The sequence below is a fragment of the Labrenzia sp. THAF82 genome, from assembly GCF_009363435.1.
GTDB classification, from domain to species: Bacteria; Pseudomonadota; Alphaproteobacteria; order Rhizobiales; family Stappiaceae; genus Roseibium; species Roseibium porphyridii.
This window is the reverse complement of record NZ_CP045354.1, coordinates 3,961,637-4,076,979: the sequence shown is the minus strand read 5'-3', so window position 1 is coordinate 4,076,979 and position 115,343 is coordinate 3,961,637. Positions and strand designations below refer to the sequence as shown.

Sequence of the window (115,343 nt, the reverse complement as noted above, 5' to 3'; positions counted from 1 at the left end):
ATTGCCCGGGGTATAACGCGGGGCACCGGCAAGCCGTGTCGCGAAATAGGCCGCCGTTGTCGTGTAGATGAAGGACTGGTTCCATTCCAGGTAAATGTTGTAGTTCGGATAGGCGAGAAATGCCGGACCCTTGCGGCCCTGTGGCAGCAAGAGTGAAGCCGGCAGGTTGCCGGAGATCTGGCCCCAGCGGGGCTGGACCCCAAGTGCCGCCCATTGCGCACCGGTCTTGGTTTTTCCAAGCCCGGTCTCGGCCCAGTTGAGGTTCTGCGGCACCGCCACTTCCTGAAGCCAGGGTTCGCCGCGTCGCCAGCCAAGATTTTGAATGAACGCACCTGCTGTCAGGATTGCGTCTTCGGCACTCTGCTTCAGGCGGACATGGCCGTCGCCGTTTCCGTCCTTGCCGAACTTGATGATGTCTTCAGGCAACATCTGGACCATGCCGATTTCGCCTGCCCAGGCACCCGTTGTGCGCTGTGGGTCAAGGTCGCCGTGCTGGACCATTTCGATGGCAGCGATGAGTTGCGGCCGAAAGAGCTCGGGCCGCCGGCAGTCATGGGCAAGTGTTGCGAGTGCATTGACTGTGTTGAAGTCGCCCTGGACTGCCCCGAAATCGGTCTCCAGCGCCCAGAACGCAGTGATGACGGGTGCCGGAACGCCATATTCTTGCTCGGTGCGCTGAAAAATGGCGGCGTATTTCTTCATATTGGCCGCGCCATTTTTCATGCGGTAGCCGGAGATAACTCTCTTGGAAAAATCCAGAAATGTCATCTTGAAGACGCCCTGCGCCCGATCTCGGGAAAGCACCTTTCGGTCGATCTGGGCACCTGCCAGCGTTTTGTCCGCGGCGTTGGCGGACAGGCCCTTGGCGACGGCTTCCTGCTTCACCCCTGCCAGAAACTGACGAAAGTCTCCGCCGCATTGCTGAGCAAGGCTTGGTGCAGTTGTCAGGCAAAGTCCGGTCAGGGCAGTAAGGGCGAGCTTTGAAGCGAATTTGGCACGGCGGTTCATGAACAGTCCTGTCGTATTCTGGCGCAATGGAGACGGCGGAGCCTAAAAAAACCAGCCTAGTTGACTGTGCTTCGCGGGCAAGGTCAACAGGTCAAGCGCGCTGAAACGTGTCGCGCACAGGATTTCGGGCGCAAGAAGGTTTACTGGCAATTGCCGAAATCAGACCCTGCCATAATCGCACCATCTGGCGAGCGTTTCAGATGACCGTTGACGGTCGCTGAAGACCGGCAATCGGAGCGCGGACCTGCCAACCCGGATTGCGGGTAACTGTCAGCATTCACGCCGGAAGTCTGCTGCTGACACATTTGGTAGGCCATATCGTAAAGTGCTTCCCATCCGCCTGGCATCGATCCGAGATTGTCCAACACGCCAAGCGCACCGCCTGCACGGGCGCCTCGGCGCGCACCGCGCGGGCCGCGCCATTCGCCTCCAACAACAGCTCCTGCCATGCCGCCGGAAACGGCGTCTCCCACAACGTCTCCGCTTCCCACATGTGCATTTGCATAGTCGGTGGCATAGACGACGCAGTCCGTTCCGTCTGCGAGCGCCGGTTGGCTGAAGCTCAGGCCGGACAGGGCGAACAGTGTGGCGGCAAATGCGAACGATCGGCGGCAAGCCATGATCTGTCTCCGTAGCTGCTTTCAGGCTTTTTAAGTCATCCACCGGAGCGTTTCCAGTGTGTCAAGGACAGCCCATCATGAGATGGACGATGAGCCCTGGAGAAAGATACGGAGTAGGGCTTAACAAGCTTCTACCTGGATAGATGACTCATTCGCTAGCAGGTTTCTGTTCTATAAACTTCTTGCCGACAAAGCCGGTCTGTCCATCGAAGTCGACACCGCACCACCACGTGCCGCATGTGTTGAAACTGATGTCGGTACCGGCAGGAATAACAGCAAGGATCGTTCCGTCCTTGTCTTCCGATTTCCTGAGATTGACCGATGCAGTGATGGTCCCCTTGTTGGGATAGTCGGTACTGCCAGCGCTTGCCGGAACATCCGTCGTTGCAGGTGTCACACTGGCGGTTTCAGGAGAGTCGCCAGACGCTGATTGTAAGGTTGTTTCCTTTTGCAACGGTGCTTCGGACTGAGATGCAGGTTCCGTGATTGACGGTGCAAGAGTAGCCGTGGTGCCGGCAGTAACCGCTTGAGCATTGCTTCCGGCGATTGCATCAACACCAGTTGCATTGTCGCCCAACGTGAGCGTCGGCTGCTCGGAACCTGAGGGCATTGTGTCGTTTGTCTGCGGGTAGAGTGGTGCAACTTGTGGTGTGCTCAGGGTGCCGCGTTCCGCGAAAGCAAGCCGGATGCGCTCCTTCGCATTTTCAAGTTGTGCAGTTGTCGCCCCGCTGTAATGGAGGGCAGGTGCACCAACCGGGGATGCCGCGTCTTCGGCGATGAGCCCTTCAATGGTCGGTTCGGCGGAGATCGCTTCGGTTGTCACCAGTCGGGAATCTTCCTCAACCGGTTTGTTGGCAGCTGCCATTCCGATCGCAAAGCCCGCGGAACCTATCGCGGCAATGAGTATGGCGCTGATCAGGAACATTTTGGATTTCGGGTCCTGTAGACCGGACCGGGCTTTCAATTTGATAGCGTCAGACAGGGGAGCTGCAGTCGGTTCCTGAGGCGGTGCATCAAAACTTTCTCGCGGCCGGCGAAACACGCCTGGAATTTCCAAATCCGCTTCCTCATGCCCATCGAGCAGTTTTGGTTTCCGTGCTTCCTTGATGTCCGCATCCTCAGACGTTGCATGCATGTGTAGGATCTTTGCTGCAATCTTGCTGGCATCCAGTGGTTCGGGATCTTGAAGAGCAATTGCAGCCGTATCGGTTGTATGGACGAGTTTAAGGTCTTTTTTTGGTTGTTTAGCTGTTACATTGTCCGGTCTGTAGCTGGTGCTGATATCGCAAGAATTGGCAGGCGCGATTACGGAATACATTTGGCCCTCCCGGGTTTGCGCTACGGGTACGCTCAGAGCGGTGACATTGGTCCCGGTCGGTATTTCTTGCTGAACACTCCTGTTCCTGCCGTCTTCAACAAGTTCAAAACGGCATCAGGCACTGACCACGACCTGAAGCATTAACCTTTGTTAATGCGTCGGTTCACAGGCCGGATTGGGGCAGCACTGGGGAATTTTACGGAAAATGTGACGGGCTTGTGGTGAATGCCGGGCATCACGGCCTTGTTTGCAAATGCCTAACGAGTCTCGTCCACAATATGTGCGAGTCGAACGTTCGGATGCGAAATGTGGGTCGCGCCGTCGTTTAGAAAAATGGGCAAGTGAATATTATGGCGCGCTGGTTATCTCAATTCTTCATCAAGGCAATGGGTGTCGCTGTGGCATCGGCCTTTGCGATGAGTGTTTCTGTCGCTCAGGAAGCCAAGGAACTGAGGGTCGGGCTCCTGGCAACTTTGTCAGGACCGGCTGCGATCTTCGGTGAACACATGCGGGACGGTTTCATGCTGGCGGTCGCGCAATCAAATGGTGCACTTGGAGGTCTGGCGACAAACGTGTTGGTCGTTGACGACAAGCTCGATCCCGAACACGCGGTAAAACAGGTCACCAAACTGATAGATGAAAATGGTGTCGACGTGCTCGTCGGCGTCAATTTCTCCAGAGTGATGCTTGCGGTGCACGATCATGTCGTTCGGTCGAAGACACTGTTCATTGGAACAAATTCCGGACCTGCTCCCATCGCAGGCGGCAAGTGCAACCGGTACTTTTTCTCAACCGCATCCCAGGATGATCAGGTCCACGAGACCATGGGGCGATATGCCAGCCTCAAGGGATATCAACAGGTTGTCACAATCGCCCCAGACTATGAAGCTGCGCGAGATGCTGTGTCTGCATTCAGGCGGCACTTCAAGGGTCAGATTGCGCGCGAGCTTTTCCCAAGACTTGGTCAGACCGATTTTGCCGAGGAATTCAACCAGATCGCCGAAATTGAACCCGATGCCATTTATGCCTTTATGCCGGGTGGTATGGGTGTTGAGCTGGTGAAACAGTTTCACACCTCTGGACTGAAGGGCATTGTCCCTTTCCTGTCATCGAACACGATCAATGCAATTACGCTTCCAATCACGTCAGAGATGGGTGAGGGGCTTTTCTCGGCATCTCACTGGGCACCCAATCTCGACAACCCCGCGAACAAAAGGTTCGTTCGGGAATTTTCCCGAAAGTACAAATACGCGCCGTCAGTCTATGCAGCACAAGGATATGATGCCGCCAAGCTCATTCATTTTGCGCTCGAACTGACAGGTGGGGTGAAGGAGCAGGAAGCTCTTATTTCGGCAATCAGTGCCGCTCCGTTCGAAAGCGTTCGCGGTGACTTCCGGTTCAATTCGAACCAGTTTCCAATTCAGGATTTCTATCTCGTCGAAGGCGTGCGCAGAACCAGCAGGCTTTATGAAATGGAAGCCATTGCGCGGGTTTTTGACGATGTCGGCGACGCGTATGCCGGTTCTTGCCGCATGTAGTTTGGCTCAATTCGGTACCGCATTGCACGAGTATTGAATTGGTCAGTCCAAAAAAAATCTGCGGCCTTCTTGTATTCTGAACTGGCCAGTCCATATCAGTGTCATGAGCAACGCTGCGAGCAAATCGACATCAGAGCAAAAACGGGCTTCAGGGCCTGGGCGTCCTCGTGCATTCGATGAGGCAGCAGCGCTGGAAGCGGCGATGAATGTCTTTTGGCAGAAGGGTTTCGAGGCAACCTCACTTGATGACCTGACCAGTGCCATGGGGCTGAGCCGATCGAGTTTTTATGCAACTTTCGGCAGCAAGCAGGACCTGTTTCTAAGGGCCGTTGGATACTATTCCCGCAATGGGATACGCGGCCTGGCGGAAACCGCACGGGCGGCTGAGGCGAGCGATGCAAATGTTGTCGATGCCATGATGCAGGCCTTGTCGGACCCCAAGGGCGGACCGCGCGGGTGCCTTTTGATCAACTGCATTACCGAGCTTGCCCCGCATGACGAGAAAGTCGCCGAACTTGGTCGGCGCCATCTTGAAAGCATCGAAGATCTGTTCGCCAAGGCACTAGATCCCGCAAATCCGGATGCCGCCCGAGACAAGGCCAGTGCCTACTCGTCACTGGCCATTGGCACGCTGGCGCTCAGAAAAGCTGGGATACCTGCCGAACGGATCACGCGAACGATTCAGCAAGCCAAAGAGGTGCTTTCACCTTAAGCCAACCTGATCGGAACACCGCAGACAAGTTTCACGACTATTATTGGACTGATCATTCCAATTTTATGCCAACCCGACCACAAGACTGCAAAGGATAGTAAGATGTCGGACAGCAAGCTTTTCCAAGCCTCACATGCAGGCGCGATTGAACTGAAGAACCGTGTGGTCATGGCACCGCTGACGCGGAACCGCGCCCGTGCCGAGGACGATGCCCCAACAGAATTGCAGGCCGAATATTATGGCCAGCGAGCAGGGGCAGGCCTGATCATTACTGAAGCCTCACAGATATCGCCGCAAGGCAAGGGGTATGCGTGGACACCGGGCATCTATTCCACGTCCCAGGTTGATGGATGGAAAAAGGTAACCAGCGCGGTTCATGCCAAGGGTGGCAAGATTGTGCTTCAACTCTGGCATGTCGGCCGGATCTCGCATCCTGTTTTGCAGCCGGATGGTGTCGATCCCGTTGCTCCAAGCGCGATTGCCGCTCAATCGAAAACCTTCGACGGCGAGCAATTTGTAGATACCCCGACACCACGAGCGCTTGAAGTCAGTGAAATTCCTGGAATTGTCGGAGACTACCGCAAGGCTGCGGCAAATGCCCTTGATGCAGGCTTTGACGGGGTCGAAGTGCATGCGGCCAACGGTTATCTGATCGACCAGTTCCTGCGAGACGGGTCAAACAAGCGAGAAGACGCTTATGGTGGATCTGTCGAAAACCGGTCACGTTTCTTGAAGGAAGTCATGGATGCTGTCGTAAGTGTCTGGGGCGGCGCAAGGGTCGGTATCCGTCTTAGTCCATTTTCCAACGCGAACGACATTGCCGACAGCGACCCGCAACAAACCTTCTCACACGTGATACGTTTGTTGAACGAATACGACCTTGCGTACCTTCACCTTGTTGAAGGCCAGACCGGCGGGCCGCGCGACATCCCCGAAGGGGGCGACCTGGCTGCGCTGTATGGGCTCTTCAACGGCGTCAGAATGGGCAACAATGGCTATGAACGGGCTTCGGCGATCGATGCCATTGAGAGCGGGAGACTTGATCTCGTGGCTTTTGGAAGGCCGTTCATCTCCAACCCCGATCTGGTGGATCGTCTGAGAGCTGACGCTCCGTTGAACCAGCTCGATCCCGAGACACTCTATGGTGGCAATGAAAAGGGCTACATCGACTATCCTTCATTGGATGAAGCGACAATTGCCGCCGAATAGACGGGACAAGATTCAGGCTGTCTGACATCCACCCCTTCTGAGGCGGTCTGAAGCTTAGCCGGTGCAGTGCATTTGCCTGCACCGGCTTTTTTTAGCCTGTTTGCTGCGTTGGCGCGCGCGCGTTGACCACAAGGAGCGCGCACCATGCGCCAAGAACAAGCTCTATTGCCAATGCCGCAAGAAGCGACACAGGTGGAATTCCGTCTATCGGCAGGCTGATCAGGCGTCCAACGCCATAGGATAGCAGCAGCACAGCCGACAAGGTGAGTGCTGGTCTCAGCAGTCTATCGTCTTTCAAGCCGGCCATTGCCAGGGCGAAACCGACGAGGATCAGCACGCCGGGAGCTCTGATTTCACTCATCATGGCCGCAGACGGATCAAGAACGACTTTGTTCAGCTCAAACAAAGACGCAGGCGCAAAAACGACGAGACTGCCGACGGTACCCAGTGTCAAAGCTGATAGGGATAGGGCGATTTTTGTTTGAATGCTGGCCATTCCAATTCTCCGGTTGTGGTTTGGTCTGGCGTAAAGGTGACGGGGCTGGTCTGGATTTTCCATGCTTGAAAGTGTTAAAAAGTCAGCAGATCGTCCAGAATCAGGCTCAGAAACACATCCTTGTCCAATATCGTTGCTGAAGAGAATAATCCCGCGCCTGTGAGCACCGACAAGCGTGATCCGTTGAGCGAAGTGCTTCACCTGCTCAATCTCAGTGGGACATTTTATTGCGTGCCGGAACTGACGGCGCCTTGGGGTATTGCGGTTCCGGAGCTTGCGAAGCGACTGGTTCTGATCGTCGTGACCGAAGGCAAGTGTATCTTGGACCTCAAGAACGGAGACGTGCTTGAGCTGGGGCACGGCCAATTGGCCCTGCTTCCGCATGGACGCGCGGTAGACCTGCGTGATAACGCAGGCAGCCCGTTGACACCTCTCTTTGACATTCCCGCCAAAAGGCACAGCCCAAATTTCGAAACCATGAGTTTCGGAGGCGGCGGCGCCATGACACGCATGACCTGCGGTGTGCTGAAAGTGGACCATGTAGCGGCCGAAAGACTGATTGAGCTTCTGCCTCAGGTGATATTTCTGGACGAATTTGACTTGCAGGCGGGCAGGTGGCTCGAAGGTACGCTTCAATACCTTGCAGAAGAGGCCCGGAACCCACAGCCCGGCGGTGAAACGGTGCTCACGCGCCTCACGGACATCTTGGTTGTTCAGGCCATTCGAAGTTGGTTGAAGCGGTCACCGGATCAACAAACCGGTTGGATTGCGGCGCTCCGTGATCTGAAGGTGGGCAAAGCCCTGCAGGTCTTTCACAAAGAGCCTGACGCCTCCTGGACGATAGAGCGTCTTGCCCAACATGCCGGCATGTCCAGATCGGCGTTTGCTGCTCGGTTCAAGGAATTGACCGGTGACGGGGTCATGAATTACGTGACCCGATGGAGAATGCAGCTGGCTTGCAGCGAATTGAAGAACAGCGGCAGTTCCCTGGCCGAGATTGCTTCTTCCGTTGGTTATGAATCCGAAGCAGCATTTGCACGCGCCTTTAAGCGTGTCGTCGGTCAGACGCCTGCTTCATTCCGCAAACTCTGAAGACTACTTTTCTGCAATCGACTGGTCGATTTCCTCCAGCGAAATCCCGCGTGTCTCAGGTGCATATGCCCAGGAAAACCAAAGCCCGAACGCACAGCAAAGAGCGAACAGCGTAAAGGTCATGGCTTCTCCCAGACCGGCCGCGAGCGCAGGAAACAGAAAGACGACAAGGAAGTTGCAAATCCAGTTTGAAAGCGAGGCGATCGCCATTCCCTTGCCTCTGAGGGCGAGCGGGAACAACTCGGACATATAAAGCCAGGGGAGTGGTCCGAGGCTGACAGCAAAGAAGAAAACGAAAGCGAAGAGCCCGACAAGAGTGAGCCATGCAAAGCCTGGGTTGTCGATCTGGAAGAGAACCGCAATCAGCGTAAGACTTAGGAAGGCACCAGCAAAGCCGAAGATGAACAAGGGGCGGCGACCGAGGCGATCGACCATGAGCATTGATAAGATGGTCACTGCCACGTTCAATGCGCCGATGCCAGCAGTGGCAATCAATTCGTTGGCCAGACCGCTGAGGCCTGCTTTTTCAAGGATTTGAGGTGCATACGACAGGATGACGTTAATTCCGCTGAATTGCTGCAGGAAGAAGGCGGCCACACAGAAGATCAGCAGAAATCGCAGGCGTGGATTTTTGAAGTTACTCCAGCTTTCCTGAGCCGGGTCGGACGGACGGCTGGCTTCAATCTCATTGACGATCTTGTCGACCCGTCCCGGCGTGATGTCAGGCTGAACGGTTTGCAGAACCTGCCGCGCATCTTTCTCCCGGCCTGCCAGAACAAGCCAGCGTGGGCTTTCCGGAGCGCGCAGGATGCCAGTCAGGCAAATGCAAGCTGGCACAAGACTGAACCCGAGCATCAGCCGCCAGGACCCTGAAAACGAGAAAGCCCAATCAACAACAAAGGCGGCAAGGATGCCGACGGTGATCATAAGCTGGAACGCGGAAACGACAGCGCCGCGAATACGCGCTGGCGCGATCTCTGCCAGATACATGGGGGCGACCAGAGAGGAAACACCGATAGCGGCTCCGATGATCACGCGGGCTGCCGTTAGCGACCAGACACCGAAAGCAGAGGCGGCTGCAAGCGATCCGGCGGCAAACAGGATTGAGCTGAAGATCAGCATGGGTCTGCGACCGAAGCGATCGACGAGAAGGAGCGCGGCGATTGCCCCGAAAATTGCTCCGAAGGGAACAGCGCCCGTCATGAAGCCTTCACTTTGAACCGTGAAGGCGTATTCCTTTTTCAAAAGTGGCAAAGCGCCTGAGATGACGCCTTGGTCCGTGCCAAACAGGAAACCGAACATGGCGGCCAGAACGGCCAGCAAAATGAGCACTGCATGCCTCCCAAATAACGCAGCTTTCCGGTTTGGCTCTATCTTTGTGATTTTTCTGAAGCTTGAAACCGATCCAAAACCATTGCGCTTGTAGCGGCCGGATGCAAGCCCTGAATGGGCAGCATCTTTCATGCAACCATATGTCGATTGTGCGAATTCATGACCTTTAAATCGCCAACCGTACCGGAGCGTACTCTTTTTCGAGGATCTGTCCTTTCCCGAATTTCAAAAACCTGTCACACCCTGATCAATGACAAATGGGCATTTATCTGGATCCGGATTGACGGGTTTCAGCCGTTGAGGCGATGAAAATGCCCGCCAGCAAGACGGATAAGTGAAATGCCTCCCTATCGTTCAAGAACCTCAACCCATGGCCGTAACATGGCCGGTGCACGCGGCCTTTGGCGTGCTACAGGGATGAAGGAAGACGATTTCGGCAAACCCATCATCGCGATTGCCAACTCGTTCACTCAGTTCGTGCCGGGTCATGTCCATTTGAAGGACCTCGGTCAGCTTGTGGCCCGTGAAGTGGAAAAGGCTGGCGGAGTTGCCAAGGAGTTCAATACGATTGCGGTCGATGATGGCATCGCGATGGGCCATGACGGCATGCTCTATTCGCTTCCCTCGCGCGAAGTGATCTCCGATGCCATTGAATACATGGTCAACGGCCACTGCGCGGACGCGATTGTTTGTATTTCCAATTGCGACAAGATCACCCCAGGTATGTTGAATGCCGTCATGCGGCTGAACATTCCTGCCGTTTTTGTTTCTGGTGGACCGATGGAAGCCGGCAAGGTTGTGCTCGAAAACGGGGTTGAGAAGGCAATCGATCTCATTGATGCAATGGTTGCGGCCGCAGACGAAAACATGTCTGACGCGGACGTGTTGTCCATGGAACAAAATGCATGCCCAACCTGCGGCTCGTGTTCGGGGATGTTCACGGCCAACTCCATGAATTGTTTGACGGAAGCGTTGGGACTATCTCTGCCTGGAAACGGTTCAACCCTCGCCACGCATGCTGACCGAGAGCGCCTTTTCGTCGAAGCCGGACATTTGATTGTGGATCTTGCCAAAAGATACTACGAGCAGGATGACGAGAGCGTGCTTCCACGCAAGATCGCCAATTTCCAGGCCTTTGAAAATGCCATGAGCCTCGACATTTCAATGGGGGGGTCCACCAACACAATTCTGCACCTCTTGGCCGCGTCATATGAAGGTGAAATCGGCTTCACCATGGACGATATCGATCGCTTGTCCAGAAAGGTGCCGGTGCTCTGCAAGGTCGCGCCTGCGGTTGAAAATATCCATATGGAAGATGTCCATCGGGCAGGGGGCATCATGGGGATCCTGGGCGAGCTCGATCGGGCAGGATTGCTGCACTCGGACATTCCGACCGTTCACACCTCCAGCATGAAAAAGGCATTGGCCAGGTGGGACATTTGCCAGACAAACTCTGAAAGTGTGCATGAGTTTTACAAAGCCGCTCCAGGTGGCGTGCCCACTCAGACGGCCTTTAGCCAGGACCGCCGTTGGGACGATCTTGATCTTGATCGCCAGTCGGGAGTAATTCGCGAACTGGATCATGCCTACAGCACAGATGGCGGACTTGCCGTGCTTTACGGCAATATTGCTGAAGACGGCTGCGTTGTGAAAACAGCTGGAGTGGACGATAGCATCCTGAAATTTGTTGGCCCGGCCCGTATTTTTGAAAGTCAGGACAGCGCCGTTTCTGCAATTCTCACCAACAAGGTCAAAGCGGGCGACGTCGTTTTAATCCGGTATGAAGGTCCGCGCGGTGGTCCTGGCATGCAGGAAATGCTCTATCCGACCAGCTATTTGAAGTCGAAAGGGCTTGGCAAGGAATGTGCACTGATCACGGATGGGCGTTTTTCCGGCGGTACATCCGGCCTCTCAATCGGTCACATGTCGCCGGAAGCCGCTGAAGGCGGCGCAGTTGGCCTCGTGGAAGAAGGCGACACGATTGTCATCGACATTCCGAACCGTGTCTTGCGAGTTGACCTCACAGACGAGGAACTTGCAGATCGCCGTGCTGCCATGAATGCCAAGGGCGAGGAAGCCTGGAAGCCACTTGAAAAACGCAAACGCAAGGTTACCAAAGCACTCAAGGCATACGCCAAAATGACAACGAGCGCTGCCAAAGGCGCTATCAGAGAAGTGGACTAAGCAGACAGTTGCACCGGAAACAGGCAGAAAACTTCCGCCTTTTTCAATTTCTGACCATTGTCTTCTGCTGGTGCGTGCCTCACATAACCGGCTAACTTTGTCGTTTCTTATCCCACCGGTTGTCTTCATGGATTCTTTGACACAATTTGCCCTTGGCGCGGTCGTCTCCACTGCTTGTCTGGGGAGCAAGGTAGGTCCGCGGAAGGCGGTGCTCATAGGAGGTGTGCTGGGCACCTTGCCGGATCTGGATGTATTTATCCCCTTTGACGACCCCATAGACAGCTTTGTGTATCATCGCGGCTGGACGCATTCTGTTTTTGTCCATGCGCTTGCAGCGCCAGTGATCGGAGAAATTCTGCTGCGATTGTTCAAGGGACTGCGGGAAAGCAGATGGCTCGTCTGGGCAACCGTGTTTCTGTGTCTGTCGACGCACGCCGTTATCGATGCGATGACCGTTTACGGAACCAGAATATTCTGGCCGTTGTACCCCGATCCTGTTGGGGTTGGCTCAGTGTTCATCATCGATCCGACATATTCGCTTCCACTGCTTGCAATCGTCATCTGGGCACTTTTCAAGAAATCCTGGACAACACGCTTTCGAAATGGAGTAGCTGCAGCCCTGATTTTTTCGACCGGATATCTGGGGCTTTCGATGGTCGTCCAGAAAGTTGTCGAGGGTAAAGCCGAGCAATTGTTTGCTGAAGTGGGCACTCCTCCTGACACGATTTATGCCATTGCCGCGCCGTTCAATATTCTTCTATGGAAGGTTATCGGCCTCAAGGATGACCAATACCAAAACCTCTATGTTTCTCTCTTTGATGGGGATGGAGATCCGGAAATCTATGCGCATCCTCGTCACCCGGAACTTGTTGCTTGTATTGAGGACACGCCTGCATTCAACAAACTGGAATGGTTTAGCAGAGGTTTTTACAAGGCTGATCTGGTCGATGGGAAAGTTGTTGTATCGGACCTGCGCATGGGATTGACGCCAGGCTATGCTTTTCGTTTTGCCATCGCGGAGCAAAAGGACGACAAGTTGCAACCGATCGAACCGGAACGTGTTGTGGACCAGGTTCGCGTGGAAGAAGACGACTGGGCATGGTTGGGAGCGCGGTTAAAAGGTGAACCACGCCAACGAACCGCGGAAGCCCGGCTTGTGAAACCCATAGAGGTAGCGGCGCAGAATTTTTGCGGCCAGGAGCCTACTACTGCTGGCTAGGTGAAAGTTGCAGTGATTTTCTGTGAAGTTGCACGCCCCTAGTCCGTGCGATGCAGTGTTCTCTCGTCAGCTCTCCGGCAACGGGGCCAGGAGCGTTTGACTGAGCAGACTGTCCGGATCGTGGACTTCGGGCACTTGTGTGCAATCAGGCGAGTGGTCGCTGTCAGCGCCTTGATGTTCCTTCAAGGAGGCGCAGATCGGAATTGCCGCTTGTCTCGTACCTTGCGAGGCAGCGGTCATCACATCGAGGAGCGTTCCCTCTGTTTCACCGAGAGCCAGGGACAAGTGCTTCGCGAACAGGGATATCGTTCTGTCAGCGCTATAGTTGGCCATCTGGCCCTGGCCGGATGATGTGACGAGCGCTTCTGGCCGGTTTTCAAGATCGACTGAATGCTCATCCAGAAGGTCCAGATTAACCGCATAGGAATTGTTGGTGTCGAGGATCAGCACAACTTCACCGGCGCGAATGGTATGTATCATGGCCGCGAAGGCCGGCGCAGACATCCAGATGCCTTCAGCTATTGCTTCGCCGGCTGTTTCGGGGGACTGATCGGCCCAGAGTTCCAAAACATGGCCGAAGGCTGTATCTGCGTCAGCCACCTCTGCGCTGCTTAAGGGAAGGTTCGCGTAGATGATCAGACGGTCATCCGGGCCGAGATTGTTGGAAAGTTCTGTTGCTTTTAGCTTCAGCGCGGATGCACTGGCTCCTTCGTTCACGAGCAAATGCGTCTGGCTGGGACTTGCATCAAGTCGTGGTGCGAGTGCGGACATAACCTTGTCCAAGCTGTTCTTGCACATTTCCGGCGACTGTGGGTTCCAAGGCGGGCAAATGCCAATGCCGAGAATGTGGTTTTGAACGTCCTGGTTCTCCGCATTCCCACTTTCTTGTGCGCTTGCGACGAGGCTAGGTCCACTGGCCAAAACAATGGCGTAGATAGACATCAGAGATGACCGCAGGAACTTTGAACCTATCCGGCGGAAGGCCTCGAACATGTTTTCTCCCTGGTGCCTATTCTCGCAGTTTCTGACGTCAGAGGCTTCTTCCGTTGAAGGCCAGCGAGCGGCTGAATTCAATGACAATGACCTTGAAAACCAAACGTGTCTGTTGCCGATTATAGATTATGTTCTAAGGGATTAAACACCGAAATGGCTCGTCTTCAAACAGGCAAAAGACGTCATGGCCAAACTCTTGTTTTGAGCTGCTAGTCTGTACGGTCTCTTTGTCAGTTCAGGAGTTGCTTCAATCGCTCTATCACCTGTTGCGTGTCATCGGTCAAAGTTCCCGTATCGGCGCGCCCTACCGCGTTCACCATCTGCATCATGTCTGGAATTGTATCCCGTCCGCCGAGCTTAACGGTTCGCATGATCAGTCTGCGGATCATGTCATCCTGATTGCTGCTCTGGCTGGCGATCCATTTAGCGAAAACATAGAGCTCTCTGGAATCCGACTCAGAAAGCTCAAAGACCTTCCGCAACTGTTCCTCTATACTCTCCTTTTCTGCCCTGGAAATGCCGCCATCAATTTCCGCGACCAGTATCAGCAACGCAGCACCCGTCACACGCGGATCATCAACGCTTTCCGTCGGATGCTGGTTCAGAAGTGCTTTGTATCCAAACCGATTGGCCGCCGCTTTGACGTTCTGAGGTGCTTCAAGGGCAGTGCCCGAGGACTGTGTGGTCTGGCCGGTTCGAAAGATCCAGTAGGCTATGATGGCAACAAGTGCGAGCGCTGCGAGCAGGATGTGCAAAGGAAACCTCTTCTAAATGCAGTGGCAGGCAGCACACGGCGATTGGTATGGAACCGCCGTGACAAGCATCACGATGCCGCTGCGACGTCCTGCGCTTTTGCAGACACCAGTCGGCTGACGACATTCTCAATAATCTTGTGCCCCGCGTCCTGGTCAAGAGACATAATGGACTCAGGATGAAACTGGACGGCGGCGATCGGTTCTTTTTGGTGCTCGACGGCCATGACCACTCCGTCCTCAGTTTCTGCAGTGACACGCAGGTCCGTCGGCAGTGTGTCACGGTTGGCGAAAAGAGAATGGTAACGTCCGACTGTAACCGGTGCCTCAAGACCATCAAACAACATGGAGTTGCCGGACAAGCTGATCGGCGAAGGTTTTCCGTGCATGGGTGTTTCCAACTGACCAAGCTCAGCGCCGAAATATTCTGAAAGTGCCTGCAGACCAAGGCAAACGCCAAATATTGGCAAGGCACGGGAACGAGCACGGCCGATGGTTGCGGCGCAGTCAAAGTCTTTGGGGTTTCCGGGGCCGGGCGATAGAACGACCAGATCCGGTGCCACGTCGTGGAACACATGGTCTGCAACCGGGGTGCGGTAGGTGACAACATCCGCACCTGTTTGGCGGAAATAGTTCGCCAATGTGTGGACGAAACTGTCCTCGTGGTCGACCAGCAGGATTTTCATGCCCTTGCCGGGTTTTGCTTCTTCACGTTTTTCTGCCGACTTGGAAGCAAGACCCGCTTCCCTGACCGCAGCACGCATGGCTTCCGCCTTCAGTTCCGTCTCGGCTTCTTCATCTTCCGGGACGCTATCATAGAGCAGGGTTGCACCGGCACGGATCTGAGCCATGCCATCCTTGATGCGCACCGTGCGCAGTGTCAGACCGGTGTTCATGTCGCCGTTGAAGAGAACCGCTCCAATGGCGCCGCCATACCAGGCACGCGAGGACTTTTCGTGGTCCTCAATAAACTGCATCGCCCACCGTTTTGGTGCTCCGGTGACGGTGACAGCCCAAGTATGAGACAGGAACGCATCAAGCGCATCCATGTCTTCGCGAAGAATGCCTTCGATGTGATCCACCGTGTGAATGAGGCGGGAATACATTTCGATCTGACGGCGACCGATCACCTTGACGGAGCCGGGGACGCACACACGGCTTTTGTCATTCCGGTCGACATCGGAACACATTGTAAGCTCCGCTTCGTCCTTTTCGGAATTCAGCAGTTTGCGGATCTGCGCCTCGTCTTCAATTGCGTTTTTTCCGCGTCTGATCGTGCCGGAGATCGGGCAAGTCTCCACACGGCGCCCACCGGTTACGCGAACGTACATTTCCGGTGATGCACCGACCAGATACTCGTTGTTGCCGAGATTGAAGAAGAAGGAATAAGGGGAGGGGTTGATTTGAGCCAGACGTCTCGAAACAGCAGACGGCGGGTTGGCGCAAGGTTCATAGAATGTCTGGCCGGGCACAGTTTCAAACAGGTCGCCACGCCTGAAATAGTCCTTGGCCTTTTCAACAAGTTTCGAATACTCGCCTGGCTCGTGATCGCCGCGGCCAGGATCAATATTGGCTGGTGTATATTGGCGTTTTTCGCCAGTTCGTTCCAACCCCTTGGTGCTTCGTCCGTTCACGACGAAATCGTATTCCAGAACATAGGCCCGCTTGCCGTGGTGATCGACGATCAGGATTTCATCGGGCAAAAACAGAACCACATCACGCTGATCATCAGGCCGTTGCAATTTTAGATCGATCGGCTCGAACTGAAAGGCAACGTCGTAGCCAAAAGCGCCATACAGGCCGAGCTGATCGTCATCGCAGGCAAAGAAATTTTTCAACTCCCGAACAATCGAGAATGTCGATGGCTGCCGGGATCTTTCTTCTTCGTTGAACAAGCGATCCGGCGCTTTCACCGTCAGCTCGATCTTGGTATCGCTGGCCTCGAAAGTTTCCACGTCCGGATGAGATTTCAAAAGATCGCGAATGGCGGGAAGGATAACCATGCCGCGCTCGTTGAGTGTCCGGATCTCAACTTTACGATCAGCTGCTTCCATCACCAATGGAGGGTTGACCAGTGCCATGTCCCAACGGGTGTACCTGCCCGGATACTCATAGGACGAGGCAAGGACAGCTCCCAACTCGGAATCCAACCTGTCGATCCAGTCCGAAGTCCCAGTCTCATAGTCGGAAGGACGCGAGGTGCGCAGGATTGTGATCCCGCCTTTGGTTTCATAGGTCTGATCTGCCAGCGCCGGCATTGGTCTGTTCCCGTATTGATGGCTGCCTAGAGTTACCAGCAGCCTCTTAAATGCACCAAGGCCGCCAGCGGTGTCCCGCGGCGGCCTTGGTGAAAATATGATCCGTTCAGAGCATGAGTGATCGTCGGCCGCCTATTTTGCGCCGCGCCACCACCAAGCTGCTTTCAGGTTCATCAACATGCAGACAGCCATAGCGGAAGGTGCAGAGGTTGGCAACGGCTTTGTTGCCTCGTCTGTCTGATGGAATCAAACTTCGCCATGGAAGCAATCGTTTGCATGTGACCATTGTCGTAATCTGACAAAGAGCTGGACCGGACTGGCAACCAACCGGTGCTCAAATTCTTCAAATTTGCTCAACAAACAAGCAGATCAACAACTGAGCGAACCGCAGCAAACACTCAATTCACGACTTTCCGGTATCGGATCTTGACGCCTTCTTGCAGATGCTGTTGTTGCGCTGCAATGTGTGGTGGGAGCAATGAGGGGCACAATGGACAAGTATGATCTTATCGTGATCGGCAGCGGACCCGCGGGACGCAGGGCAGCGATCCAGGCGGCAAAATTTGGCCGCAACGTAATGGTCGTCGAACGCGGTCGCAGGGTCGGCGGTGTTTCTGTGCATACGGGCACAATTCCATCCAAGACCCTGCGTGAAACAGTGCTCAATCTGACAGGCTGGAGAGAACGTGGTTTCTACGGTCGTTCATACCGTGTGAAAGAAGACCTGACAGCAGATGATCTCAGGGCCAGACTTCACATCACACTCGACCATGAAGTTGAAGTTCTGGAACATCAGTTTGCCCGCAACAAAGTTGATACTATTGGAGGTGAAGCGCGCTTCCTTGGTCCGCACACAATCGAAGTCACTGGAGAAGCTGGTGAAGTCCACACCTTTGAGGCAGAGAAATTCATCATTTCGGTGGGCACAAAACCTTTCAGACCGGACTACGTGCCGTTCGACGGCGAATATGTGCTCGATAGCGACGAAATTCTTGAACTGAATGAACTGCCGAGATCAATCGCGGTGATCGGTGCCGGTGTGATCGGCGTTGAATACGCATCAATCTTCTCGGCTCTTGATGTGCACGTCACCCTTGTGGAGCCCCGGGAAACAATGCTCGATTTCCTGGACAAGGAACTTGTCGCCGATTTCACGCATCAGCTGCGTGATCGTGGCATTGCACTGCGCTTTGGTGCGACTGTTCAGAAAATTGAAAAGCACGGGGCTGCGGACTGCGAGATCACCTTGGAAGGGGGGCGTTGCATCCGATCAAATGTCATATTGTTTGCGGCCGGCCGCATGGGGGCCACGCCCGCCTTGGCCCTGGACAAGTGTGGACTTGAAACCGACCACAGGGGGCGATTGAAAGTCGATCCGATGACGTTCCAGACATCGGTACCGCATATTTTTGCCGCCGGCGACGTCATCGGCTTTCCAAGCCTTGCGTCGACTTCCATGGAGCAGGGGCGCATTGCCGCTTGTCACGCGCTGGGCGAGACCGCCTACGATCCACCGGAATACTTCCCATATGGCATTTATGCTGTCCCGGAAATTTCGACTGTGGGCATGACTGAGGAAGAAATACGAGAGCGGGGCATTGCCTATGAGTGCGGAGTGGCCCGGTTCCGGGAAACGTCTCGTGGGCACATCATGGGACTGGACACCGGGATGTTGAAATTGATCTTCTCGCTCAAGACCCGGCGATTGCTCGGTTGTCATATCGTCGGCGAAGGCGCCACTGAACTGGTGCATATCGGTCAGGCTGTGCTGAACCTGCGCGGTACACTGGAGTATTTCGTTGAAAACACATTCAACTATCCCACCCTTGCTGAAGCCTACAAGATAGCTGCGCTGGATGCCTGGAACCGCATGCCGCCTCTTGAGGAATAAAAGCTGTCTTGAAAAGCAGGTGACGGCCGCAATTTCGTCAATAGCTTTGGAACGGCTGGACACATAAGCTGTACGTAATTGTACGACAACAACGATTCGAGCCGGTCAATCCCAATGGTCCGAACACTGCTTTTGAAAAACGCCGACATGCTCGTGACCATGGATGGCGAGCGCCGTGAAATTAAAGGCGGCGGCTTATTTGCTGAAAATGGTATCCTGAAAGCAGTCGGCCCGACCGAAAACCTTCCGGAAACAGCGGAAAAGGTTATTGATGCGACAGGTCAGATTGTTCTGCCCGGGTTTGTGAATACACATCACCACTTGAATCAGACGCTGACACGCAATCTACCGGCGGCTCAAAACAACAATCTGTTTCCCTGGCTTCAGGCACATTACCGGATTTGGGCAAAAACAAATCCGGAGGCGTCAAGAGCCAGTACGCTGGTCGGTCTGGCGGAGTTGGCATTGTCGGGGTGTACGACAGTATTCGACCACACCTATCTATTCCAAAGCGGCAACAAGGTCGATTACCAGATTGAAGCAGCGAAAGATCTTGGCGTGCGCTTCCATGCAAGCCGTGGGTCCATGTCGCTGGGTGAAAGCCAGGGCGGGCTCCCGCCGGATGAGTGTGTTGAAAATGAAGACGACATCCTTACCGACACGGTTCGGGTAATCGACAGGTACCATGATGCGTCGCATGGTGCGATGACACGCATTGTTGTGGCGCCATGTTCACCGTTTTCCGTATCTGAAAATCTTTTGCGCGAAAGTGCCAGCCTCGCCAGAGACAAAGGCGTGATGTTGCACACCCACCTTTGTGAAACACTGGATGAGGAGCGTTACACACTTGAACGCTTCGGCAAACGCCCCGTGGAATGGATGGAAGGGCTTGATTGGACAGGACCAGATGTCTGGTTCGCGCATGCCATTCATGTTGACGACGATGAAATCCGGCTATTCGCAGCAACGGGCTGTGGCGCTGCTCATTGCCCTTGTTCCAATATGCGCCTTGCTTCCGGAATAGCACCCATCAAGAAGTACATGGCCGCCGGGGTTCGGGTTGGGCTTGGTGTCGACGGATCCGCAAGCAACGATGGATCCAATATGCTGATGGAAGTTCGGCAGGCCATGCTTCTGGCACGACTGCAACTGGGCCTTATGCCGCCGGAAGGTCCACGCAAACACGCCCTGTTGCCGGTTGCTCATCCACTGCGTGCCAATGAGTGGATGACTGCGCGTGAAGCACTTGAACTTGCGACCATCGGTGGCGCTTCCGTTCTGGGGCGGGATGACATCGGTTCGCTGCAGGTTGGCAAATGCGCGGATTTCTTCACTCTGGACCTGAATTCCATACAGTTTGCTGGTGCTCTACATGACCCGGTTGCAGCGGTCGTCTTCTGTACTCCTCAGTCTGCCAGAACAACAGTGATCAATGGCAGAACAGTGGTGGAGGACGGCGCTGTGGTGACGATGGATATGGCGCCCGTCATCAATCAACACAATCGCCTGAGCCTGGAACTGGCATCTGATCTCTGATGAGGCAGCGTTCAGACGATGGCGGTCGCTCTACAGCGTTCTGTGGCGGTTCTATCTGAATGGGGGGCGAAAAGAGGCTTGGACTGACCAGAATACTGTCAGCAGAGCCAGCAATTCTCCGGCATGGAGGCTTGCGTAATTTCACCGCCTTGATCTATCCAGCTCAGGATTCCATCCTTGACATTGGCGACCTGCGTAAAGCCTGCCTGACCGCTTAAATACTCCGACAGCACTTGGCTGCGTCGACCGGTGCGGCAGATGAAAACGACTTCGTCCGAAGGTCCTGCAACCAGTTTTTGAAGTTCGGCTCCAAAAGCTGGGTTCACGTTGCCATTTGCATCGAAAAACGTCAGCAAATGACTCCCGGGAATAACGCCTGTTTGCTGCCATTCGTCAGGCCTGCGGATATCGATAACCGTGGTGCCAGCGGCCAGTTTGCCTTTCAGGTCTTCATTGTTGAGGTCGGAGAACTTCTTTGCTTTGACTTCAAGCAGCTCAATTTCAAATTTCAACGTCGCATTTGGCGGAATGACACCGCCGGCCCCCTGAGCGCCATAACCCATTTCAGGCGGAATGATCAGCTCCCGCTTGCCACCGACCTGCATACCTTCAACGCCCTTTTCCCATCCAGGGATCACGCGTCTTTCACCGAGGGTGAAGGAAAAGGGAGTGCCTCTATCAAGACTGGAATCGAACTTTGTTCCGTCCATGAGCCAGCCGGTGTAATGCACCACCACCGTCTCTCCGACATTGGCTTCTTCGCCGATTCCCTTTTCGATATCACGGATCTGAATTTCTTCCTGTGCCGTTGCCGGGAAGACCAGCAACATTGAGGTTAGAATACCAGCGAGCCATTTTACCATTTTGTTTCCATTCTTCCGGGAATTGAAGATCATGAAAGTCGGTGATTAGAACCTGAATTGCAATTCAACGGTTCTTGAATTCAAGTTTGGACGCGGATCCAACTGACAGGGTGTTTTTATGATCTGGTGGGTTCCGTCTCTGAATGGCAGGTCAGGGCACCTTCTTTTCGTTGGCTGTTCGTATCAGCTTTTCCAGCAATCCCGATAGCTGCTGCTGTTCCTGTTTGGATAGTCCGTCTACGGCTTGATGTTGCATGTCGACATAGTCGGGGATCTTGCCTTTGATCAAGTTGAGGCCTTTTTCCGTCAGGCAGACCGTAAGAGCTCGCCTATCTTCCGGGTGAGGGCACCTTTCAACAAGTCCACCTTTTTCCAACTTGTCTATTCGAGCCGTCATGCCACCAGAGCTCATCATAGTGGTGCGGTAGAGTTCTGTTGGTGTCAGTTTATAAGGCGGTCCGGAGCGCACCAGGGTTGCCAGAACGTCGAACTCGCCGGTTTTGAGGCCAATATCTGCATAGGCGGGCGCGAGATAGTTTTGGCTCATGAGCTGTGCAGATTCGCTGAGCCTGCCAAGCAGTACCATCGGAGACAAGCGGTCTGCGACTTCAGGCATTTCCTTTTGCCATTGTCTTTGGGCACGTTCGGCTCTGTCAACCAGCAGGTCTGCAGGATCGCCAAACAAGTGAGAATTCGATTTTGACGGTGTGTCTGAATGAGACGTCATCGGAAGAACCTTGTTTGGCGGACCATTTTGTTATCAGCGCGCGAATGAACAATGGCTGGAGGCTGCGCACTGTCCGGTTCGTAGGATTGAAATTCTCCAGCGTTTTCAGAGGGAAGTCAACAAAAGCTAAGAATCTTGAAGATAAGTATCTTGAAATAAAGATAAATGTTGCCACTTCTTGCTCAGGCAGCCGGCTTGCCGCCAGCGAAAGATCAAGAAGGGATATCCAAATGACAAAGGTGTTGAGTTCAGAGCCGATCTCGGCCGGACCAAAAGCCGAAACAAACGAACGGCCTCAAGGCCGCATTCAGATCAAAAGCCCTGAGCAACCACTTGTGCTGCTATTGATCGTCGGAAGCTTTCTTGCTGTTTCGACAATCATTGCCAAGGCGGCACCAGAGTTTGGATGGCATCCTTTGGCATTGCTGCAATGGTCGATTCTTGGCGGCGCCATCGGTCTTTTTGCATTGACCAGATTGTTTGCAGGATCCAGGTCTGGCCCAGAGCGTGCGCGAAGTGGCGCAGGGCTTGCACAGTTGGCGTTCTATCTCCTTGTGAGCGGAGTTTTGTTCATCATTCCGAACATGATCGCGGTGGTGGCAGCTCCCAAGGTAGGTGCGGGTTTCGTGTCCTTGAGTTTTGCCTTTCCACTGGTGCTGACATACGCATTCGCCGTGGTTCTGCGGATTGAGCATTTCAAGAAGCTTCGCGCAACGGGTGTTCTCTTTGGTTTGGCTGGTGGTGTTCTCCTGGCCGTATCTGGCAAGGATCTGAACGTCGAAGCCTCCTTTTGGTCTCTGTTTGCGCTGACCATCCCGGTCTTTCTGGCAACCGGCAATATTTACAGAACATTGAAGTGGCCAGCCGGTGCCAAACCAGTCGACCTCGCGCTCGGCATGATGGCAGTCGGTTTTGTTGCACTGGCGGTTTTCAACCTCTTTTTCGGCGTTCCTTTTGCGCCGGGGAGCTGGAACGAAAACGCAGGTGCGCTGCTTGCCGCGCAAGCCGCCATCTTTTCGCTTCAATACGGGCTCTATTTCCGGTTACAGCAGACCGCAGGGCCTGTTTATCTCAGCCAGATCGGGTCTGTTGCAGCCGTTGTGGGGCTTGGTCTTGGATTTTTCGTTTTTGGAGAAATTCCGAATGCCGCAAAACTGGCTGCCGTGGCCGCTGTCGGGGCAGGGATCGTGCTTGTCACACGTGGCCGAAACAGACACTGACAAGTCACAACTGCAATGTTGTGGTCGCAATTGTCAAAGCAGGATAGAAGCGCCATCTAGGTTGACAGGCGCTTCTATCCTCCGATACCAGCGGCCCTCTTTTCACCAACCAAAGAGCCTCGGTAAATGCTTTTCGATATCAACAATACGAACTACAAGTTCCGGGAAGAATTCAACGAATTTCCCGACATCGAAAAGCATACGTTCGAGTTCACGAAGTGTATTTGCGGCAGCAGCGAATCCATTGTGGTCTCGACGGTTTCCAGGCATCGAAACTTCTTGCCGATCGTGGCTTGCACCAGATGCGGTACATTGCGTGCAAACCCTTACTTCACGCGCGAGACAGCGGCTTACTACTATGGCCAAGTTTATGGTGACGTGAAGCGCAACGACAAGACGCCTGCGCAGCTTTTCAATGATCAGAACGACAGAACCATCGTGCCCTTTTTTAAGGACCTGATGCCCGAGTTCGATAGCGTTCTCGATTTTGGTGGCGGGGCCGGCGGGCGCACTGCCGGCTTCCTTGCCGAAGGCAAGGTGGTTTCGCTGCATGAGGTAGAAGGAAACTACAGCCAATTTGCCTACGACAACGGGATTCTTCCGTATGACAAGGCGATAAAATATGATCTCGTGGTCGTCTCACACGTTATTGAACACATGATCGATCCGTTTGCGGAAATGAAGACAATCATTCAGGACTGCTGTGAGCCCGACGGCCTCCTTTATGTTGCTACGCCCATAATCGACCGGCAGCGCGCGCGCCAATGGCTTCAGCACTTCCACATCGCGCACAAATACTATTTCACGCACGATTCCTTTATAGGCTTGATGGCAGGCCTTGGCTGTGAACTCATCAAACACAACAACAATGATGGCTTCCTGTTCAAAGTTGGTCGCAAGATTGACCAGAACCTCATCGAGAAACACTTCAACGACAGTTCCAGGAAGGTTCAGGAAGCCGTCGAAAAGGAATTGAGGCCGACAAAATCCAAGATCATGCAATTGCTACGGTTCTGGCGGCCTCAACCCCACAACCAGGCAGCGCCCCGGACACCCGAACTGTCTCCATGAACCGCTTTGCGGATTGGAGTGTCAAAAGTGTCGGAGAAGATGTAAGGCGCCATTGCCGGCGGCAGATCCTCATAGAGTTCGCTGATATTTGACATGCCGCCTCCCAGAACAAATACATCCGGGTCCAGTAAATTGGCGGACATAGCAAGGCTTCGCGCCAGGCGGCTGACATAGTCAGTATAGACAGTGCGTGCGGTTTCGTCTCCCTGACGCTTCAAATCCATGATTTGGTGACCTTTTAGGCCTTTGCCGGTTTTTTCCTTGTAGTCGAGTTGGAATCCGGTTCCGGAACACCAGCGGTCGATAACGCCCTTGTGCCCGATCCAGCTGTCCGGCCCCGGGAACTCGTCAGGTTTCAACCATGGAACCGTGATGCCACCCCATTCACCGCCAATGCCGTTTGCGCCGCGATGGGCGGTTCGATCTATGGCGATACCAGAGCCACATCCTGTTCCGATGATGATGGCGTGGACAACATGTGCTCCTGCACCTGCACCATCGGTCGCCTCTGAAACGGCAAGGCAATTGGCGTCGTTTTGAATGCGGACCTTTCGTTCAAGATGCCGTTCGAGGTCCTTGTCCAGCGGCATGCCATTCATCCATGTGGAATTGGCATTCTTTACAAGACCCGTCTTTGGAGAAAGCGACCCAGGTATGCCGAGACCAAGAGTGCCTGTCTGTCCCGTTTCTCCCTCGGCGGCATCAACCAGGAATTTTACAGCGTCAAGACACCCTTGGTAGTCATCGCGAGGTGTGTCGACCCGCTTGCGGAAAATTTCTTCGCCGTCATTGGAAAGGGCGATAATTTCAATTTTGGTGCCACCCCAGTCGATCCCAAGCCGCATGTCAGTCCGTCCGTTTCGATAGTTTGAAGTCAGCCGTTTGGCCAGTTTTCATTTTATTTGTCTGGTTGCCGCTGCTTTGTAATTCGAGCAGCGTATTTGCTGTTTCCAGTTTGCTTTAATGGACTGTGTCACCAAAAAACCGGAATGGATGTGTGCACTGGCATCATTCGAAGTCACATTCGTCAGTGCCAATCGTTTGTCTGTTGCAATAGTCTCATGACGTGGATCATGCTCTTCGCCTGGAAAGGATTGCATTATTGTCTCGTCGCATCGGTCTGATGGTTGGATTGCAGGACTCATGGACGGATCATGAATGCAAAATCGTGAAGTTGGACCTTAAATGACAGGGATCCAGTTGTGTTTTCAAGACTTTGGTTGAATAAAAGCGTGGTTTTGTGCCGGTTTTGTAGTGGATGACACGTGCAGGATTGAATGTCTGACGTTGGAAACAAGATAAGGCAACTTCTGATTGGCCGATCAAACAGCGAAAAAGTCCGGCCAAAGAACTCATCCGGCCGAGGTGGGCATCCCGTTGCTACGGGACCGCGATGGGCTGAACCGGCTAGTAACTTCTTTGAAGAAGATAAGCCCCCCCAGAAACCCAAACGGCGATCACGGCAAGTAAGTCGACCCTTTGTGACGCCATACTATATCTGGGGCACGTTGGCCCTATTGACCGCCGGGTTTGCGGTCGGCGCGCTGTTTTTGAGTTCCAGCGATCGTGAGGTCATTGAATTGAATGAACATGCGCTGGCGTTCGGTGACCCACTTCAACCCTTTGACCCGGACATGAGGTCTGTGTTGCTCAACAGATCTCCGGAACTGGCTGCGGAGTTGAAACGAAGTTTTCTCGGCAAGCCCGACGCACTCTGCGCGGAATTGAAGGCGCTGGGCCTTGAAAATCCAGGTTGGAAAAAAGCTCCGTTTCAGCGGGAGCGTTGGCAATGCGCGTCCGACCTCGTTCCTTTGACGACGCCTAGTGTGGATTTCGGGTCAACGACCCTATTTTTCCTTTTGCGAGGCCCATCTGAGGAGCAGATCGACTATTTGCGTCTCAAACTCGTGGTCGAAGATCCAAAACAGAAGCAGATTGGTCTGGACGCGGTCTGGTTGGTGATTGACGCTTTGTCCCGCCGCTACGGGTGGACCGTACCAAGCTCGTTCAGGCAAGCGATTGCTAATTTCGGTCAGATCGAGACGACCCATCGCGGTGTTCAGCTTTCCGTCGCGCCGGAAGACCCTAACCTCACAGGCGATCCCCTGGCAGATCAGCGCCTGAACATAATCATGAATTTCGGGGAGCCGGATCTGATCCGGCCCGCCGATCGCTTTGAACAGGCACCACCGCTGGAAAGCGGCTGGAGTGTCAGGGACCTGGGCGATCCGGAAGCGGAATAAATTCTTCCGCATCGCCGGGCACAGTGTCGAAACGCCCAAGCCGCCAATCTTCTTTTGCCTGTTCAATTCTCTCTTTGGAGGACGATACGAAGTTCCACCAGATGTAGCGGCGTCCGTCCATGGGCTCCCCGCCAAGAACGACAAATCGGGCAGGGGCATGTGAGTTGTTTTCAACGACAAGATGGTCACCTGCCCTGAAAACCAGGAGCTGCGCCGGATCGAAGCTTTGTCCCGCGATGGAAATCTGCCCGGCGATTGTATAGAGCCCACGTTCTTCCCACCCTGCATCGAGCGGTATTTTGGCACCCGGCTCCAGCGAAATGTCAGCGTAAAACATGTCCGATGCCGTCTTTACCGGTGCCTTGTGGCCGTAGAGTTCTCCTGCAATCAGTTTCACAGAAGCTCCCTTGTCAGCAAACTCCGGCTGTTCAGTACTGCCGAAGTGCTGAAAGTCGGGATCGCTTTCTTCTGAATCCTTTGGCAGGGCCACCCAACTTTGCAATCCAAACAAAGGCCGCTTTTGCTGCAGTCGTTCAGGGCGCTCACGTTCTGAATGAACGATACCTTTGCCGGCACTCATCCAGTTCAACGCGCCCGGCGAAATTGCGATTTCCGTACCCAGACTATCACGGTGATACATTTCACCTTCGAACAGATAAGTGACAGTTGCCAAACCGATATGCGGATGGGGGCGAACGTCAATGCCGCCCCCCACGAGAAGTTCCGCAGGCCCCATCTGATCGAAGAAGATGAAGGGGCCGACCATGCGGCGCTTGGCGGAGGGCAGTGCACGTCGAACAGAAAAGCCGCCCAGATCCGATGTCCGGGGAACGATGATGGTGTCAATCGGATCGCAGCTTGCGCTGTCGCCGGGAACGGGGTCAGGGCAGTTCAACCAGCTCATATTCCTCTCCTCAGATCTGGTGAATGTGTCTGAGGCTTAGATAGGGTTGCTATGGCAAAAGTGTCCATTGAACAGTCTGTTTCGCGGTTTCAATCTCCTGCACAATGTGTATAACCGCGAGCTCTCCCGAGCTCAGCAGGTGCACACATGAAACGTGTCATGATTGTCGGCGGTCCCGGTTCGGGCAAAAGCACTCTTGCCCGGCTATTGGGTGAAAAGACCGGACTTCCTGTCTTTCACATGGATCACATCCATTGGAAACCAGGATGGGTCGAGCGTCCGCGGGCGGAAAAAGATATTCTGTCTCATCAGGTTCATGCAGCTGACGCTTGGATCTTCGAAGGAGGTCATTCCAGTACGTATTCAGAACGGGTGGCGCGAGCAGATACATTCATTTGGCTGGATGTGCCCGTTGGGCTAAGGATGTTTAGGGTTCTGAAACGCTCTGCCGTCTATTTCGGTCGCAACAGACCAGACCTGCCCGAGGGCTGCCCAGAGCAGTTTAACGCTCAAACCGCGGAGTTCCTGCAATATATCTGGCGTACCCGAAAGACCGCTCGTGCCAAACTGGAAGCTGTCTATAATCAGCCGCCGCCGCACCTGAAAGTCATCAGATTGACCTCATTGGCCGAAATCAATGCGTATTTGAAGAAGATAGGAACAACTAGCTGAGCTGGCTGTCTGCCTACAACCTGACAGGCTTCTCGACACAAAAGTCTGTTCAATCCATATCACTGACGCTATTGAGAAAATCGTCTCAGTCTCTTTGGCAGCTTTCATGAAACTCGATCCGTTCTATCTCATCGTCGACAGTGCCAGTTGGATCTCGCGTTTGGTGCCACTGGGCGTGAAACTAGTTCAGCTCAGGATCAAGGACGCCGATGGTGATCTATTGAGATCACAAATCGCTCGGTCCAAAGCAATTTGTGCCGAATATGGATGTCAATTGATCGTCAACGATCATTGGAAACTCGCGATCGAAACAGGCTGTGACTTCGTGCATCTCGGACAGGAAGATCTGGCGGTTGCCGATATAAATGCCATTCGCAATGCGGGTTTGCGCCTTGGTGTGTCCACGCATGACGGCGCAGAGCTCGACACCGCTCTCGCTGTGCAGCCGGACTACATTGCACTAGGTCCGGTATTTTCAACAACCACAAAAGAGCTGAAATGGGCTCCTCAGGGTTTGGAAAAAATCTCCGGCTGGAAGCAGCAGATCGGTGGCTTGCCGTTGGTTGCCATTGGAGGCATTTCGCTTGAGCGCTTGCCCGGCATCTTTGAAAACGGTGCCGACAGTGCCGCGGTGATTTCCGATATTACCAATAGCCAGGATCCGGAAACCCGTGTAGGCGATTGGATTTCGGCAACAGCGAGCTGGCGGAACTAGACCCGCCTTTGAATACAGCGATGAACCTAACCGAAGATATTTTTATCGTGCGCGACTTGGTCGCGTAAAAAGCTTTGAACAGCCGCGATATGGCGCAATGGGCGCGAGCTTTCATGCGTAACCATCCAGTATGCTCGGCGAAGTTTCAGCTCCGGCAATACCGGTACCAGATTGGGATCCTCACGTGCGATAAAATCGTGCAATATACCAATGCCGGCTCCAGCCTTGACAGCTTCGGTTTGCCCGAGCGCCGAAGCAATTTCAAAACGAGATGTCCAATCGCCAGAAAACTCCGAGCCGTAGTTCAGCGAAGGTGTGTAGAGCAAGTCCTCGACATATCCGATCAAATCGTGGGCGATCAAATCGGCTGGCGCGTTGGGAAGTTCGTTGATTTCTGCGTAAGCTTTTGACGCATAAAGACCAAGTGCGTAGTCCACCAGCTTGCTGGCGACAAGGCGGCCTGTTTCCGGCCGGTCAATCGTAACGGCGATGTCAGCTTCTCGTCTTGAGAGCGAAAAGGAGCGCGGTACCGGAACCAGTTGAATGGTCAGGCCGGGGTGTTTTTCTGTGAGTTTGCCCAGTCGAGGAGCAAGAAAGGCAACACCGAACCCGTCCGGCGCTCCGATGCGGACGGTGCCGTTGATCTCTGGCGTGTTGTTTTCAATGTCAGCCTGCGCGGACAGGGCTTCGGCTTCCATTCGTTCGGCTTTTTCAAAGAAGCGGCTGCCTGCATCTGTTAGTGCGCAGCCCGACGTTGAACGATCGAACAGACGGACACTGAGACTTTCTTCAAGCGCAGACAGCCGGCGTGCAACCGTTGCATGGTTCAGACCAAGCCGGCGTGCTGCCGCCAGGATTTGACCCGTACGCGCAACGCTGAGGAAAATGCGGATGTCGTCCCAATTCATGTATCGTTTGGTCCTTGCCAGTTCTGTGGTCGGGCAGTGAAATCAGCCTATCAAAGCCTTGCAAAGTGCCGACTTACCACGCTGCACCAATGACTGCTTCTGTGCTTAGAGAAGAGCGCCAGCTTCGTGATGACAATCATTGTTCAGTAGGCCTATCCTCTCCGGCGTGAGCTCGAGAAATAGTGGTTGTTGGCGTAACTATAATTTTTGCACAACAGGTACGCTATACTGGATCTTGTTTGTTGCAAAAATAAAAGTCAAAAGAAACTAAGCGCCGGAAAATTGAAATTCGACCGGCACCAGTCAGGTCAATTTGGGAGATACGCAAATGGAAAAGATCGGTCATTTTATCGGCGGCAAGCGGGTCGAAGGAACGTCAGGCCGATATGCCGATGTCTTTAATCCAGCGACCGGCGAAGTGCAGGCTCAGGTAGCGCTCGCAAGCCAGGAGGAAATGGACGCAGCAATCGCCAATGCAGCTGCGGCTCAGCCAGCATGGGCGGCGACCAACCCGCAGCGCCGTGCGCGTGTCATGATGAAATTCGTCGATCTGCTCAATCGTGATATGGACAAGCTCGCCGAAGCATTGTCGCGTGAGCATGGCAAGACCTTGCCGGATGCCAAGGGCGATGTCATTCGCGGTCTCGAAGTCGCAGAATTCTGTATTGGTGCGCCACATCTTCTGAAGGGTGAATTTACCGAAGGTGCAGGGCCGGGCATCGACATGTACTCCATGCGTCAGCCGCTGGGTGTTGTTGCCGGTATCACGCCGTTCAACTTTCCCGCCATGATCCCGATGTGGAAATTTTGCCCGGCGCTCGCATGCGGCAACGCTTTCATTTTGAAGCCTTCTGAACGTGATCCTTCCGTGCCGATCATGCTGGCTGAACTGATGATTGAAGCCGGACTGCCAGAGGGCCTTTTGAATGTAGTCAACGGTGACAAGTCTGCTGTTGACGCAATCTTGGACGATGAAACCATTCAGGCCGTCGGCTTTGTGGGGTCCACACCTATCGCTCAATACGTCTATTCTCGGGCAACCGCGGCGGGCAAACGTGCCCAGTGCTTCGGTGGTGCGAAAAACCATATGATCATCATGCCGGACGCCGATCTCGATCAGGCGGCAGACGCCCTGGTCGGTGCTGGCTACGGCGCAGCGGGCGAGCGTTGCATGGCGGTTTCGGTTGCTGTTCCTGTTGGAGAAAGCACCGCCAACGCTTTGATCGAAAAACTGGCGCCGAAAGTCGAAGCGCTCAAGATTGGGCCGTACACCGCCGGCAACGACGTTGATTTCGGCCCGCTTGTCACCAAGGAAGCACTGACACGCGTCAAGGGTCTGGTGGACCAGGGCGTTAAGGAAGGTGCCAACCTTGTTGTTGATGGACGCGGCTTCTCCATGCAGGGCTATGAGGACGGTTTCTTCATGGGCGGCTGCCTGTTCGACAATGTCACCAAGGACATGGACATCTACAAGACTGAAATCTTCGGACCAGTTTTGTCGGTTGTCCGTGCAGAATCTTACGAAGAAGCGCTCGACCTGCCGCTCAGCCATGAGTACGGCAATGGTACGGCGATCTTCACTCGCGATGGTGATACCGCACGGGACTTCGCGTCCCGCATCAACATTGGCATGGTTGGTATCAACGTGCCGATTCCGGTGCCGCTTGCCTACCACACGTTTGGTGGCTGGAAAAAATCCGGGTTTGGCGATCTGAACCAGCATGGTCCGGACGGATTCAAGTTCTACACCCGCACGAAAACCGTCACTTCTCGCTGGCCTTCCGGTCTGAAAGATGGGGCGGAGTTTGTCATTCCCACCATGAAGTAAGCGTAGCTTCATGGGTTACAATCAGACCACCCCCGAGTTTCGGGGGTGGTTTTTCTTTACAGAAATCAAGCGTCAGGCCGCTTCAGAAAGAGCGTCGATCATACGGTCGAGACGAAAGTGGGCCATGGACACCAGTCCATCCATTTCCGCCATGATGGCGGCGAACCCGGGCTCTTTGACAACCTGTTCCGCCGCCGCTTTGGCGGCCTCCAGATCGCGCCACATGACGACATCTGCAAAGAGGTTTTGTTCATCATGAGCTTCGTAGGCGGACCAGGAAATGAAACCGTCGTACTTCTTGACGACATCCTGTGCCATGCGTCTGGCAGCACGTGCCTTTTCGGGATCTTTGATTTTGAAAACAACGAGTTCGAGGCAAGGTTCTGACATTTCAGATCTCCGTCGTCTGATAGGAATATTCAACACGCCTCTACATGACACAGGCCTCCTGACACCATTGCGTCAGGACGTTTCAGGACTGGAAAAAATCCAGTTTCGGAGTTGAAAAAAGAGCGTGTGGTATTCCGCCAAAAGTACCTTTACCTATGAAGTCAAAATCGGCTGACAAATGTTGTCTTGAGCGAGCATTGCGTTAGTCCAAACAACGGGCCGTCAATTACTGGCCTTTAAAAAGCGGCTTTGAATGGGGAGGCTGGAATTAGCGCAGGGACGGAACCGGGTATCGGACAATCGACAGCACAGGAAGACAAAGTGCTGCAAAGAGCCGGTCGTTTGCTTGTTTTGTCAGATGTACTTTGGATTGCGCAGGCAGGCCTGATCGCGAGCGCGCTTGCTTCCGCATTGTCTTCTCTCAACGTCTCCAACCCTCAGGACGTTCAGCTTCCAGTTGGCTTTCTCATGCTCATGGCTCTGTTGGTTGGCCTGGTTGCAATTGTTCGTGTTCTGCTTCAGGTCGCGGCACAAAAGAAGTCTCGTTCCGCTGCACGTCACATCAAGAGCCGGACACGGAGTGAGTTGCTAAATGTTGCGGTTTCGCGCTCGCCGGCATTGCCGTTCCCAAGTTCGGGAGCCTTTGCAGTTCACATCGGTGAACAGGTAGATTTGCTCGGACCCTATTACCAGAATTATTTGCCGCAAGAGACGCGGTTGAAACTCGTACCTCTGGCTATTGTCCTTGTCACGCTATGGTTCAGTTGGTTGGCCGCATTGATCCTGGTTGTCAGCGGTCCGATGATACCAATCTTCATGGCACTGATAGGCTCTCGCGCTAAGGCGGCAAGCGCTGAGCGGCAAGAAGAACTCACCCGGCTGAGCGGTACTTTGCTCGACCGCATCAAGGGTATGGAAACGCTCCGGCTTTTCGGTGCTGTCGATCGAACACGGGAAGACATTCGAAGGGCGGGGGACACATTCCGAGTCGGCACGATGCGCGTCCTGAAAATCGCTTTTCTATCGTCGACAGTTTTGGAGCTCTTTTCTGCGCTTGGGATTGCGTTTTGCGCGGTTTATGTGGGGTTCTCTTTGCTTGGCGAGTTTCAGGTAGGAACATGGGGCGCTCCGCTAAGCTATGCACAGGGCCTCTTTGTGTTGTTGTTGGCACCGGAGTTTTTTGCTCCGCTCAGGGCATTCGCCGTCGCTTACCATGACCGGGCCGCTGGCTTGGCAGCCCAGCAAAAGTTGACTGACCTTATCAATGAAACAAGCGCAACGGCTGATTGCTCTCAGGCACCGTCATCGAGTGAAAAGCGGCCTGACCAGAGTTTTCTTTCACCGCCAAGAATTCGCTTTGTCGGGGTTTCGGTGACCCATTCCGACTATCCCATATTCAAGGATCTGAACCTTGAGATCCTTTCTGGAGAGATGCTCTTTCTCAAAGGTGAAAGCGGAAGCGGGAAAACGACCTTGCTTGATTGCATTTTGGGCTTTCATCAGCCCGCCGAGGGAGAGGTCAGAATTGGGGACCAGCGCCTTTCGGATGTCTTGGTGCCTTTGCGTGAAAATGTGATGTGGCTGAGCCAGTCGCCCCGCCTGTTCCACGGATCGTTGAAGGCCAACTTGATCAAGGGTATCCGAAACGGGAGTGAGGTTACCGACCAAGAACTCCGTGCTGCTTTACGTCTGGCGGGAGCAGGTGAGTTGGTCGAGCGATTGCCGCATGGTTTGGCGACACAATTGGGTGAGGATGGGTTCGGCCTGTCTGTTGGTGAAATTCGACGTGTTGCGCTGGCAAGGGCAGCAATGCGAAAGGAATCAGTTTTGCTCTTGGCCGACGAACCGACAGCAGGGCTTGACCCGCAAACCGCCACCGATGTCATCAACGGCCTCACAGTTCTTTCCAATGGACGCACCAGCCTGATCGCAACCCATGACCCGCTTGTCCTTGGCTTGCAGGGCAGGCAGCTTGACGTTGCAGTGTTGCGTTGCCCAGCTGAGTTGGCCGCGACATGAAGACAGTATGGCAAATCATTCTAGAGCAATACCGATACAGCCGGCTTCATTTCAGCATTGGTATTCTGGTTGCTCTCCTGCCGGCCCTTGCTGGAGCTCTCCTGCTCGGGGTCTCGGGTTGGTTCATCACTGCGGCAGCTATTGCAGGAACAACCGGCGCATTCCTCAACATCTTTGTACCAAGCGCAATCATTCGCGCACTTGCGATCATAAGAACCGCCGGCAGATATGGCGAACGTGTTCTGACACACGATGCCACCTTTCGATTTTTGACCGGTTTGCGAGACCGTGTCTTTTCAGCAATCGCTCTTGGCAATGAACGCGGTCAACGTTCAGGCCTCGTGCTTAACAGGCTTACTCTGGATATCGCTGCGCTGGATACCGTCTATCTGCGTCTTGTCGTTCCATTGCTGGTTGCCACCATACTGGCACTGCTGTTGGCACTAATCTGGTGGACGCTTTCTTTTCAGCTCTTTCTGGTCGGTTCTGTCTTTTTGTTGAGCTGGGCAACTCTCGCCTGGGTTTCCTTTGCAAAGGCGGACGACAAAAATGCGCGCCGAGAGGATGCGGCGTCGGATGCGATTGGCCTGCGTGCCACGGACTTGATTGCAGGGCGGCGGGACCTCACAATTTATGGCGGTTTGAACGAAGCAGCGCGCCGAGTATCAAACGCGGACGACCGCCAGGCACAGGCGCATGAAGCGTTGGAGGTGCGTTCAACTTGGCTTACGGCAGTTTCAACCCTTATAGGACAGCTGTTCTTGGCGATCGTGTTGATGGCTGCAATTTTTGGCGCGGCATCTGCTGAATTCGGAATTGCAGCAGCCGTTGGATTGGTCCTCGTTGTCATGGCACTTCCGGAGATCTTTTCGATGATGCTCCCGGGACTAGCTGGTCTGCCGCGAATTGCTTTGGCGGCCAGGAGAACGGTCGATCGACTAAGGGCAGGAAATAGCAGTCAGCCAGTCGACCAGGTGCGGGGAAACGACACGGCTCTCAATGTCAGTGCAGATGCAATTGCCTTCGACAAGGTCTCTTTTCGGTACCCGGGCGCTACAGGTAACGTCATTGACGGCGTGTCCTTCGAAATTAGTCCGGGAGAAGTGGTCGCGCTCTCAGGGCGAAGCGGTTGCGGCAAAAGCACTGTCGCTGCCCTGGCATCACGATTGCTGACACCGGACCAAGGGCAGATAACCCTGGCTGGCCAAGCGCTGAACGGTCTTTCTGAAGAAACGTTACGCCGGTCTGTCACGGTCTTGTCCCAGCGTGCTTATCTTTTCAATGACACTGTTGCTGCAAATTTACGTATTGCAGCGCCGCTTGCCAGCGACGGGGAGCTCTGGGCTGCTCTTGAAATGGCCGCGCTTGGTGACCGTATTTCCCGAAATACCGAAGGCCTTCAGACAATTCTGGGCGAAGGAGGTGTGGGTCTTTCCGGTGGTGAGCAGCGAAGGCTCGCTTTGGCAAGGGCGTTTCTGACGCAACCCGGTTTGTTCATTCTGGACGAGATGACAGAAGGACTGGACGAAAGGACGTCCAAGGATGTTCTGGATCGGTTCCATACTCACCGTGGTACGGCAGCCGTTCTGATTGTTGCACACAAAAAATGCGAACTTGACCTGGCGGACCGCAGTATCGATTTGCGTGCACTTCAGGCTGCTTCAGGCGGCGCGATGCAATAATTCTTTCCAAATTTCAAAGGATTACCTCCAGCTTTTCTGCTATTTCAGGTTGTTGTTTACGATCTGTCGCATTGACCTTGCAAGATCGCCGAGGCACGATTGCTTCATGTGAAGACTCATTTGACAAGTCGGTTCTTTGACGGGATTGGCAGGCGCGATTTCATTCGTCTTCGACAGGGATGCCTTGCCGCACCGGCTTGTGACGTGAGTTTTCATCCTAAGCTTCGTGCTCGGGCCGCTAGGGCCCGATAAGGGGGAATACGATGGAACTAAGCGTCGTTGACCTGTCCCGGCTTCAGTTCGCCATGACAGCGCTCTACCACTTTTTGTTCGTTCCTTTGACGATTGGCCTTTCCATACTGCTCGCGACCATGGAAACGGTCTATGTCATGACCGGGCGCGAGATCTGGAAACGCATGGTCAAATTCTGGGGAACGCTCTTTGGAATCAACTTTGTCCTTGGCGTTGCAACGGGCCTGACCATGGAATTCCAGTTCGGAATGAACTGGGCCTATTTCAGTCAGTACGTTGGCGATGTATTCGGCGCACCACTTGCCATCGAAGGGCTGATGGCCTTCTTCATGGAGGCAACTTTCGTTGGCCTGTTCTTCTTTGGTTGGGACAGGCTCTCCAAGCGCCAACACCTTGCCGCCACCTGGGCTGTCGCCTTTGGGACGAACTTTTCGGCGCTTTGGATCTTGATCGCCAATGGCTGGATGCAGCATCCCGTTGGGGCAATCTTCAACCCAGATACCATGCGCATGGAGGTCAGCAGTTTCTTCGACGTGCTGTTCAATCCCGTTGCACAGGCGAAGTTCGTTCACACGGTTTCGGCAGGTTATGTAACCGCTGCCATGTTCATGATCGGCATTTCATGCTGGTATATGGTTCGAGGGCGGCATTTGCAGATCGCCAAACGCTCACTCGCCATTGCCTCAGCCTTCGGCTTTGCCTCCGCATTGTCAGTCGTCGTCCTGGGTGACGAAAGCGGCTATGAGGCCAACCTGAACCAGCAAATGAAACTCGCCACCATTGAGGCCATGTGGGAAACGGAGCCGGCTCCTGCAGCATTCAATGTGGTTGCCTGGCCAGACATGGAAAAGCGGGAGAATATTTTCGCTATCGAAGTGCCTTACGTGATGGGTCTGATTGCAACGCGGTCACTCGACACTGTCATTCCGGGTATCAACGATCTGGTGGATCGCTCCAAGGATCGGATCCGGCAGGGGGCAATTGCCTGGGATGCGCTTCAGAAGATACGTGAAAATCCGGCGGAGGCGAGCGAGGAACTGCGCGAAACTTTCAGCCAGAACGCAAACTCACTTGGTTATGCCTATTTGCTTCTGCCTTTCACGGACAATCCGATGGAGGCTACAACGGAGCAGGTTGACGCTGCTGCCTGGTCGACAGTGCCAAATGTGCTGCCGATGTTCTATGCATTCCGCATCATGGTCGCGTGTGGCTTTTTCTTCATCTTGCTGACGGCTGTGTTCTTTTACTATTCGTCTTCTGGGAAACTGGACACGCTGCGTGAAAAGCGCCGCTGGCTGCTGCATGTTGCAGTCTGGTCGATCCCGTTGCCCTGGATCGCGTGTGAAATGGGCTGGTTTGTTGCCGAATATGGCCGTCAACCGTGGATCATCGAAAGTATGCTGCCGACGTCGGCGGGTGTTTCCAGTCTTTCGGTAACCGAAGTTCTACTGACATTGGCAGGGTTCATCCTCCTCTACACCACACTTCTGGTGATCGAGATCAGCCTGATGATCAAATATATCAAGATCGGACCGGAAGACGGGGAGGAGGCTGTGGCTCCGCCGCCATCCTTACAACCGGTTCCATCTTCAGCCACCGTTCCTGCGGAGTAAGACACGATGATCCTTTATGAATTGATCGATTACTCGGTGCTGAAAATGATCTGGTGGCTGCTTCTCGGCATTCTGCTGATCGGCTTTGCCGTCACGGACGGTTTTGACATGGGTGTTGGAGCCTTGCTGCCCTTTATCGCTGAGAGCGACATCGAACGGCGTGTCGTAATCAATACGATTGGCCCGACCTGGGAAGGCAACCAGGTTTGGTTTATCCTGGGAGGCGGTGCGATCTTCGCTGCCTGGCCGCCGCTTTATGCGATCAGCTTCTCAGGTTTCTATCTCGCGATGTTCATTGTGCTTGCAGTCATGATCCTCAGGCCTGTCGCCTTCAAATACCGGTCGAAACGGCCGGACCCCTCATGGCGCACTGCCTGGGATTGGGCACTGTTTACCGGTTCATTCGTGCCCGCGCTGGTCTTCGGCGTTGCCGTTGGCAACGTGTTGCTGGGTGTTCCGTTCAGCCTCGATTCTGACCTGCGCATGACTTATGAAGGGTCGTTCTTTGGCCTGTTTTCAGCATTCTCGCTTCTTTGTGGATTGTTGTCTGTCGCGATGCTCGTGATGCACGGTTCGGTTTGGCTTGTGATGCGGGCCTCGGGAGACATTGCGGCACGCGCTCGGCGGTCCGGCACGCTTGCATCTGCTTTGGGTATCGTTCTGTTTGCGCTCGGTGGTTATCTCATCGCCAGCGGTTATGTCGAAGGCTTCCGGATCACCTCGGAGGTTGACCCGAACATGCAGGCCAACCCGCTGGCCAAACAAGCCGTCACGGAAAGCGGTGCATGGATGATCAACTACGCGGCGCATCCCATCCTCTGGCTTGCACCAGGGCTCGGGTTTGTCGGCATGCTGGGCACAATGTTGCTCCTGCAGACACGACTGGAAATGCCGATCTTTCTGTTTTCCAAGTCAGCGGTCGTCGGGATCATATCCACCGTCGGTGTATCCATGTTTCCGTTCATACTGCCATCTTCGGTTCAACCTGAAGCCAGCCTGACGGTCTGGGATGCGTCGTCGACACATCGAACACTGTTCAACATGTTGGTGGCGACCTTGATCTTCCTGCCGATGATCCTCGTTTACACGGCCTGGGTCTACAAGGTCCTGTGGGGCAAGGTGGATGAGGAAACCATCGAACGCGACAATCACACGGCCTACTGAGGAGATGACCTGATGTGGTATTTTGCCTGGATCCTCGGGATGCCGTTGGCGTGTTGCCTCGCAATCCTGAATGCCATGTGGCTGGAACTGCGAAGTGAAGACGAGCGTCGGCGACAGGAAGACCTGAGACGATAGACAAAAAAAGCCCCGGATCTCTCAATCCGGGGCTTTGAACAAGCAGATAGAAGCCCGTTCTGATTTATGCGGCTTTGACTTTGTCGGCGCGCAAGGATTCAAGAATGTTCTGCGGGGAAGACAGGCCGTAGGGGTCGCTCTCGCAATTGTCGGCGAAGCCTTCTTCTTCAAACCATTGTTCGACAACACCATCATTGACAATAGCGCCATACCTCCACGAACGCATTCCAAAGCCAAGATTGTCTTTGGCGACAAGCATGCCCATCTTGCGCGTGAACTCGCCTGATCCATCAGGAATAACCTTGACGCTATTCACGCCCTGCGCCTTGGCCCAGGCATTCATAACGAACGCGTCGTTCACCGATACACAGTAGATTTCGTCGACACCTTCGGCTTGGAAGTCGGCATAGAGTTTCTCAAAATCGGGGAGCTGAAACGTGGAGCAGGTTGGCGTGAATGCACCTGGAAGGGAAAACAGGACGACCCTTTTGCCCTTGAAATAGTCATCGCTGGTTTTGTCTTCCCAACGAAAGGGGTTAGGTCCATCGATTGAATCGTCGCGAACACGGGTGCGAAATGTAACGAAAGGAATTTTTTTGCCGAGCATTGAAGGGACTCCTGAATGAATTCAAAAACCGGAAGATGCCGGATTTCCGCTGGGAGGAAGCCACTTTGCTTTAGGAGGAGAAAGGAGCGCAGTGGCCGCGCGGTGATGACGGCACCTTGACAATTTGGATATCGTAATTGCTGCGACGCAGCAAGGAGTCAAAGTGAGTTCATGATAGTCAAAGTTGTGGAAATAGAGCGTCAAATTTCTTTTTAAGATTCTGAAATCTATTCAAAAAACCTCCTGCGCCTGAATGCGTTTTACAATCTTCAGACTATTCAAGCAGCTAAGATTAGTCGTTGAGTTTTTGCGACGCAAACTTTCTCCTTTCGGTGACCAAATAGAAATTCAGTCAGGCGACAGTCGAATGCGACGTTGGTTTCAGACTGGATTGCCGGGACCTGATCTCATGAAGCCCGGGTGTGTGTGCAAAAGAGATATAACGGTGTGTAGGATTTTCACGCCGCAGGAGCCTATTTTCGCCTGGGGGTTATCGTGGCTGCGAAAGTAAATGCTTCTATACATGACCAAATCAGGCGACTAATCTGCACCCGATTTGAGCGCCGGATCAAAAGAGTCAATCGAGTGCATTGTTGGACGGAAGTTATTGGAACGGACTTTTGATGCGAGGAATTTTCAATACCGTCCGATGGATTTGCATGGTGCTCACCGCAACTGTTTTTCTGGGACAGTTGCTGATTGTCTTGATGCGTTACCTCTTGGGTTTCGGTTTTTTGGAAATACAGGATGCGGTCAATTATGCATTTGCGTCTCTGGTTGCCTTGTCGGTTATCGTTGCATTTGACGGGGGAAATCACGTGCGTGTTGATGTCTTTCGCCAAAAATGGGACGACGCCGTCAATCGACGCATAGACTGGCTCGGAGATCTTCTTCTTGCGCTTCCGGTTTTCGGCATCATGCTTTGGGCGGCATTCCCGCTGGTGAAGAGCTCCTGGGTCATTCTGGAGGGCTCGCCGGAAACAGGAGGGCTCCCAGGATTGTTTCTGGTCAAGACCTGCTTGCTGATTTTGCCGGCGCTTGTGATCCTCCATTGCCTTCAGAGACTGATCGGCGCTGTCCGGCAGGCCTTCAAATGAGCATGGATGTTGTCTGGTTGCTCATAATGGCCATGGCCGTTTTCGGCTGCATTTTGTCCGGTGTCCCGGTTCTGCTGGCCATTGCCGGAGCACCCACCCTTGTCGCATTGCTTGCTGCCGCTTTCGGCCAATTCGATCTCGTTTTTTTTCAAGCTGCGCCGCAGCGTGTCTTCGGGGTCATGTCCAATCCGTTGCTGCTTGCTGTGCCACTCTTCGTGTTCATGGGCCTCTTGTTGGAGAAATCGCGGCAGGCCGAGAAAATGCTCAAGAGCCTGACGAATGCGTTGGGTGGCAATCAAGGGTCGCTTGCTCTCGCCGTCATTTTGGTGAGTGCGTTGATTGCAGCGTCTACGGGCATCATCGGTGCGACTATTGTTATGCTGGGCACAATCACACTCCCGGCGCTTCTTTCGTCGGGCATCAACAAGCACATGAGTGCCGGGTTGATCTGTGCAAGCGGCACATTGGGCCAGATCATCCCGCCTTCAATTGTCCTCATTCTATTGGGTGACCAGATTTCCAATGCCTATTTCGAGGCGCAGCAGGAGGCCGGAAATTTTGCTCCGGACCCCGTCACAGTTGGGGATCTGTTCGCTGGCGCGCTGCTGCCCGGGCTTTTGCTTGTCTTGCTTTACGCCGCTTATGTTCTCTTTCGCTTACGCGGCGCTCCTGCGGCAGACCGGTCGGATGCGGACGGAAACAAAGTCTCGGTCCTTGAGTTGATTGGAAGCATTGCTCCGACACTCGGATTGATCGTCGCAGTTCTTGGCAGCATTCTTGTTGGCGTTGCAACGCCCACCGAAGCCGCATCTGTTGGTGTGGCTGGTGCCGTATTGATCGCCGCCTCAGGCCGGGGAGGCCCCGCCGCACGTCTTGCAATTGCGTGTGCAATATTGGCCGTTCTGCTTTTGGTTTTGCGCAGAGCAGGCGTGTTCGGTCTTGAATTTGCCGGCGGCAAGATCGTGTGGTCGGGAACAACGATTGTTTCCGTTGCCTTGATGTTGTTGGCTTTCTGTCTGTTGTTGGCTGCTGCAAATTCGCTTCTGAAGAAAGATGTTTTGATACCTGCACTGCGTGAAACTGTGTCGATTACGGGCATGATCTTCGGCATCGTGATCGCTGCCAGCATTCTGTCGCTGGTCTTTCGCGGTTTTGACGGAGACGAGCACGTCGCCGAAGTTTTGCAGGCATTGCCCGGCGGCGCATATGGCATGCTTGTGTTGACGCTTCTGGTCATATTCCTCCTGGGATTCATCCTGGAATTTGTCGAAATCATCTTCATTGTCGTGCCAATAGTCGGGCCGATCATCCTGCAATCGGACATAAGCCCGGTCTGGTTTGCAGTTCTGATTGCGCTCAACCTGCAAACATCCTTCTTGACGCCACCCTTCGGTTTTGCGCTCTTTTACTTTCGATCTGTGGCCCCGGCGGAAATCCGAACGTCTGACATTTACGTTGCGGTTATTCCGTTTGTCGCAATTCAATTGCTGGCGCTTGCCGTAGTCGTTGCGTTTCCGGTGCTTGCCACCTGGCTGCCCGCTGTTTTGTTCTGAGGAGAAGTTGAAATGAAAAGACGCGATTTCCTGAAGGTCGGTGCAGTTGCTGCGCCCGCAACCATGCTGTCTGCCCCGGCGATTGCACAGGGCAAGGTCGAGTGGAAATTACCGACCTCCTTTCCTGCAAAGGCACCTGGTGTTGGCACCAATGTGACATCTTTTGCTGAACGCGTTGCGGCAATGTCAGATGGTCAGTTGACCCTGAAGGTCTTTTCCGGTGGTGAGCTGGTGCCACCGTTTGGTGTTGAAGATGCGGTGGAGCAGGGAACCGCTGAAATCGGCCATTCAACGCCTTATTATGCGGCATCGAAAAACTCGGCCTTGCACTTCTTCTCAGCGGTACCTTTCGGCATGACTGCAGTGGAAACCACGGCTTGGCTGCGATACGGCGGCGGTCAGGATCTTTGGGATAGCATTTATGCGGAACGTGGTCTGAAACCCTTCTATTCCGGCAGTTCCGGAGTACAGGCCGCAGGCTGGTTCAAGAACCCGGTGGAAAGCCTAGACGATCTCTCAGGCCTCAACATGCGCATCGCTGGTCTCGGCGGTGAAGCCATGCGCAAGCTTGGTGTCAATGCGGTGCTCTTGCCGCCTCCGGAAATTTTTCCGTCTTTCCAGTCGGGCGCGATTGATGCGGCAGAATGGGTCGGGCCCATGCTCGATCAGGCCTTTGGTCTGCAGAAGGTTGCCAAATACTGTTATGTCCCAGCCTTCCACGAGCCGTCTGCTGCCTTGGAAATCGTTGTCAACCAAGATGCCTATGATGGTCTGCCGGCGCATCTGCAGGCAGTGATTGCCAACGCTGCGGAGGCCGTTTCGGTCGAAACCACGGCGCAGTTTGATTATTTCAACGCCGTCGCCATGAAAAAACTCAAGGACGATGGCGTGACTTTTGCCGCATTCCCTGAGGATGTGATGGCAGCGCTCAAACCGGCAGTCTCAGAGGTCATGGCCGAAAATGCTGCTGCCAACCCGAAATTTGCCGAAGTACAAAAAAGCTATGACGCTTTCCTTGCTCTGGCAAAGGACTACGCGATTGAGGTCAAGGCGGCGACCTTTACTCAACGAGTCTGATAACTCATCCCGGAAGAAAACGATCCCGCGATACTGACGCGTGGGGTCGTTCGCGTTTGACCCAACAGCCAGTGTGCATATTGGGCGTTACAGTTCGACAGAAGGGTCAATCAAGCCTTCACGCAGGGCATAGGCAATCAGCTGCGCAACGGAATGAACATCAAGTTTCTTCATGAGATTGGTGCGGTGGCGGTCGACTGTTTTGGCACTGATGCCAAGTGTATCGGCAATTTCCTTGTTGGATCGGCCTGAGACAATCAAATTGAGAGTTTGCCGTTCGCGATCAGACAGTATCGGCACATCCGGAGCATCCTCAAGCAAAGTTTCAAAACGCGTTGCAATGTGGCGATGCCCGCGCAAGATGTTCGGCAGCTTACGGATTAGCTCATCATGGTCTTCGCTTTTAGAAAAAAGCCCATCAACGCCGCTGGCCACCAACTCACCAATCTTGCCGATGGCTGAAACGCCGGTCAGCACAACGACTTTTGTCTCCGGCGACCAGCGCCTTGCCTCCACAAGTACTTCCAACCCGCCAGCATGCGGCATCTGGACATCCAGAATTAGCAATGTTGGACGGTGCTGCCGAAGCGCTGCAATCGCCTGCAATCCGTCGCTGGCTTCAGCAACGACTTCTATGCCGTCTGGCTCGACGGTGCCTGGAGTTTCAAGGGCACTGCGCAATCCGGCTCGGACAATTGCATGGTCATCAGCAATTACGGCATGAAAGCGAGACTGCGACAATGTATGCTCGACCAAAAAGGTGAAGGGGACGGTGTGAGAGCAGTCATAGCATATTTCCTTGTCTGCTTGAGTGTTGTTTTCGCAACCGTTGCAGCGTCAGCTGCACCGCAAACACTGGAACTTATACACAACCGGCCCGTCGAAAATGTCGGTGAATTCATGGGCTTTGCGGAAGACAGGAAGCAGGCGCTTGCCGAGCTTGCAGCCCAATTCAAAGATGGCGGTTTGTCGGACAGCTTCGAAGGCGTTGCAGCGAAGGTCGTTCCTTATCAGGGGATCTGGGGACTACTTGCTCTGAAGGGCCCTGAACGGATCCCTGATCAGGCCCACTCTAGCTGGGTCCTGGCTTCAGATATCTATGGTCTGATTGCGCTAGACGTTCACCTCATCAGGCCGGGTGGAACTGTCGAACAGCTCCTCGAACACGACATTCGCCGCGCGTTCAATCCAGTCGACTACAGCATGTCTCGCCTTCGCAGCCTTTCGATTGTTCTTGGGCCGGGTGAAGAAGCAGTGCTCGCCACACGAATGGTTCACGGCGCTATTGAGGAAGTCGATTTCGTCCTGGAGCCGCCAGCCGTTCATCAGGAAAATGCATTCGCGAGTGGACTGAAACTTGCTGGCTTTTATGCCTTTCTCGGCTCTTGCCTGATATTCTTTTTCGTCTTCAGCATCGCAATGAAGAGTGTCGTGGAATTTTCCTATGCGTTGCTCCTGATGCTGGGTCTCGGGTTTGTCGCTTATCTGGACAATTTTCCCTACCGTTGGCTCTATCCCGATCTACCTGACATTCATCTGTCAGTGGGGCTTGTCCTGCTGCTCCTTGTGATCGCGCAGGGCTACTTTTGTGCAGGGCTGTCGCTGCAGCGGTATTCCAGCCGGCAACGCTTCCATATGCAATTGTCCTGGGCGGGTGCTGGAGCACTTGGTGCGATCATCCTTGTATTCGTCCTTCCAGCCGAATTCATGGCGCCATTTTCATATGTTCTCCTTGCAGGCATGCTGCTTGCGCAGGTCTATGCCGTTTTTCACTGGGACGCTTTCAATGGCGCACGCAAGCGGGTGGTTCGCTGGGTCACTTCAGTCACAATTGCGGGTTTCACCCTGGTGATTGTTCTGGCGATTTTTCGTATGGGCATCGCGGAGATCTCCATTCCTTGGTTCATAAAGGGTGTCTACGCCACATTGGCATTTGGCGTTATGGCAGGTCTTTCCACCGGGCTCGTCGAATTGCGGCGCGAACATGCAAGAGCGCTGGACAGGGAAATTGAAGCCGTCCGCAAGGAAGCGGATGCCGCACGGGAACTGCTGAAAGCCGAACAGAACTATTCGCGTATTCGCGAATTGGCTGAGAAGCGCCAGCTCCAGTTGGCGACCATGTCACACGATATCAAGCAACCCTTGAGCGCGCTTCGCATGACGGTTGAGGCAATGACGCGCGATGAAACAAGTGCCACACGCGAGCGTCTGCACGAAGCTTTCGACTATATTCAGAATCTTGCCTTGGAGCATCTTGAGGATGCTCGCCCGAAGGTCATGGAAGAGAGCACAGAAAGAGACCACGAGCGAGAGCAGTCAGATCCGGAACCATACGGGATTTCGCTGGTCCTCGAGACCGTTGGTCAAATGTTTCGGGACGAAGCCGCTTCAAAGGGCCTCGACCTCGTTATTGTTGAATCCAGTGCCATGATTTCAGTTCAGCCTTTGGCCTTGATGCGCATTGCTTCGAACCTGGTGTCGAACGCTATCAAATATACCGAAAGAGGCAGGGTGCTCGCCGGTATCAGGCGCCGTGTTGATCACGTGCTTTTGCAGGTTGTCGACACAGGACCCGGCATGAGTGAAGTAGAACTGGCACAGTTCAGACGAGCCTGGCAATCGGGAGAAGAGAGCGAAGGTCATGGCCTTGGTCTTGCCATTTGCATGGACTTGGCCGCGCAAAACGGTCTTGTGCTTGATGTGTCTTCCGAACCTGGGCAAGGGACGGTGTTTTCGCTGCGAATTCCGTCAGTAGACGTGAGCTGACAATGAAACTGGATCGCAACCGAAAAAGAGTTGCCTGCTTCTGAGACGCTCATGATCGCGGTGTGACTAAGCCCGATCGCTGCAAAATCCATATGCGAAGGCTGCGATTGGGGGATCTACCCCATACCGGGTAATTCCGGCCGATCTTAGCTTTCTGACAACGGAAACGCTGTCAGGAGCTGAAACAATGGCCCAATTGCAACCCACCCCGGAAGTGACGTTTGTCATGCTTGGCGAGGCGACGGCCCTAATGGCTGAAAGCGCCTTGCACAAGGACCGTACCATTGCCGAAGTCGGAGGCCTCATCTTGCCGCCGCTTATGCTTGGTCAGGTTCGCATCTGGCGGCGTGGCGGACTGCCCGTTGCACTGGCAACCTGGGCCTGGCTCGACGAGAAAACGGAACGGGCTGTTCTTCACGAAAATCACGTCCCAGACCCTGAGGAATGGAACAACGGTTCCAACCCGGTGGTGATCGATTTCATCGCGCCCTTTGGCGACGGTTTTGCGACCGCGCGAGATCTGAAACGGACCGTATTTCCCGAACGTGCGCTTCGTTCGGTCCGGCGTGATGCAAAAGGCCGCGTTCTGCGCATCGTCCAGCATCCCGGACTGGATCAAAACGGCCGTTCTGTAAAAGCCCGCGCCTTTGCGGCGTGATCCATTCATTTCTCTATTTTAAGGAACTTTCAAAATGGGCTCTTCTTCAAAAAGCATTCATCAGACATACAAATTGTACGGTCTTTACGGCAACAAGGACGGCGGCTCCGGCAATGACAAGCTTTATGGATACTCAGCTATCCGCAACAAGCTTTATGGCGGTTCCGGCAACGACTACATCGAAGGCTGGGCGCCACTGAATTATCTCTATGGCGGTTCCGGAACCGACAAGATCAAGGCCTACGGCGCAACAAATTACCTTTATGGCGGAAGCGGCACCGACAAGCTTTATGGCTATGGCGGCTACAATGGCATGTATGGCGGAACCGGTACGGATTATCTCTACGGTTATGGCGCCAAGAACGTCATGCGCGGCGAATCCGGCACGGACTATATGTACGGTCGCGGCATCTGGAACGATATGGACGGGGGCAGCTACAACGACCGTCTTTATGGATATGGCGCAACCAACATCATGAAAGGCGGCTCCGGCCACGACGGCCTCTATGGTTATGGCGCTTGCAACAAGATGTACGGCGGAACCGGCAATGACACCATGAAGGGTTACGGAGCCTCCAATGTGATGAAAGGGGAGGACGGCAACGACCATATGGAAGGTCGTGGCGCTTCCAATGTCATGTATGGCGGTGCTCATGATGACAAGATGTACGGTTACGGTGCTTCGAACGTCATGCACGGCGACAGCGGCGACGACCACATGGAAGGCCATGGTCTTTCAAATGTGATGCACGGCGGAACCGGCAACGACGACATGTTTGGCTATGGCGCTTCCAATGTCATGAACGGCAATGACGGTGAAGACCATATGGAAGGCCGCGGTGCATCGAATGAAATGCGCGGAGGCAATCACGACGATGACATGTACGGCTACGGCGCTTCAAACGTCATGCACGGCGACAGCGGCGATGACCACATGGAAGGCCACGGTCTTTCGAATGTGATGCACGGTGGAACCGGCAATGACGACATGTTTGGCTATGGCGCCTCCAATGTCATGAACGGAAATGACGGCGAAGATCATATGGAAGGCCGTGGTGCATCGAACATCATGCGCGGTGGCAATCACGACGATGAGATGTTTGGTTACGGCGCCTCCAATGTGATGCACGGCGACGCTGGCAATGATCACATGGAAGGTCGTGGCGCTTCCAATGTCATGCATGGCGGCGACGGTGCCGACGTGATGGAGGGCAAAGGCCTTTCCAATGTCATGCGCGGCGGTGACGGCAACGATGAAGTCTATGGTCGCGGTGCATCCAATGTGATGCATGGGGAAGATGGCGAAGACCATATGGAAGGCCGTGGCGCATCGAATGTCATGAGCGGTGGAGCGGATGATGACGCCATTTACGGATATGGCATTTCAAATGTCATTCATGGCGATGCCGGTGACGATCTGATCGAAGCGGTGGCGGGTGCGACCGTTGCCAATGGCGGCACAGGGAACGACACAATCAAGGCTGCAGGTGGCGTCAATGTTCTTCACGGTGATGATGGCAACGACACGATAACCGCGATTGGTGGTGTGAATGTTGTTCACGGCGGTGCCGGCGAAGATGATTTGTTCGCGCTGGGCGGCGTCAACACAATGTTCGGCGGTGCGGGTGATGACAAGCTGAAAGCGCTCGGTGCGGCTAACATTCAGTTTGGCGGTGAAGGTGAAGACCTGTTGGCTGCCGCTGGTGCCGGCAATCTGCAATTCGGTGATGGCGGCGATGACAAGATGTTCGGTCTTGGAACCAATGTCGGACAGTTCGGCGGCGATGGTGAAGACATTCTTGTCGGCGTGGCTGGCTTGAACCTGCAACATGGCGGTGCCGGCGATGATGCACTGTTCGCGGTTGGTGGTGCCAATATCCAGATTGGCGGTTCCGGCCATGACTTCCTGATGGCAGGCGGCGCGAACAACATCCAGTTTGGAGACCATTTGTGGAGTGCGATCCCGTCAGATCTTGGTTTTGACGATGGCAAGTTCGCTGAAGTTATCGAGAATTTCGATGAGCATTTCGAAACAGAAGGCGGCGGCACCAACGTTCTGATCGGCGGTGGTACCAACAATCTCCAATTCGGCGGATCCGGCAAGGATTTTGCCTTTGGCGCTGGAGCCATGACGACACAGGTTATGGGGCAAGGCAATGATGTCATGATCGGCGGCGGTGTCGGTGTGCTGCAATATGCTGATGCCGGTAATGATATCATCGTTGGCGGCGGTCAAGGCGTGGCACAGTTCGGTGGCGACGGCTCAGATGTCATGGTGTCGGCAGCCACCGTTATTGCTCCACAATTTAAGGGAGCTGTGTCCTTCCAGTATGGCGGGGCAGGGACCGACATAATGCTTGGCGTTTCCCTGGGCGACGAAGCTGCGGCCACACTCGAATTCAGCAACGACAAGGATGCGAACGGCAACCGCAAGGCCAGCGTGACCGGTGCCTTGCCGGACGAATTGGTCGTGACTGCACAGCTTGGTGGCGATGGAGCAGATTTGATGATCGCAGGCGGTCCCGGCACGATTGTCCATGGCGGCGACGACAACGATATCGCCTTTGCGACAGCCGATACCAACTCTCTGGTAATGGGAGGTGCCGGCGACGATTTGATCCTCACGGGCGAGAGCCTCGATGATCTGATTGACTCCCTGGAGCTGAACGAAGAAGTCAATGACGACGCTCCTGTCGAGATTGCAGCCATTAGTGCCGGCAACTTGTATTCCGGTGGTGCTGGTTCGGACGTTATTCTCGATGTGGTCGATTTCACAAAGATCATGATCCACGACATGCTTTCCGATGTACCGCTGGTTCAGGATTTCCGGTCCGCACTCACAAGTACGGTAAGCGCTATCAAGGACATCACAGAACCGGTTTCAGGCGTGCTCGACGTGGCTGCCGCCTTTAGCCCGGAATTTGGTGTTAACGGTTTCGGTTCTTATGAAGTGAAAGCCAATGTCACCTTGGGCGGTGCCGGCGATGACGTTCTTGGCGGCACGGGTTTCCTGTCAGGTGAAGCCGGAGACGACGTCTATGCGATTTGGGCTGATGGCGAAGCAAAGATTGCCGAACGCGCAACCGATGGTGTCCAGTCTTTCCTTGAGTCCTTCGGTGTCGACATCCCGCAAATCGATGAAATCAGCCAGGCACCTGATGGCAACGATGTCATCGAATTGCGCAGCTTCACAATCCTGGGACTTGAAGAGGATACGTTCAGCTTCACGAAAACGGCCGACAAACTCGCAATCCATGTTGAGGACAAGACGGTCGCTACAGTTTACGGCATGGATGATGACACGACCGCAGTTGAATGGCTGAAGGTTGTTCAGGGAGCTGACAGTTTCGCCTTTGACCTGAAGGCGATTTATGACCAGCCGGACTTGGACGATGGTGTTGCCGTGAGTGCTGACAGTGTCTCCATCGGCTCTGAGATGTTTGCATCTGCGGACATTATGAACCTCCTTGACGGAGCTGCCGACACTCTCGGTTCCTTCGGGGGCGCTGAAGGTGAGGCTGTAGCCTCTGACCTGACAACTGCACTTGCACACGGCTCGAATGCGGTTCAGGTCTCTGTTCCGGATACGGATTTTATCTGATCCATATTGGCAAAGAACAACACAGACAGGGACGGTCAATAGATCGTCCCTGTCTGTTTGTGCCTGGATAGTTTCACTAGCAACAGTTCAGGTTATGCTTCCTGTTGCCGCTCGCGCAACACGATATAAATGCCGCTGGCAATGATGATGACAGCGCCAACATATGTCGCAACATCAGGTATCTCCTCCCAGAGCAACCATCCGAGCAGCGTTGCCCAAAGAAGGGCTGTGTAATCAAACGGCGCAACGACCGCTGCCGGCGCGAACCGGAAGGCTTGTGTCATCAACGTGATGCCGGCTGTGCCGAACAATGCGATGCCCAGGAACAACCAGATATCCTCAAGACGCGGTGGTACCCACACAAATGGCAGAAGCAGTGCACTCAGGAGCGCACCTGCACCAACAAGATAAAGCATAAGCGTCCAGACGCTTTCGCGCGGATCAACCCAGCGAGCGCTCAGCATCAGCAAGGCATAGAAGAACGCGGTAGTAAGAGGCAGCAACGACGCTGCCTGAAACGTTCCGAAACCTGGCCTGATGACCACCAGGACGCCTAAAAACCCTGCAAGAACCGCTGTCCATCGGCGCCAGCCGACTTGCTCCTTGAGAAGCAATGCCGAAATTGCTGTCACAAATACTGGCATGGCAAATATGAGCGTCGTGGCTTCGGCAAGGCCAAGGTAGATGAAGCTGGTGAAAAAGAGCCCGGCAGCAAGGAGCCAGAGGACGCCTCGCAACAGATGAGCCATCGGCCGGTGAGACACAAGCGCGGAGCGACCGCCCAGCTGTAGGGCGATGAGTGCCGCAAAGGGAAGTGCAATGATGTTTCGGATGAAAATGATCTGGATTGGGGAATAATCCGCCGTCAAGGCCTTCGCGATTGCGTCGCTGACACAGAGACTTGCAACCCCGACACTCATCATCAAGATGCCGGTGCTGACTTGCGATTGGGAGTGTGTTGTGACCGTTGACATGGGCTGCCCTCAGACTGAGCAAGCACCTAATCACCGGCAATAAACCACGACAAGGCCACTTTGCGCATGAAGCGTCCGTTCAACAGAGGTCGCGAAGACAATCAGACCTGTTCTGTTCAGGCTAGAAACGCGTAAATAATTGGAAATTCAATGAAAAATCGAACTTCTTTGATCTATGCAACCTGCTTAAATTGTAGGCTTGCTTGAGCGTTTTTCAGGCTGGTGTTTCGGTCGACTGCCGACTTTTGGTACACCAATGAAGGGCAGAAATCCGCCAACCAATCCAGTTCTGTCGACAATCTTCATTGACAACACCAACTACACGCTGTGCGAGATATTTTTTCTGACACAGCATTGCCCAAACCTTCCGCAATCCCGCGGTTGTTTTGCCAGAATTCGCCATGAGCCTGCGGCCCGTTACGTGAAACGGGAAAGGGTAGATCATGGCCGACAATCCGGTGAACAAACTGAGTTCGAGCGAACAGCTGATTTTGGAACTCGTGAACAAGGAACGCCTGGCAGCAGGCCTCGAGCCACTTGCATCCGAAGCACAGCTTAATTCGGCAGCTCAAAAGCATTCCGACTGGATGGCATCCGGTCGCGTTCTTGATCATACGGGCGCAGGCGGATCCCAGCCATGGGACAGGATGAAAGCTGAAGGCTGGACCGAGTATCCAATGGGCGAAAACATCGCCTACAATCCCTTTAATCAATCCAAGCCGATATCCGGCGAGTATGTGCCTCAAAAGATCATTGAGGACATGCATGAAGGCTGGATGAATTCATCTGGCCATAGAGCCAACATTCTGAGCGCGAATTATTCAGTGCTCGGTGTTGGTGATGCCATTGGTGGCCACCCGAACTCGCCAGACCATTCTACCAGCTACGCCACACAAAACTTTGCTGGGACAGAGAAAAACTATGTGACGGGCGTTGTCTTTGATGATGCTGACAGCGACAAGTCCTATGATCTGGGTGAGGGGCTCGGTTCCGTTACGGTCACGATTGTCAACTCCTCTGGTGCAACTGTCGCCTCTCGAGCCACAGATCCCGGCGGTGGATACAGTATTGCATTGGCAGATGGTTCCTACACAGCCAAGTTTACTGGTTCCGGCATCGACGGTACCATTGAAAAGACTGTCTCGATCTCGGGCAAGAACGTCAAGCTGGACGTCAAGGACGGATCGGAAGGCGGCGGGAGCACCACACCGCCTCCGGTCGGAACCAACGGCAACGACACAATCTACTATACCAACGGCGATGACTTTTGGACGAATGGGGTTCCGAAGGACATTGGCGGCGCAGGCATCGACACGTTGATCGTCAACAAGGGCTCGGTTTTCAACACTTCAGGCCTGTCCTGGTATGGTTTTGAAAGGTTTGTAGGCGCGGAGAAGAATGATCGCGTCATCGGCAACGAGAGCGATGTCGATTATCGGCTTGTCGGTGGAGCTGGAAACGACATACTCCGCGGAAATTCCGGCAATGATTACATCAGAGGCGGCACAGGTCGTGATGATGTCGCAGGTGGTGCCGGAAACGACATCATCTTCTATGGCAGCGGCGACAAGTTCTGGGACAACGGCACGCCAAGAGACATCGGCGGCGCAGGCATCGACACGCTTGTCGTTGAGGCCGGATCGAAATTCAACACGGCAGCCCTCTCCAAATACGGCTTTGAGAGATTTCAGGGCGCAGACAAGGATGACCGCGTTGTTGGTGATGATGCCAAGGTTGCCTATTTCCTGAACGGCGGTGGTGGCAATGATATTCTCAAGGGCAATGCCGGAAACGATACCCTCAAAGGTGGTTCTGGCAACGATACACTGGAGCCAGGAGCGTCCGCAGGAGGCTTGCAGAAGCTTATCGGTGGCTCCGGCAATGACACCTATGTCGTCACATCCAAAGGCGGAAAAATAGAGATCGTCGAATTGGTGGGAAATGGCGCGGACAAGCTGGTCTTCAAAGATCTCAATCGCTCCGACATTGATGCCTCGCGCGACAGCGACAACAACATGGTCCTGTCATGGGATGATAGTCCAGGTGAAATCACGATCAATGACCAGGGCGCGCATCTCGACCAGTTCGTTTTTGCCGACGGAACTATCCTTCAGCCGGACGATTTTGCGATCGTCTGATCTGCTTCAGAACCCGCTCTAAGGGAGCGGGTTCTGCGATATCGAACGCTCAAGGCTGAGAAATCGATTGTCGGCTTTGCGCGAATTCAGCCTCTCACCGAGATCTGCTTGAGCGTTTGGTGAGGTCTTGCGGGGTCGCAATGAATCTGGGCGTGCTGTTGTGAAAACGGTCAGCACAACCTAACTTTCAATGGAAACCTGCAACACAGAGTGTCTTCATTGAAACGATCCCTCGGACCTCAAGAAACTCTATTTTCTGAACTCATACGCCGAAGCAATGGCGGAATACAGCTGGTTGCGATGGCGAAGTTTGACGTCCCGCCAACTGTTTCAAGACTTCGATCGGCGCTGAGACAGATCCACAACCGTCACCCTATGATGCGCGCTCGAATAGAAGGGCAAACTTCCCGGGACTGGGTTGTGGACGTTCCATTTGAAAAAACTGAGATAGCGGTTCACCCCGCAGGAGAAGCGTTTGACGTCGAAGCGTTCTATACCGAAATTGCCAAACAGGTCCTGGACATTTCAAACGTATCCTGGCGTGCCTATCTGGTGACCGGCCAAAACGATGAGGTTACCTGGATTGCATTGGTGACCAATCACGGCGGGATCGACGGACGCTCGGCGCTGGTCATTCTCAATGACCTTGACCACCTGCTGCAGGAACCGGAAACCTGGCAGACGTCAACGTTGCCGATGACTGCGCCAGTGGAAGAAGGGCTCGCCGCAAGAGGTTTTTCCGGGGATCGATCAATACTCTCGTCCTGGCCGAAAGAAACCAATTGGCCCGTCAACCAACCGGCCGACAGCAGCCAACGCGTACCATATGGCTTTTTACGTATCCTGAGGCCTGAGACCTTGAGTGCGCTTCATGCCTGTCTGAAACAAAACGGATTGCATCTTGCTTCGGCTTTTGGCGCCGCGGCAGTCAAGGCGGCGTCAGTTTTGCCAGGGGGGACGGGTTGGACCGGCATCGTTGCCCCGACAGATGTTCGCGACGATTGCCTCCCCGCCATTTCGCATGATGCAGTCGGGGAATATGTAGCCGGTATCACACTGCTCCTGGGACCGGAATATCGTGAAGCAGATACACTTGAGATTGCTCGCGCTCTGCAGACCCAGTTCACGGAGCATCGTCCACCGTCCCTGTTGATGGATGCAGACGTGCCTCTTGCTGTCACTCTGGCAACGGTCGACCAGATGTCGGCGGCAAACACTGCCTTTGTTGGCGGGATTTGCGTTACCGATGTAGGCGACCTTGAAAGGCTTTCCGGTCGAGCGGTGGGGTATTCCGAAGTTCTGTTAATGCCTTCGCAGAACCATGGCATCCATCCGGTGCTGGTTGCCATTGTCTCGACAGCGGCCGGGGTATGTTTGTCCTTCGGCTACTCGGAACCTTTACAGACGGGTGAAACCGCGCATGCCTTCGCTGACAGCTACGTCAACGTTCTGGAAGCGCTCGCTGCCGGAGACGCTTGATGGGCTATCTCTCGATGTCTTTGAGGACGTTGCTGCTGCAATTGGTAAGGCAAAGGAAATAGATCTGGCCGTTGAGGCAAGCACAATCGGAGGACAAGCATGCTGCCAAGAGGACTGACGCTCCTTGCCGCGTTTCTCTATTCAACTGGGCCAAGCGCTGCGTTCCATGACTATCTTGATCGAAACTCCAACACCGTCACGACGACACATCAGGCAGCTTACCGGATCGTCATCGGCGAAAGCGTCGTACCGCTTGGGGAATTGCATCATCGTCAGGAGAGCAATGGGCGGATGTTCAAGGTTTCCTTCACAGCCTTTTCAAAAGGCTCGGACATTATCCTCATCCATGCTGAAACGCTCGAGGAACCAACCGGCATTCTGGATTATGGTCATCTCGATCAGGTGATGATTGACGATGTCTCTGTTGCATTCAGAGAGCAGTGCGTTCCAGAAGAGGCCGAAGCGGCATTGGCCAACAATCCGGAAGCGAATTTTGTCAAAGACAATGGTTTTGAGCTCCGGCTACCTTTCTTGCTGACACAACACTTGCTGACGTCTGATGATGGAAACGCAGAGGTCGTCATCACATACGGCAGACGCGTCGCAAACTGCGACGAGATTTCCGATGTCATCAGGAAAGACATCAGGGCGCGTTTGGAAAACACAATCACGCTGGAGCGGATAACGAACTAGTTGGAGTTTCGACCTGTAGCCCCCGGGGAACGTCTGAGATTTCCTCTGTCTGAGATGGATGTGAGTTCCATTCCGGCAAGCGAGAGCATGCGTGCTTTGTCCCAGACAGGTCGTCGACTTTTTAAGTGGTTAGGCGCAGTCCACTATTGCACCCGGCAACGTCTCAATGGGCCGTTCTTGACCGGAAAATCCCACCGGAGTGTGAGTTCGTCCTGTTCCAGTTTCACGCCCAGAAAATACTGACGAACGCTGTCTTCTCCGCAACGCGCATGGGCTGCTGAAAAGAGCCCGTTTTCACGCCTTTCAACCGGTCCCCAGCTGAGCATGCACCACAATTGGCCCTGTCTGAGCCACTCAGGTCCGATCTCAAAGGGTTCTGAGAGCATAGTTCCGCCGGGCTTTAGTGGTACCCGCGCGCATTGTTTTTCAGTTCCCCAGGTCCCGAAAAAGCTTCCGTGTTCCCCAGCACCAGCGGGCAACACCAGCATTGTCAGTAAAGCGATCAGAAAGGCCGTGCGCATGGAAAATGGATAGCGACAAGAAACATTGGCGACCAATCACTTCGGTTTGATCGGACCTTTGAAACTGCAACGAAGTCAAACACAAGGCCTGACAAACGTTGGAAGCTCACAGCTCGCTAATGAGTTTGTGATTGGCAGGTCACTGCAACAGCGCTCTACCGTGTCTCATGCGTTGAAAGACCCATCGCGTGCGGAAGCACTGATGGCATGGGCAACCTTGGAAAGGCGTCAGAATGGCAGTGGCAATCAGCTTACGGTCCCGTTTGAAACTTGCAGCTTTCGTGACTGCGCTGCTTTGTCTTTTCTGTATCGACGACTTGCGCGCTCAAGACGACGGCAAGCTGCCAGACTATGTGATTGAGACCTATGGTGAACGCCCGTCGGTGCCGGATGGCCCGCTTTCGGAAGACCTTCAAACGGCAATCCGTTCAGCGTTCATCGACAGTGTCACGCAATCAGCTTGGGGCAGGGACCAGGTGGTCGCCTTGTCGGAAATTGCCGCGTCGAAGGACCCGCGCATTGCCTGGATCATTAGTGATCTGATGCGTTTCATCACGTCGCCTCAGCTGAATGTGGCTCTCTCAACAGCGGCTTCCGATCTTTTGGGCAAGGACCTGCGAAAGCAAAACGCCTGGGGCGTCCTGACGGATCATCTCATTGCATGGGACATTCCAGCGCCACCCGGCTATCTGCAGGTCAAACGCGAAATTTTCACGAGCATCATCCCGGGCTTGGACAAGATATTCATTGAAGGCGATATAGACTGGCGAATGGTGTCCTGGGGCGGTGTTCTGATTGACAATCGTCCGCACGACAAAACCGATGAGTTGTGCAATTGCATACCGGCGGCCGACAATCCGGAAGTGATCAGCGCTCAAGAAGCAAGCTGGCTGAAAGACGACGATATCGTTTTCGGAATTACAGTGAATGGCGAATCTCGTGCTTACCCGCGCCAGATCATGGAAGTGCGCGAAATGGTCAACGACACGCTTGGTGGTCGTGATCTGGGCATTCCCTATTGCACCTTGTGCGGAGCGGCCCAGGCATACTTCACGGATCGCATGCCGGAAGGCATTGACCGTCCGATCCTGCGCACTTCAGGTCTTCTGATCCGGTCCAACAAAGTGATGTACGACCTCAACACTTATTCCGTCTTTGACACATTTCTTGGCCACGCGGTGACAGGCCCGCTTTCTGAGAAGAACCTGAAACTGGAGCAGGCAACAGTGGTGACGACCGACTGGGGCCGGTGGAAGAAGGAGCATCCCGACACCACGGTGCTGAAAGAGCGTTACGCCCTCGGCCGTGATCCGGATTTCCGCAATACCCGCGACGCAAATGGTCCGATTTTCCCCATCGGTGACATCGATCCGCGCTTGCCCGTTCACGAGGACATCATCGGCGCGTTGACTGCTTCAGGCAAACCGGTTGCATTTCAGCGCAGCAAGGCGATGGCCGCGCTTCAAAGCGGAGAAGAAATCGCATTTGAAAACGTGCGTCTCAAACTGGACGCCGGAGGCATCCGCGCACAAGACGCCGATGGCTCCGATCTCGGCAGTCACCAGGCCTTCTGGTTCGCCTGGTCGCAATTTCACCCCGGTACAGCGCTTTGGCCGGAGTAACGGATCAAGTAAAAGGGACCCGGAGCCAAAATCTCCTGACCTGGTTTGTGGCTTGAAATCCGAACGACCTAGCCGCCCTGTCTCGGAATGCTAGCCGGGACGTGGTCAAGTATTGCAGCGCTGACAGACCTCAGATCGCACCTTTCCGCATTGGATGAGTCTTGATATATGCAACTCATTCGAAGCGAGAGCACATGCTTGGGATTGATCCAGCGGATGATATTCGTTTGCTGGCAACGGTCATGAAGGACGCGGATGACTGTGCTCTGACGAAGCGCTGGTTGTCGTTGTAGGTTTTGAAAAATGAATAAAATCAAAGGCTATGATGCGGACGCTGCAAAGACTGATCAGCACCGTTTCTCCGTCGCACCCATGATGGAATGGACGGATCGGCACTGCCGTGCATTTCACCGGCAGCTGACCGCGCGTGGCTTGCTCTATACTGAAATGGTGACGACCGGTGCCGTGATCCATGGGGACCGGCAGCATCTGATTGGCTTTTCCGAGATTGAACACCCGATTGCCTGCCAACTGGGCGGATCAGATCCGGATGAAATGGCAAAGGCTGCGAAAATTGTGGCCGACTTCGGGTATGACGAGGTCAATATCAATGTCGGTTGTCCATCCGACCGGGTACAGTCCGGCCGCTTCGGTGCTTGTTTGATGCAGGAGCCGGACCTGGTCGCCAAGTGCGTGTCGGCAATGAAAGACGCGGTCGATATACCGGTGACGGTCAAGTGCCGACTGGGTGTTGATGACCAGGACACTGAGAGAGCGCTTGATGACATGGCCGACAAAGTCTTTGCAGCCGGAGCGGATGCGCTCTGGGTGCATGCCCGAAAGGCATGGCTTCAAGGTCTCAGCCCCAAGGAAAACCGGGACATTCCACCGCTCGACTATGACCGTGTCGTTCGTTTGAAGAAGCGAATGCCTGAGCGGTTCATTGGCCTGAATGGCGGTCTTGAAACGCTCGATCAGGCCGAGCCCTTTCTGGAAGATCTTGATGGCCTGATGTACGGGCGCGCTGCCTATCACACGCCTCAACTCCTCGGCGAGGTCGACCGCAGGCTCTATGGCAGCCAGGAGGGTGATGTTTCACCCTGGGATGCTGTGCGGGCGCATATGACCTATCTTGAAGTCCAGCTTGGCAAGGGTGTCAAACTCGCTCACATGACCCGTCACATGTTGGGGCTTTTTCACGGACGACCAGGCGCACGGTCTTGGCGGCGCATTTTGACTGTCGAGGCGATCAAACCGGGGGCAGGGCTCGAAGTTGTCGAGAAGGCTCTGGCTGCCGTCAGTCCGACGGACTATGACGCCGAGGCTGCCGAATAGCGCTGCTTCAAGGGGTCATGATCAGGCGGTCGCCTTCGATCCGCCAGCTTCTCAGCCGGTCCAGTGCCGTCATTCCAAAAAGGCTTGCTTCTAGATTGCCTTGTCTTCCGACGAACGCACGAACATTGCGCAAGGTATGATCGCCGATGGTCAGGCTTTCGATCCGCACGGGCGCGACCAGAGTTCTTCCATTGGCCGTTGAAACCGGGACTGTGAAAGAAAGGTCCCGATCCTCAAAGCCGGCGCGGAGGGCGTCCTGATAGCTCAGAACAACTGCGCTGGCGCCGGTATCAAGCAGGAAACTGGTCCGTGTACCGTTGACACGGCCATCAAGGACAAAATGGCCCCCGGCATCGCGCACAATCAGGAGCGACCCATCAGGTTGGCTGACAGCAAGGCCCGGCGACAAGGCACCCAGCACCCGGTAGCCTGCCTGCACAAGATCGGTGCGAAACGTGTAGCCGATCACAAGAAGAGCGCAAAGTCCGCCCCAGAACAGTGTTCCCTGGATGATTTCCCGCACTTTCGGTTGGCCGAAAATGAAGCTGGCGATGAAAACAAACGCCAGTGCCGACAAGGCCACGACGCGCGGGCCTCTGTCATCGAAGTTGGCGTTTGCCGGATCTGTCGGATCACCGAATACGGCGTAGAAAACGGCGATGCCCATGACCACGATCAGGACGGCAACGATGAGGCCGCGCAGTTGCTTGGGGCCACCCATCAGCGAGCTCCGGAAATGCCGCCACCACGCGTTTCGTGTGCGACCCTGCGGCTATCCAGCCCGGACATGATCTGGGAGCGGGTTTCTTCGCTATAGCTCGACCAGCCGGCAATTTCGTCGAGCGAACGCCAGCACCCCGTGCAAAGGCCGCTGTTTCGGTCGATCTGGCAGATTTTTATACATGGCGAATTCATGTGGCGCATATGGCGCTGGAATATGGCTTTGCCAAGACGTCAGGCCTCAATCAATTGCAATGAACCATCAAGTTCCACCACCGGCATAATTGAACGGGGCGGCAATGATGCGCACGGGGAGCGCAATTGTATTGCCCACCAAATTGCCCAGATCATCGCCAACCGTCCCCGCGTTTCCACGGTTTACCGACCTGGTCAAGCTCGATTGTCCGAGGGTTTTGCGCAATTGCGGTTGAAACTGCGCCAACTGAGCGAATTTCGAGTGATGCGACCCGTCCTGGGCATCCAATTCCGTTAGATCCACGACGACGGCTCCAAGTTCGGTTAGCTCTTTGTCATCGGAATAAGCGCCAACTCGCTCTTTGCCACCGGCAATGGCCCGTGAAAGGCGCAAGGCCCGGTCGTCACGAGAAACAATGACGATATATGGTTTCGGCGGGCGGCCGAGTTTTTTCAGTTGTGCCTTGAAGAGGTCGATGTCGATATCGGGTGCTGCAAGTATGACCTCGTCAATCTTGCGCGTCATTTTGCGCCGGTCGCTAACAGACGCCTGCACCGCTGTTTCCATCAACAGCCAGTTACCCATGGAGTGCGCGAGAATGGTGATCTTCTCTGCGCGTGTGTTTGACAACTGAATAAGTGTTTGTTCCAGCGCTTGCCGCGCAATCGCAGCGCTGTTCAGGTCATAGACATAGTCCTGAACCTTACCTCGCGAAGCCCATGTGAACAGAACCGGTACGCCTGCAAACTCAGAATCATGAATGATCTGCGTGAACCGGTAGAGGGCTTCGGGAAAGCGGGTATTGTAGCCGTGAATGAAGACAAAAATTTCTCGTTCGTCACGTGGTTTTGAGGCCAGTCTGCGGTTGATCTCGTTCGTGAAGGAGGCCTTGTCAGCGATATAGCCTGCCTTGCGGGTGACAAAGTTCTTTTCTGGATCTCCGGGAAAACTGTTTGGCCATTCAATCTGTCCCGGCTCATGATCCGGAGGAACGGAAATGGAGGCTTCGGCATAGCCGATTGCCTGTCCGCGTTCACCGCCGAAATAGGTGTCCGGGGTCGCATCCTTGTCGCGGGTCGTGACGATCATGATGTCGGTGACCTCTGCACCCGGCGCGGGCGCGTCGTTCAGCGCCAAAGCGCCAAGGTCAGGCCGTCCGCCGCAGGCACCGAGACCGAGACACAAAAAAACAATCGCGAAAGCCTTGAGGCATGCTGCCTGGTGCTTGAAGAACGGATCTCGCGGAAAAGTGGCGGTCATCTGTTTGGCAGCCTTTACTCAGTAACTCAGGGCACCATAAGCATCCCAAGCAAAAAACCAAGTGCACAAATTTGCTGAATTGCGCCCAGAATATCGCCTGAAACACCACCAATCTTCTGGTCTGCGAGTTGACCAATGCCAAATGCCAGGGCCGCCGGTAGCAGACAGGCCAGCAGGAAGCCCGGTAACGAGAGCAGGAAGGCTGCGGGCAGCAGGAATGGAACGGTGAACAAGAACGCCTGCCGGACACAAGTTTTGTCGGGTTTTCCGAACCGGGCTGCCAGACCGTCTGGACGGGCGAGGGGGTGTTGTTGCCACTGCCAGACAATGAAAGCGCGACTGGCCGCTTCTCCGCCAAGCAGAAGCAAGGCAGCATCCGCAGGGTCGAAGCGCTGCCAAAGTTCGGCAAGCAGCGCGATCTTCAAGACGACGGACAGCACCAGAGCCAATGCCCCGAAAGCGCCGATGCGGCTGTCTTTCATGATTTCCAGCCGCTTTGGAGGGGTCGAACCCCCAAAAAAGCCGTCCGCAACATCGCTGAGACCATCTTCGTGAAGCGCACCCGTGGTCACAGCCAGCATGACGACAATCAGAGCCGCAATGGCAAGAACCGGAAGCGCCGTATAGCCCAGAAGCATACCAAGTCCGGCGGCAGGCAAGGCAACGGCCATGCCGGCAATGGGCGCAGCCCGGCTGATCCTTGCAAAGTCTGGCGCTGCTGCCGGATTGTCTTGAGCGTTGACCTTTGGAAGGGGTAAACGAGAAAAGAATCGAATGCAGGCCGCGGTGTCAGCCATCAGTGCCGGGAAACCCTTGGTGAGCCGATTGAAGTGATCCCGGGTTTTGTTGGTTCCGGTTTTTGCACCTGAATCAGCAGGTTGGTCGGTTTCAGGGCTCATCAGGCCGGTCCTGTGCTTGAGTTTTGCGTGTGCGCCGTTATAGATCAGCGCCTTAGCGAGACCAAGTGGCTGGCATGATCCGGCCTGAGAACCGGAACCTGAAATCCATGTCCCTTTCCGAGACCGCGCTTCCCTTTGATGACATCCGCAATCTGGTGAAATCCATGCCTGGACCGGATGATGAAGCGGTTCGCAAGGTCAAGGAGCGGGACGCACAACTGACCAAGCCTGCCGGCTCGCTCGGTCAACTTGAAGAGATTGCAGAGTGGCTGGCAGCTTGGTCCGGCAATGCGCCGCCCAAGGTGACGCGTCCTCTTGTTGCGATTTTCGCCACGGCTCATGGTGTTGCCGATGAAGGGGTGTCCGCATTTCCAAGCGCGGTCAACCGGCAAATGGTGGAGAACTTTGCCGCCGGTGGTGCCGCGATCAATCAGATCTGCCGCGCATATGATGTCGGATTGAAAGTGTTTGACCTTGCCGTCGACATGCCAACGCCAAGCATCACACAGGAAGATGCCCTCGATGAAGCCAACTGCGCCGCGACCATGGCCTACGGCATGGAAGCGCTTGCCGGTGGTATTGACCTGATTTGTCTTGGTGAAATGGGGATCGGCAACACGACGGTTGCAGCTGCGGTCATCAATGGACTCTTCGGCGGAAAGGCAGAGGATTGGATCGGGCGCGGCACCGGTGTTGATGATGAAGGCCTGAAGCGCAAACGTGACGCTGTTGAGAAAGCTGTTGCCCGCCTTGGCGGCGAGAAAGACCCGCTGGAAGTCTTGCGCAAAGTCGGTGGTCGGGAGATCGCGGCAATGGCCGGATTGATCATCGCTGCTCGCTTGCAAAGAGTGCCCGTCATCGTCGATGGATTTGTCACGACTGCGGCAGCAGCCGTTGTTTATGCAATGGACCCCGACGGGCTTGATCACTGCCTGTTCGCTCATCTTTCCGCAGAGCAGGCGCATGCCAAGACCCTTGAACACATGGGCAAGGAAGCCCTGTTTGATTTTGGAATGCGGCTTGGTGAAGGCTCGGGCGCAGCGCTTGCTGCCGGTATTGCAAAGGCTGCCGCAGAAATGCATTCCGGCATGGCAACATTCGCGGATGCTGGCGTTTCGGAAAAATCGGACGACGAAGAAAGCTGACGCGGTTCTGGGCAGTCTCAGGCCGACTTGGCGTCATTGTCCTTTTCGTTCCTCGGTGCCCACTGAACTTCCGGCGAATAGTTCATGATGCGGGTGCGCGGCAGTGTGACGGTAACCTCGGTGCCGTTTCCAGGGTTCGATTTCAGAGAAAACTTGCCGTCATGCATGCCGATAAGCGCTTGTACTATCGACAATCCAAGTCCGGTCCCCGGTTCAGCACTCTTGATGGCATGAGACCCCTGGCCAAATGCCTCTAGAACGGTCGGGATTTCATCTTCAGGAATTCCAGGTCCACTGTCCTTGATGGAAACGTATTGACCGCCCTCTGATGTCGGACCGACCATGATCCTGACTTCTCCGCCAACCGGAGTGAATTTAAGGGCATTGGAGAGTAGGTTGAGTACCACCTGGCGCAGCGCACGTTCGTCTGCCCATACGGTTGGCAGGTTTGGTTCGTGCGTATGATAAATCGAGATCGATTTCGCCTTGGCGCGCACTTTCATCATTGTGCCGCACTCTTCAACGACGTCGTCGAGCAACAAAGGTGCCTCGTGCAATTCATGCCGTCCGGCTTCGATGCGTGACAGATCCAGAATTTCATTGATCAGGTTGAGCAGGTGCTGACCGGACCCGTGAATATCCTCTGAATAGGACCGATAGGTCTTGTTGTGCATCACGCCCAGCACTTCATCCTTCATGATTTCCGAAAATCCTAGGATCGCATTGAGCGGTGTGCGCAACTCATGGCTCATCGTTGCCAGGAAGCGTGACTTGGCCATGTTGGCTGCCTCTGCGCGGCGCCGCGCTTCGTCTGACATCGCATTGGCTGTTTCAAGTTCCGCAATCAGGTGATCCTTGTCGGCGCGATACTCCAGCATCGTATTGGCGTTTTTCAAGAGCTGGTTGCCAAGGATGAGAAAGAACCCCTGAGCTCCGATGGCCATTGCAGCCAGCGTATAGTGGATTGGATCGACTTTTTGCAGAAAGCTGATCGTGACCACCAGCGTGATCGGCATGGTGCTCACCAAAAGACATTTCGGCAGCGTTGCGGCCTGCATGGTGTTCATGGCCACGACGATCAAGAGAGCTGCGAACTGAAAGATGACGAAGCCTTCGCCGGCATCGTTCTTGAGCGGTAGAATAAAGAAAAGAGCCCAGCTACAGCCATAAATGAGTTCGCCGATGGTGAAACGGCGACGCCAGATAGTGCGCACCTTCTGGTCCGACGGCGCTCTTTCGTAGGAATGGCTGGTAACGACCATTAAAAGATGAGTGCAAAGGACAACGGCAAACCATGCGCCAATCGAGACCGGTTCAACCCATAGAATCGAGATCGCGGCAACGATGAGCGCCAGTAGCGGAACCGCATAGGCGGCATTGATGCGCGTATCGGCAAAGAGATGCTGCCGTTCAAGGTCGAAAGTTGTGTGCAGACCGGTTGGTGTGCCCAGTTTGCTGCGGACATTGTTCATTGTGCGCGCCAGCTCGCGGCGACGTTTCGCTCGCTGCTGGTTGATGGTGACTTTTTCGTCGCCGGTTTCTGGCGCAAGGATGCCCATTTGCCGCCCGCACGGTTTTGATTTGGTTATTTGGATACTGCGTGTTTATTGAAGGTGACTCACCATTCCTTAAGATCGTCCTCAGGAGCGTGGTAAGAGAAGTGTTAACCGGCTGTGCCAAGGTGCAACTCATTGTCTGAAAAGAAGATTTCCGAAAGCCTGAAGTCCATTGAGGCCGACATTCGTGCATGCCGCATATGCATTGAAAATCCAGAGAAATCTGCGCTGCCACACACGCCGCGACCGGTCCTTCAAGTGTCTTCTTCTGCAAGGCTTTGTATTTGCGGTCAGGCTCCTGGAACCAGAGTTCACAAAAGCGGCAGACCATTCACGGATCCATCGGGGGATCGTCTCAGAAACTGGATGGGGATCGGGGAGGATGTGTTTTATGACGCAGACCGGCTTGCCATCATTCCAATGGGATTTTGTTTTCCCGGTCTTGATGCAAAAGGAGGCGACTTACCGCCGCGCAACGAATGCCGGAAAACCTGGCATGATCAGTTGTTTGCAGCGATGCCTCAGCTGGAGCTTGTTCTGGTAATTGGGCAATATGCGCAGGCTTACCATCTGGGTGCCCGCCGCGGAAAAACGCTTACTGATACCGTTTCCAGATGGCAGTCCTATTTTGAGGAACTACCGGAGCAGGACCAGCCAAAAGTGTTGCCCTTGCCACATCCGTCCTGGCGCAACAACGCGTGGCTCAAGAAAAATCCCTGGTTCGATAAGGATCTGGTGCCAGTTCTGCAAAGCGAAGTCGCACGCCTCACATCCCATTAAAGGGCTTGGTCGCAATTTCGAATTTTTTTCTCAAAAAGAGCGGATTTGACATTCATGTTGAAATTCCGTTACGAGGATTGGCTTGGAATTGAAATCATTTCCCAAGATCTGAGCAACGCGCCGCAGCTAGACGAAACGAAAAACAATGATTGACCGCATTGACCGCCGTATTCTTTCAATCCTGCAGGAAGACTGTACCGTGCCGGTTGCCGAAATCGGCCGCCGTGTCGGCTTGTCGACTACACCTTGCTGGCGGCGCATCCAGAAGATGGAAGAAGATGGTGTCATCACCGGCCGTGTCGCCTTGCTTGATCCGACGAAAGTCAACGCCAAGGTAACCGCGTTTGTCGCCATAACGACGAGCCAGCATTCTGAGGACTGGCTGAAGAAGTTTGCCGATGTGATCCAGGAATTTCCGGAAGTCGTGGAATTTTACCGTATGGCCGGGCAGGTGGACTACCTCCTGCGGGTGGCCGTTCCGGACATTGAAGCCTATGACGCTTTTTACAAGAAACTGATTGCCAAGATCGAGATATCGGACGTTTCGACAACGTTCGCGATGGAGCAGATCAAGAATACGACGGCATTGCCTTTGGCCTATGTTGCGGCTGAAAAGCCGCGCGCGGACAATTAGGCTGGTATTGCACCAGTCGCATGGTGCCCGGACGAGTGCCTTGCGAAAAAACGAGAACACTCTGCTTCGGTTACGTGCTGTCCGCTGAAAATCTCGGCATAATAAGGCATGCGTTCGAGACGCGGTAGAAACGGCTCGGACGGTCTGTCTTTCATCATCGAGATGTAGCCGATCTGGGTCTGATAAACGGTATTGGCCCGAATGTTCGCATAAAGAGTGTCAAAGCCGTACCGCTCAAACATGGCTTGAAGTGCTTCCACCCGGATCTGGTCAGCTTCCTCAAGTTGCCTGGCCAGGACGGCGTCAACGTGAGCCCAGTTCCGAACCGCAAACTCAAGTCTTGAATCGAAAAGATCCGGTATCAGCCAAAGATCGAAGACATTGAAGACGGCTTCATTGATTGTTTCTGCATAGGCTTCTGTTCGCTCGATCAGGTTGCCGGTGTTCTTTGATTGCCAAAGCGTGATCAATGCGCCCAGCAACTCATTTCGGTCCGAGAAGTGACCGTAAAAACTGGTGCGAGACAACTTCAGGCGGTCAGCAAGAGGCATGACCTTTACGCCATCGATCCCCTGTTCAAGCAACGCATGATAAGCAGCATCGATCCAGATCGCCCTGCTGCCGCGCCAGCCGGATGTTTTTTCAATCAAGTGTTCCATTGTTCTTTCTCGATAGCAGTGACAGATCGTCCTGCCAAATAAAATTGACACCTATGTTTTCAAAAACGACATAGATGTCGTTTTTACGTCTTTTCACATGCGGTCACCCGCAATTAGTCTCGCTTTTGCAAACGCTGATTGATGCGCTTGAGAGGAAGGCTGATGTCCAAAGATCCGCTGTTACAGCCTTATCGGCTCAAAAACCTGACGCTGAAAAATCGGATCATGATCACATCGCACGAGCCGGCGTATCCTGAAGACGGAATGCCAAAGGACCGGTATCGCGCTTACCACGAACTGCGTGCGAAAGCCGGTGTCGCGATGACCATGACAGCTGGCTCGGCGGCGGTCTCACGCAATTCGCCCCCGGTGTTCAACAATATCCTTGCCTACAAGGACGAAGTCGTTCCCTGGGTAAAGCGGCTGACCGACGCATGTCATGATCATGGCTGTGCGGTGATGATCCAGCTGACCCATCTTGGTCGGCGCACCCACTGGAACAAGGGCGACTGGTTGCCTGCGGTCTCCGCCGGTCATGAAAGGGAAGCAGCGCACCGGGCGTTCCCGAAACAGGTCGAGGATTGGGACATTCAAAGGATCATCCAGGACTATGCCGATGCTGCCGAGCGCATGCGGGCCGGTGGGATGGACGGGATTGAATTGCAGGCTTATGGCCATCTTATGGACCAGTTCTGGTCTCCTGCAACCAATACGCTCGACGGTCCATACGGTGGTTCTCTGGACAACAGGATGCGTTTCTCGCTGGAAGTGATAAACGCTGTCCGCGAACGCGTTGGAACAGACTTCATCGTCGGGATGCGATTTACGGCGGACGAAGATCTGGAAGGAGGCTTGTCTGCTGAAGAAGGCCTGCAAATAGCCAGGCGCTTGAAAGAGACAGGTCAGATCGATTTTCTCAATGTCATCCGCGGGCATATTGATACCGATCCAGGTCTGACGGATGTCATTCCAGTTCAGGGCATGCCGAATGCACCGCACCTCGACTTTGCTGGAATGATCCGCAAGGAGGTTGGTCTGCCGACATTCCATGCTGCCAAGATCCCGGACGTCGCCACCGCCCGCCATGCCATTTCGGAAGGTTTGCTGGACATGGTCGGGATGACCCGCGCGCATATGGCAGATCCGCTGCTAGTAAAGAAAATTGCCGAAAAGCGGGAAGAAGACATTCGTCCGTGTGTCGGAGCAACCTATTGTCTCGATCGGATCTACCAGGCAGGCGACGCCCTTTGCATTCACAATGCGGCGACAGGTCGAGAACTGACCATGCCGCACGAAATTGATGCTGCAACAGACAAAAAGAAAGTCGTCGTCGTTGGGGCAGGGCCTGCGGGAATGGAAGCAGCCAGGGTGGCTGCTGAACGCGGGCACGACGTGATTGTGTTCGAAGCAGCTCCGGATGCTGGCGGTCAGGTTCGTTTGACCGCGCAATCAGAGCGACGCCGGGAGATGATGTCGATCATCGACTGGCGCATGGAGCAATGCCTGAAGAGGAATGTCGTCTTCCGTTTCAATACTTTTGCGGAAGCAGACGATATCCGAGCTGAAAACCCGGACGTCGTTGTTGTTGCAACAGGCGGGCTGCCACACACGGACGTTTTGCACGAAGGCAACGACCTTGTCGTTTCTTCCTGGGACATTATCGCAGGAGACGTGAAGCCGGGGCGGCGCGTTCTTGTCTTTGATGACGCGGGTGATCACGCCGCGCTGCAGGCTGCCGAAATCGTAGCAAAGATCGGCGCTCATGTGGAAATTATGACCCCGGACCGGTCATTTGCGCCGGATGTCATGGCGATGAACCTTGTGCCCTATTTGAGAGCGCTGCAGGACAGGGATGTTCGTTTCACCGTGACATACCGTCTGAAGGCCGCGAAGAGGTCTGGCAATATGATAACCGCCGTGATCGGCACTGACTATTCAAAGCACACGGAAACGCGGGAGTTTGATCAGATTGTCGTCAACCATGGAACGATGCCCATGGATGAGCTCTATTTTGAACTCAAGCCCAAATCAAAGAACCTTGGCGCCATCAATCAGGAAGCCTTGATCTTTGGTCGCCCGCAGCCGCTTGAAGCCAATCCCGAGGGGGCATTTGCGCTTTTCAGGATCGGCGACGCCGTCTCGGCACGAAACACCCATGCAGCAATCTATGACGCGCTGCGACTGCTGAAAGACATATGACAGTCGCGCATGCTGCGATGTTTTCACCGTGTCTCAACTGAATAAGCGTGTGCCGTTTTTACGCTACGGGAAAAGCAAAAATAGCTTCTAATTTTCATCAGGAAAACGGATCGATGATGCCGATTGGAAAGGACCAATCACTATGTACAGCGATGCGGACATACTGTCTTTGTTGATGAGCCGCAGGCAGGGGTATTCCCTGCCGCAGGCGTTCTATACGGACGAAGATGTTTTTCAGGCGGATATGAAGAACATCTGGCACAAGGAATGGGTTTTTGCCGTACCAAGCGCGGAACTGCCCAAATCCGGAAACTATGTCACGCTGCAGATAGGGGACTACTCCGTTGTTGTCGTGCGCGGTTCGGACGGGACGATCAGAGCCTTTCACAACTCCTGCCGGCACCGGGGCAGCCGCATTTGTTCAGCCGCAAGGGGATCGGCTCCCAAGCTTGTTTGCCCGTATCATCAATGGACTTATGAACTCGACGGCAGTTTGCTCTGGGCGCGCGATATGGGCCCGGAGTTCAACCCAAAACACCATGGCCTCAAGACGGTTCATTGCATCGATGTCTCCGGCATGATTTTCATCTGCCTTGCCGATACAGCACCTGACACGACCGACCTGGAAAAGCAGGCATCGAGGTATCTCGGACCACATGATCTGACAAACCTGAAAGTTGCCCATCAGTCCTCCATCATCGAGAAGGGTAACTGGAAACTGGTGCTTGAGAACAATCGTGAATGCTATCACTGTTCGGGATCTCATCCGTCTCTTTGCCGGACATTTCCGGATGATCCAAACCTGTTTGGCGGCGATGATTCCAATACAACAAATGAAGCCAGGCAACATATTTCACGGTGCGAGAACGCCGGTTTGCCGTCCAGGTATGTCATCTCGGAAAATGAGCAGTGGCGTTTTGTTCGCATCCCGATCCTCGGAGACGCAGTCAGCTATACGATGGATGGAAAACCTGCAGTTTCCAGGCGGACCGGAACAATACCGTTCGATCATGCAGGTTCATGCCTCTTCTTTCACTACCCGAACACCTGGAACCATTTTCTGTCAGATCATGTCCTGATGTTCCGTGTCCTGCCGATTGGGCCAATGGAGGCGGAAGTCACAACATTCTGGCTGGTTCACAAGGATGCAAATGAGGGCGTCGACTACGATCTCAATCGCCTCACCGAAGTGTGGATCAACACAAACAACGAAGACCGTCAGATCATCGAAGAAAACCAGCGAGGCATCAGGTCGCCCGCTTATGAGCCTGGACCTTATTCGCCGGTTCAGGAAAGCGGCGTGATACAATTCGTTGAATGGTACGCCAGGTCGCTGGAAACCGGACTGCTTGGCCGTTTCCGGGTGGCGGCGGAGTGATGCCATGATCTCGATGCCTGTGCGCGACACGCCAGTCTGGACTGACGAAGAACTGCTTGAATGTGTAATGGTGGTGCCTGAAGCACCCGATGTGAAGACCTTCTCGTTTCGCCCTCCGTCAGGTGCTGGCTTCGTTTATCGGGCGGGTCAGTTCATCACGTTGGATCTACCTGTCCCGGGGGGACATCTTCAAAGAACCTATACACTGTCTTCATCGCCGGTATCGAATGCTTACATCACCGTGACCGTGAAGGCGCAGGAGGGGAGTGTCGGCACGCGGTGGATGCTTGATCACCTCAGGCCAGGTATGCGGCTGAAAGCTTTTGGTCCGGCGGGGCTTTTTCATCTGCCAGCAGTTCCGGACGGCAAATATCTCTTCATTTCAGCCGGTTCCGGTGTGACGCCTGTGATGTCCATGGCGCAGACGCTTTTTGAACGGGGTGAAGACCCTGACATTTGTTTTATCCAGTGCGCGCACCGACCGGTAGAACTGATCTTTCGGCAAAAACTGGAATATATGGCAAGCCGGGTCACGGGGTTGCAGCTGCATTTTGTCGTCAATCAAAGCGATCCATACGAGGTTTGGACCGGCTATCGTGGCCGGTTCAATCAATTGATGCTCGGGCTCATGTGCAGCGACTATCTGGACCGTGATGTCTTTTGCTGTGGCCCGGATGGCTTCATGGAGAGCGTCCGTGAAATCCTGAATGCGCTTGGATATGACATGGAGCGGTATCACCAGGAGAGCTTTCAGGCCCCCGCCGAGACAAGAGATGATCTCACCGAATTCGATGATGTGGTGCCGCAGGAGGATCTGCAGGCTCAAGTCGTCTTCGCCAACTCCAAGGTTTCAGCGTGGTGCTCACAGACAGACACAGTCCTTGCTGTTGCCAAAGAAGCCGGTCTCAACATTCCATCCGGCTGCACTTTTGGTGTTTGCGGAACATGTAAAGTCAGGAAGGTTACCGGCGAAGTTCATATGGTTCATTCCGGCGGTATCAGCGATGAGGACATTGAGGCAGGATTTATTCTGGCCTGTTGCTCCAACCCGATCGGCACCGTGGAAGTGGAAGTCTGATAAGCCGAATTGAGAAGCCCGGAAATCAAAGTTTGCGGCGGCTCCATTTGGAAGTGTTGGGCTAACGTGAAAGTAAGCCCAGGCGGCGGCGCACTTTCTCTGAATCCAACTCTTTGACAGCTTCCTTGCCGACCCGGCGCGTAATCCTGTCGTCCGAGGCCTGGAGTTCAAGGGCAAGAGCCAGGGCAGGGCCGTGCAGTTGAGCGGAGCGTTTACCGATCTGACGCAAGGCCCAGTGAACGGCTTTCCAGACAAAATTTCGTCCGTCGCTCGAAGCCTTCCGGATCAGCTCCAGGTCCTCAAGGAACTCCGCATCAGGTGCTTTCTTGGCATGAACCGCACGCCAGGCAATCAGGGCAAAGGCAGCCCTTTTGACGAACTCTCTCTCATCTAGTGCCAATTTCGGAACCAAGGCGTTCGAGTCTGCGCGCCGCGCCAGGATGTTAGTCAGTTGATCGCACAAGTCCCAAGAGCCGATGTCTTCCAACCAGGTCAGAGCCTGCTCGGACGTCATGGCCTTCGCTGGCGTCAACAGGATCGCAAGAAGGCGTGCTTCATGAAAACCCGTTGCCCAAAGCTCTCGTGCAAGCTCGGGCGATCTGCCGATTTCTCTTGCGAGGGGACGCAACACGGACATCGGCACACCGAATGCCTGGTCGATCTCTATACCAAACCGCGCCATTCCAGCGCGGTTTGTGTCCGAACCGGAAGATCGGAGTTCTGCCAGGACATCGTCAACGGTCCAGTGTTTGCCCTCTCGCCCCTTCATGTCAGCCGACGTTACTTCTTGTCTGCATTTTCAAGTCGCGCAATTAGGCTGGACGTGTCCCAACGATTGCCACCCATTGCCTGTATTTCGGCATAGAACTGGTCGACAAGGGCGGTAACCGGCAGACGTGCACCTGTTTCATTTGCGGTGCTCAGGCAGATGCCAAGGTCTTTGCGCATCCAGTCAACTGCGAATCCAAACTCGAATTCGCTAGCATTCATTGTTTGCCAGCGATTTTCCATTTGCCATGATTGTGCTGCGCCACCCCGGATCGCGGAGATGACCTTTTCGACGTCGAGATCGGCCTTTTTGGCGAAATGGATAGCTTCAGAGAGCCCCTGAACAAGACCCGCGATGCAGATCTGGTTGACCATCTTGGTCAATTGTCCTGCTCCGCTGTCGCCCATGAGACCAACGGACTTTGCAAAACAATCAATGACCGGCTTGGCTTTGTCGAACACGTCCTGATCACCGCCGCACATCACTGTCAGGACGCCATTTTCCGCGCCTGCCTGGCCGCCGGAAACCGGTGCATCGATAAAACCGCATCCTTTTTCGTTCGCGGCAGCATAGAGTTCGCGGGCAACATCGGCCGAGGCGGTTGTGTTGTCGACAAAAACGGCTCCGGATTTAAGGCTGTGAAAAGCACCATCCGGTCCGGTTGTTACTGACCTGAGATCATCATCATTACCAACGCAGGCGAAGATGAAATCGCATCCCTCGGCGGCTTCCTTGGGAGTGTGGGCAACGTGTCCGCCAAATTCCGCCGCCCATTTTTCGGCCTTTGCAGTTGTGCGGTTGTAGACCGTAACGTCATGGCCTCCCTTGGTTTTCAGGAAACCGGCCATCGGATAGCCCATGACACCGAGACCAATGAATGCAACCTTTGCCACGAAGACGCTCCTTCTGCATGAGAAGGCCCGGCAAATCTGCCGGGCCTTGCTAAAATTCAAGTCGTCATGGTTTTAGGCCATTTGCGTCCTGCTGTCAGCTAACAGGATGCATCAGAGCCAATAGGGCCTGCGCTGCCAAAACTTTGCAGGCATTCCATGCCTTGCTGCCGAAAGGTCAAGGTGTTGCTGTGTTCTCGGATCGGGTCGTGTGTAGGATGTGAAGCGACTGGCATCGAGAAACTTCTGTACTTGAAGACTTAACATCTGCTTACAACTCCTCATCGTTGTGACTGGTTGAAAAGTGATGCTTTTTGGTACAAATTACCAATCAGGAAGATTTTTAATATGTAAGGAAAAATTACATATGGACTGGCGCTCGCTTCCACCCCTCAATGCGTTGAAAGCCTTCACTGCGGTCGCGGAACGAAAAAGTCTCTCAGCTGCGGGTCGTGATCTGAATGTCACGCATGCGGCGATCAGTCAGCAAGTTCGCAGTCTTGAAACCTTCATGGGTCAGCAATTGGTTGTCCGGGAGGGCCGGGGCATTGCTTTGACACCGGAAGGAGAATTGCTTTTCAACGGTCTCAAACGCGGGTTTGAGGCAATTCAGGAAACGGTGGATGAGCTCCTTGAAGACGATGCCGCAAGGCCGCTGCACATAACGACAACACCTTCCTTTGCAGTCAGCTGGCTAATGCCGAGGATCAATGATTTTCGGTTGAAGCATCCTGAAATTGAATTGATGCTCAATCCAACGCCGGAAGTCGTCGAACTGACACCAGGCGGTGCAGATCTGGCGATACGGTATGGCGATGGAGACTGGCCGGGGATTGAAGCTGAGCTCTTTATGGAAACGCATTTCGCGGTCGTCGGAGCAAGTTGTCTGGTGAAGGATCGAAAGATCGAAAAACCCGAAGACATTTTGGATTTTCCCTGGCTTCAGGAATACGGCAGCAACGAACTGAAACTGTGGTTGGAAAAACAGGGCAAGGTGCCTTGTGGCAGGCTGAATGTCACCCACATGCCCGGCTATATGGTCCTGGAAGGTCTGCGGAGGGGAGACGGTATTTCCGCTGTTGCAACCGCATTTGTAGAGCCCGACCTTGAGACCGGAAATCTGGTCATATTGATTGAGGGCAGCATCTATGAGGGGACAGGATACTACATGGCAACGAGGCCAGGCGTAAAACGTCCCCCCTTGAAGGCGTTCATGAGTTGGCTCAGAACCATGCGGGCCGAGCAGGAACACCAGTCCAAAAGCATTTGCTAGAACATCGGCCTAGAGTGCTGCCAGAGCCTGATCGAGGTCGGAAATCAGATCATTTGCGTGTTCAATTCCAACGGACAGCCGCAGCAGGTTTTCCGGAATGCCGGAACCTTGGCCCTCAATCGTAAATCGATGTTCAACGAGGCTTTCCGTACCACCAAGCGAAGTTGCACGCTGGAAGAGGTCGAGTGCTCCTGCAACACTCAGAGCAGCTTCCCTGCCACCCTTGACCTGCAAGGATAAAAGCGACCCAAAACCCGATTGCATTTGCGATTTCGCGAGATCGTGCTGAGGATGGCTCTTGAGGCCGGGATAGAGGACCGCTTCGATCCGTGGATGGGTTGCCAGAAAGTCTGCAACTGCCATGGCGTTCTTGTTCATGCGCTCTACCCGCAGGGACAGCGTCCTGAGACCGCGCAGAAGCAGCCATGTCTCGAAAGAGCCGAGAACAGCACCGGCAAGCTTTCGTTCTTCGCTGATCAGTGTCCAGCTTTCTGAGGCAGCATCCTTTGTGGTCACGACACCGCCCAGCAGGTCAGAATGGCCATTCAGTGCCTTCGTCGCTGAATGCATCACAAGGTCTGCACCCAGGTCCAGTGGTTTCAGGATCAAGGGAGTTGCAGCGGTCGCATCAACCGCCAGAACGGAACCCGCCTGGCTGCACTGTTGCGCTATGGCTTTGATGTCCGCGACTTTCAAAAACGGATTGCTCGGAACCTCAAGCCAGACAAGGTCCGGTTTGGTAATGGAGAGTTCCTCGGTGAACGCCTGCAGGTCGGCAGCGTCTGCTTCAATCAAAGCCACCTTGTTGCGGGCGCATAGTTTGCGCAAGAACAGCGTGGTTCCCCAGTAAATGTTGGATTGTATCAGCAGCGTGCCGCCGGGTTTGACGATACGTGCCACCGCAGCCACTGCCGCCATGCCTGAAGCGAACAAACGGCTCTCGGACCCTCCTTCCAGCGCCGCGATCAAACCTTCTGTTTTCTGATAGAGCAAATTGTCGTCGCGGCTGTAGACGTGACCGGGGCTGACAGGTTCATAGTCTTCGTCCCTGACAAATGTGGTTGCCATCTGGATCGGCGGGACAACGGCACCGGTCGCTTGATCGAAGCCACCCCCGGCATGAGCCAACAGGCTATCAGGGTGCAGGCCTTCAGCTTTGGGCAAGGTCGCGGACATAACGAGGAATCCTCTTGGAAAAGGTGCGTTAGAACCGGTCGAAACGCCGGCAATCAGCGTTTCAGGTGGCGTGTGAGGCGGGCTTCGATCTTGTCCCAGATTCTCCGCAAGGTCTCGACGATCATCAGATAGATCACTGCGGCCCAAATGTAGGCCTGGAAGTCGTAGGAGCGGGAATAGGCGCGCCGGGTTTCGCCCATGATGTCATAAATCGTCACGATGGACGCAATAGCCGACCCCTTGATCATCAAAATGATTTCGTTGCCGTAAGGGCGCAAGGCGACCATCAAGGCCTGGGGCAGGATGATCTTGAAAAAGGTCACGGGTTTGGAAAGGCCAAGCGCAGCGGCGCCCTCCCATTGGCCTTTGGCCACGTTTTGGATCGAACCCCGCAGAATTTCGGCCTGATAGGCAGATGTGTTCAACGAGAAAGCAAAGATTACGCAGTTGAACGCGTCCCGGAAAAATCCCCAAAGTCCGATGGCTTCCAACTCAGGCCTGAAGGAACCAGCGCCATAGTAGATCAGGAATGTTTGAGCCAGAAGCGGTGTGCCGCGGAAGAAGTAGACGAATGCATAGGCGGGTGCGGAAAATATCTTCCAACTGGAAGAACGTGCAAAGGCGACCGGCACACTCAGCAGCATTCCAAGGAGAAGCGACAAACTGACGATTTGAAGGGTTACAAGAAACCCATCGATGTATTTGGGCCAGTATTTCTGGAAAAAGGGGCTGGCTATACTGGTTCCCAGATACCAGACCAGTGACACGCCTGCGACGATCCAGAGGGCCATCAGCGCGTTGCCAAAAATCCGCGTATTTGTCCAGGGGCGAGGCGGGGCTGGAGGGCGTTTAGCGCCGGTTTCGGGACTGGCTGCAATCATCTTGAAGCCTCTCCCCGTTTGGACCAGCGTTCGACACGGCTCAATCCTGCAGACGAGATCATCGCCAAAACGAGGTAAATCAGACAGGCGAGCCCGAAGAACAGGAATGGTTCTTTTGTGACCCTTGCCGCAATGCCGGATTCACGTATCAGGTCGGCAAGACCGATGACCGATACCAGTGATGTTTCTTTCAAAAGAATGAGCCACAGATTGCTGAGCGCGGGAAGAGCAAGGCGGATAAGCTGAGGCAAAATGATAAGCGTCATCGTGCGATATCGGGACAGGCCTAGAGCATAGCCACCTTCATACTGGCCTTGCGGTATGCCTCGAAATGCGGAGAGAAATGCCTCAGAAGCGTAGGAGGAAAAAACCAGCGCAAGAGCGACCATGCCGGCGACGAAAGAATTCACTTCGAAATAGACATCGAAGCCGAGCAGTTTAAGTCCTTGCTGAATACCAATCTGCACACCGAAATATACAAGAAACAGAGTCAGGAGTTCAGGCAGGCCGCGAAAAATTGTCGTGTAGATATTGGCTGCGAGCTTCAGACTGGGTTCTGAAGAGTTTTTTGCCAGAGCAATCAGAAACCCGAGAATGAGGCCAAAGGGCAGGGTACAGATTGCCAATGCGACCGTTATCATGACGCCGAGCGCGATAGTGTCGCCCCAGCCTTGTTCCCCAAACGATAGCAGCGTCAAAGCTTCATTCATGAGCCGGCGCTTCTTTCTGTCTTGTTGTTGTTGTTGGCCGCCCCTCCGGCCTTCTGTGGGCTATTACCCTACAGCAAAGCGCGGCACGCAAGCGCGCCGCGCTTATTTAGCGATCAATCCAGAATAAAATCAGCCGCCATACACGTCGAACGTGAAGTACTTGTCGTTGATTTCCTGGTACTTGCCGTTCGCAATAATGGCTTCGATGGCCTGGTTGAACATTTCCTTCAACTCGCCGTCATCCTTGCGGATCGCGATACCAGCGCCTTCGCCGTTGATCACAGGATCCGGCGTCAGTGTGCCGAGGATCTTGCAGCAGGCACCGTCGTCGGTCGCAAGCCAGTCTGAAAGCACGACAACATCGTCAATCACTGCGTCGATACGACCGCTGGCTACATCGAGCTTGTACTCGTCCGGCGTCGGGTAGAGCTTCAGATCAGCAGAACCGAGCTTTTCTTCAGCATAGTTGGAGTGCGTCGTGGAAGACTGAGCACCAAGTGCTACGCCTTTAAGGTCAGCATCACTCGTACCCGCGATTGCAGAATCTTTGGGTACCGCAATTGCCGGCGGAGTGTTGTAATACTTGTTGGTGAAGTCGACCTTCTGTTTGCGCTCTTCCGTGATCGACATGGACGCAATGACGGCATCGAATTTACCAGCCTGTAGAGCAGGGATCATTCCGTCCCAGTCCTGGGTGACGAATTCGCATTCGACTTTCATTTCCTCGCAAAGCGCCTTTGCAATATCGACATCGAAACCGACAAGTTGTCCGTCAGCGGTCAGCGAGTTGAACGGAGGGTAAGCACCTTCTGTGCCGATGCGCACCTTGGACCAGTCTTTCGCCTCAGCGCCACCGACAACAGCCAGAACTGCAACGGCGGCCGCAGCCATACGCAATACACGCATATTTAGTTCCCCTAATCATTTTTCGCGGCGCAGACAGGTTCTTCCTGCCTTTTTGCCCGATGGCCCTATTCCATACACTTCAGACTGAATTTCAAGCATGTGTGTGAAAAAAACACAGTGTTGGCATGCCTTTTTCGCGCTTGCTGCGTGTATTCCGATAGGGAAAGCAGCGTCAAGCTGTGGAAAATTGTTGCTCAATGGCTGGCATGGTGAGTGAAAGTTCGCATCTTATTGAAGCCTGAGGAACGGTTGTTGCGATAACCCTCCAATCTCAGAATACTTTTTATTGAATACGAAAAATCATAGTTCTTAAGTATAAAACCAAAATCGGCAAATGAATTTTTCAATACGTAAATTATTTCGGCGTTTAATCTAAAGTTCATTAGATTTTTTGAAGTTTTCGTCAATAGATCAAGAAATTTCATCGAATTCATGAACTTCTTGAATTTGTATATCCAGTCTCAGCATCGTACGAACTCCATCCGGCCACCTAACTATGACTTGCCGGTAGACTGAATGAACGACGAATTTGAAAGGAAAGCCAAATGGCAGAGATTGAATTGTTCATTGGAAACAAGAACTATTCCTCCTGGTCATTCAGGCCCTGGATTGCCCTGAAGCAGAAAGATATTCCTTTTCGCGAAATCCTGGTTCCGTTTGATTTTGACAACGGCAATCCTGAATTTGCTGCTTTTTCGCCGAGCATGAAAGTTCCGGTGCTGAAGGACGGTGATCTGACCGTCTGGGACAGCCTTGCCATCATGGAATACGCGGCCGAACTTTATCCAGAGAAGGAATTGTGGCCTGCCGATCAGGCTGAGCGCGCCATGGCGCGAGCAATTTGTTCGGAAATGCACTCAGGGTTTTCCGCACTGCGCGGAGCTTGCCCGATGAATATGCGCCGACCGGTTGAAGAGTTGAATGTCGACGACGCCGTTAAGGCGGATGTTGCGCGCATCGTCGATATCTGGGGCGAATGTCTCAACGCATCCAATGGGCCGTTTTTGTTCGGGGCGTTCTCGATAGCAGACGCCATGTATGCGCCAGTGGTCAGCCGATTTGCAACATATGGACTGTCTGAAGACCCAATCGTTGGACGCTATACGGAAGCAATGACACAGACGAAGGCCTGGAAGGAATGGGAAGCCGAAGCGCTGAAAGAGACCTGGTATGTCGCTGTCGACGAAATCTGAACAGGAATGATGTCGGCACTATCCATGCGCAATTGGCAAACCACTGGAGAACGCGCCGTGTTGATCAAAGAAGGTCTGCAGACTGTCGACGAACCGGCGAACCTTCAAGGGGATGAACCGGTTCGACGGATAAACGGCATGAATGGGGTGCGGCGGATACTGCCAATCCGGCAAAACCAGTTCGAGTTCGCCTGAACGCAGAAGCGGCTCGATAAGCCATCGGTTCGCAAGGGTTATTCCAAGACCGGCGAGGGCGGCTTGTCGCAACGTGCCAGTGTTGTTGACAATCATCGATGGAACAATGCGTACGGAAAGTCGCTCGCCGATCGTACTGATGAACGGGACACGGTCGCCGGTCGAGATGTTGCGATAAAGCAGATAATCATGTTCCGGCAGATCGGCGGGGTGTTGGGGGCGTCCGTGCCGGTCAAGGTAATCCGGTGAAGCAACCAGACATCTTTGTGCTGTTCCTAGCTTTCGGACAATCAATCTATCGTCGCTTATTTCTCCCATGCGAATGGCCAGATCCAAACGTTCCTGAATAACATCGACAAAGATGTCGGACAGCGACACGTCGAGTAGAATTGACGGGTGGTTCTGCTTGAACCGGATCAGAAAGTCCGACAGCACACTTTCAGAAAATCCCAACGGCAGGCCGATCGATAGCGGACCTGACATCTGTGCCTCTTCGCTTTGAACCGACCGGTCGGCTTCGGCAATGCGGTCGAGAATATCGCGGGCATAGGCGTAGTAGCGTTCTCCCGCCTCCGTCAGTCTCAATTGCCGCGTAGTCCGGTTCAGCAATCTGGTGCCAAGGTGGTCTTCCAGCCCACGGATCTGTTGGCTTACAGCCGGTTGTGAAATGCCAAGGTGTTTCGCAGCGGCTGAAAAACTCCCCAGCTTGACGGAATGGACGAACCCGGTCAGCGCGCTTATTTTTTCCATCGATCAGTGTTTCCAATAATTCGAGGCAGGCAAGGTCTCTAATATAATTCCTGCTTATGAGTTTTATAAGATTTCAGGGGCTTCAAAAACCATGCGAATGAAACACTTATGGAACAGCCCGGTTGGTTCCTATCATGCCGGGTGTCCATCCTATTCCAATCACTTAAGGTCGAGCCTGGAGGCGTTCATGCCAAATTCTCGTTTTTCTCTCTCCAGACGTTCACTTCTTGGGGCCACAGCCGGGGCCGGGGCTCTCGCGGCAGCCGGGGGAATGTCAGTTTTGTCTGCACCGGCCAGTGCAGCGGCTCCGAAGGCCGGAGCGCCGATGGCAGGTGCACTTCGATACAAGGTCGGAGATTTCGAAATCACTGCACTGCTTGACGGTTATCTCGATGTGACCCCGGACTTGGTCGTTGGCTACGATGCCAGCGAAGGCGAGAGACTCCGCGGCGACGCAATGATTGAGGGAGAAGCATTGCGCATCCCTGTAAACGCGTTTCTGGTCAACACCGGTGAGCGGCTGGTTCTTGTTGATGCCGGAACGTCAGATGCGCTCGGTCCAACCATGGGGCGCTTGCCCAACGCACTCGAAGCGGCTGGTGTCACACCTGATCAGATCGATGCGCTGCTTATCACTCACATGCATCCGGATCACTTGTTCGGAGCGATTGATGGAGACGGCAAACCCGTCTTTTCCAATGCCGAGCTGATCTTGCCTGAGGTCGACAATGCCTTCTGGTTTGACGATGCAGCCATGAATGGCGCACCTGAACAGTTCAAACCGTTTTTCTTGGGCGCTCGGCGTGCTGCAGAGGCCTACAAGGACAAGCAAACGCTTGTTTCGGGTGACAAGGAAATTCTTCCGGGCGTTCAATCAATGGCCTTGCCAGGCCACACACCCGGTCACTCGGGATACCTCTTCGACAGCAATGGTGAAACACTGGTGATTGCCGGCGACATCATTCACATGACTGTCTATCAGTTCGCAAAGCCGGATTGGGGCATCGGATTTGATATCGATTCAGGTCAAGCCGCGGAAACTCGTAAAAAATTCTTTGATCAGGCCGCGAGCGAAAAGCTCTTCTTCGCTGGTGCTCATATCCCGTTCCCGGGGATGGGGCGCGTCGCACGCGATGGCGATGGCTACCGGTTCGTCGCCGCAAACTGGCCCTACGCCTACTAAACTTTGACTTCTGGACCCGGCGCAAGGCGTCGGGTTCAACACGTTCTGTACTAGCGAATGCCAAATCCCGAAAAGGGTAGAAACCGCACAAGGTCACCCTTGCGAATTTCTGTGGTTTCTTCCGGTATTTCAATCAATCCGTCAGCTTCTCTCAAGCCGGAAATCAACCCGGAACCATCGCGCTGAAATTTTTGCGCGAGAGTATTGCCGTCAGAACCTTCTTCAAGCCAACCGCGATAGAATTCGCGTCTGTCCGGTTTCTTTCGCGGAACCTCGAAGGCAGCCGGTATTTGAATCCCTTGTGGCTCCAGGAACCTGCCACCAGCCAGCACATTGATGACGGGACGTGCATAAAGCAGAAAGCAGACCATGGCGGCCACCGGGTTTCCTGGCAGACCGAGAAACGCGCAAGACTCGATGTTTCCGAACATCATTGGACGGCCCGGTTTGATTGCCAGTTGCCACATGTGCCGCTGACCCAGTTTGTCGAGCAAACGCAGTATGTGGTCTTCTTCGCCAAGGCTCGCGCCGCCGGTTGTGAGCACAAGGTCGAATTGCTCCGCGGTTTCCTTTAGTCTGGTCTCGATCAGCGAGGCATCGTCTTTGAGAATTCCGAGGTCTGCAATTTCAACCGGAAGCCCGGCACACAGCCCACGCAACAGGAAATGGTTGGCGTCATAGACATCGCCAACGGAAATGAGATCGCCAGGCCGGCGAAGCTCGTCGCCCGTTGAAACAAGTGCAACCTTGAGATTGCGAAAAGCCTTGATCGCCGCCTGACCTGTGGAGGCGATAGCTGCCAGATCCTGTGGTCTTAGCCGGTGCCCTGCAGCCAGGAGAGCGGTTCCCTCCTTGACGTCCTCACCAGCTTTCCGGCAATTGGCGCCTTTCTTGAGGCCCTGGGGAACGATGACAAAGTCTTTGCCATCCTGCTGGTGTGTCTCGCAGTCCTCTTGCATGGCAACGGTGTCTGCGCCAGGGGGCATGACAGCGCCAGTGAAAATACGGCCAGCTGCCCACGGACCCAGTGTGGCATCGCTTGCATGACCGGCAGCAATACGTTGCTGTATCTGAAAAAATCCACCAGCTTCGTCGAAGTCTGAATGACGGAAAGCGTATCCATCGACTGCTGAATTGTCGGCGAGCGGAATGTTTCGAGGTGCTGTGATGTCTTCTGCGAGAATGCGTTCAAGTGCGTTTTCGAGGCGAACCGTTTCGACGTCTGCAATCGTCGACACCTGGTCCTTCAGGATCTGCAGGGCTTCGTGGTGACGCAGCCGCTGCTTGTCGTGCAAAAAACAGTCGTTAAGGACGGATTTGTCGCTCATGTAGCGGGCCTTTTCAAACCTGCATGGGCTTCAATGAAATCCGCCATAGCGCCAACATCGTTGAGATCGAATACAGGCAGTGTTTCGTCTGGTTGGGCGTGATCCGCAGCAACAGCCATGATGTTCGGATCTTCAGGCGCGAGGCGACCACGATCACGGGTCTCGGTTCGTCTTGCTTCTATTTTGGCGTGATTTTCTCGTTTGTATCCCTCGATCAGAATGAGGTCACAAGGAGCAAGCCGGGAAAGAATGGCGTCAAGTGGTGGCTCTTCTTCGTCGCGAAGCTCGTGCATCAGTGCCCATCGTCGTCCAGACACAAGAGCGACTTCGCTCGCGCCGGCCTCCCGGTGCCGGTAGCTGTCTGCCCCGGGCCGATCGATGTCGAAATTGTGGTGTGCATGCTTGACAGTGGACACTTTGAAACCGCGCGCGGTGAATTCGCCAACAAGGCTGGTAACAAGTTGTGTCTTGCCGGAGTTTTTCCAGCCCGTGATGCCGAAAACAGGGGTCTTTGTCATGTGAGCGCTTTGCGGACGGTGTTCAGGTCTTCAGGCCGATTGGCGTTGAAAAACGGATCCAGGCCAGTCGTCGCATCGGTGTCAAAGGAGACCTCGACACTGTCGTGCCTGTCGACAAACGCGAGCACCTTGCCGCTTTGGCCGGTACTCAGCCAGGTATGCAGGTCCGAACAAAGACTGACCGGCCAGAGGCCAAAAACGGGATGCAGCTTGTCTGAAGAAGTGGCGAGAGCAATCACGGGTTTTTCTGACGGAACCGAAGAGCAGAGATCTTTGACGAGAGTCGCCGGAAAAAACGGTGTGTCGCCGGCAACCGAAACAACGTGGCTGACGTCAGGTCTGTTTTCTTTGACATAAGTTAACCCGGCGAGAATGCCCGCTAAAGGTCCGGCGAAATCACCAACGGGGTCCGGTACGACGCTCAGTCCGAAGTGACTGAAACGGTTCGGATCTCCATTGGCATTCAACACGATGCTTTCCACCTGCGGTGACAGGCGGGCGAGGATCATCTCGAGCATCGTCTTGCCACCAACATTTAGAAGGCTTTTGTCACCACCTCCCATGCGGCGGGACTGCCCTCCGGCCAGAACGCAGCCGAGAACATTTTCAATCGGCACACTCTTGCTCACACCGTTCATTCCGCTGGAACACTCCCTTTTCGCTTTATCTTGTCCGGCTCATCGCTTGCCTGCGACGGATCCATGTCAAATTCAATTCTTTCGGCCCCCGCAAGGGCGACAAAGCGTTTCCCCTTCGCACGGCCAATCAGTGTCAGACCGGCCTGACGTGCAAGTTCAACACCCCATGCGGTAAACCCGGACCGCGATACAAGTATCGGAATGCCCATCATGACGGTCTTGATGACCATTTCGGATGTCAGCCGGCCGGTGGTGTAAAAAATCTTGTCATGGGCAGGCACGTCGTTCAGAACCATCCAGCCTGCTATTTTGTCGACTGCGTTGTGACGCCCGACGTCTTCCATATAGACCAGGGCGTTGTCTTGCTTGCACAAGACGCATCCATGGATTGCGCCAGCCTCAAGATAGAGGGACGGGGTCGTATTGATGGTCTTGGACAACGCATAGAGCCAGGATGTTTTTAACCGGGCCTCTTTAGGCAGTGAAACGGTTTCAAAACCTTCCATGACATCGCCAAATACGGTGCCTTGAGCACAGCCCGACGTTCGCACTTTTTTCTTCAGCTTTTCCTCAAAATCAGTCTCACGCTGGGTGCGCACGATAACAACCTCAAGATCGTCATCGTGTTCGATCTCGGTGATGACATCATCGTCGGCGAGCATATTCTGGTTTTTGAGATAACCCACGGCAAGAAGATCTGGATGATCGCCGATCGTCATCATCGTGACCACTTCCTGCCTGTTTAGGAAAAGCGTCAGTGGTTTTTCCGTGACGACCCGTGTCTCGACTGTTTCACCGTTTTGGTCAATACCTTGAACGGATGTGGAGAGATCTGGATCAAGAGGGTCTGGTTTGAGAACATATTGGCCTGTCACAGCCTGGCGACTCCGCATGTGTTTGTTTCGCAAACACTATGGGAGCATGACGACAAAGGGCAAGGCGTCAGGTGGACCAACCCGATAGATTTTTTGAGAAGACTTGATTGCCGGCAGACGAAAATTTTTTGAGACACCCGGCTCTGAAGGCTGCCGAACGGTTTGGGACACAAGGCGGCAAGCCCAGAGCAGGGGTGTCAATTGCTTGAGAAGTGGAACGTTTTCAGATCCGTTCCACTCAGATCATAAGCATGTCGTTGGTCAGGCGGCCTTCTTGCAGCTCTTTGGCAAAGTGTCCGAAAGCGGCATAGGCTTCTTCGCGTGTCACATCACCTGGATGATCCAGCAATGGCCGCAACACGTCATGTTGTGATGCTGCAACGCCATCGCTCAAGTCACGGAAGAACATTAGCGAATTCGGGAACATGCGGAAGTCCACCGGCTCATGAATGATGCCTTCAATGGATTCCAGCCGCGGATCGTTCATGACACAATAAACGGTGTCGAGCACCTGGCCGGTTTGTCCTTCCAGAATTTGAACGATGTGCTGATCGACGAGGAGAAGAGCACCGGTCACGCCTGCTTTTCGATTGATGCGCCGTATGCGCAGAAGAGTTTTGTCAATTTCGTCGGGCAGCGGCAGATGCATTTTGTTCCATCTGATCTGGCTGCGGTAACAAGCGCGATAGAGTTCCATGGCGTGTCCCATCTTTTTTGCCGATGAGATCAGCGTGCGCCTCAATTCCTCACATTTGCTTAAAATTTGGAACAAATCCGAAGAAGAGCTGAAAATCACGTGGATGTGTTGGCTAGTGTTCCCAGGCCTTGTGCTTCAAGGGTCTGTGCGCAGTCTTAGAAGTCTGCGCAAAACAACGCAGCTTCATCTTTGTGTGGAAAAGTGCACTAGCGTTCTTCTGCTAGCTTGAAATCCAGACCGGCCCTGACGGTTGGCCATTCGTGCGGAAGAATCGAATAAACGGCAGTATCTCTTAATGAGCCATCGGTGGTCCTCATATGGGACCGCAGGACGCCATCGAGTTTGGCGCCAAGGCGTTCGATGGCCGCGCGACTTTGCCTGTTCATGAAATGAGTCCTGAACTCAACGGCAATGCATTGCAGGTCCTCAAACGCATGTGTGAGCAACATTCGCTTACATTCTGTATTCACTCGCGTGCGTTGCACGGCTTTGCGGTACCATGTCGAGCCGATTTCAACCCGCTTGTATGTCGCGTCGATGTTCATATAGGTGGTCATGCCGACCGCCTTGCCATCGGGCGTCAGAACGGCAAAGGGAAGCATAGAGCCACTTGCTTGCAAATCGAGCCGACGGTCGATTTCAGCCGGAATATCACTTGGTTTCGGCACCGTCGTGTACCAGACTTTCCACAAATCGCCTTCACTGGACGCCTCAGCGAGGTCCGCTGCATGCTCTTGTGACAAGGGCACTAGCGTTGCGTATTGGCCGGACAGCGTGACGGGAAGGGGCCATGTCATTGGGCGACTCCTGAGTAACCTGGGAGAGACTAAAAGGGGCGTTCTTCCCCTGTCCATTTGAAGAATTTGCCTGTCTCTGCAATGGACAGACTGTCAGCGATCTTGAAGACACCGTCCGCGACGTCCTTCGGGCAATTGTCGGCAGATGCACCGCCCATATCCGTGCGAACCCAGCCCGGGTCGATCAGGGCAACCGGGATGCCTTCCGCTTCGAGCTCGGTTGCAAGGCCTTGCATGACCTTGTTTACGGCGGCCTTGGAAGCGCGATAGGCAAGCCTGTCCGACTTGCGATATCCCATCCAGGACATTTGGCTTGAGATTGTCAGTATCCTGCCGGCACCGGACTGTCTCAAATGCGGAAGAAAGGCATGCGAGACCGCAAGCGGGGCAATAGTGTTGACTGCAATCGTTTCAGAAAATCCAATCATGTCCATATCGAGCGGAGACTGTCGCTGCGGACCTATGACGCCGGCATTGTTTATCAGTAAATCGATCTTGTCGGAAAGCATGTCCGCCGACTTTTGAACGCTGTCATGGTCTGTCACGTCGAAAACCAAAGGAACGAATCCTTCGCCAAGAGATTTGGCCGTTTCGTCTGCAGCGGCAGGGGCGCGCGCAGATCCGAAGACGGTCCAGCCTTTGGCAAGTGCAGTGCGCGCCAATTCGTATCCGATCCCACGGTTGGTCGCGGTGATAAGGCAAGCCGGCATGGCAAAGTCCTGTGGTCTGATTGTACCTAGGGAATCCGGAAGGGACCTCCGCGCGAAGACTAACTTCGAGCCCGCGCACCGCAAGACAAATATTGTCCTCATGGTTTCGTCGGGACAATCAGTCGATCGTGCGGTATTTGAACCGAAAACGAGAGAGGTCGCTGCTTCAGTCGCGTTTTCACGTTTCAAAAAACTCGGTGGTTTCAAGACAGAAGGTTTGAAATTGCGGCGATGGGCAATACCTAGTGTTTGGACAGTTTTGGGGCGCGGAACACATATGTGCAGCATTTTGGCAGATTGCTTTTGATGCCAGGCAAATTAGGGTTCCCTTGGTTTTCGCCCCAAAGGGCAGAAGAAGTCGGATCAGTCGACAGGACAAGTGAATGAACGAGAGCATAAAATCAGCGGTCATGGAACGCCTCAGGCAGATAAAAGGGCCGGATCTTGAAGGGGATATCGTCTCTCTGGGACTTGTGTCGGATGTGTTTGTATCAGATGGACGTGTGGCCTTTTCCATAACAGTTCCAGCAGAGCGTGCGCAGGAACTGGAACCCCTTCGCCAAGCAGCTGAAAAGGTCGTCAAGGAAGTTGACGGTGTCCAAAATGCAATGGTCGCACTGACGGCAGAACGCGCGCCTGGTGCTGCCAAAAACGCGCCGCAGCCCGCCGCGCCAGCGCCCCGGCCGCAACCGGCCCGTGAGGAGCAGGCGCCCGCTAAGCCAGGCGTCCCCGGCATTCGGCACATTGTTGCGGTTGCTTCCGGCAAGGGCGGCGTCGGCAAATCGACAACAACTGCCAATCTTGCGCTTGCAATGGCTGCAAACGGCCTGAGAGTAGGGGTTCTTGATGCCGACATCTACGGACCATCCGTCCCCAGGCTTTTCAATGTTTCAGGGCGACCGGAAGCTGATTCTGGACGCTTGTTGAAGCCGTTGGTCGGATACGGCATCAAGGTCATGTCCATGGGCTTCATGGTCGAAGAGGAAACGCCAATGATCTGGCGTGGACCGATGGTGATTTCCGCGCTGACCCAAATGCTTCGGGAGGTCGCCTGGGGAGATCTTGACGTCTTGGTTGTCGACATGCCCCCTGGCACGGGCGATGCGCAGCTGACAATGGCCCAACAAGTCCCGCTTGCCGGTGCGGTAATCGTGTCGACGCCTCAGGATTTGGCGCTGATCGATGCGCGTAAGGGCCTGAACATGTTCAAGCGCGTCGATGTTCCGGTGCTGGGCATCGTGGAAAACATGAGTTACTTCCTTTGTCCCGATTGTGGCGGACGGCATGACATCTTTGGTCACGGTGGTGCGAGGGCAGAAGCTGAACGCTTGTCTGTGCCGTTCCTCGGTGAGATCCCGCTCACAATGAAGATCCGAGAAACGTCGGACGCCGGAACACCGATCGTGGTCTCCGATCCGGAAGGCGCTATGGCCGAAATCTACAAGGACATCGCAACCAAGGTTGTGGCCGGCATTCAAAGATCTGAAAATTCCCCGGAACGGGGAGCACCGAAGATTGTCTTCGACTGAGGGATGTCAGTCTTGAACCTTCAGTAAAGCCGGTGGCCCGCTGAGCGCCGCCGGTTTTTTTGTCATGGATTAAAGGCAGTGTTTGGTCTGGCGTTTGGCCGACGCGGTATACGATCGTGAAACAGCCATTCAGGTTGTGTTTCAGGCGACTCAAAATTCTGAAGCAATCTTTCAAAAAGACAAGAAAAGCCAATCGCTTGAGGCCTTTCTGGTTGTATCAATATCGCTTTTCACAACCGGATCACGCCAGTCACCTATGGTAACCCCATCCTAAGCTGTTTTCGGCAAAGGAAAAATAACAAGGGTTCCTTCCTGGGTATGAAATCCGGCCAAAGACGCGCGACAGAAAGGGCTGCACGGCCTTCTTTAGCGGTGCTGATTGCGGTCTCGACCGTCAATCCACTCGCAATGCAGATTTATCTGCCTTCTCTCGCAGGCATGATGATTGTTTTTTCCGCGACCGCTGGTGAAATCCAGCTGTCCATGTCTGCATTCTTTGTTGCCGTCGCCGTTTCGCAACTGATCTGGGGACCGCTGTCTGATCAATATGGCCGTCGTCCTGTGATCATTGTCGGCATGACACTGTTCGTCATCGGCAGCATCCTGTGCCTCTTTGCACCCACGATCGAAGCCCTGGTTTTCGCACGCATTTTGCAAGCCGCAGGCGGTTGCACCGGAATGGTTCTCGGCAGAGCCATCGTGAGGGATCTCTACGGTCCAAATCAAGCTGCAAGCATGATTGGATTTGTCACGATGGGCATGGCGGTCATGCCGACGATCGGTCCGGCAATTGGCGGACTGCTCGATGAGTTTTTCGGCTGGCAGGGTGGTTTTGTTCTTATGCTTATCCTCGGCATAGGGGCTTTGTGGGCAAGCATCTACAAGTTGCCCGAAACGCATACAGAAAGAACGAAAGTTGGACCTCGGCAGGTTGTGAAGTCCTATACGGACCTGTGCAGGGAGCCGTTGTTTTGGAGTTATGCGCTGACGGCAGCGTTTTCCGCGCTGACCTATTTCGCCTATCTCGGGGGAGCGCCCTATATCGCCGCCGGAATGCTGTCACTCAGTGCAGCCGAAATGGGCTTCTACTTCATGTTTGTAGCGCTTGGTTACATTGCCGGGAATTTCATTTCGGGGAAATTTGCTGAACGGGTCGGTCTGATGCCAATGATCATGGCGGGCACTTTGATCGGAATTCTTTCAGTTTCGATTATTGCGACCTTCACCTATTTCAATGGTCTGTCGGCGCAGATCCTGTTTTTGCCAATGTTCTTGCTAGGACTGGGCAACGGCGTTTGCCTGCCAAGTGCGCTATCAGGTGCTGTCAGTGTCCGACCGGAACTTGCCGGTTCGGCTTCCGGACTGACTGCATCGCTGCAAGTCGGTGCCGGTGCGATCACCGGTTCGTTTGTCACGTGGCTTTATACAGGCAGCGCCATCGCGGGATCGCCGTGGGGAATGATCATAGTTATGGCTATTGGCATGCTGCTTAGTCTTGGCGCAGCACTATCGGTGCGCCATCTTTCGGCGCGACACTCTTTCGTGCCCGCCGAATAGCGCGATTGTTTCACTCGAAAATTCTATGCTAGAAGGTCAGCCGCCGGTGACGCTCATATGCCGCGACACAGCCGGCTGATTGCGATCACGGTCAATGACAAAGTCATGCCCCTTCGGTTTTCTGCCGATCGCTTCGTCGATGGCATCGTTCAGAACTTCATTGCCTTCCGAGGCACGCAATGGCGCGCGCAAGTCAGCCATGTCATCCTGACCAAGGCACATATAAAGTTGCCCGGTGCAGGTAACCCTTACCCGGTTGCAGCTTTCACAGAAATTGTGGGTCAATGGCGTAATGAAGCCCAGTTTGCCGCCTGTTTCCTCAATGGTCACATACCGTGCAGGACCGCCGGTCTTGTAAGGAATGTCGGTAAGTGTGAAACGCTCGGCAAGACGGGACCTGACAGTCGACAGCGGGAGATATTGGTCAGTGCGGTCGCCGTCAATTTCCCCAAGCGGCATGGTCTCAATGAGCGTCAGATCATGACCTTCGCCATGACACCATTCCAGCATAGGCTGAATTTCGTGCTCGTTGACATCCTTGAGCGCAACCATGTTGATTTTTGTTTTCAATCCGGCCGCAGTGGCAGCCCGGACCCCGTCCAGCACCTTGGCGAGGTCGCCCCATCTGGTCACGGTCTTGAACTTCTGAGGGTCGAGCGTATCGATTGAGACATTGATCCGCCGGACGCCACAGTCATAGAGTTCGTTTGCGAAGCGCGACAGCTGTGAACCGTTTGTCGTGATCGTCAGCTCTTCCAAGGCCCCGCTATCAAGATGACGGCCGAGGTTTCTGATCAGGCTCATGATGTTTTTTCGCACCAGCGGTTCACCGCCGGTCAAACGCAGCTTTCGCACACCCTTTTCGATAAAGGCCGTGCACAGACGGTCCAGTTCTTCAAGGCTGAGAACTTCTCGCTTCGGCAGGAATGTCATGTCCTCGGCCATGCAATAGACACAGCGGAAATCACACCGATCGGTCACTGAGACACGCAGATAGGTAACGGCCCGGCCAAAAGGGTCGATCATGGGACTGGATATCGGCGCTGCACCGGTATCCGGCTGTGCCGGAACCACAATCTTACCATCTGTCACGGACGCTCTCCCTTGTGTTTTGTTCCCGATCATATGGCGCGGAAGCGGGTAAGATCAATTCAAACTCGATTTTTCGCTTCAGGTTATTCTTCGCAGGTAAACTTATCAGTGTATTTTTGTCAATTGGACCCTTTGCCGATCCCAAGCACCGACGATCTCACTCATCCCGATAGGCGTCCATGAACGATCTTATGTCAGCCAGAAGCGGAAGCAGTTGTTCCACCTTCTGCTTTGGGAAAGCTGCCTTTAGCGCTTCAATATCCGGATCGCTCGCCTTGATCGCTGCCTCGCGGAACGTTCGCCCGGCATCGGTCAACCAAACAGTTTTGCTGCGTCCGTCTTTTGGGTTGGGCCGCATTTCGACAAACCCGTGCTCAAGCAAGCCGGACAAGGTGTGCGTCATGGTCGTTTTGGGAACTTGAAAGGCCCTTGCCAGGGTCAGCGGCGTTTGTCCGTCGCGCACCCTGATCAAATGATTGATTACGCTGAAATGGGGCAGGGTGAGCCCCTTTGGTAACCGGGCTTCCATGGCAGCCCGGCTGAGCTGGGCAATGATGCCAATCTCATTGAAAAATGTGAAATAGACGTGCCGGGTGTCGTTATCCATTCAATATCCGTGTTTCGAGCGGCCAGCGCGGCGTTCGTGGAATTGTCGGGCCATAGCCCAATCGCCCTAGCATCTGAACGGTTTCTCCCGGATTGGCAAGTATGCGATGGGCGTCGGCATAGTGCGTCTTCATTTCCTCATATTCCTGAAGAGCTTGACTGACAGGATGAAGAGCCAGCCCCAGGGCGGTTGTTTCAAGGTTCAGCCTCAGCCATCGACGACCCGCCGCGATTTGGTCGGAACGCGCATTTCCCTCAGTGGTCATGGAAATATAAGCCGGCGTAGCTGCAAGCATCTCCCGATAGATTTTCACACCTTCCTGAAATCCGCTTGATGCTGGATCAAGCTGACCTTCACGGGTCAAAATGCCGGCAAGCATGAGACTTTCGAGAAACGGTCCGCCAAGATCAATGCCATCTGGATTCGCGTTGATTTCGGATTTGCCGAAGCGCATGAGATCAACGCTTTCCTTGAGTGCTCGATGTGTATTCATTTCGGTCAACCAGGCGTCCCAGGTGAGCTCCTTCAAAACTGCAACAGTCTCACTATCCAAAATTACCTGACCATAAGGGACGAGTTTTTGTGCTAGATTTTTCGGAACCGGAGTTGTTTCAAACGGTTCCTTGCAGGAGCGTCGGTTCATTATGTGTTCTGAAAGCGGGTCGGTGGCGCCTCCATCCTGCAATTGAACAAAAGCTATCGGTCCGTCCGGTCCTTCGGGGAAAAGTTTGATTTCCGCACGTTTCTTTTGAAGCGAGGCTGCAACAGCCATCAGCTCTATGAAGCAGCCAAGGCCGACGAATATCTGTCTTTGATAGGGATCCGTATGCGGCAAACTGCGGGTCTTGTCTCTATGCAGAAGAAAGCTTGTTCCTTCCGTGAGTTCGACCAGCCAGGGTTGTCTGTTGTGTGGATTTGGAGCCAGCAGCGCATAGGAGAGAGCAAACAGCCGCGGGTCTTCATAGTCGCCGGCATCCTCCCAAGGAGACAGAGCCCTCTCAGGGGTGCGTGTGGCAAGAAACGTTCCTGCAGACGCGGAAGCAGCAACAACGATGCCTCCACCGATGAGGGCTAGGGTTTTTCGGCGGGACAAGGACATGAGAGTTTCTCCTAAAAAGTACGATATCGCACTAAGTAGTACGAAATCGCACTAAAATCAATTCCTGAATGCCCTAGCAAGAAATTTTTCGGCACCGCTTGTAATGACACCAAAAGGTGTCATATAAATAACACCAAATGGTGTTACGAGGAGATTGGTATGAAAATTGGAAAACTTGCTTGTCTAACCGCAGGGTTGATCTCAGTTGCGAGCCTGACCCCTTCAGCTCGAGCCGATGACATCAAACTGGCGGTTCAACCGGAACTCAACTGGGAGACAACACCGGAGGGTGTCGCATTTGCGTCGCTGAAGGGCAATCGTTTTGACGAAAGCTACATGGCGATGGTTCGGCTCCCGGCGGGGCTCATCAGTCCGGTTCACACCAAAAGTGCAGGGATGTACGGCCTGATCGTTTCAGGTGAAATGGTTCATCTGTCTGAAAATGAGATCGGTGGTAGTGAAGTCGTCCTTAAGGCAGGTGACTATTATGAAATTCCAGCTCACCTGCCGCACCTCAGCAAATGCGTCTCTGAAGTGGAATGCGTCACCTTCCTTTATCAGGATGGACCATTCGACTTTGTGCCGGTCGGGGAGGGACGAAAATGAACTCCGGACCCCAAAGCGTTTTCCGGGCTCTGGCTGATCCGACACGGCGCCAAATCCTAATGCATCTGGCGCAAGAGAACCTTGCCATTTCAGACATTGCGGCGCGTTTCGATATCACCCGTACGGCAATCAACAAACACCTGACCATCCTGGAGGAAGGCGGCCTCATACAAACTGAAGTGATCGGACGGGAGAAGCGCAATCGGCTTTCACCCGAGCCCTTGAGCTCGGCGTTCGAATGGCTCGGGTTTTTTGAACAATTCTGGGACAGCAAGCTTGCAGATTTGCAGCGTGAGGTCGCCAGGGACATGCAAAAAAGAAGGGAAACGGAAAAATGAATTCGACAACCATCACAAAAACAATCTTTCTGGATGCGCCACGCGAGATCGTCTGGTCATTTTTGACCGAAAAAGACAAGCTGGCCCGCTGGTTTCACCCGGCTGAGGAAGACTTGAAGGAAGGCGCGGCCTACACCTTGCTCGACCAGCACGGCGACATGTCACGCATTTGTTGGGGGAAGGTACTGGAAATGCGCCCGCATGACAGTCTGGTCTACACATTCACCGTCAAACCTCTCAACGGTGCCATGACAACTGTGCGCTGGACCCTTGAAGACGCAGCAGGTGGCACACGTTTGACGCTTGCGCATGAAGGGATTGAACAGGCCGCAGGAGAGGCAGCCTTCATGATGTTAAGTGCATTGGATGCTGGTTGGGACAAGCACTTTGAGCGCTTGCGCCAGGAGGCCAAAGCTCCCGTCCCGGCGTGACCTGACCGTTTTTACCTCCAGCCGGTCCAGTTGAGCCGGCTGCTGCGTTGATCTGTTCAAAGCCTCTGGCGTATGACTCAGCAAGAACACGTCAGAGGCAACATGACAACACTCGTTTGGTTCCGCCAAGATCTGCGAACAGAAGACAATCCCGCACTCTTTGAAGCAGCGCAGAAGGGGTCGGTGCTTCCGGTTTTCATTCTGGAAACGCCGGAACAATCCGGTGAAACGCATCCTATGGGAGGTGCCAGTCGGTGGTGGCTGTATCACAGTCTTGCAAGTTTGAAGGCTTCATTGTCGGGACTTGTACTGATGCGTGGAGATGCACGGCATCTCATTCCGCATCTGGTGCGCGAACATCAGCTAAAAGCTGTCTATTGGAATCGCTGTTACGAGCCACATGCCATTGAGAGAGACACAGATATAAAGGCCAGCCTGAAGGATGCAGGCATTGAGACCAGGAGTTTCAAGGCATCCTTGTTGTTCGAGCCATGGGAACTCGAAACCAAATCAGGCGGTCCTTTCAAGGTGTACTCGCCTTTCTGGAAAGCGGCCCAACAAAAACAGATTGCATCGCCCCTGACTGCACCAGAAAACATTCAATTCGTGAATACCGATGCAGGCGAGGACCTGGAGAGTTTTGGATTGTTGCCGAACAAACCCGACTGGGCGGCTGGGTGGGAAAACATCTGGCAACCAGGTGAAGAGGGCGCAAGGAAGCGGTTCAGGGCGTTTCTAGATGAAGGCCTTCAAGGTTATGGCAGTTTGCGGAACCGACCCGATCTGCCCAACGTTTCCCGCTTATCGCCGGCATTGCATTTCGGGGAGATCTCTCCTCGAATGATCTGGCATGAAACGCAAAAACATATGACAGCGGAAATTTCCGCTGCGCCGGACGGTGTGAAATTTCTGTCCGAGATTGCCTGGCGAGAGTTTGCATATCATTTGCTTTATCATTTCCCGCATTTGCCGTCGGAAAACTGGAAACCGGCATTCGATGCCTATCCCTGGCGCGAAGCTCCGGACGATCTGGCGAAATGGCAGAAGGGCCAAACAGGTTATCCGATTGTCGATGCAGGCATGCGTGAACTTTGGCAAACCGGTTACATGCACAATCGCGTGCGGATGATTGTCGCAAGTTTTCTGATAAAGCATCTGCGAATTCATTGGAAACACGGTGAAGCCTGGTTCCGTGATACGCTGTTGGATGCGGATCTGGCGAACAATTCAGCCAGCTGGCAGTGGGTTGCCGGCTCTGGCGCGGATGCCGCGCCATACTTTCGAATATTCAATCCGATCACCCAGGGGGAAAAGTTCGATCCGGAAGGAATTTATACCAGGCAATGGGTTCCGGAACTTGAAAACCTGGCTACACAACACCTGTTCGCACCTTTTGCAGCACCGCCGGAAGCTCTGCAGCAGGCGGGCATTGAATTGGGCCAGACCTACCCGAAACCGATTGTCGATCATGGTAAGGCAAGGCAAGCCGCGCTTGAGGGTTACATTGCCGTCAAAGAGGCGGGACAAAACGCGGCTTGACGATGGTCGCGCGGGCGCTATCGTCCGCCTCAACCTGCTGAATTGATTTCCGATCAAGGAACCGACCATGACTGATGATACTGCTCCCTGGCCGACGGAACTGCGCGTTTCCAAGGACAGAAAGGTGCTGACAGTTGCTTTCAACACCGGCGACCGACACGAATTGTCGGCCGAGTATCTTCGGGTTTGTTCACCATCGGCTGAGGTGAAAGGCCACAGCCCTTCGCAAAAACAAACGGTTCCGGGCAAACGCAACGTTGAAATCATCAAAATCGAACCGGTTGGAAACTATGCGGTCCGCATTCATTTCGACGACATGCACAGTTCTGGCATCTACACCTGGACATATTTCATGGACCTTGGAACACGCCGCGAAGTTCATTGGGTCGGTTATCTGAAAGAGCTGGAGGACAAGGGGCTGGGCCGAGATCGATAAGCCGTAGCAAACACTTCGACCTCTGGGCAGCGATGATACGAATCTGATATTCAGATCTTGGTGCTGCCCGCGCCATCCCCCTCCAAACGGAGCAGCAGCTGATCTGCAGGGCTGAATGATCTTGCACCACTTGTCATGTGCGCACACAAGGAGGGACTGCGGCTTTTGCACATTGCCGAGAGGTCGCAAATGAGACTGAAAGCACCCGTCTATCGACTGAAGCGACAAGCAAGATTGCTGTCACGCAAGTCAGGAATACCGCTTCATAAAGCCCTTGATGAAATCGCTGCCACAATGGGTTACCGATCTTGGAGCCAGCTTGCCAACTCTGAGCGCTCAAATGAACGTCCGGCCGCACGAATACTCGCCAGTTTGAAGCCAGGTACCCTTGTAACCCTGGCGGCTCGACCGGGGCACGGGAAAACAATGCTCGGTCTGGAGATATTGGTAGAGGCGGCAATGAGGGGGCGATCTGCAGGTTTCGTTTCTTCTGAGTTTTCGCTTTTTGAAATCCGAAAAAAGATGTCGAGCCTTGGGGGGGAGACGTCAGAGTCGGAAGATCGCCTGAGATTGTGTCTGTCGGACCGGATTGCCGCAGATTATGTCGTCGAACAATTTTCGAACGCCATTTCCGGGACCGTGGTTGTCATCGACTTTTTGCAAGTCATGGATCAACATCGGAGCGATCCGCCGCTAGGGGATCAAATTCGGCAATTGAAGCTGTTTGCGTCAAGCAAGCAATTGAGCATTGTCTTTCTTTCGCAAATTCATCGCTCGTTTAACTCTCAAGAGCGATCTGTTCCTGGTTTTCGAGACATGCGAAAGACCAATCCTCTCGACTTGCGCCTGTTCGATGTGGGGTATTTCCTGCACGATGGCGTGTTGCAGGCACAGGCTTTCAGTGAAAGACCGGTTCTGTAGCTTCCAACCGAACCAGCGCCAAACGACCTGAACTGACGATGAAATCAAAAAAGCCGGGCACTGTGGCCCGGCTCTTGAAACTCTTGGTCTGACTGATCAGCGCTTGACGATAATCTTGGCGCCAACCTGTACGTTTTTGTAGAGGTGAATGACGTCTTCATTGGCAAGCCGAATGCAGCCGGAAGATACTGCTGATCCGATCGTCCACGGCTCGGTCGTACCGTGGATACGGTAAAGCGTTGAGCCAATGTAAAGTGCACGGGCACCCATCGGATTGTTCGGGCCCCCTGGCATGTAAGTCGGCAGGATGCGGCCCTTGCGGCGCTCACGTGCACGCATCTGCGCCGGCGGTGTCCAGCTCGGCCACTCTGCCTTGCGGGTAACACGGTGTGTGCCTGCCCACTGGAAACCGTCTTTGCCGACGCCAACGCCGTATTTCATCGCCTTGCCATTTGGCAGGACATGATAGAGACGACGCTCGGACGTATCGATGACAATTGTTCCAGGTGAATAAGGCCCGTCGTATTTAACGCGCTTGCGTTTTACGGGGGATTTGCCACCGGGATGATATTTCGGTGTCACCCAGGTATTGGTGCTGTGATCGAAGTATCCAAAACGCGGTGCGGCCTGTGCGGTAAGTGCAAAGACCCCCGCAAGAAGCGCTACCACTACAAAGTAAAATCTGTTCATTCTAATTCCCCCATCAGCGCTCGCTCCACCTCAGGAGCGCTTCATGTCGAAGGTTACGTTAGGAAAAGGTCCTTGCCGCACTATTAACAATCATGACCTAAAAAGGGCGAAAATGGAATCTCACGTTGATGTGAGGTGCCCTTGCCTCGATCAATTGTGCTGAAATTGCAACTCGTTTTCCGGTTTTGGCGGTGTGTCACGGTTCAAAAATCGCGTCAAGGTTGTTTATTGTGTCTTTTCAAGAACAAGACGCCGATGATTTTTGATGAAGTCGATCTATTGAGCACGAGTCAGTTGCTCGTTTCCCTATTCAGAGTTTTCAGGTCGATTCGATCCTGACCCTCTATTCAGCGACCTTGTTCGAAGTGGGATGCAGCACTCCAGTGGACATTGCTCTCATGATGACTTGATCAGAAATTGACAGCAGGGCAGCGATTGCTGCCCCGGTGCCAATTGTTAACTCAGGTTGAGTTCCTTGAAGAAGTCGTTGCCCTTGTCATCGACCACGATGAAGGCCGGGAAGTCTTCAACCTCGATCTTCCAGACGGCTTCCATTCCAAGCTCTTCGAATTCGACCACCTCGACTTTCTTGATGCAGTCCTGAGCCAATCGAGCGGCCGATCCACCAATTGAACCGAGATAGAACCCTCCATGGGCCTGGCAGGCCCGGCGAACCTGTGCCGATCGATTGCCTTTTGCCAGCATGACCATGGACCCGCCAGCTGCCTGGAATTGATCAACATAGGCATCCATCCGTCCCGCTGTTGTCGGGCCGAAGGAGCCCGACGGCATGCCTTCCGGCGTCTTGGCAGGGCCTGCATAATATATCGGATGGTTCTTGAAGTAGTCCGGCAACGGTTCGCCGCTTTCAAGGCGGTCGCGCAGTTTGGAATGTGCCAGGTCACGCGCGACGATGAGCGGTCCGGAAAGGGACAGCCGGGTTTTGATCGGATGTTTGGAGAGTTCACCCAGAATTTCAGACATAGGCCGTGTCAGGTCGATCTTGACCACGTGATCCGACAGGTTGTCGTCGGTGACATCAGGCAGGTATTTTTCAGGATGCATCTCAAGCTGCTCCAGAAAGATACCATCCTTGGTGATCTTTCCGACCGCTTGCCGGTCTGCTGAACAGGAAACGGCGAGGCCGATGGGCAAAGACGCGCCGTGCCGGGGCAGCCGGACAACACGAACATCATGACAGAAGTACTTGCCGCCGAACTGAGCGCCAACGCCAGTGGCCTGGGTCAGTTTGTGGATTTCTTCTTCCATTTCGAGGTCACGGAACGCGTGGCCCAGATCGGAGCCCTTGGTCGGCAGACCGTCCAGATACCGTGCGGAAGCATATTTGGCTGTCTTCAGGTTCATCTCCGCTGACGTGCCACCAATAACAATTGCCAGGTGGTATGGCGGACAGGCCGCAGTGCCGAGTGTCAGGATCTTTTCCTTAAGGAATTCGATCATGCGGTCGTGGGTCAAAAGTGACGGCGTGCCTTGAAAAAGGAACGTTTTGTTGGCTGAACCGCCCCCCTTGGCCATGAACAGGAATTTGTAGGCATCTTCGCCGTCGGCATAGAGTTCAATCTGCGCAGGCATGTTGTTCTTGGTGTTCTTTTCCTCGAACATGGAGATCGGCGCCAGCTGCGAGTAGCGCAGGTTTTTCTTGTAATATGCGTCTCGGGCGCCTTCACCGAGTGCGGATTCGTCGGATCCGTTCGTCCAAACGCGTCTGCCCTTCTTTCCCATCACGATGGCAGTGCCCGTGTCCTGGCACATTGGCAGGACACCATGGGAGGCAATGTTGGCATTCTTCAAAAGGTCGAACGCAACGAACTTGTCATTTTCTGTCGCTTCCGGGTCATCCAATATTCGGCGCAGTTGTTCCAGGTGACCTGGGCGCAGATAGTGATTGATATCCTTGAAGGCCTCTTCAGCCAGCAGTCTCATTCCTTCTGGCTCGACGACCAGAACCTCTTCTCCATTGAACTCCGCTGTCTTGACATGGTCCGAGGTGAGCTTGCGATAGGGGGTCTTGTCTTCTCCCTGAGGGAAAAGTGCGCTGTGCTGATAGTCGGGAGGGGTGACGGGAGCGTTCATCGGACGGTTTCCTGATCTGGCTGCCACTGCGGTCTGTCTCAACCGGAAGCGCTGGAACTAAAGTCGCCCTGTCTTACGGCAAAAAGGCCGCGCACGCCAAGTGCTGCGGCCTTCCCAATTCGTCTGAAGTTTTCGTGAGGAACTATCGTGTTGCCGTCAAGTCCAGTGTAACTGAGACAATGTCACCAACAGTGTCGGTTCCAACACCGGCACCAAGCCCATAGGATAGGCGATTGACCGTCGCGGTGCCTGTCGCCTTGGCGGTGTCTCCAGTGATTTCAAGCGTGAAGTCGAGTTCAACAGGCTGTTCCATGCCTTTGATCGTCAAAGTCCCGTCGGCCCGGTAGCTGTTACCCTCGACGAGGGTCACGGTATTTGACTGGAATGTAGCTGCCGGAAAGGCGCTAACGTCAAACCAATCCTGGTTGGGCAGGGTGCCGTCGAACTGGGCATTGCCGGTGGTTGCTGTGGCCGGATTGATCTCTGCCGAAATCTTCGCAGTTTCCGGCTCTGCGGGATCAAAATCGATACTCGCTTTCCAGCTGCCGAAGAGCCCGGTCAATTTGCTGCTGCCCTGTTGGACTTCAAATCCAAGTTGGCTGTTTTCCTGATCGACTGTCCAAGTGTCTGCAAGACCGGGTGAAACAAGACCAAGTGAAACAGCAATACCGAGTGATAAGAATATGTTTTTCAGTATCATGAAGATGTTTCCTAAAGTTGTTTCTCTGAATGCGCCGGGGCAGTTGAAACCATCCTCTTCAAAGTGTCGTCCCGGGCAATGAAATGGTGTTTCAAAGCTGCCGCGACATGCACGACAATCAATGCGATCAACAGGAACGCTCCGTACTCATGCAGTACCTTGAAGAAGGATTCAGCGTCCTCTTGACTGCCAAGTGCAGCAGGAACGGGCAGGTGCGGAATTGGCAGGACGTTGAAGGCGATTGTCGGAATGTTCCAAGGCGATGCCGACACCATGAACCAGCCTGTGATTGGCATCGCGAAAATGAGTACATAAAGCCCGATATGCCCAAGGTGCGCTGCAGTTTTTTCGAGCGGATGCATTCCGTCCGGCAGTTTCGGGGCGGGATTGAACAGCCGCCACACCAGCCGCAGGGCAGCGAGAGCCAGAACAACGAATCCTATGGATTTGTGTAGCTGGTAAAGCTGAAAGGTCGACTGCTCGGTTTGCGGCAATCCATCCAGATAAAGACCGAATGCAAGCATGCCGATGATCAGGATCGCCATTGTCCAGTGAAAGAAGATGGCAATCAGACCATACCCGGTGGAGGAATTGCGCAGCATGGGTGGCTCCTGTGAAGCTGAGACCAGTCATTACCGGTCTCAGCCGAGGGATCATTAATTCGTAGCTTCAGCTTTGAGCGTTTCAGCGTGGAACGTCACCGTGATGTCATCACCCACATAAGGCACGAACTTGTCCATGCCAAAATCGGAGCGTTTGACAACGGTTGAGACGGCAAAACCAGCAGCTGCTTTTTTTGCCATCGGATGTTCGCCAATGGAAGTCACGTCAACAGTCAGAGTGACGGGCTTCGTGATGCCCTTGATAGTCAAGTCGCCTGTGACCGCCAGTTGCTTTTCGCCTGTTTGCTCAACACTGGTGCTTTTGAAAGTAGCTTCCGGAAACTTCTCCGCGTCGAAGAAGTCGGCGCTCTTAAGGTGTGTGTCCCTGTCCGCCCAGAACGTGTCCATGCTATCGACATCAATAGTGAATTCGACGGACGAATTTGCAGGAGTGTCCTTGTCGATCATCAAAACACCATTCCAGGATCCAAATCGGCCTTCGGTCGTGGAATACCCAAGGTGGTTGTAGGAGAAGGAGAGGTTTGCGTGGGATTTGTCAAAGTCGTAGGCGACGGGCTCGGCGACGGCGGTGCCGGCCAGTAGTGACAATGCAATTGCAGATGCTGCGAAACGGATCATGATCAAACCTCTTGAATGGTGTTTCCTTGAGCGTTCGGCCATGAACGCCTGAGGGTTGAGATAGTCATTACTAAGCCTCATGCAATTTGACTGACCGTTCGAGATCAATGAACAATTCGTTATATGTAGAATTTCAGAAGCAAACCGCGCCCGCGGAAGCGGTTTTGCTGTTTCCTTTTGCTGGCGAAGGATTGACAATTGAGCTCGTCGAATCGCGTGATTGGCTTGGCTTGATTGTGGTTTTGAATTGGTGCAATTAAAAATTGATTTTAGTGATAAGTAACTGAAAGAAAAAGAAGACTTGAACTGTCATCAATTCATCAAGAAACTCGGGCACCTCTTTGTCGATCGTTGCAAACGAACGGTCGCAAACACCGACAAGTTCCGGACATATTGTCCGAGAGCGCAGGAGAATTAGACATGAAACGAGCAGTCATTGTGTCCCACAGAGGCGCTTGTTTGGTGGCGCCGGAGAACACTTTCGCATCCCTGGAAAAAGCGATCGAGCTTGGTGCGGACGTTGTCGAATTCGATGTGCGCCCCTCTGATGATGGTGTTTTTTATGTGATGCACGATGCGACCGTTGACCGGACGACAAACGGCAGTGGCCGCTTTTCTGACATGACCTCTGCCGAGATTGAACAACTTGATGCAGGCAGCTGGTTCGGTTCTGAATTCGCGGGAGAACGGGTCCCGCGATTGGATGCCTTTCTCGATGCATGCCAGGGGCGCATCGGAACCTACGTCGAAATCAAGGAAGGGGACCCGGCAGAAGTGCGAGACATGCTGGCAGCGCGCGGCATACTCGAACGCGCATGGACCTTTTCCTTCGATCAGTCGATCCTGGCCGAGGCTCGTGCAAAGGTGCCGGATTTAAGACGGATGGTTCTGTTCGGTCACGTCGGATCCGTCGAGCGCGCTGTTGCCCAGGGTGCTTCCATTCTTGAGTTTCATGAAGACTGCCTGGTCGCTGACTCTATCAAGGAAGCGCAGGAAGCAGGTCTTACGACTCAGATGTTCTATGCAGGCCAGGATCGATCCGTATTCGAAAAGGCCGTTCGCTTCGGTATTGAACAGATGAATATCGACCACATCGACATTTTCAGGGATGTGGAAAGAGAAGTCTTGGAGTCTGTCTAGCTCGAAATAATGATTAGCGAATCGTTAAGTAAAGCTAACTTCGAATTGAGAAGATATTTTTTATTTCATTCTGAGTTGTAGTTCTATTTGTCTGCATCAATCGCCAAAGCATAAAATATCAATAATCTCGGGCAGGTTTCACCTTAGATTAAGTGAGTTGTTGTTACCTTCTGGCCAACGCCAATTGATCGAGTGGCCAAAAATGACTGACAATGCACACGCTAAAGACCGAAGCGCAAAGACGATATCTCTTGGTTTTACTTTTGATGCCGTATTCAGGGAACTGTCTTTTATCTTGGCTGCAGCAACTTTTGTCGTCAGCGTATTTGTGGCCTCCGAGGCAAATGCGCAGGACTGGGTGATAAAGCGTGTTTCAGGAGTAGCCTATTTTGTTGCTCCAGGCGTACAGGCATTCCGTGTCAAACGCGGAATGGTGTTCGAAAAAGGCTACACGATTGGCACGCGACCGGGTGCACGAGCCCTTATTGCCCGCGGTAGCGAGACTATTTCTGTCGGTCCGAACACAACATTCGCAATCTCCAAGCACCGTAGCCGCGGAACCAAAACAACTCTTCTGCAACGCAAGGGGAATATTGAAGTCGACGTAAAAACGCGTCGGCGCAATCACTTTACGGTGGAAACTCCGTTTCTGGCGGCCGTTGTGAAGGGCACAAAATTCGGCGTTTCGGTAAATGCCAAGCGCGCAAGGGTTTCCGTTCAGCGTGGGCTGGTCAGCGTTGAGGATTTTGCTTCCGGAGACCGTGCAAACGTTGGTGCAGGACAGTCTGCCTCCAGTGCACCCGCCGCCAAAGTGGGGCTTCAGGTTGGGGGTAAAACAAAACCTGTTGTGCGACCAGGGAGCAAACGGGCACCGTCGTTCCAGACCCCACAAACCAAGAACGTCCCTTCTGCTGATGTTTCGCCGAATGCTGGGGGAGGGTTCTTCAGTAACTTCTTCAGCGGCAACGGCAATTCCGGTAACAGCGGCAACGGGAATGGCAACAGCAACGGCAATTCCGGTAACAGTGGCAACGGGAATGGCAACAGCAACGGCAATTCCGGTAACAGCGGCAACGGGAATGGCAATAGCAACGGCAATTCCGGTAACAGCGGCAACGGGAATGGCAACAGCAACGGCAATTCCGGTAACAGCGGCAACGGGAATGGCAATAGCAACGGCAATTCCGGTAATAGCGGCAACGGGAATGGCAACAGCAACGGCAATTCCGGAAACGGAAACGGAAACGGCAACAGCAACGGCAACGGTAAAAAATAGAAAAAGAAACTGATTGGGCAGGGGCGCGATTGCCCTTCGCCTTGAAATGTCGTTGCGAATAGTGGGTGGTGACAACGGAAAGATGTGGTCAGACAGGACAAAGCGTTTCGGGAACGCCTGTCTCATCGCGATCCTTGTGGTCGCGGCGACCGCATTTGTGCGTTATGCAGGATTTTCCGACTCGATCGATCGTTTCCTTTGGGAAGCTAAGTTTAGCCATGACAAACGTCCGGTGACCGGGCAGATCGTTCTCATCGATATTGATGCCAAGAGTTTGAATGAACTGGGCGTCTGGCCACTGCCGCGCCGCCTATATGCAGAACTAACGGACTTTGTCGCCGGATCTGGTGCTTCAGATATCCTATTTGATATCGATTTCAGCGCAGTTTCGAGTGCCGAAGATGACCGTCTCTTCGCAAATTCGATTGAAAGTGCTGGCAATGTCAGTCTCGCTATGTTTCGTCAGGCTGCTTCGGCTGGCACGAACCAAAGTGAAGTGATCAACAAGCCTATCGATAAGTTTCTTGAAGCAGCGTGGCCAGTTGTTGTCATGGTGCCCGTTGAAAACGACAGCCGTATATGGAGAAACATTTACGGTTACGACATTTCCGGTACTTCCGAATTGTCAGCGTCAGCATTCCTCGGCGAATACTCAGGGGAAGCGCTTGGCGCCTTTGGATTGGATTTCGGTATTTCTATCGATGAGTTGCCGACAGTCTCACTGGTAGATGTGCTCGACCGGTCAGTCGATCCAGAGTTTTTTCTAGGCAAGAAAGTTGTCGTTGGCGCAAGTGCGCAAGAATTGAGAGATCTCTTTCCTGTCCCGGTCTATGGCATTCTGCCTGGAAGCGTGATTCAGGCACTCGGCGCTGAGAGTTTACTCCAAAACCGCGCGATGCGTATTGAAGGGGAGTTGGCAGCCCTCGCATTTGCCGTCGTTGTTTTCCTCCTGCTTTTGATGACCAAAATCGAGGGCTGGGCGGTCAAAGCCCTGATACTTGCACTCGCCGCTGGGGCGATCGAGCTGGCGGCATTTCTTTTGCAAAAGCACATGCCGCTTCTTGTCCCTACAGCAAGTGCGCAATTCCTTTTGCTATTTGCAGCAACGGGCATAGTTCTGAGGGAACTTGGCTTTCACAGGTTGATCTCGCACGTGGCGACGATCGGAAAGCACAACAGTGAACGGATGCTCGGTCTCGTTTTTGAAGACAGTTTCGATGCCATCGTCGTCATACAGAAAGACGGTTGCGTTTCCGCAGCCAGCCGTTCGGCTAGATTGCTCTTTCATCGCAAGAAACTGATTGGCAGCAAGGCACATGAAGTCCTGCCGAGTGAACTTGTTGAAGAGGCTCAAGAAGTTCTGCTGAGTACCGTCGATCAGATGCCAATCTCCAAAACACTGGCGATGCCGTTTGACAACGGTGATCTGCGTTACATCGAATATGTTGTCACTCGCTCCGAAAGGACGCTCGCGGGCAACAGCGGCGACGACACATCAGAGGCTGTCGCTTGTCTGACCTGTCGCGATGTCACGGAGGAACGTGAGTCTGCGCTTCGTCTTGAATACCTCGCCAAATACGACCCGATAACAGGGCTGCTCAATCGGAACGGGTTTGAAGAAGAATTGACTATGCAGGCTTTGTTGGTGGAAAGCCGGGGAGAGAACCTCGGCCTCCTTCAGTTTGCTGTCGTCAACCTGGATCAGATTGTTGCATCCCTCGGTTTTTCCTTTGGCGACAGCGTCCGCAAAACGATAGCGACCCGATTGAAAACTCATTTGTCGGATGGGGTCACGTGGTCCGCGCTGTCAAGCGACACATTTGCAGCTGCTTTTGCGAACAATCCCACGGGAGACGATGAAACACGTTTGATCGAACGAATCCGGGACCTCATAGGTGAAGACTATTCCATCGACGGTGCAAGAATCTCCGTCCAGCTCAAATTCGGTTATGCAGTGTGCGACGCAGCTGAACCCCCAGAAACTCAACTGAAGCGGTCTGGAAATGCGCTCGCCAGGGTGCGGCGTGACGTTCAGCAGGAGGTTCTGGCCTTCGATCCTGGCATGGACGCCGCACTGATGCGCCGACGTGAGCTTGAGACGGAGCTGTTCAAGGCGATTGTACGTGACGAACTGCAAATGGCCTATCAGCCACTCGTCACACTGGATGACGGATTGATGTATGGGGTGGAAGCACTACTGCGCTGGGAGCACCGAGAGCTTGGACCAATTTCGCCTGCCGAGTTTGTTCCGATAGCTGAAGAAAATGGGTATATCGTCGAACTTGGAGCTTGGGCGTTGAACCGGGCCATGAAGGAATGTTTGTCATGGCCGTTGCCTGTTCGATTGTCGATAAATTTGTCCGCAATCCAGTTCAGCCGTGGCAATTTGGTAGCAACAGTCCAGGAAGCTCTCCAGCGCACGGGTTTTCCTGCCGAGCGCCTCGATCTTGAAATAACGGAGTCGCTGTTTATCGAAGAAGGGCTTGATCTCAGGTTTCTGATGGAGGAGATCAGGTCGTTCGGATGCAGTTTCTCGCTCGACGATTTCGGAACAGGCTACTCGTCCTTGAGTTACTTACCCAACTATCCTTTCTCGAAAATCAAGCTCGATAGGGCTTTCATTCGGGAAACCTTGAGCGACAAGAAGGACGTGTCTCTAATCGAGGCGGTGCTCCATCTCGTGAAAGGCCACGACATGGAGCTTATCGTTGAGGGTATCGAAACACCCGAACAGGCAGCCAAATTGAAGCAACTCGGCTGCCAATTGGGTCAGGGATACTTGTTCGGCAAACCCATGAACGCAATTGAACTGGCAAGCATGCTCTCGAAAGCTGCTTAGGCTCACAAGCCCCCGATGCAGCTGTATTTGACGTTCAGATAGTCATCCAAACCGTATTTTGAGCCTTCGTTGCCCATGCCGCTGTCTTTGAAGCCACCGAAGGGTGCCACTTCGGTGGTGATTACGCCCTCATTGACGCCGACAAGTCCGTATTCAAGTTGTTCCATAACCCGGAACGTTCGGCCGAGGTCTTTGGTGTAAAAATAGCAGGCAAGTCCATATTCGGTATCGTTTGCCAGATTTATCACCTCATCCTCGGTGTCAAAGCTGAAGAGCGCGGCCAGCGGACCAAATGTCTCCTCGTTCGCCACCTGCATGTTTTGTGTTGCGCCTGCAATCAGGGTCGGCTCGAAGAAAATTCCAGGGCCATTGCTGCGCTTTCCTCCCGACAACAGCGTACCGCCCTTGGACAAAGCATCCTGAACATGCGTTGCAACCTTCTCAAGCGCTGCTTCGCTGATCAGCGGACCTTGAGTTGTTCCATCTTCAAGGCCGTTGCCGACTTTCAGTTGATCAGACATTGCAGCTTTGAGTTTTTCGGCGAATGTGTCGTAGACGCCTGCTTGCACATAGATCCGGTTGGCGCAGACACAGGTCTGTCCGGAGTTGCGAAACTTGCTGGCGATCGCGCCTTCAACAGCGCGGTCGAGATCGGCATCGTCGAAAACAATGAAGGGCGCGTTTCCGCCAAGTTCCATTGAAATCTTCTTCATGTGTTTGCCGGCATTGGATGCCAGTAGTTTTCCGACCCGGGTCGAGCCTGTGAAGGTCAGTTTGCGGAGACCCGGGTTTTCACACATCTCGGCTCCGATGGCCGGTGCGTCACCTGTGAGGATGTTGATCACGCCGGAAGGCAGTCCGGCTTTCTCTGCCATAATGCCGTATATGAGTGCAGAATAGGGCGTCAGCTCCGCAGGCTTCAGCACCATGGTGCACCCGGCTGCAAGCGCTGCGCCGAGTTTGCGAGCGATCATGGAGTTCGGAAAATTCCAGGGTGTGATCGAACCGACTACACCGACAGGTTCCTTCGTCACCAGAATGCGCCGGTCTGCCCAGGGAGAAGGGACCGTGTCGCCATATATGCGCTTCCCTTCTTCAGCGAAGAAACGGATGTATTTCACTCCAAGCGCGATTTCGCCCTTGGCTTCGGCAAGCGGTTTGCCCATTTCGGTTGTCAGCAAGACCGCGAGATCCTCGTGATGCTCCATGATGGCATCGCAAAGAGTGTGCATCAGCGCGGCGCGCGCATCGGCCGTTAACGCTTTCCAGGCAGGCAGCGCCGCGTTGGCGGCCTCGATTGCCCGTGCAGTTTCAGCGCGTCCGCAAACAGGTACGCTGCCGAGTGTTTCACCTGTTGCCGGATTGACCACATCCAGCGTTTCACCGCTGTCAGCGTCAGACCACGCACCAGCAATAAAGACCTGTTGTTTTAAAAGCGCGGCATTTACCGACATGAAAGTCTCCCTGAAAATAGTGCCTGCGTGCTTGAAGCAGCTGACTATGCTTTTCACAGTCATAGGGGGGTAATCGCGTGTCTGGCAAGCGCGATTTGATTGGAGCCTTTAGAGCGTCTGTGACGAAGAATTGCTGTTCGATGCTGAACATTCACACGCCGTTTGAAAAAAGAAAAACGCGCCCCAAGTGGAGCGCGCTTATGGCATTGCATTAGAACGTCAGCGAAGGGAATTTGTCGGCAGATATCAGCCGTTCAAGCGTTCCTGCAGAACTGCTATCTCATCTGCAAGCGCTTGAGCCTGCCGCTGAACGCGATCAAGTGCGACCCGCATGCTGTCGAGGTCAGCAGCAGCAGGTTCTTCGGAAAAGGGTGGAGTGCCTCGACCGACAAGAAGCCACGTCGGGCTTACATTCAAAACACCGGCGAGCAGCACCAGCTTGTTGGACCGTGGTTCGGAACGGTCGCTTTCCCAGCTTTGAAGCGTTGCAGTTTTAATTCCGAGACGTCGTGCGAGCTGCGCAGTCGACAGGCCAGCCGCATCACGCGCCTTGCATACGCGTTCACCAAGTGTGTAGTCGCTGTTGTTGGTGGACATGAGTGCGCTCCCGTCATTTTCAGCCGAATCCGCCGCCAGATAGACGGTTGTCTCCGCTTGGGAGGGGAAATTTCTATCGTATACTTGGGTCATGGGCGGCACACTTGCACGAGAGGTATGTGCACTGCAACAGCAAGCGGTCGATTTGTCGCATACTGGGTGAGTAAGGGCGGGATCAGGCCGAAAGCCTGTCAAAAATGACGGGACTACTGATCTACATCAGTACTCCCGTTCAAAAAATATCCCTGCCTTGGAAGACCCGTCAGCACCGACTTCACCGCGCACCTTCAGCCCACGGTCGAGATCGATATCAACCTTGACACGGCTGGATCCGGAGCCGGTTCCTTGCTCAACGCCGACATAAATGTTGTCGTTGATATACTTGCCGACAGCAACGGACGGTCCATCGTCTCCATCCGTGTTGATATCGATGGCGTCCAGGCCCAAAGACTTGCGTATCGTGGCGAGGGGCCCGGTGTCGCTTCCACCGGTCAGGGTCGCTATGGCCGCAGCAAGACGCGCTACTTGCGTCGCCGAAAGGTTGCCGACGCTCTTTCCGAACAAAAGCAAGGCCAATACTTCGTCCTGAGGCAGTTCGGGAGAGGAACTGAACTCGATGAGAGGGTCGTCCGCGTCACCACTTACCGAAACTGTAATGGACGTATCGTTGACGGTCGTCGTGGCAGCAAAATCGATAACGGGTGTGAGCGACCCTTCAAAGGTTGCTGTTCCGCGCGAGAAAACGAGCCGTCTGGTAAGGATGTCCAATTGACCGCGCTTCAACGAAAAAGCGCCAATCGCCTGCGGATTTGCGGTTGTCCCGACGACCTTGAGATTTCCCTGAAGCTCAGCATCCAAGCCGCGCCCTCGGATAAAGATGCGCCCCGGCGCGGAAACAAGTATGTCCAACCGAGGTGGAATTGACTTTTGTTGCGTTTGGTTTTGTTTCGGTCCGCCGCCTATTTGGGCAACTTGTTCCATGATCGCTTTTGACGCATGAATATGTTGCACGTCGACGGGCGGGATTGCGCCAGGCAGGTACTCGGGAATGGAGATATCGGCCTTATTGATCGTGACGCTTCCACCGAAAAGAGCGGACGAAGAGGAAGAGGCAAGGGGCCCCGTGATCTTGAGATCAGCGTCCACCTCGGCTGTTACCAGACCAGGGTCTACATAGCGGCCATTGTCGAGATTTATAGAAAGATCTGCCGGAAACCCGTCATTCATGCCGACGGTCCCGGACGCTGAGAGCGATCCGCCCGTTACAATCTCTCCAGTTACACCATTGATCGAAGCCTGGTTCTGATTGACCGACGCATTGCCGCTGATGTTTCGCACGGTAAGGCCGGTGGAAAGGCTCGTCACCTTCAGGTCAGCGGGGGTCGCGGTGATCTGATACGTGGGTGAACTGGCAGAACCGCCCACGTTTCCGTCCACTGCAATCGCGCCTTCGCTTCTGATACCTGCTTCCAGCAATGGTCTTTTGAGCGCCAATGTCGGGATTGTGCCATTGAGCTTTATGGAAAGTGGATTGGGTTGTGCCAGCCCAATCGTCCCTGACGAGGCAAAATTGAGTCCACTTGCATTATTGAGCTTCGTTGATTGATTGATCTGGTTGTTCTTGAGCGTGCCCGTGGTGGTCATGCTGAAGTCTGACAGACCGTTTTTCCGCAGCTCGGTTGCCGTCAGACCGCTGCCTGTGATCGACCATTTGGCTTCAGGCTCGGCTGTGCTTCCGCTCGCTGTTGCATTCCCGGAGAGAGTGCCGCCGAGACCGAGCGAAGGGACGAACGCATTTGCAAGGTTCAAAGGTACGGATTTCAGTTCTGCGCTCATATCGAGCGATTGACCGGCCTTTCCCGCCAGTGAAAGCGAACCGTTGCCAAGCGAGAGTTCCAATGGCGTAATCGTTACATCGCCATTTTGGTAGGTGATCCGGGACGGTTGGTTTAACTGGCTTTTCAGCCCTTGATAGCGAAGCCCCAGTTCAGAAAGGGCAACCAGATAAGCACCAGTCTCAGGTTCGCTGATATGCGCTGCCAATGTGAGGCCGTCTTTTTGCCCCTTATCCATGTCCGCTTCGGCAGTAATTGCTGTGCCTCCATCCTGGGGCTTTGCAAGAACTTTCACCCGGTGAATAGGTGTTGCGTCCGTTATCAGTTCCGTAATCTCTATGTCTGCGGAGACTGTTTCAGGCGCATACGGAGCAGCAAGGTTGGCTTTCAGTTTCAGCGAACCGATGCTGACAGTGGGCACGTCAATGTCACTCCCAGTGACGTTCAGGACGAGAATTTTGTTGTCCGGATCAGCTGATACGGTCCCTTCGATACGCCCGCCGATCTCAGTGAGAAGGAGCGGTGAAAGCGATGCCAGATCAGGTGCGTCAATCTTCAGCTCGCCGGCAAGTGTTTCCAAAGGCTCGGTCAGATCACCAACCGAGAGATTTCCGTTGATCGAATTCCCTGCAAGCTTCATCGACAGTGGATCAATGTCTGCGCCGCCATCCCGGCTTGACAACTCCACGTCAACGGAGATCGGTTGATCATTGAGCTTTGCAGAGCTTTTGATAGTGGCTTTGGGAGCTGCAGGGTCCGCGACAGCCTCTGTTTCGAACCTCAATTCATCCAAGGGCGTGCCGGCAAGAAGAATTTGATCGGAACTGGCCGACGCCTCAACATTTAGCGCGTCCACCGGGCCGGACGTTTTTGCGCTGAATTCCAGGCTGCCAGAGAGTTGAGCGTCAACCTTCGACAGATCGGCGAGTTTCGCGGTCAGCTCTGAGATCAAGGAGTCGTTTTCGTATTGTGCGTTGCCATTTGCCGACAGCGCGCTGTTTTTCAACGACAGGCTTTTCAGCGTTATGTTGTCTTGGCCCTCCAGATATAGTGTCAGATCAACCTGAGTATCGTCTATCAGAAGCGCATCGGCTTGTGCGACACCAGTTTGCAGATCTTTTGTAATCAATGACAGGGCGACCGATCCTGAAAGCGCACTTGGGTTCAGATTGGTGGAAAAAGAACTGGTGAGGCCTCCGCCGAGCGTTCGGCCCGCCACCTCTGAAAAGATTTCCAGATTTCCAAGGGACATGCGCCCCTGTGCTTTGATTTCATCTTGCGATAGCAAGCTGTCGTTTAACGCGAGACTGGCAGCAGGCGAAGTCAGGTCCAGAGATTGGAAAAACAGACTTTGCGATTGGGCATCCACCGATCCTGTGGCATTCAACTCAAGCCGTCCTGAGACTGGCTTGGTTTCAGGTGACAAACCCACCAATTGTTTGACGTTGAGTTTCAGGTCAAATGGTGTTTTCAGTGCGTCGGGGGTCAGGTCGGCACCTGATCCTGAGGCGCTGAGCGTCAAAGCGCCCGTGCGAGCTTCAGTGGTTTGCAAAGAGGCGAGACCGGCGTTAAGCGACCACACTGCTGCGGTCTGATCTCCAGTCACGGAAAAATCGACGTTCGTTGGCCCAAACGCAATACGCCGATTCCCGAGATCAAGTGCAATCAGCGCATTGTCACCTGCACTGACAACCAGTTTGCCAGATGCATTTAAACTCTCGGAACCAAGTTCAGCATTTGCACTCAAGGCAACGGTTTGTGTCCTGAGTGAAAGGTTCCCGGAGCGCGGCGAGAACTCGGGAGAAAACTGAGCACTCCCCTTGATGTCTGTCGTTCCAAGAAGAAACGCCTGGGCAGCTGGCGGAGCAAGTGGCTCAAGGTCGCCGTCCAGATCGAATTCCAGGTTTCGTCCCTCAGCGGTTTGCGAAATCTGTGCCGAACCGGTGACGGTTTTGCGACCATCCAGAGCAACTTCGAGATTGGCCGCCCAGTCGGTGAGTGGCCCGTCGCCTTTCAGAGAAAGAAGCAGCGCGGGAAGGTCCGGGACTTCGAGCAATCGCGCAGCAAGACCGCCCCGTGGCTCTGATACAGAAATGTCGAATGCAAGCGTTTCAGCAGATGGTTCAAACTGAGCTTGGGCCGTTAGCGAGGCATCGATTCCATCAATCCTGTGTACATCGAGATCAGCGGTTATGAGTGCAGGATCAAGAGCGAATGAACCGGACCCGGAAGCTGCCAGGGAAACTGGGGCGCCCAACAGAGGTTCCCCAAGATTGAGTTCTGCAATCGAAAGTACTTTCAAGGAAATGTCGAAGGGAAGTGCGATCCCACCAGACCCTGAAGTCTGCGCGCTGGAGGAGGAGGGGTCCTCTTCAGCACCAATCGGCACTCTGTTGACATCGATCAGCGACGCGGAAATCTGACTAATGTTCAAGTCACCGGTAATTAGTCCCAGTGGTCGCCAGTCGAAGGTTAGGCCTTCGGCTTCAAGCCAGGTTCCTTGAGTGTCGGCCAGTTTCAGTCGATCCAACGTAATGTTGAGACCGAAGCTTATGTAAAGCTCTTCAAGCGTGACCGTTTGATTTTCATTGGATGCAAGGGAGCTGGCGACATTTGAAAGGAATGCCCGACCTGCCGGCAGCTGTAATGCTCCGATGGCGAGCACCGGCAGCGCGACCGCAAGCGCGATCAGGAATCCGAGGATTCGCAGGGACAATCTTAAAAAACGCATATGCGCTAAAACGCCTGGCTCAAACCGACATAAAGAGCGAAGTCCGGGTCACCCGGACCAGGATCGAGCGGTACCGCCGCATCGATTCGAAGTGGCCCTATAGGAGTAAAGTAGCGCAAACCGGCACCAACGCCCACCTTTAGGCTCTCTGAAAAGTCCGGAATGCTGTCTTCATAAGCGTTGCCCGCATCCACAAATCCGACAACGCCGATAGTGTCGGTGATTTTCACCCTGACTTCACCAGACAATTCAAGCAACGAACGCCCACCGGTTACCTCGTCATTTATGCGGGGGCCGACATTTCGATAGGCGTAGCCGCGGATAGATCCACCACCACCTGCGATAAAGCGCCGGCTTGCGGGAACGGCTTCAACCGAGGGCGCAACAATTGACCCGGCCGATACACGTCCGGCCAGAATAAAGCGCTTCGCTTCATCAAGTGCGTAGTAGCTGGACACAGTGCCTTTCACAAAACCCATCGCATTGGAATTCAATGTGTCGTAGGCAGGTTCTGCAAAGACTGCGGCAAAGACGCCTTTCGACGGGTTGAGTTTGTCGTCTCTGTTGTCGAACGTCAGGTCGGCGGGAAGGCCGAACAACAGATAATCGTCATCGCCAAATGCGTCTTCTTCATTTGCATAAAAGATTTCCGCACCCGCACGGCCTTTAAGCGTGTCGGAAAATTCTCTGTTCAGATAAGCGTCAAATGTGATGGTGCGGCTCTTATAAGCATCTGGATTTTCCTGGCGCGCCTCGAGACTGGTTGAAAAACTTGTCAAAGGTCCGAAGACGCCGGGCTTTTCGAATGCGATCCTTGCCGAATATTCCTGATCTTCGATGCTTTCCGTACCAATGCGGCCAATAGAGCCCTCAACCGAAAGCAACTCGCCACGTCCGAACAGATTGCGCCGTCGCCAGTAGCTCTCAACCCCGAAACCTTCAGTACTCGACCAGGAAGCGCCGGCTCCAATGACGTGCCGCTTTCGTTCGCTGACTTCAATTGTTATCGGCAGATTTCCGTCCGGGCCTTCAATATGGCCCTCAACCAGTCTTATGGATGAGAAGATACCAAGTTCATTCAAGCGCTTGCGTGCGCGAGCCAAGTCTTCTGGCGAATAGATCTTGCCCTCAGGCAGCATGGCCTGCTGAACGACAAAGTCAGGATCTGTCACTTCAGTGCCGCTAACGGAGACTTTGCCAAAGCGCGCCTGTTCACCAGCGTCGGCGACGAGGGTCACATCCAAAGTGTCTGTACTGTGGTCGGCAGTTATGCGCCGCTCCGCAATGGAGGCCTTTGGAAAACCGCGCCCGCGAAGGTCAGCCACCATACGTTTTTCAGCCGTGAGGATTTTCCCCGAGGCAGCGACATCACCCGCCTTGAGCCCCCAATAGCCTGGATCTGAAGTCAAATCGCCGCCGCGTGAGACAACAACCACTTTGCCGAACGTGAATACTGGACCCGGGTTCGCGACGATGGAAACATTGACCGGCCGCGCATCTGGAAGGTCGCTTTGTTCCAGGGCTGTTTCCAGTGGTATTCCAGACAAAGTGATGTCGACGGTACCGCCATAACGCCCGTCTGCGTAAAGTTTTGCAATCAGTCTTTCCCGGTCGGAAAGTGCCCTGGCGATCAGTCCGGCTTCACCAGAAGGGGGCTTGTCCTGTTGTTGAACAAGCAGCGATGCGCCTTCGAGTTCATCTTTCAGGTGATCGCCACCGCTTGATATGCTCAAGTCGGCTTTGTAAGGCAAGGGGTCTGGAACAGCGGCAGCTTCATCCTCAGCCGACTCGAAAAATTTCCAGCCGAACACTTCAAAGGAGTGAGCCGGCAACGGCACCGCAAGCAATGCTCCAACGAGGATGATCCTGATCAAACCGTGTTTTTCAATGCAGCGCGCACCGGCAACTTGTAG

Annotated in this window: 100 protein-coding genes (2 of these 100 running past the window's edge); 50 read left to right on the top strand and 50 right to left on the bottom strand. The window is 54.1% G+C overall.

What is annotated here, in order from left to right; all coding sequences use genetic code 11:
- From FIV00_RS18725 to FIV00_RS18715, 3 genes are all read right to left on the bottom strand, one after another.
- On the bottom strand, positions 1–1,008 hold the 5' portion of the coding sequence (locus FIV00_RS18725) for a lytic murein transglycosylase (RefSeq protein ID WP_152502177.1). Its footprint begins 189 nt before the window's first position; 1,008 of the gene's 1,197 nt are visible here — the first part of the coding sequence; its start codon is at positions 1,006–1,008; the stop codon falls past the left edge of the window.
- A 140-nt stretch (positions 1,009–1,148) separates the two neighbouring features.
- A complete protein-coding gene (locus FIV00_RS18720; RefSeq protein ID WP_209006611.1) occupies positions 1,149–1,628 on the bottom strand; it encodes a hypothetical protein in 480 nt (159 codons plus the stop codon).
- Positions 1,629–1,776: 148 nt separating this feature from the next.
- Positions 1,777–2,946 (bottom strand): hypothetical protein, encoded by a 1,170-nt coding sequence (locus tag FIV00_RS18715; protein ID WP_152502176.1) that lies wholly within the window; start codon positions 2,944–2,946, stop codon positions 1,777–1,779.
- Between the two features lie 350 nt (positions 2,947–3,296).
- Between FIV00_RS18715 and FIV00_RS18710 the strand changes: the two genes are divergently transcribed.
- The 3 genes from FIV00_RS18710 to FIV00_RS18700 all read left to right on the top strand — a co-directional run bounded on the left by FIV00_RS18710 (position 3,297) and on the right by FIV00_RS18700 (position 6,405).
- Complete coding sequence (locus tag FIV00_RS18710; protein WP_152502175.1) at positions 3,297–4,484, top strand: ABC transporter substrate-binding protein; 1,188 nt, start codon at positions 3,297–3,299, stop codon at positions 4,482–4,484.
- Between the two features lie 202 nt (positions 4,485–4,686).
- The gene (locus FIV00_RS18705) at positions 4,687–5,196 is read left to right on the top strand and encodes a TetR/AcrR family transcriptional regulator (RefSeq protein WP_247649254.1); all 510 of its coding nucleotides are present in this window, start codon (positions 4,687–4,689) and stop codon (positions 5,194–5,196) included.
- Positions 5,197–5,298: 102 nt separating this feature from the next.
- Positions 5,299–6,405 (top strand): alkene reductase, encoded by a 1,107-nt coding sequence (locus FIV00_RS18700; RefSeq protein WP_152502173.1) that lies wholly within the window; start codon positions 5,299–5,301, stop codon positions 6,403–6,405.
- A gap of 91 nt (positions 6,406–6,496) precedes the next feature.
- Here FIV00_RS18700 and FIV00_RS18695 read toward each other — a convergent pair whose 3' ends face one another.
- The gene (locus FIV00_RS18695; protein WP_173006051.1) at positions 6,497–6,901 is read right to left on the bottom strand and encodes a DUF4345 domain-containing protein; all 405 of its coding nucleotides are present in this window, start codon (positions 6,899–6,901) and stop codon (positions 6,497–6,499) included.
- Positions 6,902–7,021: 120 nt separating this feature from the next.
- On the opposite strand from FIV00_RS18695, the gene FIV00_RS18690 reads away from it, so the two are divergent.
- The gene (locus FIV00_RS18690) at positions 7,022–7,993 is read left to right on the top strand and encodes an AraC family transcriptional regulator (RefSeq protein WP_247649253.1); all 972 of its coding nucleotides are present in this window, start codon (positions 7,022–7,024) and stop codon (positions 7,991–7,993) included.
- 3 nt (positions 7,994–7,996) lie between these two features.
- Here the strand turns inward: FIV00_RS18690 and FIV00_RS18685 are convergent, their stop codons facing one another.
- On the bottom strand, positions 7,997–9,325 hold the full coding sequence (locus tag FIV00_RS18685; RefSeq protein ID WP_173006050.1) for a sugar porter family MFS transporter: 1,329 nt from the start codon (positions 9,323–9,325) through the stop codon (positions 7,997–7,999).
- Positions 9,326–9,664: 339 nt separating this feature from the next.
- Between FIV00_RS18685 and ilvD the strand changes: the two genes are divergently transcribed.
- Together ilvD and FIV00_RS18675 are read left to right on the top strand one after the other, a co-directional pair.
- Positions 9,665–11,509 carry a dihydroxy-acid dehydratase gene (ilvD, locus tag FIV00_RS18680; protein WP_152502170.1) on the top strand — a complete coding sequence of 615 codons (1,845 nt, stop codon included), beginning with the start codon at positions 9,665–9,667 and terminating at the stop codon, positions 11,507–11,509.
- A gap of 127 nt (positions 11,510–11,636) precedes the next feature.
- Positions 11,637–12,728 (top strand): metal-dependent hydrolase, encoded by a 1,092-nt coding sequence (locus FIV00_RS18675; RefSeq protein ID WP_152502169.1) that lies wholly within the window; start codon positions 11,637–11,639, stop codon positions 12,726–12,728.
- Between the two features lie 66 nt (positions 12,729–12,794).
- On the opposite strand, the gene FIV00_RS18670 is transcribed toward FIV00_RS18675, so the two are convergent.
- From FIV00_RS18670 to FIV00_RS18660, 3 genes are all read right to left on the bottom strand, one after another.
- Positions 12,795–13,721: a hypothetical protein gene (locus FIV00_RS18670; protein ID WP_209006610.1), complete on the bottom strand. Its 927-nt coding sequence runs from the start codon at positions 13,719–13,721 to the stop codon at positions 12,795–12,797.
- A 230-nt stretch (positions 13,722–13,951) separates the two neighbouring features.
- Complete coding sequence (locus FIV00_RS18665; RefSeq protein ID WP_152502168.1) at positions 13,952–14,476, bottom strand: TerB family tellurite resistance protein; 525 nt, start codon at positions 14,474–14,476, stop codon at positions 13,952–13,954.
- Positions 14,477–14,544: 68 nt separating this feature from the next.
- Positions 14,545–16,731: an anthranilate synthase component I gene (locus FIV00_RS18660; RefSeq protein ID WP_152502167.1), complete on the bottom strand. Its 2,187-nt coding sequence runs from the start codon at positions 16,729–16,731 to the stop codon at positions 14,545–14,547.
- Between the two features lie 490 nt (positions 16,732–17,221).
- Between FIV00_RS18660 and sthA the strand changes: the two genes are divergently transcribed.
- The gene (gene sthA / locus FIV00_RS18655) at positions 17,222–18,622 is read left to right on the top strand and encodes a Si-specific NAD(P)(+) transhydrogenase (RefSeq protein ID WP_152502166.1); all 1,401 of its coding nucleotides are present in this window, start codon (positions 17,222–17,224) and stop codon (positions 18,620–18,622) included.
- 114 nt (positions 18,623–18,736) lie between these two features.
- Positions 18,737–20,158: an 8-oxoguanine deaminase gene (locus FIV00_RS18650; RefSeq protein ID WP_152502165.1), complete on the top strand. Its 1,422-nt coding sequence runs from the start codon at positions 18,737–18,739 to the stop codon at positions 20,156–20,158.
- A 98-nt stretch (positions 20,159–20,256) separates the two neighbouring features.
- Here the strand turns inward: FIV00_RS18650 and FIV00_RS18645 are convergent, their stop codons facing one another.
- Together FIV00_RS18645 and FIV00_RS18640 are read right to left on the bottom strand one after the other, a co-directional pair.
- Entirely contained in the window at positions 20,257–21,021 is a 765-nt protein-coding gene (locus tag FIV00_RS18645; protein WP_152502164.1) for an FKBP-type peptidyl-prolyl cis-trans isomerase, read from the bottom strand.
- Between the two features lie 151 nt (positions 21,022–21,172).
- The gene (locus FIV00_RS18640) at positions 21,173–21,748 is read right to left on the bottom strand and encodes a MarR family winged helix-turn-helix transcriptional regulator (protein ID WP_152502163.1); all 576 of its coding nucleotides are present in this window, start codon (positions 21,746–21,748) and stop codon (positions 21,173–21,175) included.
- 230 nt (positions 21,749–21,978) lie between these two features.
- Here FIV00_RS18640 and FIV00_RS18635 point away from each other — a divergent pair, with 230 nt between their 5' ends.
- A complete protein-coding gene (locus FIV00_RS18635; protein WP_209006609.1) occupies positions 21,979–22,968 on the top strand; it encodes a DMT family transporter in 990 nt (329 codons plus the stop codon).
- Between the two features lie 126 nt (positions 22,969–23,094).
- Positions 23,095–24,039 (top strand): methyltransferase domain-containing protein, encoded by a 945-nt coding sequence (locus FIV00_RS18630; protein ID WP_152502162.1) that lies wholly within the window; start codon positions 23,095–23,097, stop codon positions 24,037–24,039.
- Here the strand turns inward: FIV00_RS18630 and FIV00_RS18625 are convergent.
- The gene (locus FIV00_RS18625; RefSeq protein WP_152502161.1) at positions 23,991–24,884 is read right to left on the bottom strand and encodes an ROK family protein; all 894 of its coding nucleotides are present in this window, start codon (positions 24,882–24,884) and stop codon (positions 23,991–23,993) included. The genes FIV00_RS18630 and FIV00_RS18625 overlap by 49 nt on opposite strands.
- Before the next feature lie 636 nt (positions 24,885–25,520).
- Between FIV00_RS18625 and FIV00_RS18620 the strand changes: the two genes are divergently transcribed.
- Complete coding sequence (locus FIV00_RS18620) at positions 25,521–26,282, top strand: DUF6030 family protein (protein WP_152502160.1); 762 nt, start codon at positions 25,521–25,523, stop codon at positions 26,280–26,282.
- Here the strand turns inward: FIV00_RS18620 and FIV00_RS18615 are convergent.
- Positions 26,251–27,186 carry a pirin family protein gene (locus FIV00_RS18615; RefSeq protein ID WP_152502159.1) on the bottom strand — a complete coding sequence of 312 codons (936 nt, stop codon included), beginning with the start codon at positions 27,184–27,186 and terminating at the stop codon, positions 26,251–26,253. The genes FIV00_RS18620 and FIV00_RS18615 overlap by 32 nt on opposite strands.
- Before the next feature lie 147 nt (positions 27,187–27,333).
- Here FIV00_RS18615 and FIV00_RS18610 point away from each other — a divergent pair, with 147 nt between their 5' ends.
- Both FIV00_RS18610 and FIV00_RS18605 read left to right on the top strand, forming a co-directional pair.
- Complete coding sequence (locus tag FIV00_RS18610; protein WP_152502158.1) at positions 27,334–27,858, top strand: AAA family ATPase; 525 nt, start codon at positions 27,334–27,336, stop codon at positions 27,856–27,858.
- A gap of 106 nt (positions 27,859–27,964) precedes the next feature.
- Entirely contained in the window at positions 27,965–28,573 is a 609-nt protein-coding gene (locus FIV00_RS18605) for a thiamine phosphate synthase (protein WP_152502157.1), read from the top strand.
- A 26-nt stretch (positions 28,574–28,599) separates the two neighbouring features.
- On the opposite strand, the gene FIV00_RS18600 is transcribed toward FIV00_RS18605, so the two are convergent.
- On the bottom strand, positions 28,600–29,481 hold the full coding sequence (locus FIV00_RS18600) for a LysR family transcriptional regulator (RefSeq protein WP_152502156.1): 882 nt from the start codon (positions 29,479–29,481) through the stop codon (positions 28,600–28,602).
- A 328-nt stretch (positions 29,482–29,809) separates the two neighbouring features.
- On the opposite strand from FIV00_RS18600, the gene FIV00_RS18595 reads away from it, so the two are divergent.
- Positions 29,810–31,309, top strand: a complete 1,500-nt coding sequence (locus FIV00_RS18595; protein WP_152502155.1) for a CoA-acylating methylmalonate-semialdehyde dehydrogenase — start codon at positions 29,810–29,812, stop codon at positions 31,307–31,309.
- Positions 31,310–31,381: 72 nt separating this feature from the next.
- On the opposite strand, the gene FIV00_RS18590 is transcribed toward FIV00_RS18595, so the two are convergent.
- Positions 31,382–31,699 carry a hypothetical protein gene (locus FIV00_RS18590; RefSeq protein ID WP_152502154.1) on the bottom strand — a complete coding sequence of 106 codons (318 nt, stop codon included), beginning with the start codon at positions 31,697–31,699 and terminating at the stop codon, positions 31,382–31,384.
- A gap of 321 nt (positions 31,700–32,020) precedes the next feature.
- Here FIV00_RS18590 and cydD point away from each other — a divergent pair, with 321 nt between their 5' ends.
- The 5 genes from cydD to cydX all read left to right on the top strand — a co-directional run bounded on the left by cydD (position 32,021) and on the right by cydX (position 38,564).
- The gene (cydD, locus tag FIV00_RS18585; protein ID WP_209006608.1) at positions 32,021–33,718 is read left to right on the top strand and encodes a thiol reductant ABC exporter subunit CydD; all 1,698 of its coding nucleotides are present in this window, start codon (positions 32,021–32,023) and stop codon (positions 33,716–33,718) included.
- Complete coding sequence (gene cydC, locus FIV00_RS18580) at positions 33,715–35,400, top strand: thiol reductant ABC exporter subunit CydC (RefSeq protein ID WP_152502152.1); 1,686 nt, start codon at positions 33,715–33,717, stop codon at positions 35,398–35,400. The genes cydD and cydC overlap by 4 nt, the downstream gene beginning before the upstream one ends.
- Before the next feature lie 263 nt (positions 35,401–35,663).
- Positions 35,664–37,265 (top strand): cytochrome ubiquinol oxidase subunit I, encoded by a 1,602-nt coding sequence (locus FIV00_RS18575; RefSeq protein ID WP_152502151.1) that lies wholly within the window; start codon positions 35,664–35,666, stop codon positions 37,263–37,265.
- A gap of 6 nt (positions 37,266–37,271) precedes the next feature.
- The gene (gene cydB, locus FIV00_RS18570) at positions 37,272–38,429 is read left to right on the top strand and encodes a cytochrome d ubiquinol oxidase subunit II (RefSeq protein ID WP_152502150.1); all 1,158 of its coding nucleotides are present in this window, start codon (positions 37,272–37,274) and stop codon (positions 38,427–38,429) included.
- A 12-nt stretch (positions 38,430–38,441) separates the two neighbouring features.
- Positions 38,442–38,564 carry a cytochrome bd-I oxidase subunit CydX gene (gene cydX / locus FIV00_RS18565; protein WP_152502149.1) on the top strand — a complete coding sequence of 41 codons (123 nt, stop codon included), beginning with the start codon at positions 38,442–38,444 and terminating at the stop codon, positions 38,562–38,564.
- 64 nt (positions 38,565–38,628) lie between these two features.
- Here the strand turns inward: cydX and FIV00_RS18560 are convergent, their stop codons facing one another.
- Entirely contained in the window at positions 38,629–39,171 is a 543-nt protein-coding gene (locus tag FIV00_RS18560; RefSeq protein WP_152502148.1) for a peroxiredoxin, read from the bottom strand.
- Between the two features lie 623 nt (positions 39,172–39,794).
- Between FIV00_RS18560 and FIV00_RS18555 the strand changes: the two genes are divergently transcribed.
- The 3 genes from FIV00_RS18555 to FIV00_RS18545 are packed head-to-tail and all read left to right on the top strand — an operon-like array spanning position 39,795 to position 42,898.
- On the top strand, positions 39,795–40,268 hold the full coding sequence (locus FIV00_RS18555) for a TRAP transporter small permease subunit (protein WP_209006607.1): 474 nt from the start codon (positions 39,795–39,797) through the stop codon (positions 40,266–40,268).
- Positions 40,265–41,821, top strand: coding sequence for a TRAP transporter large permease subunit (locus FIV00_RS18550; RefSeq protein ID WP_152502147.1), 1,557 nt, complete (start codon positions 40,265–40,267; stop codon positions 41,819–41,821). Before FIV00_RS18555 ends, FIV00_RS18550 begins: the two co-directional genes overlap by 4 nt.
- A 12-nt stretch (positions 41,822–41,833) precedes the next feature.
- Positions 41,834–42,898, top strand: a complete 1,065-nt coding sequence (locus FIV00_RS18545; RefSeq protein ID WP_152502146.1) for a TRAP transporter substrate-binding protein — start codon at positions 41,834–41,836, stop codon at positions 42,896–42,898.
- 87 nt (positions 42,899–42,985) lie between these two features.
- On the opposite strand, the gene FIV00_RS18540 is transcribed toward FIV00_RS18545, so the two are convergent.
- Positions 42,986–43,639, bottom strand: coding sequence for a response regulator transcription factor (locus tag FIV00_RS18540; protein WP_152502145.1), 654 nt, complete (start codon positions 43,637–43,639; stop codon positions 42,986–42,988).
- A 3-nt stretch (positions 43,640–43,642) separates the two neighbouring features.
- Here FIV00_RS18540 and FIV00_RS18535 point away from each other — a divergent pair, with 3 nt between their 5' ends.
- The 3 genes from FIV00_RS18535 to FIV00_RS18525 all read left to right on the top strand — a co-directional run bounded on the left by FIV00_RS18535 (position 43,643) and on the right by FIV00_RS18525 (position 49,923).
- Positions 43,643–45,664 (top strand): sensor histidine kinase, encoded by a 2,022-nt coding sequence (locus FIV00_RS18535; RefSeq protein WP_173006049.1) that lies wholly within the window; start codon positions 43,643–43,645, stop codon positions 45,662–45,664.
- A gap of 187 nt (positions 45,665–45,851) precedes the next feature.
- Positions 45,852–46,322: a toxin-activating lysine-acyltransferase gene (locus FIV00_RS18530; protein ID WP_152502143.1), complete on the top strand. Its 471-nt coding sequence runs from the start codon at positions 45,852–45,854 to the stop codon at positions 46,320–46,322.
- Between the two features lie 34 nt (positions 46,323–46,356).
- Positions 46,357–49,923, top strand: a complete 3,567-nt coding sequence (locus FIV00_RS18525) for a calcium-binding protein (protein WP_152502142.1) — start codon at positions 46,357–46,359, stop codon at positions 49,921–49,923.
- Positions 49,924–50,015: 92 nt separating this feature from the next.
- Here the strand turns inward: FIV00_RS18525 and FIV00_RS18520 are convergent, their stop codons facing one another.
- A complete protein-coding gene (locus FIV00_RS18520; RefSeq protein ID WP_152502141.1) occupies positions 50,016–50,897 on the bottom strand; it encodes a DMT family transporter in 882 nt (293 codons plus the stop codon).
- 443 nt (positions 50,898–51,340) lie between these two features.
- On the opposite strand from FIV00_RS18520, the gene FIV00_RS18515 reads away from it, so the two are divergent.
- The 3 genes from FIV00_RS18515 (at position 51,341) to FIV00_RS18505 (ending at position 55,207) form a co-directional block, all read left to right on the top strand.
- Positions 51,341–53,035 carry a CAP domain-containing protein gene (locus FIV00_RS18515; protein WP_152502140.1) on the top strand — a complete coding sequence of 565 codons (1,695 nt, stop codon included), beginning with the start codon at positions 51,341–51,343 and terminating at the stop codon, positions 53,033–53,035.
- A gap of 420 nt (positions 53,036–53,455) precedes the next feature.
- Positions 53,456–54,514: a hypothetical protein gene (locus FIV00_RS18510; RefSeq protein ID WP_209006606.1), complete on the top strand. Its 1,059-nt coding sequence runs from the start codon at positions 53,456–53,458 to the stop codon at positions 54,512–54,514.
- A 99-nt stretch (positions 54,515–54,613) separates the two neighbouring features.
- Entirely contained in the window at positions 54,614–55,207 is a 594-nt protein-coding gene (locus tag FIV00_RS18505; protein WP_152502138.1) for a hypothetical protein, read from the top strand.
- A 143-nt stretch (positions 55,208–55,350) separates the two neighbouring features.
- On the opposite strand, the gene FIV00_RS30120 is transcribed toward FIV00_RS18505, so the two are convergent.
- A complete protein-coding gene (locus tag FIV00_RS30120) occupies positions 55,351–55,593 on the bottom strand; it encodes a hypothetical protein (protein WP_152502137.1) in 243 nt (80 codons plus the stop codon).
- A gap of 368 nt (positions 55,594–55,961) precedes the next feature.
- On the opposite strand from FIV00_RS30120, the gene FIV00_RS18495 reads away from it, so the two are divergent.
- Both FIV00_RS18495 and dusA read left to right on the top strand, forming a co-directional pair.
- Positions 55,962–57,350, top strand: a complete 1,389-nt coding sequence (locus FIV00_RS18495; RefSeq protein ID WP_152502136.1) for a DUF3179 domain-containing (seleno)protein — start codon at positions 55,962–55,964, stop codon at positions 57,348–57,350.
- A 303-nt stretch (positions 57,351–57,653) separates the two neighbouring features.
- Positions 57,654–58,685, top strand: coding sequence for a tRNA dihydrouridine(20/20a) synthase DusA (gene dusA, locus FIV00_RS18490; protein ID WP_152502135.1), 1,032 nt, complete (start codon positions 57,654–57,656; stop codon positions 58,683–58,685).
- Positions 58,686–58,692: 7 nt separating this feature from the next.
- Here the strand turns inward: dusA and FIV00_RS18485 are convergent, their stop codons facing one another.
- The 4 genes from FIV00_RS18485 to FIV00_RS18470 all read right to left on the bottom strand — a co-directional run bounded on the left by FIV00_RS18485 (position 58,693) and on the right by FIV00_RS18470 (position 61,760).
- Complete coding sequence (locus tag FIV00_RS18485) at positions 58,693–59,406, bottom strand: TIGR02281 family clan AA aspartic protease (RefSeq protein WP_152502134.1); 714 nt, start codon at positions 59,404–59,406, stop codon at positions 58,693–58,695.
- Entirely contained in the window at positions 59,406–59,600 is a 195-nt protein-coding gene (locus tag FIV00_RS18480) for a DUF1289 domain-containing protein (protein WP_209006605.1), read from the bottom strand. The genes FIV00_RS18485 and FIV00_RS18480 overlap by 1 nt, the downstream gene beginning before the upstream one ends.
- 67 nt (positions 59,601–59,667) lie before the next feature.
- Positions 59,668–60,861 (bottom strand): alpha/beta hydrolase, encoded by a 1,194-nt coding sequence (locus FIV00_RS18475; protein WP_152502132.1) that lies wholly within the window; start codon positions 60,859–60,861, stop codon positions 59,668–59,670.
- A gap of 26 nt (positions 60,862–60,887) precedes the next feature.
- A complete protein-coding gene (locus tag FIV00_RS18470) occupies positions 60,888–61,760 on the bottom strand; it encodes an adenosylcobinamide-GDP ribazoletransferase (RefSeq protein WP_152502131.1) in 873 nt (290 codons plus the stop codon).
- A gap of 107 nt (positions 61,761–61,867) precedes the next feature.
- On the opposite strand from FIV00_RS18470, the gene cobT reads away from it, so the two are divergent.
- Entirely contained in the window at positions 61,868–62,905 is a 1,038-nt protein-coding gene (gene cobT / locus FIV00_RS18465) for a nicotinate-nucleotide--dimethylbenzimidazole phosphoribosyltransferase (protein WP_152504322.1), read from the top strand.
- Between the two features lie 17 nt (positions 62,906–62,922).
- On the opposite strand, the gene FIV00_RS18460 is transcribed toward cobT, so the two are convergent.
- Positions 62,923–64,464 (bottom strand): HAMP domain-containing sensor histidine kinase, encoded by a 1,542-nt coding sequence (locus FIV00_RS18460; RefSeq protein ID WP_152502130.1) that lies wholly within the window; start codon positions 64,462–64,464, stop codon positions 62,923–62,925.
- Positions 64,465–64,596: 132 nt separating this feature from the next.
- On the opposite strand from FIV00_RS18460, the gene FIV00_RS18455 reads away from it, so the two are divergent.
- A complete protein-coding gene (locus tag FIV00_RS18455) occupies positions 64,597–65,241 on the top strand; it encodes a uracil-DNA glycosylase family protein (RefSeq protein ID WP_247649252.1) in 645 nt (214 codons plus the stop codon).
- Positions 65,242–65,389: 148 nt separating this feature from the next.
- Positions 65,390–65,875: an Lrp/AsnC family transcriptional regulator gene (locus FIV00_RS18450; protein ID WP_173006250.1), complete on the top strand. Its 486-nt coding sequence runs from the start codon at positions 65,390–65,392 to the stop codon at positions 65,873–65,875.
- Here the strand turns inward: FIV00_RS18450 and FIV00_RS18445 are convergent.
- Positions 65,872–66,534, bottom strand: coding sequence for a TetR/AcrR family transcriptional regulator (locus tag FIV00_RS18445; protein ID WP_152502128.1), 663 nt, complete (start codon positions 66,532–66,534; stop codon positions 65,872–65,874). The genes FIV00_RS18450 and FIV00_RS18445 overlap by 4 nt on opposite strands.
- Before the next feature lie 162 nt (positions 66,535–66,696).
- On the opposite strand from FIV00_RS18445, the gene FIV00_RS18440 reads away from it, so the two are divergent.
- The 3 genes from FIV00_RS18440 to FIV00_RS18430 all read left to right on the top strand — a co-directional run bounded on the left by FIV00_RS18440 (position 66,697) and on the right by FIV00_RS18430 (position 71,189).
- Positions 66,697–68,733, top strand: coding sequence for an NADH:flavin oxidoreductase (locus FIV00_RS18440; RefSeq protein ID WP_152502127.1), 2,037 nt, complete (start codon positions 66,697–66,699; stop codon positions 68,731–68,733).
- 142 nt (positions 68,734–68,875) lie between these two features.
- Entirely contained in the window at positions 68,876–70,111 is a 1,236-nt protein-coding gene (locus FIV00_RS18435; protein WP_152502126.1) for an aromatic ring-hydroxylating dioxygenase subunit alpha, read from the top strand.
- 4 nt (positions 70,112–70,115) lie between these two features.
- Positions 70,116–71,189, top strand: a complete 1,074-nt coding sequence (locus FIV00_RS18430; RefSeq protein WP_152502125.1) for a hybrid-cluster NAD(P)-dependent oxidoreductase — start codon at positions 70,116–70,118, stop codon at positions 71,187–71,189.
- A 61-nt stretch (positions 71,190–71,250) separates the two neighbouring features.
- On the opposite strand, the gene FIV00_RS18425 is transcribed toward FIV00_RS18430, so the two are convergent.
- The gene (locus FIV00_RS18425; RefSeq protein ID WP_152502124.1) at positions 71,251–71,958 is read right to left on the bottom strand and encodes a DNA alkylation repair protein; all 708 of its coding nucleotides are present in this window, start codon (positions 71,956–71,958) and stop codon (positions 71,251–71,253) included.
- Between the two features lie 11 nt (positions 71,959–71,969).
- Positions 71,970–72,851 carry an NAD(P)-dependent oxidoreductase gene (locus tag FIV00_RS18420; protein WP_152502123.1) on the bottom strand — a complete coding sequence of 294 codons (882 nt, stop codon included), beginning with the start codon at positions 72,849–72,851 and terminating at the stop codon, positions 71,970–71,972.
- A gap of 364 nt (positions 72,852–73,215) precedes the next feature.
- Between FIV00_RS18420 and FIV00_RS18415 the strand changes: the two genes are divergently transcribed.
- Positions 73,216–74,121 (top strand): LysR family transcriptional regulator, encoded by a 906-nt coding sequence (locus FIV00_RS18415; protein WP_152502122.1) that lies wholly within the window; start codon positions 73,216–73,218, stop codon positions 74,119–74,121.
- Positions 74,122–74,130: 9 nt separating this feature from the next.
- Here FIV00_RS18415 and FIV00_RS18410 read toward each other — a convergent pair whose 3' ends face one another.
- From FIV00_RS18410 to FIV00_RS18395, 4 genes are all read right to left on the bottom strand, one after another.
- Positions 74,131–75,297 carry a PLP-dependent aspartate aminotransferase family protein gene (locus tag FIV00_RS18410; RefSeq protein ID WP_152502121.1) on the bottom strand — a complete coding sequence of 389 codons (1,167 nt, stop codon included), beginning with the start codon at positions 75,295–75,297 and terminating at the stop codon, positions 74,131–74,133.
- A 53-nt stretch (positions 75,298–75,350) separates the two neighbouring features.
- A complete protein-coding gene (locus FIV00_RS18405) occupies positions 75,351–76,178 on the bottom strand; it encodes an ABC transporter permease (RefSeq protein ID WP_152502120.1) in 828 nt (275 codons plus the stop codon).
- Positions 76,175–76,888 (bottom strand): ABC transporter permease, encoded by a 714-nt coding sequence (locus FIV00_RS18400; RefSeq protein ID WP_152502119.1) that lies wholly within the window; start codon positions 76,886–76,888, stop codon positions 76,175–76,177. Before FIV00_RS18400 ends, FIV00_RS18405 begins: the two co-directional genes overlap by 4 nt.
- A 129-nt stretch (positions 76,889–77,017) precedes the next feature.
- Positions 77,018–77,794, bottom strand: coding sequence for an ABC transporter substrate-binding protein (locus tag FIV00_RS18395; RefSeq protein WP_152502118.1), 777 nt, complete (start codon positions 77,792–77,794; stop codon positions 77,018–77,020).
- A gap of 545 nt (positions 77,795–78,339) precedes the next feature.
- Here FIV00_RS18395 and FIV00_RS18390 point away from each other — a divergent pair.
- Positions 78,340–78,987: a glutathione S-transferase family protein gene (locus tag FIV00_RS18390; protein ID WP_152502117.1), complete on the top strand. Its 648-nt coding sequence runs from the start codon at positions 78,340–78,342 to the stop codon at positions 78,985–78,987.
- An 18-nt stretch (positions 78,988–79,005) separates the two neighbouring features.
- Here FIV00_RS18390 and FIV00_RS18385 read toward each other — a convergent pair whose 3' ends face one another.
- Positions 79,006–79,932 carry a LysR family transcriptional regulator gene (locus tag FIV00_RS18385; RefSeq protein ID WP_152502116.1) on the bottom strand — a complete coding sequence of 309 codons (927 nt, stop codon included), beginning with the start codon at positions 79,930–79,932 and terminating at the stop codon, positions 79,006–79,008.
- Between the two features lie 187 nt (positions 79,933–80,119).
- On the opposite strand from FIV00_RS18385, the gene FIV00_RS18380 reads away from it, so the two are divergent.
- Positions 80,120–81,115 carry an MBL fold metallo-hydrolase gene (locus FIV00_RS18380; RefSeq protein ID WP_152502115.1) on the top strand — a complete coding sequence of 332 codons (996 nt, stop codon included), beginning with the start codon at positions 80,120–80,122 and terminating at the stop codon, positions 81,113–81,115.
- A 50-nt stretch (positions 81,116–81,165) separates the two neighbouring features.
- Here the strand turns inward: FIV00_RS18380 and glp are convergent, their stop codons facing one another.
- From glp to FIV00_RS18345, 7 genes are all read right to left on the bottom strand, one after another.
- The gene (glp, locus tag FIV00_RS18375; protein WP_152502114.1) at positions 81,166–82,443 is read right to left on the bottom strand and encodes a gephyrin-like molybdotransferase Glp; all 1,278 of its coding nucleotides are present in this window, start codon (positions 82,441–82,443) and stop codon (positions 81,166–81,168) included.
- Positions 82,440–82,961 carry a molybdopterin-guanine dinucleotide biosynthesis protein B gene (gene mobB / locus FIV00_RS18370; RefSeq protein ID WP_152502113.1) on the bottom strand — a complete coding sequence of 174 codons (522 nt, stop codon included), beginning with the start codon at positions 82,959–82,961 and terminating at the stop codon, positions 82,440–82,442. The genes glp and mobB overlap by 4 nt, the downstream gene beginning before the upstream one ends.
- The gene (gene mobA / locus FIV00_RS18365) at positions 82,958–83,599 is read right to left on the bottom strand and encodes a molybdenum cofactor guanylyltransferase MobA (protein WP_152502112.1); all 642 of its coding nucleotides are present in this window, start codon (positions 83,597–83,599) and stop codon (positions 82,958–82,960) included. Before mobA ends, mobB begins: the two co-directional genes overlap by 4 nt.
- Complete coding sequence (gene fdhD, locus FIV00_RS18360) at positions 83,596–84,492, bottom strand: formate dehydrogenase accessory sulfurtransferase FdhD (RefSeq protein WP_152502111.1); 897 nt, start codon at positions 84,490–84,492, stop codon at positions 83,596–83,598. Before fdhD ends, mobA begins: the two co-directional genes overlap by 4 nt.
- Before the next feature lie 220 nt (positions 84,493–84,712).
- Complete coding sequence (locus FIV00_RS18355) at positions 84,713–85,171, bottom strand: BLUF domain-containing protein (RefSeq protein WP_152502110.1); 459 nt, start codon at positions 85,169–85,171, stop codon at positions 84,713–84,715.
- A 206-nt stretch (positions 85,172–85,377) separates the two neighbouring features.
- Positions 85,378–85,968 (bottom strand): GNAT family N-acetyltransferase, encoded by a 591-nt coding sequence (locus tag FIV00_RS18350; protein ID WP_152502109.1) that lies wholly within the window; start codon positions 85,966–85,968, stop codon positions 85,378–85,380.
- Positions 85,969–85,997: 29 nt separating this feature from the next.
- Positions 85,998–86,678, bottom strand: a complete 681-nt coding sequence (locus tag FIV00_RS18345) for an SDR family NAD(P)-dependent oxidoreductase (RefSeq protein WP_152502108.1) — start codon at positions 86,676–86,678, stop codon at positions 85,998–86,000.
- Positions 86,679–87,061: 383 nt separating this feature from the next.
- On the opposite strand from FIV00_RS18345, the gene apbC reads away from it, so the two are divergent.
- Together apbC and FIV00_RS18335 are read left to right on the top strand one after the other, a co-directional pair.
- A complete protein-coding gene (gene apbC / locus FIV00_RS18340; protein WP_152502107.1) occupies positions 87,062–88,207 on the top strand; it encodes an iron-sulfur cluster carrier protein ApbC in 1,146 nt (381 codons plus the stop codon).
- 318 nt (positions 88,208–88,525) lie between these two features.
- The gene (locus FIV00_RS18335) at positions 88,526–89,764 is read left to right on the top strand and encodes a multidrug effflux MFS transporter (protein WP_152502106.1); all 1,239 of its coding nucleotides are present in this window, start codon (positions 88,526–88,528) and stop codon (positions 89,762–89,764) included.
- A gap of 36 nt (positions 89,765–89,800) precedes the next feature.
- On the opposite strand, the gene moaA is transcribed toward FIV00_RS18335, so the two are convergent.
- The 3 genes from moaA to FIV00_RS18320 all read right to left on the bottom strand — a co-directional run bounded on the left by moaA (position 89,801) and on the right by FIV00_RS18320 (position 92,562).
- The gene (moaA, locus tag FIV00_RS18330) at positions 89,801–90,790 is read right to left on the bottom strand and encodes a GTP 3',8-cyclase MoaA (protein ID WP_209007047.1); all 990 of its coding nucleotides are present in this window, start codon (positions 90,788–90,790) and stop codon (positions 89,801–89,803) included.
- Between the two features lie 223 nt (positions 90,791–91,013).
- Positions 91,014–91,463, bottom strand: coding sequence for a MarR family winged helix-turn-helix transcriptional regulator (locus tag FIV00_RS18325; RefSeq protein WP_152502104.1), 450 nt, complete (start codon positions 91,461–91,463; stop codon positions 91,014–91,016).
- Positions 91,456–92,562, bottom strand: a complete 1,107-nt coding sequence (locus tag FIV00_RS18320; RefSeq protein WP_173006047.1) for a twin-arginine translocation pathway signal protein — start codon at positions 92,560–92,562, stop codon at positions 91,456–91,458. Before FIV00_RS18320 ends, FIV00_RS18325 begins: the two co-directional genes overlap by 8 nt.
- 159 nt (positions 92,563–92,721) lie before the next feature.
- On the opposite strand from FIV00_RS18320, the gene FIV00_RS18315 reads away from it, so the two are divergent.
- From FIV00_RS18315 to FIV00_RS18290, 6 genes are all read left to right on the top strand, one after another.
- Positions 92,722–93,168 (top strand): cupin domain-containing protein, encoded by a 447-nt coding sequence (locus FIV00_RS18315; RefSeq protein ID WP_152502103.1) that lies wholly within the window; start codon positions 92,722–92,724, stop codon positions 93,166–93,168.
- The gene (locus tag FIV00_RS18310) at positions 93,165–93,506 is read left to right on the top strand and encodes a helix-turn-helix transcriptional regulator (protein WP_152502102.1); all 342 of its coding nucleotides are present in this window, start codon (positions 93,165–93,167) and stop codon (positions 93,504–93,506) included. Before FIV00_RS18315 ends, FIV00_RS18310 begins: the two co-directional genes overlap by 4 nt.
- A complete protein-coding gene (locus FIV00_RS18305) occupies positions 93,503–93,937 on the top strand; it encodes an SRPBCC domain-containing protein (RefSeq protein WP_152502101.1) in 435 nt (144 codons plus the stop codon). The genes FIV00_RS18310 and FIV00_RS18305 overlap by 4 nt, the downstream gene beginning before the upstream one ends.
- A gap of 102 nt (positions 93,938–94,039) precedes the next feature.
- On the top strand, positions 94,040–95,476 hold the full coding sequence (locus tag FIV00_RS18300; RefSeq protein ID WP_152502100.1) for a deoxyribodipyrimidine photo-lyase: 1,437 nt from the start codon (positions 94,040–94,042) through the stop codon (positions 95,474–95,476).
- 67 nt (positions 95,477–95,543) lie between these two features.
- Entirely contained in the window at positions 95,544–95,912 is a 369-nt protein-coding gene (locus FIV00_RS18295; RefSeq protein WP_152502099.1) for a gamma-butyrobetaine hydroxylase-like domain-containing protein, read from the top strand.
- Positions 95,913–96,101: 189 nt separating this feature from the next.
- Positions 96,102–96,833, top strand: coding sequence for a DNA helicase (locus FIV00_RS18290; RefSeq protein WP_173006046.1), 732 nt, complete (start codon positions 96,102–96,104; stop codon positions 96,831–96,833).
- 96 nt (positions 96,834–96,929) lie between these two features.
- Here FIV00_RS18290 and FIV00_RS18285 read toward each other — a convergent pair whose 3' ends face one another.
- The 5 genes from FIV00_RS18285 to FIV00_RS18265 form a co-directional block, all read right to left on the bottom strand.
- On the bottom strand, positions 96,930–97,523 hold the full coding sequence (locus FIV00_RS18285; RefSeq protein WP_152502097.1) for a L,D-transpeptidase: 594 nt from the start codon (positions 97,521–97,523) through the stop codon (positions 96,930–96,932).
- A 456-nt stretch (positions 97,524–97,979) separates the two neighbouring features.
- Positions 97,980–99,617, bottom strand: a complete 1,638-nt coding sequence (locus tag FIV00_RS18280) for a fumarate hydratase (RefSeq protein WP_152502096.1) — start codon at positions 99,615–99,617, stop codon at positions 97,980–97,982.
- 142 nt (positions 99,618–99,759) lie between these two features.
- A complete protein-coding gene (locus tag FIV00_RS18275; RefSeq protein WP_152502095.1) occupies positions 99,760–100,317 on the bottom strand; it encodes a YceI family protein in 558 nt (185 codons plus the stop codon).
- Positions 100,318–100,328: 11 nt separating this feature from the next.
- Entirely contained in the window at positions 100,329–100,919 is a 591-nt protein-coding gene (locus FIV00_RS18270; protein ID WP_152502094.1) for a cytochrome b, read from the bottom strand.
- 54 nt (positions 100,920–100,973) lie between these two features.
- Positions 100,974–101,558, bottom strand: coding sequence for a YceI family protein (locus tag FIV00_RS18265; RefSeq protein WP_152502093.1), 585 nt, complete (start codon positions 101,556–101,558; stop codon positions 100,974–100,976).
- Positions 101,559–101,978: 420 nt separating this feature from the next.
- Here FIV00_RS18265 and FIV00_RS18260 point away from each other — a divergent pair, with 420 nt between their 5' ends.
- The 3 genes from FIV00_RS18260 to FIV00_RS18250 all read left to right on the top strand — a co-directional run bounded on the left by FIV00_RS18260 (position 101,979) and on the right by FIV00_RS18250 (position 106,813).
- The gene (locus FIV00_RS18260) at positions 101,979–102,698 is read left to right on the top strand and encodes a glycerophosphodiester phosphodiesterase family protein (protein ID WP_152502092.1); all 720 of its coding nucleotides are present in this window, start codon (positions 101,979–101,981) and stop codon (positions 102,696–102,698) included.
- A 202-nt stretch (positions 102,699–102,900) separates the two neighbouring features.
- Positions 102,901–103,974, top strand: coding sequence for a FecR family protein (locus FIV00_RS18255; RefSeq protein ID WP_152502091.1), 1,074 nt, complete (start codon positions 102,901–102,903; stop codon positions 103,972–103,974).
- A gap of 82 nt (positions 103,975–104,056) precedes the next feature.
- Entirely contained in the window at positions 104,057–106,813 is a 2,757-nt protein-coding gene (locus FIV00_RS18250) for an EAL domain-containing protein (protein ID WP_152502090.1), read from the top strand.
- A 2-nt stretch (positions 106,814–106,815) separates the two neighbouring features.
- Here the strand turns inward: FIV00_RS18250 and FIV00_RS18245 are convergent, their stop codons facing one another.
- From FIV00_RS18245 to FIV00_RS18230, 4 genes are all read right to left on the bottom strand, one after another.
- Positions 106,816–108,267, bottom strand: a complete 1,452-nt coding sequence (locus tag FIV00_RS18245) for an NAD-dependent succinate-semialdehyde dehydrogenase (protein ID WP_152502089.1) — start codon at positions 108,265–108,267, stop codon at positions 106,816–106,818.
- Between the two features lie 246 nt (positions 108,268–108,513).
- On the bottom strand, positions 108,514–108,864 hold the full coding sequence (locus FIV00_RS18240; protein WP_209006604.1) for a helix-turn-helix domain-containing protein: 351 nt from the start codon (positions 108,862–108,864) through the stop codon (positions 108,514–108,516).
- A gap of 219 nt (positions 108,865–109,083) precedes the next feature.
- Positions 109,084–113,430 carry a translocation/assembly module TamB domain-containing protein gene (locus FIV00_RS18235; protein ID WP_152502087.1) on the bottom strand — a complete coding sequence of 1,449 codons (4,347 nt, stop codon included), beginning with the start codon at positions 113,428–113,430 and terminating at the stop codon, positions 109,084–109,086.
- A 5-nt stretch (positions 113,431–113,435) separates the two neighbouring features.
- Positions 113,436–115,343: the 3' portion of an autotransporter assembly complex family protein gene (locus FIV00_RS18230; RefSeq protein WP_209006603.1), read on the bottom strand. Its footprint extends 75 nt past the window's final position; the window shows 1,908 of its 1,983 coding nt (coding positions 76–1,983); the start codon falls outside the window, past its right edge; its stop codon occupies positions 113,436–113,438.

What these genes read in the sequence shown, in the direction of transcription:
- FIV00_RS18720 (WP_209006611.1), bottom strand. Translation starts at nt 1,628, where the DNA reads ATGGCTTGCCGCCGATCGTTCGCATTTGCCGCCACACTGTTCGCCCTG.
- FIV00_RS18715 (WP_152502176.1), bottom strand. Translation starts at nt 2,946, where the DNA reads ATGTATTCCGTAATCGCGCCTGCCAATTCTTGCGATATCAGCACCAGC.
- FIV00_RS18710 (WP_152502175.1), top strand. Translation starts at nt 3,297, where the DNA reads ATGGCGCGCTGGTTATCTCAATTCTTCATCAAGGCAATGGGTGTCGCT.
- FIV00_RS18705 (WP_247649254.1), top strand. Translation starts at nt 4,687, where the DNA reads ATGAATGTCTTTTGGCAGAAGGGTTTCGAGGCAACCTCACTTGATGAC.
- FIV00_RS18700 (WP_152502173.1), top strand. Translation starts at nt 5,299, where the DNA reads ATGTCGGACAGCAAGCTTTTCCAAGCCTCACATGCAGGCGCGATTGAA.
- FIV00_RS18695 (WP_173006051.1), bottom strand. Translation starts at nt 6,901, where the DNA reads ATGGCCAGCATTCAAACAAAAATCGCCCTATCCCTATCAGCTTTGACA.
- ilvD (WP_152502170.1), top strand. Translation starts at nt 9,665, where the DNA reads ATGCCTCCCTATCGTTCAAGAACCTCAACCCATGGCCGTAACATGGCC.
- FIV00_RS18675 (WP_152502169.1), top strand. Translation starts at nt 11,637, where the DNA reads ATGGATTCTTTGACACAATTTGCCCTTGGCGCGGTCGTCTCCACTGCT.
- FIV00_RS18670 (WP_209006610.1), bottom strand. Translation starts at nt 13,721, where the DNA reads ATGTTCGAGGCCTTCCGCCGGATAGGTTCAAAGTTCCTGCGGTCATCT.
- FIV00_RS18660 (WP_152502167.1), bottom strand. Translation starts at nt 16,731, where the DNA reads ATGCCGGCGCTGGCAGATCAGACCTATGAAACCAAAGGCGGGATCACA.
- sthA (WP_152502166.1), top strand. Translation starts at nt 17,222, where the DNA reads ATGGACAAGTATGATCTTATCGTGATCGGCAGCGGACCCGCGGGACGC.
- FIV00_RS18650 (WP_152502165.1), top strand. Translation starts at nt 18,737, where the DNA reads ATGGTCCGAACACTGCTTTTGAAAAACGCCGACATGCTCGTGACCATG.
- FIV00_RS18645 (WP_152502164.1), bottom strand. Translation starts at nt 21,021, where the DNA reads ATGGTAAAATGGCTCGCTGGTATTCTAACCTCAATGTTGCTGGTCTTC.
- FIV00_RS18640 (WP_152502163.1), bottom strand. Translation starts at nt 21,748, where the DNA reads ATGACGTCTCATTCAGACACACCGTCAAAATCGAATTCTCACTTGTTT.
- FIV00_RS18635 (WP_209006609.1), top strand. Translation starts at nt 21,979, where the DNA reads ATGACAAAGGTGTTGAGTTCAGAGCCGATCTCGGCCGGACCAAAAGCC.
- FIV00_RS18630 (WP_152502162.1), top strand. Translation starts at nt 23,095, where the DNA reads ATGCTTTTCGATATCAACAATACGAACTACAAGTTCCGGGAAGAATTC.
- FIV00_RS18625 (WP_152502161.1), bottom strand. Translation starts at nt 24,884, where the DNA reads ATGCGGCTTGGGATCGACTGGGGTGGCACCAAAATTGAAATTATCGCC.
- FIV00_RS18615 (WP_152502159.1), bottom strand. Translation starts at nt 27,186, where the DNA reads ATGAGCTGGTTGAACTGCCCTGACCCCGTTCCCGGCGACAGCGCAAGC.
- FIV00_RS18610 (WP_152502158.1), top strand. Translation starts at nt 27,334, where the DNA reads ATGAAACGTGTCATGATTGTCGGCGGTCCCGGTTCGGGCAAAAGCACT.
- FIV00_RS18605 (WP_152502157.1), top strand. Translation starts at nt 27,965, where the DNA reads ATGAAACTCGATCCGTTCTATCTCATCGTCGACAGTGCCAGTTGGATC.
- FIV00_RS18600 (WP_152502156.1), bottom strand. Translation starts at nt 29,481, where the DNA reads ATGAATTGGGACGACATCCGCATTTTCCTCAGCGTTGCGCGTACGGGT.
- FIV00_RS18595 (WP_152502155.1), top strand. Translation starts at nt 29,810, where the DNA reads ATGGAAAAGATCGGTCATTTTATCGGCGGCAAGCGGGTCGAAGGAACG.
- FIV00_RS18590 (WP_152502154.1), bottom strand. Translation starts at nt 31,699, where the DNA reads ATGTCAGAACCTTGCCTCGAACTCGTTGTTTTCAAAATCAAAGATCCC.
- cydC (WP_152502152.1), top strand. Translation starts at nt 33,715, where the DNA reads ATGAAGACAGTATGGCAAATCATTCTAGAGCAATACCGATACAGCCGG.
- FIV00_RS18575 (WP_152502151.1), top strand. Translation starts at nt 35,664, where the DNA reads ATGGAACTAAGCGTCGTTGACCTGTCCCGGCTTCAGTTCGCCATGACA.
- cydB (WP_152502150.1), top strand. Translation starts at nt 37,272, where the DNA reads ATGATCCTTTATGAATTGATCGATTACTCGGTGCTGAAAATGATCTGG.
- cydX (WP_152502149.1), top strand. Translation starts at nt 38,442, where the DNA reads ATGTGGTATTTTGCCTGGATCCTCGGGATGCCGTTGGCGTGTTGCCTC.
- FIV00_RS18560 (WP_152502148.1), bottom strand. Translation starts at nt 39,171, where the DNA reads ATGCTCGGCAAAAAAATTCCTTTCGTTACATTTCGCACCCGTGTTCGC.
- FIV00_RS18555 (WP_209006607.1), top strand. Translation starts at nt 39,795, where the DNA reads ATGCGAGGAATTTTCAATACCGTCCGATGGATTTGCATGGTGCTCACC.
- FIV00_RS18550 (WP_152502147.1), top strand. Translation starts at nt 40,265, where the DNA reads ATGAGCATGGATGTTGTCTGGTTGCTCATAATGGCCATGGCCGTTTTC.
- FIV00_RS18545 (WP_152502146.1), top strand. Translation starts at nt 41,834, where the DNA reads ATGAAAAGACGCGATTTCCTGAAGGTCGGTGCAGTTGCTGCGCCCGCA.
- FIV00_RS18535 (WP_173006049.1), top strand. Translation starts at nt 43,643, where the DNA reads ATGCTCGACCAAAAAGGTGAAGGGGACGGTGTGAGAGCAGTCATAGCA.
- FIV00_RS18530 (WP_152502143.1), top strand. Translation starts at nt 45,852, where the DNA reads ATGGCCCAATTGCAACCCACCCCGGAAGTGACGTTTGTCATGCTTGGC.
- FIV00_RS18525 (WP_152502142.1), top strand. Translation starts at nt 46,357, where the DNA reads ATGGGCTCTTCTTCAAAAAGCATTCATCAGACATACAAATTGTACGGT.
- FIV00_RS18520 (WP_152502141.1), bottom strand. Translation starts at nt 50,897, where the DNA reads ATGTCAACGGTCACAACACACTCCCAATCGCAAGTCAGCACCGGCATC.
- FIV00_RS18515 (WP_152502140.1), top strand. Translation starts at nt 51,341, where the DNA reads ATGGCCGACAATCCGGTGAACAAACTGAGTTCGAGCGAACAGCTGATT.
- FIV00_RS18505 (WP_152502138.1), top strand. Translation starts at nt 54,614, where the DNA reads ATGCTGCCAAGAGGACTGACGCTCCTTGCCGCGTTTCTCTATTCAACT.
- FIV00_RS30120 (WP_152502137.1), bottom strand. Translation starts at nt 55,593, where the DNA reads ATGCTCTCAGAACCCTTTGAGATCGGACCTGAGTGGCTCAGACAGGGC.
- FIV00_RS18495 (WP_152502136.1), top strand. Translation starts at nt 55,962, where the DNA reads ATGGCAGTGGCAATCAGCTTACGGTCCCGTTTGAAACTTGCAGCTTTC.
- dusA (WP_152502135.1), top strand. Translation starts at nt 57,654, where the DNA reads ATGAATAAAATCAAAGGCTATGATGCGGACGCTGCAAAGACTGATCAG.
- FIV00_RS18485 (WP_152502134.1), bottom strand. Translation starts at nt 59,406, where the DNA reads ATGGGTGGCCCCAAGCAACTGCGCGGCCTCATCGTTGCCGTCCTGATC.
- FIV00_RS18480 (WP_209006605.1), bottom strand. Translation starts at nt 59,600, where the DNA reads ATGAATTCGCCATGTATAAAAATCTGCCAGATCGACCGAAACAGCGGC.
- FIV00_RS18475 (WP_152502132.1), bottom strand. Translation starts at nt 60,861, where the DNA reads ATGACCGCCACTTTTCCGCGAGATCCGTTCTTCAAGCACCAGGCAGCA.
- FIV00_RS18470 (WP_152502131.1), bottom strand. Translation starts at nt 61,760, where the DNA reads ATGAGCCCTGAAACCGACCAACCTGCTGATTCAGGTGCAAAAACCGGA.
- cobT (WP_152504322.1), top strand. Translation starts at nt 61,868, where the DNA reads ATGTCCCTTTCCGAGACCGCGCTTCCCTTTGATGACATCCGCAATCTG.
- FIV00_RS18460 (WP_152502130.1), bottom strand. Translation starts at nt 64,464, where the DNA reads ATGGGCATCCTTGCGCCAGAAACCGGCGACGAAAAAGTCACCATCAAC.
- FIV00_RS18445 (WP_152502128.1), bottom strand. Translation starts at nt 66,534, where the DNA reads ATGGAACACTTGATTGAAAAAACATCCGGCTGGCGCGGCAGCAGGGCG.
- FIV00_RS18440 (WP_152502127.1), top strand. Translation starts at nt 66,697, where the DNA reads ATGTCCAAAGATCCGCTGTTACAGCCTTATCGGCTCAAAAACCTGACG.
- FIV00_RS18435 (WP_152502126.1), top strand. Translation starts at nt 68,876, where the DNA reads ATGTACAGCGATGCGGACATACTGTCTTTGTTGATGAGCCGCAGGCAG.
- FIV00_RS18430 (WP_152502125.1), top strand. Translation starts at nt 70,116, where the DNA reads ATGATCTCGATGCCTGTGCGCGACACGCCAGTCTGGACTGACGAAGAA.
- FIV00_RS18425 (WP_152502124.1), bottom strand. Translation starts at nt 71,958, where the DNA reads ATGAAGGGGCGAGAGGGCAAACACTGGACCGTTGACGATGTCCTGGCA.
- FIV00_RS18415 (WP_152502122.1), top strand. Translation starts at nt 73,216, where the DNA reads ATGGACTGGCGCTCGCTTCCACCCCTCAATGCGTTGAAAGCCTTCACT.
- FIV00_RS18410 (WP_152502121.1), bottom strand. Translation starts at nt 75,297, where the DNA reads ATGTCCGCGACCTTGCCCAAAGCTGAAGGCCTGCACCCTGATAGCCTG.
- FIV00_RS18405 (WP_152502120.1), bottom strand. Translation starts at nt 76,178, where the DNA reads ATGATTGCAGCCAGTCCCGAAACCGGCGCTAAACGCCCTCCAGCCCCG.
- FIV00_RS18400 (WP_152502119.1), bottom strand. Translation starts at nt 76,888, where the DNA reads ATGAATGAAGCTTTGACGCTGCTATCGTTTGGGGAACAAGGCTGGGGC.
- FIV00_RS18395 (WP_152502118.1), bottom strand. Translation starts at nt 77,794, where the DNA reads ATGCGTGTATTGCGTATGGCTGCGGCCGCCGTTGCAGTTCTGGCTGTT.
- FIV00_RS18390 (WP_152502117.1), top strand. Translation starts at nt 78,340, where the DNA reads ATGGCAGAGATTGAATTGTTCATTGGAAACAAGAACTATTCCTCCTGG.
- FIV00_RS18385 (WP_152502116.1), bottom strand. Translation starts at nt 79,932, where the DNA reads ATGGAAAAAATAAGCGCGCTGACCGGGTTCGTCCATTCCGTCAAGCTG.
- FIV00_RS18380 (WP_152502115.1), top strand. Translation starts at nt 80,120, where the DNA reads ATGCCAAATTCTCGTTTTTCTCTCTCCAGACGTTCACTTCTTGGGGCC.
- glp (WP_152502114.1), bottom strand. Translation starts at nt 82,443, where the DNA reads ATGAGCGACAAATCCGTCCTTAACGACTGTTTTTTGCACGACAAGCAG.
- mobB (WP_152502113.1), bottom strand. Translation starts at nt 82,961, where the DNA reads ATGACAAAGACCCCTGTTTTCGGCATCACGGGCTGGAAAAACTCCGGC.
- mobA (WP_152502112.1), bottom strand. Translation starts at nt 83,599, where the DNA reads ATGAACGGTGTGAGCAAGAGTGTGCCGATTGAAAATGTTCTCGGCTGC.
- fdhD (WP_152502111.1), bottom strand. Translation starts at nt 84,492, where the DNA reads ATGCGGAGTCGCCAGGCTGTGACAGGCCAATATGTTCTCAAACCAGAC.
- FIV00_RS18355 (WP_152502110.1), bottom strand. Translation starts at nt 85,171, where the DNA reads ATGGAACTCTATCGCGCTTGTTACCGCAGCCAGATCAGATGGAACAAA.
- FIV00_RS18350 (WP_152502109.1), bottom strand. Translation starts at nt 85,968, where the DNA reads ATGACATGGCCCCTTCCCGTCACGCTGTCCGGCCAATACGCAACGCTA.
- FIV00_RS18345 (WP_152502108.1), bottom strand. Translation starts at nt 86,678, where the DNA reads ATGCCGGCTTGCCTTATCACCGCGACCAACCGTGGGATCGGATACGAA.
- apbC (WP_152502107.1), top strand. Translation starts at nt 87,062, where the DNA reads ATGAACGAGAGCATAAAATCAGCGGTCATGGAACGCCTCAGGCAGATA.
- FIV00_RS18335 (WP_152502106.1), top strand. Translation starts at nt 88,526, where the DNA reads ATGAAATCCGGCCAAAGACGCGCGACAGAAAGGGCTGCACGGCCTTCT.
- moaA (WP_209007047.1), bottom strand. Translation starts at nt 90,790, where the DNA reads ATGATCGACCCTTTTGGCCGGGCCGTTACCTATCTGCGTGTCTCAGTG.
- FIV00_RS18325 (WP_152502104.1), bottom strand. Translation starts at nt 91,463, where the DNA reads ATGGATAACGACACCCGGCACGTCTATTTCACATTTTTCAATGAGATT.
- FIV00_RS18320 (WP_173006047.1), bottom strand. Translation starts at nt 92,562, where the DNA reads ATGTCCTTGTCCCGCCGAAAAACCCTAGCCCTCATCGGTGGAGGCATC.
- FIV00_RS18315 (WP_152502103.1), top strand. Translation starts at nt 92,722, where the DNA reads ATGAAAATTGGAAAACTTGCTTGTCTAACCGCAGGGTTGATCTCAGTT.
- FIV00_RS18310 (WP_152502102.1), top strand. Translation starts at nt 93,165, where the DNA reads ATGAACTCCGGACCCCAAAGCGTTTTCCGGGCTCTGGCTGATCCGACA.
- FIV00_RS18305 (WP_152502101.1), top strand. Translation starts at nt 93,503, where the DNA reads ATGAATTCGACAACCATCACAAAAACAATCTTTCTGGATGCGCCACGC.
- FIV00_RS18300 (WP_152502100.1), top strand. Translation starts at nt 94,040, where the DNA reads ATGACAACACTCGTTTGGTTCCGCCAAGATCTGCGAACAGAAGACAAT.
- FIV00_RS18295 (WP_152502099.1), top strand. Translation starts at nt 95,544, where the DNA reads ATGACTGATGATACTGCTCCCTGGCCGACGGAACTGCGCGTTTCCAAG.
- FIV00_RS18290 (WP_173006046.1), top strand. Translation starts at nt 96,102, where the DNA reads ATGAGACTGAAAGCACCCGTCTATCGACTGAAGCGACAAGCAAGATTG.
- FIV00_RS18285 (WP_152502097.1), bottom strand. Translation starts at nt 97,523, where the DNA reads ATGAACAGATTTTACTTTGTAGTGGTAGCGCTTCTTGCGGGGGTCTTT.
- FIV00_RS18280 (WP_152502096.1), bottom strand. Translation starts at nt 99,617, where the DNA reads ATGAACGCTCCCGTCACCCCTCCCGACTATCAGCACAGCGCACTTTTC.
- FIV00_RS18275 (WP_152502095.1), bottom strand. Translation starts at nt 100,317, where the DNA reads ATGATACTGAAAAACATATTCTTATCACTCGGTATTGCTGTTTCACTT.
- FIV00_RS18270 (WP_152502094.1), bottom strand. Translation starts at nt 100,919, where the DNA reads ATGCTGCGCAATTCCTCCACCGGGTATGGTCTGATTGCCATCTTCTTT.
- FIV00_RS18265 (WP_152502093.1), bottom strand. Translation starts at nt 101,558, where the DNA reads ATGATCCGTTTCGCAGCATCTGCAATTGCATTGTCACTACTGGCCGGC.
- FIV00_RS18260 (WP_152502092.1), top strand. Translation starts at nt 101,979, where the DNA reads ATGAAACGAGCAGTCATTGTGTCCCACAGAGGCGCTTGTTTGGTGGCG.
- FIV00_RS18255 (WP_152502091.1), top strand. Translation starts at nt 102,901, where the DNA reads ATGACTGACAATGCACACGCTAAAGACCGAAGCGCAAAGACGATATCT.
- FIV00_RS18250 (WP_152502090.1), top strand. Translation starts at nt 104,057, where the DNA reads ATGTGGTCAGACAGGACAAAGCGTTTCGGGAACGCCTGTCTCATCGCG.
- FIV00_RS18245 (WP_152502089.1), bottom strand. Translation starts at nt 108,267, where the DNA reads ATGTCGGTAAATGCCGCGCTTTTAAAACAACAGGTCTTTATTGCTGGT.
- FIV00_RS18240 (WP_209006604.1), bottom strand. Translation starts at nt 108,864, where the DNA reads ATGTCCACCAACAACAGCGACTACACACTTGGTGAACGCGTATGCAAG.
- FIV00_RS18235 (WP_152502087.1), bottom strand. Translation starts at nt 113,430, where the DNA reads ATGCGTTTTTTAAGATTGTCCCTGCGAATCCTCGGATTCCTGATCGCG.